The organism is Chryseobacterium sp. MMS23-Vi53 (assembly GCF_047651245.1).
GTDB lineage: Bacteria > Bacteroidota > Bacteroidia > Flavobacteriales > Weeksellaceae > Chryseobacterium.
In genome coordinates this window covers 1,497,672-1,613,014 of the sequence record NZ_CP180265.1, presented here as the reverse complement: position 1 = coordinate 1,613,014, position 115,343 = coordinate 1,497,672, and the positions used below count along the sequence as shown (strand labels likewise).

The window sequence follows — 115,343 nt, the reverse complement described above, 5'->3', positions numbered from 1 at the left end:
GGTGGTGACTGGGACGAAAGACATATTACAGTTCCGATCACGACTTTACAACAAATGAAAAAAGGTTCGGATACAGTAACAACCAATTTCATTGCTTATGATGAAAAACTGGATCCGCAACAGGCTATAAAATATGGTGATGAATTAAAAGAAAGATTAAAAGCCAGAAAAAACGTAGCTCCCGACGATGAAAACGGAGTAAGAGTCTGGAATAACGCTCAAAACATGAATGATACATTTACTTTCATGGCGGTTCTTACGGCAATTGTCGGATTTATCGGAATGGGAACATTGTTGGCGGGAATTATCGGAATCAGTAACATCATGGTGTATATCGTGAAAGAAAGGACCAAAGAAATCGGGGTGCGAAAAGCAATTGGTGCAAAACCAAGAAGCATTGTTGCTTTGATTGTTCAGGAAAGTGTTGTAATAACCGTGATTTCAGGATTTGTAGGCGTAGGAATCGGAGTTTTGACTTTAAATTTAATTGGAAACAGTCTCGAAGAATATTTCATTAAAAGTCCGAGTGTGGGTTGGGGAACAATCTTTATGGCATTCATCGCCTTGGTTTTTTCAGGATTGATTGCAGGATTTGTTCCGGCATACAGAGCATCAAAAATAAAACCGATTGAAGCATTGAGAACAGAATAAGAAAGATGAATGGTGAATCGTCATTTTGCTTACCAGTGAATTTTTGAAAGCGAAAATTGATAATGAGGTTAATTACTTCAAAGAAAAATTCACTTTTATATTATAAAAAATTGACATCAGGAAATGAATATCATATTTAAAAGAGATACGTGGCAGGAAATTTATTATTCGTTGAGGAATAATAAGCTTCGAACATTCCTTACCATGATTGGAGTGGGCTGGGGTATGTTTTTGTATGTAAGTTTGCTTGGGGCAGCAAAAGGAATGGAAAATGGTTTCGACAAATTATTTTCAGGATTTGCGACCAATTCTATTTTCCTTTGGGCACAAAATACATCTATTCCATACGACGGTTTTCCCAAAGGAAGACAGGTACATTTGCATCTTACCGATATGGATATGTTGAAAAGAAAAATTTCGGATATCGATTATATTTCTCCTCAGAATGCAAGAGGAAGTTTCACAGGAACTCCGGGAGAATCTATGTCGAGGAACGGTAAAAACGGGACGTATTCTCTATCGGGAGATTATCCGGTTGGAAATAAAATTTCAGAAAAAAAACTGATTTTCGGAAGATATATCAACGATGCCGATGTTTCAGGAAATAAGAATGTAGCCGTAATCGGTGAAGAAATTTATAAAAACTTTTTCGATTCTAAAAAGCAGGAAAATCCACTTGGAAAATCAATTAATATTAAAGGTATTTTCTTCAACGTAATCGGAGTTTTCAGAGTGAAAAAAGGTGGAGGTTTTGAGAATGACCAAACTGTGTTTATTCCACTTTCCACGTATACGAAAATGTACAATGCGGGAGACCAGATTGATATGTTTGCAATTGTGAGTAAACCAAATGCAAACGTTAATGCGGTTGAAGAAAACGTAAAATTAGAATTAAAAGCAAAAAATAAAGTTTCACCTGAAGATACGAATGCTTTTGGAAGTTTCAACCTTGGAAAAGAATTTAAAAAACTGACAGGCTTTCTAACCGGAATGCAGCTTTTAACAATCATCGTGGGAACATTAACGATCCTTGCCGGAGTTATTGCGATTTCAAATATTCTTTTAATTACTGTAAAAGAAAGAACAAAAGAGATCGGAATCAGAAGAGCATTAGGCGCAAAACCGGCTGAAGTAAGAAATCAGATTTTGTTGGAAAGTGTTGTGATCACGCTGTCATCCGGATTGCTCGGATTTATGTTCGGAATTTTTGTCTTAATGATTTTAAATATGTTAACCCAGGGGCAGGACGCATTTCCATTCTATAATCCGACTGTAAACTACGGAAACGTATTTGCAGCGATGGCAGTAATGGTATTTTTAGGATTAATTATCGGAATGATTCCCGCGCAGAGAGCCGTTAAAATAAGACCAATTGAAGCATTAAGAACAGAATAAGAATTATGAGTTGAAAATTATGAGTTATGAGTCTTCGAGCGAATAATTTTAAATCATTTAATTAAATAAAAAAAGAAAAACCACTTAATAAAAAATAAACTATACATATGAAAAAGAAATTCACTTGGAAAAAAGCCATTTATATTGTCTTGGGGCTTTTATTTGCAGTGGCGCTGTTCTCAGGGATCGGATATCTTATAAAATCGAATTCTAAAGAGAGCGAGGCTTTCCTTACCCGCAAACCAACCGTTCAGAATATGGATGATAAGGTGATGGCTACAGGAAAAATTGTTCCTAAAGAAGAGATCGAAATCAAACCAAACATAGCAGGGATTATCGACAAAATTTTGGTGGATGAAGGCGATAAAGTAGAAGTTGGACAGTTGATCGCAACCGTGAGAATCGTTCCGAATCTTTCCGATGTAAACAGTGCTCAGCAAAATGTGGATAATCAACAATTACAAATAAGCAATGCTAAATTGAATGTTGATAACATGCGCAAGCAATTTGAGATGCAGGAAAGATTGTATAAGCAAGGTGTGGCTTCAAAACAGGAATATTTGAATTCTCAGCAACAATTATATTCTACACAGCAAACGTTGAAAAATGCTCAACAAGCATTGGTTACAGCTCAAAAGACTTTACAGATTGCAAAAACGGGCTCAACTCCGGAATTACAGGGTTTGGCAACAACTCAGATCCGTTCTAAGGCTTCAGGAACTGTTCTTGAAGTGCCTGTAAAAGTGGGAAGTCAGGTAATCGAAGCCAATTCTTTCAACGCAGGAACTACGATTTGTTCAATTGCAGACTTGAATTCATTGATTTTCCAAGGTGAAATCGACGAAGCTCAGGCTGGAAAATTAAAACAAGGAATGGATATGAACATCGTAATCGGTGCTCTTCAAAACAAAACATTCCCTGGAAAACTTACGATGATCGCTCCAAAAGGAAAAGACACAAGTGGAACCATTAAATTCCCGGTTGAAGGTGATGTGAACAATCCAAACAACGAATATATCAGAGCAGGATTCTCTGCGAATGGAGAAATTGTTTTGAGTTCTCAGAAAAACGCTTTGTTATTGGATGAATCATTGGTTCAATACGAAAAGAAAAACGGAAAAGACACTCCTTTTGTTGAGGTAAAACAGAAAGATGGTAAATTCAAGAAAGTGTACGTAAAACTTGGTGCAAGTGACGGGATCAACGTGCAGATTTTATCAGGAATTGATAAAAATGCAGACGTAAAAGTTTGGAATCCTTCCGATAAAGACAAAGAAGAATTAAAAGAAAAATCAAAAAAATAGTAAACTAACTATATATTTTTTAAACTTGAGTCCTGAGATTTTTTCTCAGGATTTTTTTTGAAATTTAAATTTAAAAATGTCATTTCGACGCAGGAGAAATCTATCAACAATCAACAAGAAAACATCAACTATTGGAAAGCAGGGATAATATTGTTTATTTGTGGAGTCGTTAGTGTAATTTGTTTTCAGAGTTAACAATCAATTCGAACAATCCGCACAGTACCCCGAAATAAACCCATTAAAATTCACCGATTGATAACCTTGCGGGAGTTTTACTTCCATTTCATTGGGCAGACATTCGATCTTTCCACAAGACAAGCATTTGAAATGAAAATGATTATGCTTGTGTTTTTTCTCCGTACAATTTAAGCAAATGGCAAAATAATATTTCCCGTCATCGCCTAGAATTTTGTGAACAATTCCGTCTTCACAAAAACTATTCAGCACTCTGTAAATCGTTGCGCGATCTACAGCTTCACCTAATTCTTTCTGTAAAATTTCCTGACTCAATGCCGATTTTGAATTCTTCAAAGAATCTAAAATCAATTGTTTCGTGATGGTATTTCTCTTTGCCATGTTACAAAGATAAAAATTATTATTGCGATTAAGTCGCATTAGTGAAAATTTATTCTAACTTTGCAACAACCTACAATCCAAAAACTATGAAGCAAAATTTTGATGTTATTATACTAGGAGGAAGTTACGCCGGATTATCCGCGGCAATGTCTTTAGGAAGATCTTTACGAAATGTTTTAATCATCGATAGCGGAAAACCTTGCAACCGACAAACTCCACATTCTCACAATTTTATTACACATGATGGAAAAACGCCACAAGAAATTTCCGATTTAGCGAAAGAACAGGTTTTGAAATATGAAACAGTAAAATTTCATGATGGAGTAGTGGTAAAAATGGAAAAAGATTCTGAAAACTTTACTATTAAAACTGAAAACGGAGAAATATTTAATGCTAAAAAGATAATTCTTGCTTCAGGAATTAAAGACATTATGCCCAATATTTATGGATTTTCAGATTGTTGGGGAATTTCTATCATTCATTGTCCGTACTGTCATGGATATGAAGTGAAAGGTGAAACAACAGGGATTCTTTCCAATGGAGATATGGCGTTTGAGTTTTCAAAACTGGTTTTTAATTTAACAAAAGATCTGACATTATTCACTAATGGAAAATCAACCTTAAATGAAGAACAGGTTGAAAAGTTTAATCAAAATAAAATCAACATTATTGAAGATGAAATAGAAAAAGTTCAACATGAAAACGGACACATTCAGAAAATCATTTTTAAAAATGGAAAGGAAGTTTTGTTACAAGCATTATATGCGAAAATTGGTTTCGAACAAAACATTAATGTTAGTGATCTCGGAATTGAATTAAATGAAAATGGATTCATCAAAGTTGATATGATGCAGAAAACAAATATTCCCGGAGTTTTTGCATGCGGAGATAATGTTACCATGATGCGATCTGTTGCCAATGCCGTTGCACAGGGGAATTTTGCAGGAGCTGTTGTGAACAAAGAGCTTTCAGACGAAGAATTTTAGAATTTTACATATAAAAGCTGTATAAACTAAATTTTTATTTAACCACAAAAGTCACAAAAGCGATGTATACAGCTTTTATTAGATAATCAAAAGCGCTCAAAAAATAAAAATCAAAGATTTTTAAACTTATGTTGTCTTTTTTTCACGCTTAATAATAAGCTTTAAATAATTTTCTAAAAACTTTTGTGACTTTTGTGGTTAAATAAAAGTTTAAACGAGTTTATAATTATTTTAAGTTCCTTTCAATTTTTTTTGAGAGGATTTTTTTGAAATTACTTTGTTATAAAAATTTATTATCGTAATATTGCGATATAGTTTTGAATCATGGGAGCAACCAAAACCGACTTTTTTACCGAACAGCAAAACAAAATGGCAACGATTGCAAAGGCATTGGGACATCCAGCAAGAATTGCGATTATTGAATATTTGTTGAAAGTAAATGAATGCATTTGTGGAGATATCGTAAGCGAGCTTCCTTTGGCACAACCTACTGTGTCTCAACATTTGAAAGAATTAAAGAATGCGGGTTTAATTAAAGGAAATATTGAAGGAAATTCAATTTGTTATTGTATAGATGAAAAAGCATTTGAGGTTTTGAATGTCTTTTTTTCTAATATTATTTCAACTGTACAAAAGCAAAACTGTTGCTAAAATTTTTTGCAATTAATTATCGTAATATTGCGATATTGTAATTTAAAATAAACTAAAATATGACAATAGAACAAATCAAAGAAATCCTTCCAACATTGAACAATGTGGAATTTGAACTTGAAAACGGACAATTTGTACCGGAACATTTTCATGTTACAGAAATCGGAATGGTTACTAAAAACTTTATCGATTGTGGTGGAACGATCAGAAAAGAAGAAAAAGTAAATTTTCAACTTTGGAACGCCGATGACTATGAACATCGTTTAAAACCGGGAAAATTACTTCATATTATTCATCTTTCAGAAGAAAAATTAGGAATAGGAAATTTTGAAATTGAAGTAGAATATCAGGATACAACAATTGGAAAATATGATCTTGAGTTTAACGGAAAAAATTTCGTTTTAAAAAATAAGTTAACGGCATGTCTTGCGCAAGACGCTTGCGGAATTCCTCCACAAAAACAAAAAGTGAATCTAAGTGAACTATCCGGAAATAAACAAAATGCTTGTTCGCCTAATTCCGGTTGTTGCTAGACCATGAAAAATGCATTCATTAAATACAGAAAACTATTAATAATCACAACCTCAGTTATTGTTTTGCAACTCATTTTTGGATTCGATCCAAAATTTTGCATCATTAATATCATTTGGTTATTTGTTTAAAATATGAAAAAGAAAATATTGGTACTTTGTACCGGAAATAGCTGTAGAAGCCAAATTGCAGAAGGTTATTTAAGATATTTCGCTCAGGAAAAAGCAGAAATTTATAGCGCAGGAATTGAAACCCATGGAGTAAACCCAAAAGCGATTGCAACGATGAAAGAAGATGGCATCGATATTTCTAATCACACATCTAATAATATTGATGAATATCGAAACATCGATTTTGATTTTGTCATTACAGTTTGTGACAATGCAAAAGAGAACTGCCCTTATTTCCCGACAAAAGCAAAAATTTTTCATCATAATTTCCAAGATCCTGCAAAAGCTGCAGGAATGGAAGAAGAAATTAATAAAACATTTGGTAAAGTACGTGATGAGATTAAAAATTATTGTGAAAATTTCATTAATAACGAGCTTTCGTAGGATTTTATTAAATTTTAAAACAAAAAATCATATTTCGCAATACCAAATTCTCAAAGGATTTTCCGTACATTTGGGGTGAAAAATTTCTAAAACTAAAAGTAAAATGGACATTATTTTCGACCTGATTGAAAAAGAGAGACAAAGACAAACGCATGGTATTGAGATGATTGCATCAGAAAACTTTGTTTCTGATAATGTAATGAAAGCGATGGGAAGCGTATTGACTAATAAATATGCAGAAGGATATCCCGGTAAAAGATATTACGGAGGGTGTGAAGTTGTAGATGAGGTTGAAACTTTGGCAATCAACAGAGCTAAAGAACTTTTCGGAGTAGATTATGTAAATGTTCAGCCACATTCTGGTTCTCAGGCAAATGCGGCGATTTACTTAGCTGTTTTAAAACCTGGAGATAAAATCATGGGAATGGATCTTTCGATGGGAGGTCACCTTACTCATGGTTCGTCTGTGAATTTCTCTGGTATTCAGTACGATGTAGTTTCTTACGGAGTTCAACAGGAGACTGGTCTTATCGATTACGATCAAATGAGAGAAGTTGCTTTGAGAGAAAAACCCAAAATGCTAATCGCTGGTTTCTCGGCTTATTCAAGAGATTTGGATTATGCTAAATTTAGAGAAGTTGCTGATGAAATTGGAGCTACACTTTGGGCAGATATCGCTCACCCGGCAGGTTTGGTGGCAAAAGGTCTTTTAAATAATCCATTTGAACATTGTCATGTTGTAACAACTACGACTCACAAAACTTTAAGAGGTCCAAGAGGAGGAATGATTATGATGGGGAAAGATTTTGAAAATACTTACGGTCACAAAACACCAAAAGGAGAAATCAAAATGATGAGTCAGGTTCTTGATGGAGCTGTTTTCCCAGGAATTCAAGGAGGTCCGTTAGAGCATGTAATTGCTGGTAAAGCGGTTGCTTTCGGTGAAGCTATTGATGATAAATTCCTAACGTATGCTAAACAAGTCCAGTCTAACGCTCAGGCTTTAGCTAAAGCAATGATCGACAGAGGATTTGACATCGTAAGCGGTGGTACTGATAATCACCTGATGTTGGTTGACCTTAGAAATAAAAACGTAAACGGTAAAGAAACTGAAAAAGCGTTGGTTCTTGCTGATATTACTTGTAACAAAAACATGGTTCCGTTTGATGATAAGTCGCCATTCACGACTTCCGGAATCAGATTGGGAACTGCTGCTATCACCACGAGAGGATTAAAGGAAAATGATATGGATACTATTGCAGGATTTATTTCTGAAGTTGTTGATAATATTAAAAATGAGGAAGTTATATCTTCTGTAAGAAAGAAAGTAAATGAATTAATGGAAGGTAAAGCATTATTTAATTATTAACAATTATCTTCGTTATAAAAAATATAAAGAATGGGCATTTGCTCATTCTTTTTTGTATCAATGAATATGGAAAAAAAGTCTTTCACTTTTGATGAAATTAAACTGAAACTGGTAAATTACTGCGTTTATCAGGATCGTTGTCATTATGAAGTGGAACAGAAAATGAAGGAGTTTTTGTTAATAGATGAAGCGAAAGAAGAGATTATGCTTTATCTTTTAAAGGAAAATTATCTGAATGAAGAAAGATTTACAAGAAGTTACATCAGAGGAAAGTTTTATATTAAACATTGGGGAAAGACGAAAATTAAGATCAATTTAAAACAAAAGCAGATTTCAGAAAAATTAATCAGCAAATGTTTTGATGAGATTGATGAGGATGATTATGAAAAAACGATCCGAAAGTTATATGAAGATTACTATTCAAAACAAAAAGGACTAAAAGAATATCAAAGAAAAATGAAGACCACAAAATATTTAATGAGCCGAGGTTTTGAATATGAGAAAATAAATGATATTTTTGACTAAATATATTTTTTCAATATTAGAAAGTTGATTTAAAAACTTTAATATGAAATGTATATTGATTGAAACTATATTAATTAAAATAAAATATTGTCAGTAAAAACATATTTCCACTAAAATCAAATAAAAAAAGATTTGAAAGGATTCTTTTTATTGGTACAATTTTTGGAATTGGTTTGAGCCTTTAGCTTAAAAATAAGTTTGGAAGAGATTATGGTAAAACTCATATAAATTTATTTTTAAATTTAAAGGATGGATGAAATTTTATTTTAATTTTGCATGAATGCCTCAAGATTATTTTTTTTAAGATAGTCGGGTTTTATACCTTATTATATATGAACACAAATAATGACAATGTACGAATCTCTTAGGAAGAAAATTTTTAGAGGAGATAATGTTGTCAATCTCTCAGATGTAAGATATCTTCCCAGATGGATAATACTTGTAATAGATATTATTATTCTGGTTATATCCTTATTTCTTTCAACGTATATCATCGAAAAGATCAGTCAAAAAGAATTCATCTATCATGAAGAAAAGGGCGTGATCTTTCTTTCTATTATTATCACGAATGTAGTATTCATGTATGTTTTCAAAACATTTGCGGGAATTATAAGACATTCAACTTTTATCGATCTATTTAAATTACTGATTTCTTGTTTCTGCACAATGTTAGCTGTAGGAACAATTAATCTCCTATATTTTTGGTTTACAGGGAGTAAGTTTATAATGACTCCTTATCTGATTCTTTATTTTATTATATCTTTCATGGGATTATTTCTTTTCAGATTGTATGTGAAGGAATTTTTCCATATTGTAAGAGAGTACAGAAGAAGTTCTTTAAAAAGAAGAATCTTGGTTTTGGGAATTGATGAACAGTCTATTGCCATTGCAAGAGCTATTCTTGATAATCCGGGACTACCTTATCAGGTCGTAGGTTTTCTAACACAAAGAACCGACTCAAAAAGAGCATCATTACTTGGAAAACCAATTTTTGCTAAAGAGAAGATCGAGAAAAATTCAAAAGAAGAACTTCTTATCGACGGTGTAATTATCATTAAAGAAATGATGTCTAAAGATGAAATGAACTCTTGGGTAAATTTATTTTTAGAAAAAGACCTTAATATTTTCAAGGCTCCGTCAGTACAAAAACTTAGAGATAGCGACTTGGGGGGATCAATCAGAAACCTTCAAATTGAGGATCTTCTGAACCGTAAGCCAATTAAAATTCAAAATGAAGAGCTTAAAAGCAGACACTTTAATAAAGCAATTCTTGTAACAGGCGGCGCAGGATCTATTGGAAGCGAAATTGTGAGACAAGTTGCGCAATTTAACCCGTCTTTAATCGTTGTATTAGATCAGGCAGAGACTCCGTTATACGATATAGAACTTGAAATGAAGGAAAAGTTTCCTCATATCAGATTTAAATTTGTTTTGGCAGATGTTTCCAATAAGCATAGAATTGAGCCATTATTCCAAGCATACAATTTTGCCATGGTGTATCATGCTGCGGCCTACAAGCATGTTCCGTTGGTAGAAGAAAATCCGCATGAAGGTATTTTGGTGAATGTTTTGGGATCTAAAATTGTTTCAACACTATCAAGCAAATATAATGTAAACAGGTTTGTAATGGTTTCCACAGATAAAGCGGTGAATCCTACAAACGTAATGGGAGCTTCAAAAAGAGCGGCAGAATTGTTTGTTCAATCCTTACAAAATGTTGAAGGAAATACCACAAAATTTATTACAACAAGATTCGGAAACGTTTTAGGATCAAATGGTTCAGTAATTCCTCATTTTAAGAAACAGATTGAAGCGGGTGGTCCGGTTACCATTACCCATCCGGAAATTGTAAGATATTTCATGACGATTCCTGAAGCCTGCGAACTGGTTTTACAAGCCGGAACTATGGGACAGGGAGGGGAAATCTTCGTATTTGATATGGGTGAACCCGTAAAAATTCTTGATTTGGCTACACGAATGATCAAATTATCCGGATTTGAACCTAATATTGATATTAAGATTATCTACACAGGTTTAAGACCTGGAGAAAAACTATATGAAGAGCTTTTAAGCGATGATGCCAAAACTCTTCCTACACATAATGAAAAGATTATGATTTCAAAAGATCCGAGTATGGATTTTCCTGAAATAGAATCATTGGTAAATTTAATTACAAAGGCATCCTTAAGAAGAGATAAGGTAGAGGTTGTAAAATTATTAAAGACAATAGTGCCGGAGTTTAGAAGCAATAATTCTATTTATGAGGTACTGGATAAATAGAAAAATATAAATGTATATTTGTACAATTTTAAAATATGATGAAAGGTAAAACACTGTTTGTAATATCAGCATTTGTATTGTTTTCATGTAAAACGAATCCAAAAGCACATAATGATTTAAACTATATGCAAAATATAGAACAGGTTGCTATAGAGGCATCTGCTAAAAATTCTAATAATACAATACAGGTTGGAGACCAATTGGTTATCCTTGTTACAGCAAAAGATATGGATGTTGTAAAACCATTCAATCAAAATTATTCTTCATCAGAAATTGTACAGACAAACGCTTTAGCAGGAGGAAATACTCCTAATCAAGGAATGGTGAGTGTGTCTGGTCCTACTTATATTGTTGATAGTAAAGGTGATGTTGATTTTCCTATTTTGGGGAAAATCAATACAACTGATAAAACACTAGTAGAATTTAAGAATGAAGTAAGAGACAGAATGACAAAGTTCGTTATCAATCCTACTGTAAGTGTAAGATTAGTGAATTTTAAAGTTACAGTACTAGGAGAAGTAAACAGACAAGGAGATTATACTATTGCCAACGGACAAGCTACAATTATGAACGCTTTAGGTCTTGCAGGTGATTTAACAATGTATGGAAAAAGAGATAATGTACTGGTAATAAGAACTGAAAACGGACAGGTAACTCACGGAAAAATAAACCTGCAGGATGCTAATTTTATAAATTCTCCATACTACAATTTAAGACAAGGTGATGCAATTATTGTTTCAGCTAACAATACCAAAGATCTTACCGCAAAACAAAATCCGAATACAGCTCTTTATCTTACCGGAATTTCTATCGCCGTTACCGCAGTTGCTGTAGTAATAAGTTTATTTAAGAAATAAAATATTAATGAGTAATAAAAATTACCCAAAGAAAGAAGATTTAAATTTAAGTGAAATACTAAAACCATATCTGAAAAATTGGTACTGGTTTATTATTTCAGTTGTATTGGCAGTATTCATAGCTTATATAAAATTAAAATTTGTTGTACCGGTTTATAATATACAGTCAACGGTTTTGATTAAAGATTCAAAAAACTCAACTTCTTCAAGTGATACGGACGTTTTAAAAGATTTATCAGGATTCGGAGGAATGAAAACTAATAGTGTAGACAACGAAATCCAGATTTTTAAATCAAAAAAACTCATGCGAAATGTTGTCGTGCAACAAAATCTACAAGCAGATATTTATGGAGAAACAAAATTTCAGACTGTTGAGCTATACAAAAAGACATCTCCAATCGAGATTAAAGTAATCAATGAAAAGCCAGACACAGGATTTTCAGTAAAGTTTTTAGATATTTCCATAAATGGAAATCAAATTACACTTTCATCAGAAGAATTAAAGAATCCGATTATTTCGGATTTTGGCAGAACAATTAGTCTACCTTATGCCAATATAATCATTCTGAGAAATAAGGATTTTGATCAAAAACTTGTGAAAAGTATTGATACCAATAAATTAAAACTTACATTATCATCTACAGAGGCAAAAACAAATATGCTTCAGGGAATGCTAAATGTAGGATTGGTAAACAGAGATGTTACCGTCGTTGAGCTTACAATAAATTATCCACAGATTCAAAAAGCAAAGGATATATTAAATCAACTTGTCGCCGCTTATAATAATGATGCTATCATTGATAAATCTTCGGAATCCAGAAAAACATTAGATTTTATAGACGACAGAGTAAAAAAACTTGCTGTAGAACTTGGTGATGTTGAAAATCAGAAGGAAGATTTCAAATCAAGAAACCAATTAACTGATCTTGAAACAGAAGCTAAAATAAGCCTTGAAAGTTCTGCTGCAGCAAGGCAAAAACAATTAGAATTGGATGCTCAGCTTGAACTTACCAATGCAATTTTAAATTATGTAAATAAGCAGGGCCAATATCAGGTTTTACCTACAAATGTGGGGCTTACTAATACTGAAGCTGTTTCCAATATTGATACTTACAACCAATTGGTTATTCAAAGAAAGAGACTGCTCGAGTCGGCAACTTCTGAGAACCCAGTTGTTGTGGATATTACCAGACAGCTAGATCAGATGCGTAATGCAGTAATGCAAAGTCTCCAAAGAAGCAAAGTTGGTTTCGAACTTGCTAGAGGAGAATATATTGGCGAACAAAATAAGGTTTCGGGTAAAATTTCTAAGCTTCCGTCTATTGAGAAAATTTTCAGGGGTATAGAAAGACAGCAACAAATTAAGGAAAACTTATATTTATTATTACTTAAGAAGAGGGAGGAAACTGCTATTGCAGAATCTATAACAGCGCCAAAGGCAAGAGTAATCGATGAAGCGTATGCTTCACAATCTCCAATTGCTCCTAAAAAAATGCTGGCATTGCTTGCTGCGGGTATTGTTGGTATGCTTGTCCCTTTTGCTTTTATTTATTTGAGGCAATTATTTAATAATAAAATTAAAACAAGGCACGATCTGGAAAAACTTTCTTCAACCTCGGTTATCGGAGAAATCCCAAGTCTTACAAAAGGAGAAGGAGATATTGTTCGTGTAAATGATATTACACCATTAGCTGAAGCATTTAGAATTCTTATTACAAATATGAATTTCATGCTTGGCAAAAAAGATAAGGGTAAGGTAGTATATGTTACTTCCACAGTTCAGGGTGAAGGAAAAACATTTGTTTCTGTAAATCTTGTACTCACGCTTGCCAACCCTAATAGAAAAGCTATTATTATTGGTGCGGATATTAGAAATCCACAGTTACAACGATACAATACTGCTAGAAAAGGTTTGGAAGGATTGACAGAATATCTTTATTCAGATCATACTAAGTTAGAAGAGATTGTCCACGTAACTTCATTTAATCCGAATTGTGATGTGATATATTCCGGAACCATTCCACCAAATCCTACGGATCTTCTTACTAATGGAAGATTTGAGATCTTACTTAATGAATTAAAATCTAAATATGATTATATTATTGTAGATACAGCACCGTTGATGTTGGTAACAGATACTTTCCTGATTTCAGCTTTGGCAGATGCTACTTTATATGTAACAAGATCAAGATTTACAGAAAAAAATCTTATTGATTTTGCTAATTCAAATATCGAAAGCGATAAGATTAAGAATGTAGGTTTTGTTCTTAATGACATTAATAAAGATAATTTTGGCTATGGAAATAAATATGGTTATGGATATACAGCTAAAGAAAAGAACTGGCTTGAAAGATTGAAAGAAAAACTATAATAAAAAAAACATGATTGTTGATTTTAACATATTAGAAGGAAAAAAAATATTAGTCACCGGAGGAGCTGGTTTTATTGGATCTAATCTGATCGAAAAACTTTTAAACTTAAAAGCTGAGGTTGTCTGCCTGGATAACTTTGCAACAGGTAAAAGAGAAAATATAGAACCATTTTTAGCAAATCCCAATTTCAAATTAATAGAAGGGGATATTCGTAATATAGAAATATGCAAAAAAGCATGCGAAGACCAGGAGTTTGTTTTACATCAGGCTGCTTTAGGATCTGTACCAAGATCTATCAATGATCCTATAACAAGTAATGAAGTAAATGTTGGAGGGTTTTTGAATATGTTGGTTGCAGCAAAGGATATGGGCGTGAAAAGAATGGTATACGCGGCATCATCTTCTACATATGGAGATTCTGCTGCTTTACCAAAAATTGAAGCTAATATAGGAAAACCTCTTTCACCATACGCTATCACAAAATATGTAAATGAGCTTTATGCGGACGTTTTTAAAAAAACATATGATTTTAATACAATTGGCTTAAGATATTTTAATGTTTTTGGAAAAAGACAGGATCCGAATGGACCTTACGCCGCTGTCATCCCAAAATTTGTTCAGATGTTAATTAAGCATCAGTCTCCTGTAATTAATGGAGGAGGAGAATATTCCCGAGACTTCACATATATTGATAATGTTGTGCAGATGAATATTTTGGCTATTACAACAGATAATGAAGCGGCTTTAAATGAAGTTTATAATGTTGCCTGTGGTGACAGAACGACTTTGAATGATCTTCTTGATTATCTTAAAGAATATTTATCTGAATATGATGGAAATATAAGAAACATTCAGGCGGAATATGGACCTTACAGAAAAGGTGATGTTGCCCATTCATTAGCATCAATAGAAAAAGCGGAAAAACTATTAGGATATAAACCAGAATATACAGTAAAAGGAGGGCTTGAAAAAGCCGTAAACTGGTATTGGGAAAATTTAAAATAACATGATGAATTACAAAATTTCAATTATAGGTCTCGGATATGTAGGTTTACCGTTGGCAAGACTTTTTGCTACAAAATTTCCTGTTGTCGGATTTGATATCAATAATCAGCGAGTTGAAGAGCTGAAGAAAGGAATAGATACAACATTGGAAGTAGAAGACGATGTATTACAATCTGTTCTTACCAATAATAATCCATCCTATGGAGATAAAGGATTATTTTGTTCATGCATTTTAGAGGATATTAGAGATTCCAATATTTATATAATCACAGTTCCTACGCCAGTTGATAAAAACAACAGACCAGATCTTACACCGCTTATAAAAGCAAGTGAAACTGTTGGAAAGGTAATCAAAAAAGGGGATGTTGTCATTTACGAATCTACGGTTTATCCTGGTGCTACAGAAGAAGACTGTATACCTGTAATTGAAAAAATTTCAGGTCTAAAATATAATGTGGATTTTTATGCAGGATATTCTCCTGAAAGAATTAATCCAGGAGATAAGGAGCATACAGTTGAAAAGATTCTAAAGGTAACTTCCGGATCGACTCCTGAAGTAGGGCAAATTGTGGATGATCTGTATAAGGCTGTAATTATTGCCGGAACACATTTAGCTCCGACGATAAAAGTGGCAGAAGCAGCAAAAGTTATCGAAAACTCTCAAAGAGACATTAATATTGCTTTCGTGAATGAATTAGCTAAAATCTTTAACCTAATGGATATCAATACTCATGATGTGCTTCAGGCCGCTGGTACAAAGTGGAACTTTTTGCCATTTAAGCCAGGATTAGTAGGAGGACACTGTATTGGCGTAGATCCTTATTATTTGGCTCAAAAGGCACAGCAATATGGCTACCATCCTGAAATAATTTTAGCAGGTAGAAGATTGAATGATTCTATGGGAAAATATATTGCTGAGCAGGTGGTAAAAGCTATGATCAAAAAAAATATTAACGTCAATGGAGCTGAAATTCTTATGCTGGGAATTACTTTTAAAGAAAATTGCCCTGATGTAAGAAATACAAAGATTGTAAATGTCATAGAAGCTTTGGAAGATTTTGGTGTGACGGTAAAAACATATGATCCTTGGGCAAATCCTGAAGAGGTAAAACATGAATACGGAATTGAGAGCCTCGATAAATTACCAAAACAAAAATTTGATTGCGTAATTCTTGGGGTGGCACATAAAGATTTCCTGAATATTGATATGGATATTCTTAAAAAAGATAATGCTGTTGTATACGATGTAAAAGGTTTGCTGGGCAAATGTGACGCTAGATTATAATATGCTTAAAAGGATAAAATCTTCCCTGTTTTTTAAGAATTTTTCAATTTATTTTATTGGATTATTAATAAGTGGTTTAATTAGTTTTGTTACAATTCCGATTATAACTCAAAAATATACGGTGGCTGTATACGGAAAGTTTTCACTTATTCAAAATGTAATTTTGATATTGATCTCCTTTGGTGGTGGGTGGATTAACCAGTGTGTTATAAGGTTTAATGATAATAGTACAGGCTTTAAAATAAATATCTATCAAATATTTTTTACTGTTTTTATTCCATTATCATTAATATCATTATTTATTATACTTTTTTTAAATAACAATATCTTTATTGCTGTCTTAAGTATATCAACGTTTATTTTAGGAGGTTTATCAGCATTGGGAATAGTATTTTATCAGTCAAATTTCAAAGCAGGACAAACACTGGCACTGAATTTAATAAGGGCAAGTATTTTTGCCGGAACCCTATTGTTTTTTGTTTTATTTCGGGATAAAATCGATAATATATTCATTCTTATCGTTTGTTTTTTTTTGAGTTTTGCGATATCTATTTTGCCTTTGCTGAAGAAAGAATTTAAAATAATAAATCAGTCATTTTTTACTTTAATAAGGAGATTTGATAAGAGATATATTTCCAATCTATACATTGAAAATAAAAGATATTTCGATTATGGCTGGCCATTGGCATTATGGTTTACGATATCTACTATCTTGAATGTAGGAGACAGATATGTGATCAATATGTTTGAAACATCTTATAAAGTGGGAGTTTATTCTTCGATTTATGATATTTTGTCAAAAAGTATTACAATGATTTGTTCCCCAATACTTATTGCAGGATTTCCAATGATGTCTCGAAAATTTAACGAGGGTAGACAAAATGAAGCCTTAAAGCTTATATGTTACTTACTTATTGTAGAAATTACTTTATTAGTTTTTACTATATTTTTTGTTGGTATTTTTAAAGAATTTTTTTTAAATATATTGGGAGTCGAAAAAAGTGCGGAAAATTTCAGACTTTTAATACCGTTGGTCTTTAGTGTATTTTTATGGCAGTTTGCAATGCTTGCACATAAACCTTTAGAACTATATGAAGATACTAAATTTATGCTTTTTGCGGTAATTGTATCTGTAGTTTGTAACTTTGGATTAAACATGTTTTTTATTCCAAAATTCGGAATCGTATTTGCTGCATATAGCTCTATGCTTGCGTCGGTATTATATCTTTTGCTAGTTACAGCAAAGGGATTTATACTTTTTAAAAAAAATAAGATTAGTAGTTGAGACGAGATTAAATGGAGAAATTTATTAATGTACTGCTTATAATTTTGGGTGTTTTGGTAATGATATTTCCCAATGCATTCCTTAATCCTACAATTGTTGTAATGATTGTAAGTACATTGGCTATTATCGTACGCGGTAAAATACATTATAACTATAAAATTCTTTTATTCTGGGGAGTTTTATCTACAATTTTCACTTGCTATATGCTCGGAAATACAAAATATTCAAGTTTCTTTCCTGAGCTGTTTTTCAAATACTGTGCTTCTCCTTTCTGTTGGATTGTGATCGGAACATATCTCAGATCCACCTTTAATTATGAGAAGGTTATTAAATTATTTGCTACAATTTCGTTTTTTTCCATCGGAAGTGTAATCGTGTTATACATACTTATGTCTTTTGGATATATTTCCATAGTAAAACTATTTATTGCAAATCCTAATATTGATACTAATAAATTAGGATTTACACTGCACGTATATGGAACTTTGATCTTTTTTGCAATTAATTTCAAAACTATTACACAGCTTTTTCCAAAGTTTTTAGTTGTTGTATATGTACTACTTTTTATAGTTACAATTTTTCTTTCAGGAAGAACTGCATTGATCTTTACCTTTGTATTGGGAATATTGTATTATTTCATTTTTAATTTTTTTAATATTAAAAAGAGCGTAGCAATATCAATGATATTAATGGTTTTTCTGTTTATAGGATTATTGTACAACTATAAAGCAATTGAAGATTATTTTTCAATCGATTTGTCCCGATATATTGAAACCAACCTGAATAAAGTAAAAGAGTCAGGTGGAGAAGAAAGAAGCCAACAGACTAAGCAGATCATCGATGCTATTATAGAATATCCTTATGGAACAGGTTTCGAAGAGGTATTTATTATCAGAGATTATACAAAGAGATTTAACTACGAAGTTTTGATTCTGGCCACGATTATGAGATTCGGAATTTTTACTTTTATCATCATCTTATCATCTCTTATAAGCATAGTAGGATGGAACATCAGGAATATATTTAAAGATAAATCAGAAAATTTCTGGTTGTTGGGGCTAATATCTATTTTGCTGAGTTCCTTTACTAATCCTTATCTGGAGTCTATTGCTTTTCAATGGATGTTCTTTCTGCCTATTGTTTTCCTTGCCAAAAATAATGTTAAAATTTCTTTCCGATGAGAGTTCTGTTCCTAACAAAATATTCAGAAAAAGGGGCAAGTTCTAGATACAGATTTTATAATTATAAAAAATATTTAGAAGAAAATAATATTACACCTTCTTATAAGCCACTGTTCGGAGATTCTTACCTAAAGTATCTTTATAAAGGTAATACCATAATAAAGAATTTATTGGCAATATATTTTGTGATTAAAAGAATTTTTTTTCTGGCATTTAATATAAAAAGATATGATCATGTAGTAATAGAAGCAGAATTGTTTCCTCATTTTGATTATAAGTTTGATTATTTCTTTCTAAAAAAGATAAAATCTTTCAGTTTAGATTTTGATGATAATATTTCAGCTAATTATCAGAATACATCAAGAAAAGATAAAATTCCTCAACTTATTAAGATGGCTAATTTTGTAACAGTTGGAAATCATTGGTATTTTTCAGAATTTAAAGGAAATCTTATTTATCTCCCTACTGTTATAGATTTAGATCAGTATTCTCAACATAATGTTCAGGAAAAAGATGAGATGCCTTCCGTTGTTTGGATAGGCTCTCCGTCGACACAAAAATATTTACTTCTTATTGAAAAATCTTTGGTCAATATATCGGATAAGTTTAATTTTAAACTTAAAATAATTGGAGGAAATATTTCTTTGGATCGCAAGATAAATGTAGAATACATCCAATGGGATAGTAAGACTGAGAACTTGAACCTTGCAAAAAGTGATATCGGAATCATGCCTTTGGAAAAAACATTTTGGGAAAATGGAAAGTGTGGTTTTAAACTAATTCAATATATGGCGAGTGGAATAGCAGTAATTGCTTCAGATTTGCAAGCAAATAAAGAAATCGTTGAAAATAATGTTTCCGGATTTATTGTAAGTAGTCTTCCACAATGGGAAAAAAAGATTTATGAATTATTGCAGAATAAAGAGCTGCGATACTCAATGGGAGTTGCTGGTAGAAAAACTGTTGAAGAAAGATATTCTTATCAGGTCTGGGGAAAAAAGTATGCTGATATAATTAAAAATAATAAATGATGAGCCAAAATATTTCAGTTGATATACTTCTACCAACATATAACGGAGAATCTTATCTTAAGGAACAGATTGAAAGTATACTTAATCAGTCTTATAATAATTTAAGGCTTATTATAAGAGATGATGGAAGTAAAGACCGTACAATAGAAATCATAAACGATTTCCTGAAAAAAGATTCAAGAGTCATATATCTTGAAAATAAAGAAGGAAATTTAGGTTTGGTGAAATCTATTGAAAAAATGATGATGTTCTCTGATGCAGAGATTATTTTCTTTTCCGACCAGGATGATGTCTGGATAGAAAATAAAATAGACATTTTTTTGCAAAAATATAAAAATCAGGATATTCCAGTTCTTATTCATTCGAATTGCAATGTAACGGATGAGGCATTAAACGTTCGTGGACTTTTCTTTTCGGATGCTCCTAAAAAGCAGGGATTACAAAATTCTTTTTTTAATTATTTTGTACAAGGAGCGTCTGCAATGATAAATAAAAAATTAAAAGAATCATTGTTACCATTTTCAGAGGAAGTCTATATTCACGACAGATATTTTCATTTAATGGCTGAAATTTTAGGGAAGAGGATTTATATAGACGAACCGACCATGCTTTATAGGCAGCACGGAAAAAATTTAATTGGAAGCCAAACTATATTTGAAAAAATTAAAAATAATTTAAATCTTAAAAGATTTTATATAAATCAGGATAAAGTGCTATTTTATAAATTAGCTGTAAAATTTCCAGATAATAAAATTCTAAAACTTTATAAGGATCTTACATCGGATAAGGTTTCAAGATTTAAAAAAATCAACTTGATATCAAAAAATAACATAAATCTAAGGTGGAAAGAAAAGATACTATTACTAATTAAAAACTAAATGAAATGAAATATAGCACATCTATTTTACTACTTAATTTTATATTATCTTTTTTTGGTAAATCATATGCGCAGAAAAATGATTATAAAGTTGTTCCTTCAAATTACTCAAAATTAGTAATGGTGAGTACTAAAGAGAGAGATAGTATAAAAAAAACACTTAAAAATCCATTTTATATAGAAAAGATATTACCTAAAGGGTATACGAAAAATGGAACTAAGAATTATACAGATGTAATCCAAAAGGCATTAGATGCCAATCGTAATGTCATTTTCCCGGATTTTCCACTTCTAATTTCCCCAAAAGGATTAACAGTTAAGTCAAACTCTAATCTTTTTTTTGAAAAAAATTCTCAGTTAATTTTGCAGGCGAATAGCTTAAGAGAATATGAAGTATTAAGAATTCATGATGTAAGCAACGTAAACGTTTTTTTTGCAAATATAAAGGGAGACAGATTTTCACATACAGATCAAGGTGGAGAGTGGGGAATGGGAATTTCAATCAGAGGCACCGAAAATATTTTATTGTACGCACCTAAAGTTACAGAGTGTTGGGGAGATGGCATATATATTGGTGTTGCTCCTGCTACCTGGAGTATGAAAAATAATAATATTACTATTTTAAAGGCCTTTATTGATCAAAGTAGAAGAAATGGAATGTCAATTATTACAGCGCAAAATTCTAAATTTAAAAATATTTTAACCTCAAATGCATATGGAACAAATCCTATGGCAGGTATAGATGTCGAACCAGATCAGAATACTAATATCATCAAAAACCTTGATTTCGATAATATTGTTGCCTATAATAACAAAAATACGGGATTTATTTTTTCACTAGGAAATCTATATGGTAAAGATAATAATATAGGAAAACTTAATTTAAATAATTTTACTTGTGTTTATAGTAATTATGGAATAGGATTTCTTATCGGACAAGAAAAGAAATTTGCCCAAGTAGCAACTGGATCAGTTAATATATTCGAACCCAAATTTGAATATATTTCACAAGAATATTCAACCGACGATAAATTGAGTAATAATTATAGCATTACAGTAAATATCAAATCAAAACGCAATGAAAATTTGAATAAATATAGAAATTTTCTTAAAAACTCAAAAAACATAAATTTTACCCAATAGACAATGTGCGGAATAAACGGAATTATAGCAAAAAATAAAAATATTCATCAGATACAGGAAAACTTGGAGCTGATGAATGAGAGAATATTTCACAGAGGGCCAGATGAAGATGGTTTTTTTGTTGATAATATTGGAGACGCTGCACTCGGCTTTGCCATGAGAAGACTTTCAATCATAGATTTATCTTCAGGTAAACAGCCAATATTTTCTGACGATCAGCAGAAAGTAATTGTTTTCAACGGTGAAATTTACAATTACAGAGAGCTTAAAGAAGAGCTTATTTCTGCAGGATATCATTTTCATACAAAATCAGATACAGAAGTTATCTTAAAACTATATGAAAAATACGGAACTGATGGTTTTAAAAAGCTGGATGGGATGTATGGTTTCAGCATTTTAGATAAATCAAAGAATAAAATTTTTATAGCAAGAGATTTCTTTGGAGAAAAACCGCTTTATTATTTTGCAGATGAAAATAATTTTATCTGGGGGTCAGAATTAAAGTCTTTAACTTCTGTAATACCTTCAAAACTGAGTATTTCAAATACAGGCCTTAATCTGTTTTTTCAGCTTACTTATATTCCGGCGCCTTTCTCGATTTATGAAAATGTTCGTAAGCTGGAAGCAAACAGCTTTCTGGAAATAGATGTACAAAATTTAGATTTCAAGATTCATCAGATTTCTGAAAGCCAGAAAAATCAAAAAAAAATAGAGATCGGATTCGAGGAAGCAAAAAGAAAAGTAAGAAACCTCGTTGAGAAAAGTGTAAACAGCAGAAGTGTTTCGGATGTGCCAATAGGAACTTTCCTTTCCGGTGGAGTAGATTCTTCTATCGTGACATGGAGTCTTTCGAAAGATTTGGATCAGAAAATTAATACTTTTTCGATTGGTTTCGAGAAAAAATCTTTTGATGAAACAGACAGATCACAAACAATAGCCAAATTAATTAATAGCAATCATCACGAATTTATTATTGGTGAAAAAGATTTTGCTGAAAATTTGGACGAGATTCTTCTAAATTTTGATGAGCCTTTTGCAGATTCTTCTGCTTTACCGAGTTTTTTGGTGGCGCAAAAGACAAGCCAACATGTGAAGGTTGCTTTAACGGGCGATGGTGGAGACGAAGTTTTTGGAGGATACAATAAGTATCTTATTGGGAAAATTAATCAACGATATACTAATTTTATTTCAGAAAAATCACATAACAAACTTCTAAAAATTTCCAATCATTTTTTGGCACAAAAAGAAGATAAGAGAGGATTCAAATTTAAGGTAAAAAAAGCATTAGATTCAATCAGCTACTCGGGTGATTTCTTTTATAATATTGTAAAACTTGGTTTTCAAAAAAATGATTTGGATAAGATTTTAAAAACAAATTATATTTCTGATAATTCAGTTGAGTATTATAAATCTAAATTACAAAAACCCAAAAGTCTTACTGATTTTCGTGAGGTTGATAAAATGATGAGTCTTGAAGGAGATATGCTGGTGAAAGTAGATAGAACGAGTATGCTTACTTCTTTAGAATCCAGAGCTCCGTTTCTGAACAAAGAAATTTGGGAATTTACAAAACAATTACCAGAGAAATACCTGATAAATGGAAATAGCAAAAAACACATTTTGAAGAAAGCGTTTGAAGATGTTTTTCCAAATGGGTTTTTAGAAAAATCCAAAAAAGGTTTTGGGGTTCCGGTAGGAGATTGGATGAAATCCGGGCTTAAGGAAGAGCTTCTATCTTACGTACAAAAATCAAAAATAGAGGAACAAAACATTTTCAATTTTAATGAAATTCTAAGGCTTGTAGATAATCATTTAAATGGAATTCAGGATAATGCTTTTAAAGTATGGACATTTTACTGTTTCCAGAAATGGTATTTTCAAACCTATTTAAAATAATTGAATGATGGGAGTGACCAAAGATATGATTAATGCGAAAAATATATTATTGTTTTTGGTACTCCTGGAGCATTTGCTTTGTTTCTATTTTAATAATATTATTAATAAAGGAAATCTTCTCGATTCTGTTGAATATTATACGAGAGGTTTAGAAGTTAATCTATCAAAGGATTTACCATATTTACTAGTTCCAGGAAGAGGAATACTTTTGGTAACTTCATTACTGGTGAATATTTTCAGTAATTTCCTTATATTAAGTTTGTTTTTTTCTTTTGTTTCTTTTATCCCTTACTATGATATTATTAGAAAATATTTTGAGAAAATAAATAATGAAAATAATGTATTTTTAAAATTTACATTTTTATTTCTCTTATTTATTCCGAGCGCACATATTTGGTTGACAGGTATTTTTAAAGAAGCATTAATTTTTCCTTTAATGTATTTTTTACTGCTAAGTCTGGTAAAAAACAGAGATAAATTTCTAAAGGCGGATATACTTTTCTATAGTTTTCTAATATTCTTATTAAGACCCTATTTAATCTGTCATATTTTATTAGCTTATTTTATTACAAATTTTAAATATCTAAATAAAAAAATAATATTAATTGTCTCGATTTTGTTTATGTTCTTCTCTTTAATGTTTTTTAAGGTGACATCCTCTTTTGTAGATATATCCAATTTATCTAAACTAATGAGTGAAATCAATCGGTTTTCTCAGGCACAGGGAAATTCATTTATTGATGTTGAGAAGACAAGTTATTTACAAAGGCTTATCTACATGTTATTCAGACCATTGTTTTTCGATGTATCTACAAAGTCTCAATATTTATATTCTTTCGAAAATGCAATACTTATCATTTGGTTTTTAGTATTTTTGTACAATATTATAATAAAGAAAATAAAAGCTAATTTTTTATTTTTAAATATATATTTTATCTTGTCATTATTGGTTTGGTTGTTTATAGGAATTTATATTTACAACTACGGTCTGGCTTCCAGAATGAAGGTTATGATTGTCCCTTTTATGATGATAGGAGTTATAATTTCAATAAAACAACAATTGGGTGAAAAAAATAGTTAGGATTACTACAGTTCCGGTTTCATTAAAAATACTTTTAAAAGGACAATTGCGATTCATGTCTCAATATTTTACGATGGTTGGCATATCATCGGATATTAATGAAATGAATGCAATTGCTAAGGAAGAAAATATAAAAACCCATACGGTAGATATGACCAGAACAATAAGCCCTATCACGGATTTAAAATCTGTTTACAAATTATATAAAGTTCTAAAAAAAGAAAAACCAGATATAGTACATTCTCATACTCCAAAGGCTGGTATTGTCGGTATGTTGGCTGCATATCTGGTGGGAGTTCCGATCAGGCTTCATACAGTTGCCGGCTTACCTTTAATGGAAGCAACGGGAACAAAAAGAAAAGTATTAAATCTCGTTGAAAGTCTTACCTACAGATTTGCAACAAAGGTTTATCCCAATTCCAAAGGATTAAACGATTTTATTCTCGAAAATAAATTTACTCAACCCAATAAGCTTAAAGTTATTGGAAACGGAAGTTCAAATGGTATTTCTGTAAAAACTTTCGATCCTCAGCTCTTTTCAGAAGAAGATAATTCCAAATTAAAAAAAGAATTAAAAATATCAGAAGAAGATTTTGTATTTATTTTTGTTGGGAGACTAGTAGGAGACAAGGGTATTAATGAATTAATAAAAGCATATTCTAAAGTAAGAAATGCACACACGAAGCTTTTATTAGTGGGAGGTTTCGAAACAGAACTAGATCCTTTACACGAAGAGACTTTACAAAAAATTGAGAATATACAAGATATTATTTCGGTAGGTTTTCAAAAGGATGTAAGACCTTATTTTGCTATTTCCAATACGCTTGTTTTTCCAAGTTATAGGGAAGGATTTCCAAATGTTGTGATGCAGGCAGGAGCAATGGGTCTTCCAAGCATTGTTTCAAATATTAACGGTTGCAATGAAATTGTCATTGAAGGTAAAAACGGAATTATTGTACCTGTAAAAGATGACGTAAAATTAGCAGAAGCAATGAAAATTATTCTTACAAATAATGAAGAATACAACAATATGAAGCTAAATGCCAGAAAAATGATTGTTGAGAGATACGAACAAAGTGTCGTTTGGAACGAACTTTTGAACGAATATAACAGACTTTTAAAAGAAAAAAGCAATGTATAAATTTTTTTAAAAAGGGTTATTGATTTTTCTATTGCCATTATTATCATGATTCTTTTATCACCCGTTTTTTTATTTGTTTTAATTGGTCTTTTTATTGCAAACAATGGGAAACCTTTTTTCTTTCAGAGAAGACCAGGGAAGGATGAAAGAATTTTCAGTATTATAAAATTCAAAACGATGAATGACAAAAAAGATGTAAACGGTATTCTTTTACCAGATAGCGAAAGACTTACGCCGATTGGGGCTTTCGTTCGCAAAACATCTTTAGACGAATTGCCGCAGTTGATTAATGTTTTAAAAGGAGATATGTCGATTATTGGTCCAAGACCTTTATTGCCCGAATATTTAGAATTGTATAACGAAAATCAGAAAAGAAGACATGAGGTTAGACCTGGCATTACAGGATGGGCTCAGGTAAATGGCAGAAATGCTATTTCTTGGTCGAAAAAGTTCGAATTAGATGTTTGGTATGTAGATAATGCTTCATTTGTTGTAGATTTGAGAATAATTTTTTTAACAGTAAAAAAAGTGTTCTTAAAAGAAGGAATATATGCTGATGGTCACGCAACAACAGAACCATTTAAAGGAAATTAAAAATAAGTTATATGTATTTATTTGGTGCAAGTGGACATGGCAAAGTAGTAGCAGATATAGCTATTGACAAAGGCATAAGTATTACGGCCTTTATTGATGATGATACCAATAAAATTGAGTGTTATGGATTTCCTGTAATTCAGAAGATAATGGACTCAAAGATACCTTTAATTATAACAATTGGAGATAATCTTATCAGAAAGAAAATTGCAGGTAAAATAATAAATAATTTAGAAACTCTAATTCATTCAAGATCCATAGTTTCTCCAACGTCAAAAATAGGCAAAGGAAGTGTAATAATGGGTGGAGTTACAATCAATGCAGATAGTTTCATTGGAGAACATTGTATAATAAATACAAATGCTTCTATAGATCACGAATGTTATATCGAAAATTTTGTACATGTTTCACCTAATGCTGCTTTAGCGGGAAACGTTCAAGTGGGAGAAGGTTCACATATTGGTATTGGTGCAACTGTAATCCAGAATATTAAAATAGGTAAGTGGTGTATAATTGGTGCTGGTGCTGTAATTTTAAAAGATGTTCCTGACTACTCAGTAATCGTTGGAAATCCGGGTAGAGTAATTAAAAATATAAATAAGATTTAAAATACATAAATGAATTCAAAAATCTGGTTATCATCCCCACACATGGGAGGTAACGAACAAAAATATATCAACGAAGCTTTCGCTGAAAATTGGGTTGCGCCTTTAGGTCCGAATGTAAATGGTTTTGAAGAAGACCTTGAGAAATTTTTAGGACAAGATTCGAAAGTTGCTGCTTTGTCGGCAGGAACTGCTGCCCTCCATCTGGCTTTGGTTGAATGTGGTGTTGAATATGGTGATGAGGTAATCTGTCAATCCATGACGTTTTCTGCATCTGCAAACCCGATCGCTTATTGCGGTGGAATTCCTGTTTTTGTAGACAGCGAACCGGAAACATGGAATATGTGCCCAAAAGCTTTAAAAGAAGCTATTGAAGACAGAATTCAAAAAGGTAAAAAGCCAAAGGCTATTATTGTTGTTCATCTTTACGGGATGCCTGCAAAAATGGACGAAATTATTGCAGTTGCAAAAGAATTTAATATTGAATTAATTGAAGATGCAGCAGAAGCTTTAGGTTCAACATACAAAAATCAACCTTGCGGAACCTTCGGGCGTTTCGGAATTTTAAGTTTTAATGGAAACAAAATTATTACAACTTCTGGAGGTGGCGCATTAGCTTGCAAAACTCAGGAGGATAAGGATAAAACAGTTTTTCTTTCTACTCAGGCAAGAGATAACGCACCTCACTATCAGCATTCTCACATTGGTTTCAATTACAGGATGAGTAATATCGTTGCCGGAATTGGGAGAGGACAGATGGAAGTTTTGAAGGATAGAGTGGAAGCTCGTCGTTCAATGCACGATTTTTATGTTGATCTTTTTAAAAATATTGATGGAGTAACAGTTTTCTCGGAATCATCATCTGATTTTTATTCTAATCACTGGCTTTCTGCGATTATTGTTGATCCTTCTATCGTTGGTAAAACAAGAGAAGATCTTCGTTTAGCTTTCCTTGAAGATAATATTGAATCCAGACCATTGTGGAAGCCTATGCACCTGCAGCCGATTTTCGCAAACGCACCATATTACGGAACAAATGTTTCAGAAAAATTATTTGGTGATGGGCTTTGCCTTCCGTCAGGATCGAATCTTTCTGAAGATGAGAAAGTGAGGATTGCAAAAGTAGTCAACGATTTCTTTGGAAATTAATCTAAAATAAATGAATCAATACAGGTTTTGGAAGGGTATTTTTGATTGCTTTTTTTCTGCAATTCTAATAGTATTGCTTTTTCCTTTATTGATTTTGCTATTCATTATTGCATGTATTGATACATCCTCCAACGGAATTTTTTTTCAAAAAAGAATCGGGCAATATGGAAAGGTATTCATTATTTATAAGTTTAAAACGATTCGTGATAAAGATGAATTTTGTTCTAAAACAGGATCTGTATTAAGAAAATATAAACTTGATGAGCTGCCGCAATTGTTTAATATTTTAAAAGGTGAAATGAGCTTTGTAGGTCCTCGCCCAGATATTGAAGGGTATTATGATATATTGAAAGGAAAAGATCGGAAAGTTTTGAATTTAAAGCCGGGAATAACTTCTGAAGCAAGTATTAAGTATAGTAATGAAGAGGAACTTTTAAAACAGCAGCAAGACCCTTTATATTATAATGATGAAATTCTGTTTCCGGATAAAGTAAAAATGAATCTGGATTATCTTGAAAATATGTCTTTTTCTAATGATTTTAAAATTTTAACGAAAACTATTTTTAAAGTACTCATAAAATAAAATTCAACTATTTAGTTTATTTTTGCACTATTATTTAAGATATGAAAATTAAAGAAACACCTTTAAAAGATTGCTACATCATCGAACCGACAATATTTGAGGATGATAGAGGATACTTTTTTGAAAAATTTAATGAAAAAAAATTCGAAGAACTGACTGGAATGAACGGTCACTTCGTTCAGGATAATATTTCTAAATCATCTTATGGAGTTCTACGTGGTCTTCATTTGCAAAAAGGAGAGCATTCGCAGGCAAAGCTGGTTTCTTGTCTCGAAGGAAAAGTTTGGGATGTTGCGGTTGATTTAAGAGAAGATTCACCAACATTTGGACAATGGTTCGGAATTGAATTAACGGAAGAAAATAAGTTGCAGCTATATATTCCAAGAGGCTTCGGACATGGTTTTTCTGTATTAACTGATACTGCTGTCTTTGCTTATAAATGTGATAATTTTTATAATAAAGAATCTGAAGGCAGTGTAAAGTACAATGATGCAGATCTCAACATCGACTGGAAAATTGATGAAAAAGATGCTGTTCTTTCAGAAAAAGATCAAACTGCTCCAAGCTTTAAAGAAAAGAATTATTAAAAATACATTGAAAACCACTTTATTAAGGTGGTTTTTATTTTTTAATTAAGACTCTATCAATATTTTGTATCTTTGCAAACTCAAAATCAAAAAGATGCGCACAAAATCTGTAGGTAAGAAGAAAATTAATGTTGTAACTCTTGGTTGTTCCAAGAATGTTTATGATTCTGAAGTCTTAATGAGTCAGCTTAAAGCCAATGGCAAAGAGGTTGTTCATGAAGACAGAGGGGATATTGTGGTAATCAATACCTGCGGATTCATCGATAATGCGAAGGAAGAATCTATTAATACAATTCTAGATTATGTTGATGCTAAAAACAGAGGCGAAGTAGAAAAAGTATTCGTTACGGGTTGTCTTTCTGAAAGATACAAACCAGATTTGATTCGTGAAATTCCTGACGTCGACCAATATTTCGGAACGAGAGATCTTCCTATCTTATTAAAACATTTAGGCGCAGACTACAAACATGAATTGGTTGGCGAAAGATTAACGACTACTCCAAAACATTATGCTTATTTAAAAATTTCTGAAGGTTGCGACAGACCTTGTTCTTTTTGTGCAATTCCTTTAATGAGAGGTGGTCACGTTTCAACTCCGATTGAAAAATTAGTTGTTGAAGCTCAAAAATTGGCTAAAAAAGGAACAAAAGAATTGATTTTAATTGCTCAAGATCTTACTTACTACGGTTTAGATATTTATAAAAAACGAGCTCTTGGAGATTTATTAAAAGAATTGGTGAAAGTAGAAGGAATTGAATGGATTCGTCTTCACTATGCTTTTCCGAGTGGTTTCCCGGAGGATGTTTTGGATATTATCAGAGAAGAACCGAAAGTTTGTAACTATATAGATATTCCGCTGCAGCACATCAATTCAGATTTATTGAAATCGATGAAAAGAGGAACTAATCACGAAAAAACAGATGCTCTTTTAGCGAAATTCAGAGAGAAAGTTCAGGATATGGCAATCAGAACAACCCTTATTGTCGGCTATCCAGGTGAAACAGAAGAAGTTTTCCAGGAATTAAAAGATTGGGTAAGAGAACAGAAGTTTGACAGATTAGGTTGTTTCACATATTCTCATGAAGAAAATACAAGTGCTTATGTTCTTGAAGATAACATCCCACAAGAAGTAAAAGAAGCTAGGGTAGAAGAGATCATGGAGATTCAATCTCAAATTTCTTGGGAAAAGAATCAAGAGAAAATAGGTAATATTTATAAATGTATATTCGACAGAAAAGAAGGCAATTATTTTGTAGGTAGAACGGAATATGATTCTCCGGATGTTGATAATACTGTTCTGGTGTCTGCAGAAAATACTTATATTTCTATAGGAGATTTTGCAGATGTAAAGATAACCTCAGCTGAAGAATTTGATCTTTACGGCGAATTAGTTTAAATTATTCACATATAATTGATATTTTTAGGAATAAATTTAATAATAAATTATTTTTGAAAATATTTATTATTGAGTTAATAAAAATTAACATAATTTAATTAATTTTAATTTTTAATTTAGTTTATTGATTTTCAATTGGTTGCGAAAACGGTAAGTTAAATTAATAAAACTTTTCTATCTAATATTGTGTATATTAAATAATAAAGTATTAACTTTGCCCCAAGAATAGATTTAAAGAGTTCTATTCTGAATATTAGATATTTAAAAATAAATCAAAACTGGTACGGTTGTTGCAAGGTAATGCCTTGAAAAAACTTTTAAAGTTTTGTTAGATAAGCACAAGTTGGGATATTGTCCCATTTGAATATAAATATCATTGATGAAAAATGTAATTTAAAATCTTTAAAAACTTATGAAAAAAATTTTATTAACAGCGACTATGTTAGTCGGCTTTGCAGCGGTTTCTCAGGCTCAGCAAGGACGAGTTGGTATTAACACAACCAACCCTGCTGGTACGTTAGATATTACAGCTGATGTATCTGCAGCAGGTAATGCTAAACCTGACGCGCTATTAGTCCCTCGTATGACAAGAGCTCAATTAGAAGCTAAGAATGCAGCTTATGCTAACGGTACTGCTGCAACTAATCAAAATGGTGCTCTTGTATTTGTATCAAGTATTGCAGATGGTACAGGAACTGGTAAAACAGTGAATGTTACTGCGACCGGATTCTATTATTATGATGCTCCAGCTGCGGTTTGGAGAGCTATGGGTGGAGGTGCACCAGCTGTTCAAAGGTATGAAGGTACTAGAGGTAGTGTTACAATTTTAACCAATTCTGCGACCTATACTGCAACTGCATCTGACTTTTTTATTATTACTAAAACAGGGGGTGGTGCTATGACTATTGAATTACCTGATCCTGTTGCGAATGTTGGTAGATTAATTTATGTAGCGAATGCTAATACAGGTACAGGTACATTAACTGTACAAAATGCTGGTGGTGCTCCTACGGCATTAGTTGGTTCAATGGCTCAAAATAGAGCAAAAGCTTTTGTTAGTGATGGTACTACATGGGTTTCTATTTCGTTTAATTAATAAAAACATAAATAATAATGAAAAAATTTAGTCTATATATAGTCCTTTTTGCTTCTATTTCATTAGCAAAAGTTTCAGCGCAAGTTAACTCTAATCAGTTGGTTGCTAATAATATTGGAGATACTAATGCTTTTTTGGATGCAAGTACAAATTTTAATACTAGTGCTTCATCATCAAATAGCATTGGAAAAGGTTTAGTATTCCCTAATACAGATTTAAGATTGTTCAGATTTGATACAACTCCTTCTGGAGGTGCTGATGGTATCACATTCCCTTCTTATTTTGATGGTATGGTAGTTTATAATACTGCTACTACTGGTACGACAGCTGATCCAGCTTTGACTACTCAAACAGCAAATTTAACACAAGGATTTTATTATTTTTCTAATCCAAATGGAAATGCTAATGGTAATGTAACTTCTGGAGTCTGGGTTCCAATCGGCGGAAATCCAAGAGTAAATGTAGCTTCTGCTGAAACTCCTACAAATACAGCGATCAACGGTAATACTATTTACGCTAGAAAAGGAACATTTACTACAAACGGAACTTCTACATCTCCTACAGCATATAGTCCTGCAGGAGGGTTTCCTATTCCCGCTACTGCTACTGCTGGAATTTACAGAGTAACAGTATTCAAAGCTGGTACAGGAAGTGTTTTTGCAAACGGAGTTTATTCTTATGATATTACAAACGGTAATCTAATTACTGGTTCTCCAAGTATGTCTGTAGTTTATCCGGCTGGTACTTACGACTATATAGTTGAGTATACTAAATAATAAGAAATTTATTCTTTATATATAAAACCGATGATTTATTCATCGGTTTTTTGTTTTACCTGGTAGAGTTTAATTTAGAATTCTTAAGCATATTCAATTATTAAATTTTTAAAAGTAAAATCATAGGTTTAATTATTTTATTATTTATTATAAAGAATAGAAGGAAAGGAAAACCTTTATATACTTTTTTGATATAACCAATTCCAGAATTAATTTGTTAGTTCATCAGTTAAAATTAAATGAAATAAAAAATATGATTTTAAAACATTTAAATGTTACTTAAAAATCATAATAAAAGTTAAATGCTTGATTTTTAAACTTTTGAAAAATTATAAAAGAAAAATTGTACAGAAATTAGTTAAAATTGTTAACTTTTTTATTTCTTTTTTAACACTTTTTAACAATAGTATCTAAATGCCCTATTAATAGGGAATTACAGAACTATTTAAGATAATATTAGTTTTTTATTAACGTTTGTTAACAAATAGAATAGGTTCTTAAGAAGATTCCTGATACATTTGCCCTGTCAAAACCAATAAAAGTTCAAAATGATGAAAAGATTCATTCTCGTAATCATAATGATGATTTCAACCTTTGGTATTTATTCTTTCAAAATGAATGCCACAGATGCGAAAAAAACAAGTTATGCATCGTACTACCACGATAAGTTTAACGGTAGAAAAACTGCAAGCGGAGAAATCTTTGATAACGCAAAGTTTACCGCAGCAAACAGAACGCTTCCATTTGGAACAAACATTAAGGTAACGAACCTTAATAATGGTAAAGAGGTAATTGTGAAAGTAAATGATAGAGGACCTTACCATTCATCAAGATCTTTAGATATGTCTAAAGCTGCGTTCGATGAAATCGGAGATACCAATAGAGGTACAATTCCGGTGGAATATGAAATTGTCGATTAAATTTTATGATTTAAATTAAAAAAAGCCAACTACTAAGTTGGCTTTTTGCTTTGTATTAAAGGCTTAATTCTACCAAAGCCGGGCAATGATCGGAATGTACTGCTTCTTTCAGAATTACAGCTCTGGAAAGTTTGTCTTTTAAACTGTAAGAAGTGAAGTTATAATCTAATCTCCAGCCTTTATTTCTTTCTCTTGAATTTTGTCGATAGCTCCACCAGGTATAATTGTCGGGTTCATTATTAAAAAACCTGAAACTGTCGATTAATTCACATTCATTAATGAAATCTGTCATCCATTCTCTTTCCATAGGTAAGAAGCCGGAAACATTCTTTAAACCAACTGGATTGTGAATATCAATCTCTTCATGACAAATATTAAAATCTCCGGAAATAATAAGATTAGGAATCGTTTTCTTTAATTCTTTTATGTAAGCTAGAAAATCATGACAGAATTGCATTTTAAATTCTAATCTTTCAATATTCGAAGCAGATGGTACATATACTGAAATCGCCGAAAATCCATCATAGTCTGCACGAATGATTCTGCCTTCATTATCGTAGCTTTCGATACCGCAACCGTATTCAACATGATTGGGTTTGATTTTAGATGCAATTCCAACGCCGCTGTAGCCTTTTCTTACCGCCGAATGCCAGTAACTGTGATATCCCAGTTTCTCAAGACTTTCGATGTCTATTTGGTCGTTTCCTGCTTTGCTCTCCTGAATGCAGATAATATCCGGATCTGCAGTTTTAAGCCAGCCTAAAAAGTCTTTGGTAAAAGCGGCTCTGATTCCGTTTACGTTATAAGTGATTAATTTCATAGCTCAAAAATATTAATAAAAAAGAAGCGGAAAAAATCATTTGACTTTTTCCGCTTCCACCCTTACAACCCAAGAGTAAATAAACTATGAAAAAACTACTTGGGTTCTAAAATACTGAAAGGAATAATACATTCTTCCAATGAAATTCCTCCATGTTGGTATGTTTCTTTATAATAATTTACAAAATGATTATAATTTTTAGGATACGCCAGGAAAATATTATTCTTAGCGAAAATATATTTTGAGCTTAAATTTCCTTTAGGTAAAAATAATTTCTCAGGGTTTGTAATTGCCCAAACATCACTATCATCATAGGTTAAACTTTTTCCGGTTTTATAACGAATATTTGTTGACGTTTCTCTGTCTCCAACCACCTTGCTTGGTTTTTTAACGTAAACTGTTCCGTGGTCGGTTGTAATCACTAATTTAAAGCCGTTTTCCGCTGCTACTTTGATAATTTTCATTAATGATGAATTTTCAAACCAGTTCAATGTCAATGATCTGAAAGTTTTATCATCACGAATCAACTGATCTACAATATGATTATCTGTTTTCGCGTGAGAAAGAATATCAATAAAGTTGTAAACAATCACCAAAAGGTCGTTGTTTTTATGCTGATTGAAATCATCGTAAATTTTTCTTTCGAAATCGGCATTTAAAACTTTCAAATATTTCATCGATTTAGAACCTAAACCAATTCTTTTCATTTGATCTTCAAGGAAATCACGCTCAAATTCATTTTTATTTCCTTCCTCATTGTCATTAAACCATTTATCAGGAAAACGTTTTTCGATTTCAGAAGGCATTAAGCCGGCAAAAAATGAGTTTCTCGCATATTGAGTCGCTGTAGGAAGAATACTATAGTAGTAATCTTCTGAAACCTTGTTATAATATTTTGTAAACAAAGGCTCAATTACTTTCCATTGATCGTAACGAAGGTTATCGACCATCAAAAGAAGCACTTTTTCTTTTTCAACTTCCGGCTTCACCTTTTCTTTGAAAAGTGTATGACTCATAATTGGCTTTTCTGAACCTTGCAGCCAATCTTCGTAATTTTTTTCGATAAATTTTGCGAACTGGATATTTGCTTCTTCTTTCTGAGATTGTAAAAGATCTGCAAATTCGTTATCTGTTACTTTATCAAACTTAATTTCCCAATTAAGAATTTTCTTATAATATTCAGCCCAATCCTGATATGTTCTTAAATAAGACAATTCCATAGAAAGATTTCTAAACTCCTGCTGATATTGCAGAATTGTTTTTTGTTCTACCAAATTATCCTGTTGAAGATTCTTCTTTAATGATAATAAAATCTGGTTCGGATTTACAGGCTTCAAAATATAATCGGCTATCTGTGACCCGATGGCTTCCTCCATAATGTGTTCCTCCTCACTTTTTGTCACCATTACAATTTTAAGGGAATTATCTTTCTCCTTAATCATAGGAATGGCTTCTAGCCCCGAAATTCCGGGCATATTTTCATCAATAAGTGTTAATGCAAATTTTTCTGAATCCATTAATTCAAGTGCCTCATTCACGTTGTTTACAGGCATTACCTGATATCCTTTTTTTTCAAGGAATACGATGTGAGGTTTAAGTAAATCTATTTCATCATCTATCCATAATATCTTTTCCGACATAATTTATTTTTTACATGGTTAATAGTATCAAATTGTTGACCAATTCTTTCTAAAATCTGCCAAAATAAGCAGATATAAAGTTAAATATAAGTTAAATGAAACCATAACGAAATATTAATCTTTTTGTTTCATTTACTCACCATTTTTTATATATTCCAAAGCCCTTTCCAGAACTTCGTCTTTTCCTTCCTGAATTCCTTTGACGGTGGGCTTTATAATAATATCAGGAATAATCCCGATTCGCTGTGTCTCTTTTCCGTTCGGATAATATGCTCCCAATCCAGTAAAACTGGTTTCCAGATCCGCAATGTGAAATTTTATGACATCACCGTTTGCGCCGGAAGTATTACTCCCAATAATTTTTGCTCTTGGATGTTGCTTAAACATCATTGTAGTCGTTTCGGCCTGACTTTGTGTATTTTCATCAACCAAAACAACGACGTTGCCTTTATAATATTCAGAATTGTGTTTTCCTATAGGATTTTTTCGGCTATAAAATTTACTCAAATATTTTGTCTCAGGAAAATTAAATTGATAATAAATTGAACTTTCTGGAAGTAACAATACACTTAGTGGTAAAATCGTCATTTTTGGATAATTTCTTAAATCAAAAATGATGGATTCGGTTGATTTTAATTGGCTGTACATTTCATCAAGATCTGCCTTTTCAATAATTCCCATGTTGACGTAACCGATTTTCTTTTCATTATCAATAAATTTCCATTTTTCTGGCTGAATTGGCTTTTCAAAAATAATATCTTTCAACAAATATGTTTTTACTTTTAAAGCCAGATTTTGTCCGTTTCTTTCCAGTTTTAAATTGATTGAATCATTATTAGTCATCAAAAACAAATTTTTCACTTTTTTAATTTTTCCCCAAGAATTCGAGGCGGGAATATATTTTCCAAAAGCATTTACTTTTTGTGGAATCGTTAAACCATTGATATCATAAATAACATCGCCGACCTTTAACGGATTTTCTTCATTAAATTTATTAGAATTAATCTTGGTTATCACCAATTTTCCTTCGGCATAAGAATATTCAACCGCGACACTTCTTCTTCCGTATTGGTTTAAGCTTATTAATCTTGAATACAAAAAAGCATGTGAATCATCGACTTTGGTTACCAATTCGGCTAATGTTAAATGATAATTTTCATCATTATTAATCATTAAAAACTTTGGAATCATTTCTTTTAAAGCATCATCCCAGTTTTCGTCGGTTTTGTATTTGTAGGGAAAAAAATATTCTACATAATTCCAATACCTGAATAATTCTAATAAAGCAGTTTGCTTTGAAGTAAATTTTGAACCATAAGAATTTTCATTTCTAAAATAGACTTTTCTTCCATTCAATCCGAAATAATGATTTTCACCAAGATTTCTATTGTTCTGAATAAAATGTAATTTTTGAATTACATTCTGAGAAAATACTTCCGGATTGTTGATCCAGCTTAAATCGAAATTTTTTAAAAAATAAACTTTATTTTCTTCTTTTAAACATTTTTTGCATTTATCAACCTTTCCCAGACTTTCAATCCAGTTGGAATATAATTCGTTTAATTGATTTTTTTCATTAATATTTTCAAGCTCATTAATTTTCTGGAATAATTGCTGATCCCAGTTGAAAGTTCCTTTGGCAACGTTCGGATGATAATATTTTAAGAATCCCCAAACTTTACAAAGCGATTCCAGTTTTTGGGTTTCTGTTAACTTCTGCGCCGAAAATTGTAAGCCGAAAAACAAGATGATGAAGAGTGAGAATTTTCTCATTAAAAAGTATTCGTGGTTTTATTTCATCAAAGATATATCTTAAACACTAATTGCACTAATATTTTCACAAATAACGCGATTGAATAAATTTTGGCTAAAGCCAATTGATGGAAGCTTATTGAGTAAATGGGCTAAAGCCCATTCCTATTGATAAATAAAACTAAACAAGGAAATTTGCATCCACCCTTTGCTGAGTGAAACGCCTTTGCGAACGAAAAATATACAGATCAATTTAAAAAAATCTTTGCGGACGTTGCGTTAAAAAAAATTCAACAAAGAAAATTATGTTTAAAACAACAAACAGTTTAATAAAAATTAATCACCTTTAAAATTTAAAATCCCTAAATTTGTTTACTAATACTGAACTTTTCAATGCAGAATAAGCTAAAAATCATCAACGATCCCGTACACGGATTTATCAAAATTCCACATGAAATTTTATTCGATATCATCGAGCATCCTTACTTCCAGAGATTAAGAAGAATAGGACAGACCGGACTTTTGAATTTGATTTTTCCGGGTGCAACACACACAAGATTTCATCATGCTTTAGGTGCGATGCATTTGATGTTTACAGCTTTAGAAACCTTGAAACAGAAAGGTGTAAAAATTTCAGAGGAAGAAGAAAAAGGCGCGATGTTGGCAATTTTGATGCACGATATTGGTCATGGTCCGTTTTCTCATGCTTTGGAAAGTATGTTGATGGACGATTGGCATCATGAAAATCTTTCGTTGTTATTAATGAATCGATTAAATGATGAATTCGGTGGAGAGCTTTCTGTTGCGATTGAAATGTTTCAGGGGAAATATCATAGAAAATTTTTTAATCAATTAATTTCTTCTCAATTAGATGTTGATAGACTTGATTATTTAAAGCGAGATAGCTTTTTCACAGGAGTTTCTGAAGGAAGTATCAATACTCAGCGAATAATTTCAATGATGAATGTTTGTGAAGAAGGAGAATTGGTAATCGATGCAAAAGGGGTGTATTCAATCGAAAACTTCTTAACGGCGAGAATGTTCATGTATTGGCAGGTTTACTATCATAAAACTTCGGCTTTAGCAGAATTTATTTTAGTTAAAATTCTGGAAAGAGCGAAATATCTGGTTTCTCAAGGTGTTGATTTACCTGCAACTGAAAATTTACAATATTTTTTACATCGAGGAAAAAGTGCTGCAACAGATGAAGATGTAGAAAGATTTACTCAATTGGATGATAATGACATCATCCAGGCGATGAAGAATTGGCAAAATGCAGATGATATGATTTTGTCTTATTGGTGTAAATGTGTGATTCAGAGAAATCTGCCAAAGACGATTATTTCATCCCACTCTTTTAGTAGAGAATTCATTGAAGAAAAAGTAAAAAATGTCAACGAATTTTTCGGAATCGATAATGGAAGTGAATTGGTTCATGAAATCAAACGAAAACTTCTTCCTTACGATACCGAAAAACAGCCTATTTATTTGTTACAGAAAAACGGAAAAAAAATCAGGCTGGACGAATCGGAAGATCAGCTTTTATCAGGGTTGATGGTAAACAAGACTACAAGATATATCCTGACTTTCCCAAGAGATATTCCAGACCTAAATTCTTAAATAATATTAAAATTTAACATCCGAAAACTAAAAAATGTTTGCGAATTATAGAATTTCTTATCTTTGCAGAATATGGAATTTACAGCTTCGCAAATTGCAAGTTTTATTGACGGAAAAATAATAGGTGACGAGAATGCGCTTATTACTGGAGTTTCACCTATCGAAGGGGGAGAAACAGGACATCTTTCTTTTATAGCACAAGATCGATTTTCCCATTATTTGGATACTACCAAATGCTCTGTTATCATTGTTTCGGAAAAACTTTTATCAAAAGATATATATAATCCTACCGTGATTGCGGTAAAGGATGCTTACCTTTCTTTTCAGGTTTTAATGAACCTTTATCAGGAAATGCAGGGCAGAAAAGAAGGTGTTGAAGATGGTTCTTCAATCCATGAAACTGCCGTTCTTGGTGATAAAGTATACATTGGTGCATTTACATACGTTTCTGAAAAAGCTAAAATTGGGGAAGGAACTCAGATTTATCCTCAGGTTTATATCGGAAAAGGTGTAAAGATCGGTAAGAATTGTAAAATCGACAGTGGTGCAAGAATTTATGATTACTGCATTATTGGTGATAATTGTGTGATTCATTCCAACACGGTGATTGGAGGTGACGGATTTGGTTTTCAACCGACTCCGGAAGGTTTCAAAAAAATTCCTCAACTGGGAAATGTTATCATTGAAGATGATGTTGAAATCGGTTCAAACTGTAGTATAGACAGAGCTACAATTGGTTCTACCATTATTGGAAAAGGAACTAAGATTGATAATTTAATCCAGATTGCCCACAATGTAAAAATCGGTAAAAATAACGTAATTGCAGCTCAGGCGGGAATTGCAGGTTCTACAACAATCGGTGATTGGAACCAGATTGGTGGACAAGTTGGCGTTGTAGGTCACATTAAAATAGGAAATCAGGTTAAAATTCAGGCTCAAAGTGGCGTGAATTCTAGCGTAAATGATAAAGAAACATTGTACGGTTCGCCGGCAATTAGTTATAACGACTATCTAAGAAGTTATGTACATTTCAGAAATCTTCCGGAAGTCGTAAACAGAATAAATAATCTTGAGAATAACTCAAAAGATAAAACTAATGAGTGATATGCAAAAAACACTTCAGCAAGAAGTGACACTTTCCGGAATCGGACTTCACACTGGTAAAGAAGTAAAACTTACCATAAAACCTGCAAAAGAAAATACAGGTTTTGTATTCGTAAGAACAGATTTGGAGGGACATCCTCAAGTCGAAGCTGATGTTAATTATGTTGTAGCAACAGAAAGAGGAACGACATTAGAGAAATTAGGTGTTAAAATCAATACATGTGAGCATCTTTTAGCTGCATTGGTAGGATGTGATGTTGATAATGCCATCCTTGAAATGGATGCTTCCGAGCCTCCAATTTTAGATGGTTCTTCAAAATTCTTTGTTGAAGCTATCGAAAGCGTAGGAATTGTAGAGCAAAATACGGCCAGAGAATATCTTGTTGTAAAAGAGGTTCTTACGTACAGTGATCCTGCAACGGGATCAGAAATTACGATTATCCCTTCGGATACATACGAAATTACAACAATGGTAGATTTTGGGACTAAAGTTTTAGGAACGCAAAATGCTACACTTAAAAATATTTCAGAATTTAAAGAAGAAATTTCATCTGCAAGAACGTTCAGTTTCTTACACGAATTAGAAATGCTTTTAGATCATGGTTTGATCAAAGGTGGAGATATTTCTAATGCGATCGTTTATGTAGATAAAGATCTTACTCCTGAAACGACAGAAAAATTGAAGAAGGCTTTTGGTAAAGATAATGTATCAATCAGACCAAACGGAATTCTTGATAATTTGAATCTAAACTATCCAAACGAAGCTGCGAGACATAAATTACTAGATGTCATTGGTGATTTAGCTTTGGCTGGAGTGAAAATAAAAGGTAAAGTAATTGCCAATAAACCAGGGCATTTTGTTAATACTCAATTTGCTAAAAAACTGAACCGTCAGTGGAAATTGCAGAAAAAGAAAAACGTTCCTGATTTTGATTTAACAAAAGAACCGGTTTTCGATATCAACGGAATCATGAAGTTGATGCCTCACAGACCGCCGTTTTTGTTGATTGATAAAATTCTTGAACTTTCAGATTCTCACGTTGTAGGTCTTAAAAATGTTACAATGAATGAACCTTTCTTCGTTGGACATTTCCCGAAAGAACCTGTAATGCCGGGAGTTTTACAAGTAGAAGCTTTAGCACAAACGGGAGGAATTCTTGTATTGGCAAGTGTTCCGGATCCCGAAAATTACTCTACTTACTTTATTAAAATTGATAAAGTAAAATTCAAGAGAAAAGTAATTCCTGGAGATACGCTTATTTTCAAGATTGAATTAATAGAGCCTATCAGAAGAGGAATCGTTCATATGCAAGGTTATGGTTACGTAGGAGATACGGTAGCTGTAGAAGCAGAACTAATGGCCCAAGTTGCAAAAAATAAAGTTGATTAAATGATTCATCAATTAGCAGCCGTAGATAAACGTGCGAAAATCAGCAAAAATGTAATCGTAGAACCATTTACTACCATTGCAGGGGATGTAGAAATAGGGGAAGGAACATGGATTGGTCCCAATGTTACCATCATGGATGGTGCAAGAATTGGTAAAAATTGCAGAATTTTTCCAGGGACAGTAATTTCTGCGATTCCTCAGGATCTTAAATTCGATGGTGAAGATACACAGACGATCATTGGAGATGATACTACAATCAGAGAATGTGTAACAGTAAATAGAGGTACAAAAGCTCTTGGTTACACAAAAGTTGGAAAAAACTGTCTGATTATGGCAACATCTCACATCGCCCACGATTGCGTTATCGGAGATCACGTTATTATTGTAAACGGTTGTGGAATAGCAGGGCACGTAGAAATCGGAGATTACACTGTAATGGGAGGTTTATCAGCTGTTCATCAGTTTGGTAAGATCGGAAAACACGTAATGATTTCTGGAGGTACTTTGGTGAGAAAAGATATTCCGCCTTACGTGAAAGTAGCGAGAGAGCCGATGTCTTATGCGGGTATCAATTCTGTTGGTTTGAGAAGAAGAGGTTTTACAAACGAAAAAATCTTTGAAATTCAGAAGATCTACAGAGCGATTTTCCAGATGAAAATGAACGTTTCTCAAGCAATTAACTATATTGAAAAAGAAATGCTTCCTACTGCTGAAAGAGATGAGATTTTACAATTTATTCAGAACTCTCCAAGAGGTATCGTAAAAGGATACGGGACTGGAAAGGAATAATTTATAAACTAAAAACACCTAGCAAATGAAAGTTTTAACTCTAGTATTTATGTTTTCCACAATCTCAATAGTTTGGGGACAGCAATCAGAAGTTGTTAAAAGTGAAAAAACGACGGGTGTTTCCATAATGGAAAGAAGGCTTCCTGAAAAGTCTAATGATAGTATTGCTAAGAATAATTTAAACAATATTCTGAAACAGCAGAATATGGGAGGAAGTTCCGTTTTAGGAACAGCCAATCAGTATAATTCTGAAATTCAGACGAATGTAAACAGATTGAATAATAATGTCAATACTTTCAATAACAATACATTCAACAGAATGCTTCCTCAGGGACAGGGCATTGAAATAAAAAAAAGAAAATAAATACATACAAAAATTAATGGCAACAAGTAACGATATCAGAAAAGGACTTTGTATTGAGTACAGCAACGATATTTTTAAAGTAATCGAGTTCCTTCACGTAAAACCGGGAAAAGGTCCTGCTTTCGTTAGAACAAAATTAAAATCTGTAACAAACGGAAAAGTAATTGATAATACTTTCTCTGCAGGTCACAAAATCGAAGAGGTAAAAGTTATCACAAGAAAATTCCAGTATCTTTATGATGATGAGAACGGATTCCACTTCATGAACAATGATGACTTCTCTCAATTATATCTAAATAAGGACATGATTGAAAACTCAAACCTGATGAAAGCTGGTGAAGAGGTGACAATCATTTTGAAGGAGGTAGACGAAACTCCGCTTTCTGCTGAATTACCGCAGTCTGTTTATTTAGAAGTTATAGAAGCAGATCCGGGTGTGAAAGGAAACACAGCAACAAACGCTCTTAAAAACGCTATCGTTGAAACAGGAGCAAGAGTAATGGTTCCTTTGTTCATCGAGCCGGGAGACAAAATAAAAGTGAGCACTGAAGATGGTTCTTACTTAGAAAGAGTAAAAGAATAAATTTAAATAAAATTTACATAAATTCGGTTTGCTATTGCATTCCGAATTTTGTTTTATAAAGCAGTAAAGAGTCCCGAAGGGACGATTTAATACAGAATTGGATGCAGTCCAATTTTAATTATTTTGCGAAAAAACAAAACCGTGTCAAGATTTCAAACCTTGACACGGTTGAAAATTTAAAAACATCATTAAAAAAATATGACGTTTCATCAGCCACAAAAACTGAAAACTATTGCAGATCTTATTGGAGCTAAATTTATTGGTTCTGAAGATTTTCAGGTATTAGGAACAAACGAAATCCATATGGTAAGACCTGGAGATATCGTTTTCGTAAACCATCCAAAATATTATGATAAAGCTTTAAATTCTGCTGCTACTATTATTTTAATTGATAAAGAAGTAGAATGTCCGGAAGGAAAAGCATTATTGGTTTCAGATGATCCTTTCAGAGATTTCAATAAAATCAATACTCATTTTACGAGAATATATAATTTCACGGAAGAACTTCACGATGTAGAAATTGGTGAAGGAACAAAAATCCATCGTACTGCTGTCATAGGAAATAATGTTGTTATTGGAAAAAACACGCTTATTTTCCCAAATGTTGTGATCGGTGACAGAACAGTTATCGGCGATAATGTGGTAATTCAATCGAATACAGTTTTAGGTGGAGACGCTTTTTATTACAGAAAAATAAATGGAAATTTCGACCGTTTAATCTCTGTGGGAAATGTGGTTATCGAAAACAATGTAGAAATCGGAAACGGATGTACCATCGACAGAGGGGTTACAGATTCTACAATCATTGGTGAGGGTTCTGTTTTAGACAACCAAATTCAGATTGGTCACGATACGATTATCGGTAAAAAATGTCTGATTGCTTCACAAGTAGGAATCGCAGGATGTTGCGTGATCGGTGACGAAGTTACTTTGTGGGGACAAGTTGGTATCGCATCTGGAAACAAAATAGAAAGCGGATCTGTACTTTTAGGCAAAACCGGAGTCAACAGAGACCTTGAAAAAGGTACTTATATAGGAATGTTCGCAGAGGATTTTAAAACATATCTGAAGAAAGAGGTAAAACTGAGAAATCTCAAATAAACAAATTGTTTAGATTTATCTTTAATCAAAGAAATTTAATTAAATTTGTGAGCATTAATAAAAATAATAAATAAATTAAAATTATAATAAAATGTCAATTTTAGTAAACAAAGATTCTAAAGTAATTGTACAAGGATTTACAGGGAATGAAGGTACTTTCCACGCAAGTCAGATGATCGAATACGGAACAAACGTAGTAGGTGGTGTTACTCCAGGAAAAGGAGGAAGCGAGCATTTAGGAAAGCCTGTATTCAATACTGTTGCTGATGCTGTTGCAAAAGCTGGAGCAAACGTAAGTATCATTTTCGTACCGCCTGCATTTGCTGCTGATGCTATTATGGAAGCTGCTGAAGCGGGTATCAAAGTTATTGTATGTATTACTGAAGGTATTCCTGTAGCGGATATGGTAAAAGTAAAATCTTACATCGCTGACAGAGACTGCAGATTGATCGGTCCAAACTGCCCTGGAATCATCACTTCTGAAGAAGCTAAAATTGGTATTATGCCAGGTTTCGTTTTCAAAAAAGGTAAAGTAGGTATCGTTTCAAAATCTGGTACTCTTACTTACGAAGCTGCAGATCAGGTTGTAAGAGCTGGTTACGGTATTTCTACAGCTATTGGTATTGGTGGTGACCCAATTATCGGAACTACTACAAGAGAAGCATTAGAATTATTCATCAACGATCCAGAAACTGAAGCAGTTGTAATGATCGGAGAAATCGGTGGTGGTCTTGAGGCTGAAGCTGCAAGATGGTACAAAGCTAGCGGTTCTACAAAGCCGGTTGTTGGTTTTATCGCTGGACAAACTGCTCCTAAAGGAAGAACTATGGGACACGCAGGTGCTATTGTAGGTGGTGCTGAAGATACAGCTCAGGCTAAGATGGAAATCATGAGAGAAAACGGAATAAACGTTGTAGATTCTCCTGCTGATATCGGTGCAACTGTGGCAAAGATTTTAGGATAATTAACTATTACAAAACATAACGATATGAAAAAAATTTTATTAGCCTCTGCATTGGCACTTTCTACAATGTCTTTCGCACAGATCGATTTTAGTAGCACAAGATTCGGTATCACTGCAGGAGGTAACTATTCCAGAGTGAAAAATGCTCACAATCCGTCAGGTCCTAGATATACTTTCCAGGGAGGTGTATTGGCTTTAATTCCAGTGGGAAAAGAAAACCAGTTTTTCTTGCAGCCGGAGGTTTTATATTATGGAGCTGGAGAAACAGGAAAAGATAAGGATGCAAAAAGTATGGATGGCTACAATGCCGTTTATGCAAATAGTTATATCAGTGTTCCGATTAACTTCAAAGGATATTTTTCAGAAGATGAATCTGAGTTCTTTGGAATGGTTGGGCCAAGATTTAATTTCTTGATTAGTCAGAAAACTACAGGTGCTCCGGCTACAAGACCTTATTATGACCAAAACGTTTCTTATACAGATCCTACAACAGGAAAGGAGATCAGTGGAAAGGCAGCAGGATTCAACTTTGGTGTAGGAGTAGGTGTGGGTTACAGCTACAAGAGACAATTGGAAATTGCTTTAGGTTATGATTTTGGTATTTCCAATACATATCCGAAACTTATCGAGTCGTATACAAAATCGGCAGATACCGAAAAAAGCAAATCTGAACAGGTTCTTAGCTTAAAATTAAGCTACATCTTCGAATAATAATTTATTTCAATCATGATATAAAAACTCCCGAAACAACTAAGTTTCGGGAGTTTTGTTTTAAGATTACCCTTTAATCCACTTCCAAATTTCCTTCAAAGTAGCTTTATTACCATACATCAAAATTCCAACTCTGTAAATTTTACCCGCTACAAAAATCATGAAAATAGTTGTTCCTAAAAGCAGAGCAATCGATAAAGCAATCTGCCATGCCGGAACACCAAACGGAATTCTCGCAATCATCGCAACCGGTGAAGTGAATGGAATAATTGACAACCAGAATCCAAGTGGACCATCAGGATTGTTCATTAAAGAAAAACTTCCGTACATTCCCAGCATCAACGGAAGGATCGCAAATAACGTGAATTGCTGCGTTTCCGTCTCATTGTCTACTGCAGAACCAATCGCTGCGTAAATCGAGCTGTAAAAAATGTATCCTAAAAGAAAAAACACAATGAACACGAAGATAATTAAAGGGAAATTTAATTCCAGTAAACTATGAGAAACCTGTGTTGCAATCTGAGCTACATCAAATTTACTCGCCAATTCTTCATTTCCACCAGGAATATTTTTTTGCATTGATGAAAAACCTGTGTTTAAAACCAAAGCTCCAACGACAGACATTGCGATCCAAACCACAAACTGCGTTAAAGCAACTAAAGTCACACCCAATATTTTTCCCATCATCAACTCAAAAGGCTTTACGGAAGAAATGATAATTTCCACAACGCGATTGTTTTTTTCCTCCAGAACACTTCTCATCACACGAACTCCATAAATAATGATAAACATAAAAGTTACGTACATCAAAAGAATGCTCAAGCCACTTTTTACCCCGAAAGCAAGGTCAGAATCTTCTTTGTTGTTTTCAGAAACGTTGATGGTTTTTAAAGTAAAGCTTTTATCAAGATTATCCAGTTGAACTTCAGCAATACCCAATTGTTTTATTTTCTCTTTTTTAATAACTTCAGTAATGTCTGAAACGATTTTCTGTTTCGTATCAAAACCAATTTTACTGTTGATCACCAATCTGGAATTCTGCTGTAATTCATCATAATTCTGATCTTTTAATTCAGGTAAAATTAAAATTCCGTCTAATGATTCATTGCCCTTTAAATTATTGATTTTAGATTTTTCATCCGCTGCGGAAACAAAAATATAATTCAGTTGGTCATCAGATTTCAATTGATTTTTAAACAAACCGCTTTTATCAACAACTTCAATCACGCTGTGAGATTCGTTTGCTTTAAACATCAAACCGATTACCGATCCAAAAGCGATCAATAAAATCGGAGCCAGTAATGTTAATATAATAAAGGATTTTTTCTTAACCTGCGTAAGAAATTCCCTTTTTGTAATTAAAAAAATGTTATTCATAATTAAGAGTTGTTGCTTACGGCATTAATAAATACTTCATTCATACTCGGAATTTTTTCGTCGAATGATCTTACTTTTCCCACATTTACCAAATCCAGGAGAATGTGATTTTGGTCTGCTTCATTTTTTAAATCAAAAGAAACCAGATTATTCTCATTTGTCATATTGAAAACTTCATATTTATTTTTAAAACTTTCAAATTGAGAATCATTAATTTCAGAAAGTGTAATACCAAAAATATTTTTCTTGAATTTTTCCCTTACATCAAAAACTCTTCCGTCGATAATTTTTTTAGAATTATTAATTAAAGCAACATAATCGCACATTTCTTCCACACTTTCCATTCTGTGAGTCGAAAGGATGATGGTTGTTCCGTTATTTTTAAGGTCGATGATTTGATCTTTAATTAGGTTGGCATTCACAGGATCAAAACCAGAAAAAGGTTCATCCAAAATCAAAAGATGCGGTCTGTGCAAAACAGTTACTACAAACTGAATTTTCTGAGCCATTCCTTTGGAAAGTTCGGATAGCTTCTTTTTCCACCACTGGTCGATGTGAAGTTTGTCGAACCATTTTTTAGCTTCATTTAGAGCATCGTTTCTACTCATTCCTTTCAGCTCTCCGAAATAAAGAAGCTGATCTCCAACGGTCATATTTTTGTACAATCCTCGTTCTTCCGGCATATAACCGATATCTTTGATATGATGAGGATTTAGAGCTTCTCCATTAATTTGAATTTCTCCGGAATCAGCCTGAGTAATCTGATTGATGATACGGATGAAAGACGTTTTTCCCGCTCCGTTCGGGCCTAAAAGACCATATACACTTCCTTTCGGAACATGGATGCTGAAATCATCCAAAGCTACCTTTTTACCGGCATTGTAAGTCTTTCTGATATGTTCTGCTTTTAGCATTAAATTGTTTTTTTACAATTAGTATAAAAATATCCCGAAAGTTACGGAATTATTAAAACAGAATAAGGCTAAAAGAAAAAATCCTGATGATTATCAGGATTTAATTTATTGTTTTACGATCTGGGTAACTTTCATTGTGTTATCGCTCAAAATATAGCGAATCAGATATTTTCCGGGTTTTAATTTTTCAATATTAATCTCACCGGAGTTCATATTCACTGAATAACTAGCAACCTGAGTACCCAAAATTGAATAAAAGATCACACTCTTGATCCTTAAATTAGGATCTTTAGCCTTCACAATAAGAAAATCCTTTGCAGGATTTGGATAGGCAACAAGAACTCCATCGTCAGATTTCTGAGAGAAGGCAGCAGGCTCTTTTATTTGTGCTTTCATATTGTTGGAAAACCCAACAAAAGCGCCTAAAAAGATAAATAAAAGTAAAAGTTTTTTCATCAAATTATAATTTCTCAAGTATATTAAAACAAAAATAAACAATTCTGCAATTTCCTGCAATAGTTTTTTGTAGAAGTTGTAGTAAATTTGCATTAAATTTCATTCAAAAAGTATTCCAAAAATGATACATTCAAGAAATAGAAGGCTGAGAGTAAATGAATCTTTGAGAGGTTTGGTAAGAGAATGCTCGCTTACAACTAATGATTTTGTAATGCCGATCTTCGTAATGGAGGGCGAAAATATGCAGGAGCCTATCCCGTCGATGCCGGGAATTTTCAGGAGGAGCATAGATCTGACGGTGAAGGAATGTAAGGAATTATTTTCTTTAGGAGTAAAGGCTGTCAATCTTTACATGAAAGTTTCTGAGGATCTGAAAGACAACACCGGAAAAGAAGCGTGGAACAAAAACGGGTTGATGCAGAACACAATCAGGGCAATTAAAGATGCTGTTCCTGAAATGGTTGTAATGCCCGATGTTGCTTTAGATCCCTATTCAATATACGGGCACGACGGAATTATAGAAAACGGAAAAATCCTGAACGATGCAACGAACGACGCTTTGGCAAGAATGTCTGTGTCACACGCAGAAGCCGGAGCCGACATTGTGGCACCAAGCGACATGATGGACGGAAGAGTTCAGGTGATTCGTGAAGCGTTGGAACAAAATGGATTTACAGATGTTGGTATTTTAAGCTATGCTGCAAAATATGCAAGTTCGTTCTATGGCCCTTTCAGAAGCGCTTTGGATAGTGCTCCAAAAGATAATATGGAAATTCCAAAGGATAAAAAAACATATCAGATGGATTTTCATAATTCGCGTGAAGCGTTAAACGAAGTTTTCAAAGATATAGATGAAGGTGCAGATATTATTATGATTAAGCCGGGACTTCCATATTTGGATATTGTTTCTAAAGTTCGTGAAGCGATCGATCTGCCAATTGCAGTTTACAACGTAAGCGGTGAATATGCAATGGTAAAAGCTGCTGCACAAAATGGCTGGTTGGATAATGATAAAACGATTATCGAAAGCTTAACTTGCTTCAAAAGAGCCGGAGCCGATATGATTTTTACCTATTTTGCAAAAGAAGCTGCAATGATATTGAACAGGTAATTTTTTGTTATAAATTATGAGTTATGAATTATGAGTTTAAATTATTCTGTGAATTCCGATAATGAACTCATAATTCATAACTCATAACTCAAAATTATTTTAAGAGATATCAAAATCCTTTCCCTTCGTAAACTTAGCTGCAAAAGGCGACTGATTTCCCGTATATTTCAATACAAAATTCTTTTTTGTTTCGGTATCAACTTTAGCCTGAACTTCAACGTCCTGAGTTTGAAAACTTACATCCAAATTGACTCCGGATTCTTTTTCGAGATTAATTTCCACACTTTCTGCATAGAAAAGGGAAGTGCTTAAAAAATTAAACTTAATATTTTTTCTGTACGATTTTGATTCATTTTGGGTAAATTCAGAATAGCTTTTCAAAATTTCAATTCCGGGTGAATCGATGTTGGTAATTCTGGATTTTGTCACACCATTTACCCTTACTGAAAAATCTTTTGCATTTTTAATATCTCCCGTTACTCCTATATTGAATAGAGATGGAAGCGAAAGACCAAACTCGATCATGCTGTCTTTCGTGAATTCAAAGTCGGGAATAAGAGCAGGAAATTTCTGAACATTGACTAATTCATTTTTAATTTTACTCAATTGATCCCCTTCAAACAAAAATCCGATTAAATTATTTCCTGTTGTTCTCCAGTTTCTGCCGTTCCATTCGAAAATTTCACAAAGCAAAGTATCCACAGAAGAATGAGGAAGAAGATCCATATCCTGCCATTTGAAAACTTCCTTTGCATAAGGTCTTCTGTTTACAATATTTACTCCAAGATCTAGAGCTAAAAGTTCTGTGAGTTGTTGATTATTGGCCATATTAATTTTATGATTGATTTTTTATAAAATTATGGAAATAAAACAAAACTGCTAAAATTTACATTAAATTTTATAACCAGCCTTTTTTGCCATAGACATACGTGTCATCAAATTGTTTATCACTCATAAACAAATATAAAATACCTTCAATAAAAGGAATGATGGAAGCTGCTCCGAATGTGATAATATTGAGCACCAATTGAATGATTCCTTCTTTTGTATATCCAAGATAAAATTTATTTAAAGCCAGCCAGCCTACAAGGATTCCAAGCAAGGCAGCAGGAATTTTCTTTTCCGAACGATAAGGCACATTGTTCTGCTGATTTTGATAATTGTCCGTTTTTGTATAACCGTAATTTTCCATTTTAATAATTTTTTTGATGTTTTTTGATTGTATTTAATAAGTGTTTTTTAATTCTAAAATGTTACATATTAATTAAATAATAAGCATACAAAAAAACATGTATCAAGTGATGCTGGTGTTCTCTATAAGTTCAGGGGGCTTAAAGAATGTAAAGTTGTGATATTAAAATTTCATAAAACTTTTATACACAACCTTCAATCTAAAAATTGAATTCAAAAAAACTTTATCTTTGCCCTTATGATTTTACGAGGAGAAAACTTAATCAAAGAATACGGTCCTAAAAAAGTTGTAAAAGGCGTTTCTGTACAGGTTCAGCAGGGAGAAATTGTTGGTTTGCTTGGTCCGAACGGAGCAGGAAAAACCACTTCGTTTTATATGATTGTTGGTTTGGTTAAGCCTACTTCAGGAAAAATTTTCCTGGATAAACAGGAAATCACGACCGATGCGATGTACCGAAGAGCACAAAAAGGTATCGGTTATCTGGCTCAGGAAGCGTCTGTTTTCCGTAAACTTTCGGTGGAAGAAAACATTATGGGAGTTTTACAGTTAACAAAACTTTCAAAACGCGAGCAGCAGATGAAATGTGACGAATTGGTAGAAGAATTTTCACTTCAACACGTTCGTAAAAACCGTGGTGATCTTTTATCTGGAGGGGAGAGACGTAGAACGGAGATTGCAAGATGTTTGGCGACAGATCCAAGTTTTATCCTTCTGGATGAGCCATTTGCCGGAGTAGACCCGATTGCAGTAGAAGATATTCAGAAAATTGTAAGAAGTCTTACCGATAAAAACATCGGGATTTTAATTACCGATCACAACGTACAGCAGACTTTGGCAATTACCAATAAAACATACATTATGTTTGAAGGTAGAATTTTGAAAGAAGGTCTTCCTGAAGAATTGGCAAATGATCCGCAGGTAAGAGAAGCATATTTAGGAGAAAATTTCGTTTATCAAAGTATTTTCGACAAGCCAAAAAAGAAAAGTTACGCATATAATATTTGGGCTGGAAACTTTGACTCCAGAGCACAGTTTCAGAGTTTTGTAGATGAGAATTTTGCTCAGTTTGATGACTTGAGATTGATACATGGTTTTGAAGATATTAGTTTTGCTGCATTGGGAAGCAATGTAGAAATCAGACATATTCTTAATGAGGTTGTGGATAAAAATGCTAATAATTCTTTTGTTTTACAGAAAAAAGAAATCAATTCTCTTTACTCTTTAGAACAAGCAAAAAAAGAATCTGAGGCAGCAAGTAAACCGGAATTACATTACTTAACAACAGAAGCTTTTGAAGGGTAAATTTTATTCTAAACAACATTATTTTGAAGAATATCAAATTAAAGAATTGTTTGCTAAATTATACTTGGCAGAAAATCTTCTAAATGAAATAACTTTATCTAATTCTGACGGAAAATTTCTCGTTTTTAAAGAAAACTTTATCGATGAATTTTATGAAGCGGAAGGTGATAATGTTGCCAATTTTACGCAAATATGGAATTGGTTTAAACCCAATGCTGAATGGAATACTTTTACTGGTGATAAAGGATTAAAACTTGGAGAAGAGATTTTTGAAATTGTTGATAAATGGAAACAAGATCAATAATTTTTTTAAGAATATAATTTAAAACTAAAAGAATAATATAATTCGTACCTTTTCTCTGTAAAACGGTACGTTTTTTAGTTAAAATAATTCCTATGGCAAAACCTTTTAACAGAACAGTCACTTTATTTGGAATTTATAAACAGCTGGTTCCTTTCATTAGACCTTATCGATTAATGATTTATGGAACGTTATTTCTGACGTTTTTAGGCGCGCTTGCCGCTCAGGTGAATCCGCTTGTGTTGAAATATACGGTAGATGAGGTGACAAAATTAACTCACCTTCCGCATCCGATGTCAGAGGGAATTCATGTTTTGGTGTTGATTTCCGTGATTTTATTGGGTAAAGAATTATTAAATATTTTCATCAATTTTGGACAGAAATTTTATGGCGAAAAAATTAGAATTAATGTAAGTTCAGTTTTAGCACAATCGGCAATTGATAAGATTTTAACGTATAGAGTTGCTTATTTTAATGATGAAAACCACGAATCGGGAAAATTACAAATCAGAATCGATCGAGGAATTGAAAGTTTAACAAGATTGGTTCAAAACTTCTTTATCGATATGTTACCGCTATTTTCAAACGCAATTATTGCTTTGATTATCATGTATCTGCAAAATGTTTATGTTGGAATTGTTTCCACGATTATTGTTCCGATTTACTTTTACATCAGTTCATTACAGGCGAAAAAATTAGGTGGTGTCAGACGAACTTTGAGAAATCAGCGTGAACAAAAAACTTCCGGGCTTTTAAATTTAATCAATTCCATCATGGTGATTAAAAGTTTTGTTCGCGAAAAATTTGAAGGAAAAAAGCAATACGATTTGCAGATGCAGTTGATGGAAAGCCAGATGTTCACCCGAAAAACGAATTTTATTTATGATGGCTTAAAGACTTTTATCGAACAGTTTGGAGTGGTTTTAATTATCCTTTTAACGGTTTATCTTGTGTTGGATCAGCAAATGACAATCGGTGCAATCATGCTACACATCATGCTTTTTAATAATGTTTCGGCTCCGATTCGCCAGCTTCACAGAATTTATGATGATATGAATGACGCGATGATTTATGCGGAAGGATATTTTGATATTTTAAATGCTGATGACGAAAAAGAACCGAACGGAAATTTCGTAGAAAAAGAAATTAAAGGAAATTTTGAATTAAAAAATGTCAACTTTTCTTATCCAAACGGAACTCAGGCTCTGCACGACGTTTCTATGAAAATCGAAAATGGAAAAACAACCGCTCTTGTTGGTTTGAGTGGTGCCGGAAAATCAACAGTTATTAATCTTTTGTGTAAATTTTACCTGCCAAATTCAGGAGATATTTTATTGGATAATGTTGATTTAAATGATTATGACAACACTTTTCTCCGTGACGATTTAGGTTTAGTACTACAAAAAAATCACATTTTCCAAGGAAGTATCGAAGACAATATTCGCTACGGAAATATGAACGCAACTTTTGAAGAAATTGAAGAAGCGGCGAAAAAAGCCTATCTTCACGAGCAAATCTTGGATCTTCCGGAGGGGTATAATCACGACGCAACTCAACTTTCGGGAGGTCAGCAACAGAGAATTGCAATTGCTAGATTATTCTTAAAAAATCCACCGATTATTTTCCTTGACGAGCCCACTGCAAGTCTCGATGCAATTGCCACAGAACAGATTAAAAATTCTTTGGATGCGATAAAAGAAGGCAGAACAGTGATTATTATTTCGCATTCTCTGTCGCAGATTTTAGATTCGGATAAAATTTATGTAATGAAAAAAGGTAGAGTAGTGGAAAGCGGAACTCATGATGAATTGGTACAAATCAATGGAACATATAGAGAAATTTTTGATGCTTCTGCAAGAAGTTTAAATTTAGATAAATTGGTGAATACTTTTAAAGAAAATTAATAAAATGTAGTAATTTATCAATCTAACAATGTACCAAAGGGAGCCACAAAGTGGCGACTTAACTCAGGGCAGGATGTAATCCTGTTAAATTATAATTTGTAAATAATCATCAATGAACCATCAACAGCCAACTATCAACAATAAATGAATGACCATTATCTAAAAAAACTCGATCGAGTAACCGCAATTCTTACTCAATTACAGTCAAAACCGATAGTAAGAGCGCAGGATTTGGCTCAGAAATTTGATGTAAGTATTCGTACGATTTATCGTGATGTAAAAACATTGGAAAATGCAGGGATTCCAATTGTTGGAGAAGCGGGAAGCGGCTATTCTTTGATGGAAGGATATAAACTTCCACCCGTGATGTTTACGAAAGAAGAAGTGCTGAGTTTTATTACCGCTGAAAAATTAATGCAGAAATTTTCTCATCAAAGTTTGGGAAGTCATTACCAAACAGCGATGGAAAAAGTACGTTCTGTGCTTAAATATTCCGACAGAAATTTAATCCAAAATATCGAAAAACAGATTGATATTTTTCAGTATCACGCGGCAACCGAAGATACCATAAAAGACGTTCTTCCTACGATTCTCGAAAGTATTGGAGAAAAACGTCAGTTGATCATGGAATATAAAACCGTTGATGATAAAATTTCCACAAGGACCATAGAAGCAGTCGGTGTTTTCTTTGAATTTAATTATTGGTATATCATGGCGTTCTGTACATTGAGAAATGATTTTAGACAGTTCCGTATCGACAGGATTTTAAAGATTACAAAAACTCAAAATCCGTTTTTAGGAGAGTACGGACAAATCAACGATTACAGAAAAAGTGGTAACGGAAACAAAACCACTGTGAAGCTTTTAGTAGAGAAGAAAATCATGGGATTTTTGGTGAATTCAAAGAAGTATTATGGCTTGACCCAAGAAGTCGAGGCAGAAAATGGAATGGTAGAATTAACGTTTGAGACGGAATCCATCAAAGACGGATTTCCACGCTGGCTAATCACTTTTGCAGATTTTGCAACGATTCTGGAGCCCGTAAGCCTTAAAAAACAGTTAAATGATTTATTAAATGAAATTGCAAGTAAACATCGATAAAAACCCCAACATTTCTGTTGAGGTTATGAGCAATATTTAATTGAATTTGAAGATGGCTTAATGAAAAAGGCGAATCTGCAGTCTTAAATTGTTCGTCAAAATTTAATCTATAGAAAGCATTTCCGCCGGTAATTTTAAGATTAATTTTTCAAATTAAACTGTATCAAAGATTTTAGTCTCCACAAAGGCATCAGGGAACCTAAAATCTCTCCCAAAAAAAAGGTGGCTCGATTCCCAAAGCTCTTAAATAAACATATCCTTGTCCACGGTGATGAATTTCATTATCAACGAAATACAAAATATTCTGATACACCGGGAATTCATATTGACCGAATAAATTGAAAGTTTCCTGAAAACGTTCTTCCGAAATCTGAGCAAAATAAGTATTGATTGTTTCCGTTTCTTCGTCCCATTTTGTCAATAAATCCTCTTTTGTTTTTGGGTTGAAACCTTCTTCGTTGTAGGCTTCCATGTTTTTGTTCACGATCCCTTTCAAAGCTGGCCCTCCTATACTGATTAATTCAATTGCCAATTTTGCAAACGGCCTCATTCCACCGATTGAAAATTCGAACAAATCCTTTTCCGGAAATGCTTCAATTACTCTTCTTGTCAGATTTCTGTGACCTTGCCAATGTTCTAATAATTGTTCAGATGTCATAAATTGTTTTGTGATGGTTGCTGTAGTTGTCATAATTTTAATATTGTTTGTTATTGTTGATACAAAGATAAAACCGAGCTATGACAACAGTTTGTCAGTAGGATTTTTAGAAATAAAAAATATTTTTTTCTTCTTAAAATAATATTACAGATTTCTCCGTTAATGCTTATACTTAAGCAATGTTAGGTAAATAAATAATTTGAGAATGGTCGATCTTTTTGATCGATCATTTTTATTTTAACAAAACAAAAATCGACCAAAAACTACCAACTATTGTCTGCCTTATTTTAAAAAACTAAATTAGTCCTATGAAAATTTATACAAAAACAGGAGATAAAGGTCAGACTGCATTGTACGGGGGAACAAGAGTTTCAAAAGCGAGCGCAAGAGTCGACAGCTACGGAAATATAGACGAACTGAATTCATTCATCGGAATTGCAAAAAGCCATATCGAAGATGAAGAGGTTTTAAGACAATTAAAAAAAATCCAGTTCGATTTATTTACGGTCGGTTCAGAAGCTGCAACTCCGGTTGATAAATTGATGTTGGCAAACGGAAAATCGCGTTTACCACTGGTAATTTCCGATGTCGAAATCGAAGAATTAGAAAATTGGATGGACGCTTTTGATGAAAAAGTAGAACCGTTACAATACTTCATCCTTCCCGGAGGCGGCAAACCAGCGACATTTTTACATGCAGCAAGAACAATCTGCAGAAGAGCAGAGCGTTCTTTGGTTTTCTTAAACGAATCGGAAGAAGTTCGTCCTGAACTGATTAAATATTTAAACAGACTTTCAGATTATCTTTTTGTATTAGCAAGATACATTTCGAAAATAAACAACGAACCGGAAGAATATTGGAATCCGAATGAAAGATAAAGCATTACTTTTCATCAACGGAGACGCGCCAAAATCTTTTCCAATTCCCGATGAATATGGCTTAATTGCCTGTACAGACGGTGCTTTTCATTATCTTAAGAATATGAATTTCCCATTGGATAAATTAGATTTTATTTCCGGTGATTTCGATTCACATTCGGGGAAAGATGAAAATATATATGATGAAAAATTCATTTATACACCCGATCAGGATAAAACAGATTTTCATAAAGCCTTGGAAATTATCTTGGAAAAAGGCTTTTCAAAAGTTGATGTTTTCGGAGGAAGTGGAGGAGAGCAGGATCATTTTTTAGGAAATCTTACGGTCGCTTTTGGATGTAAAGATCAATTAAACATAAAATTTTATGACGAATTTTCTGAATATTATTTCGTTCCGAAAAATTTCAGTTTAAAAGGTGTAAAAGATAAAATGATTTCATTATATCCTTTTCCAGCAGTTGAAAATATTACAACAAATGGACTTAATTGGCCTTTAACAAAAGGAAGTCTAAGCATCACTTCAAGAATTGGAACAAGAAACTTTGCGATAGATGATGAGGTTTCCATTGAATATGAAAAAGGTGATTTATTGATTTTTATTGGAAGAAATTATCTTTAATTTAAACACTAATTTCACTAATATTTTCACAAATAACACAATTTTATTTTCATAATTAAATTTAAAAAATCATAACAAAACATTTGTAACATCAATAGGAACGGGCTTTAGTACGTTTTCAAAATAAAACAAATCAATTGGCTTTAGGCAAAATTTAAAAGTATTACACAAACATCTGTGTAAATCCGTGAAATCCGTGGGAAAATAAAATGAAAAATTCAATTAAAATATCATTTCTAATTATTTCAATATTCTGCATTTTCTCCTGTAAAACGCAGAATTTCGCCATACCCGAATACGGAAAAAAAATTACAGAAAAGGATATTCAGATTAAAAAAGTTTATAATTTTCGAACGATTGGAGACATTAAAAATATTGACGGAAGAACTTTAAAATCAGGGAAATTTTACAGAAGTGGACATCTTCATAAGTTAAATAACAAGTCGTTTAATGATCTTGAGAATCTAGGAATCAAAGAAATTATCGACCTTAGAAATTCAAAAGAAATTGCTCAAAAACCGGACAATCTTCCGAACGGAATTTTATATAAAAATTATTCTGCTTTTGAAGATGAAGGGGATCAATTAGATCAGGCTAAAAAATTGGTATTAAAAGGAAAAGTCAACGGTTCGGATGCAGATAAAAGGATGCTTGATTTCTACAAAGATTACGTTACAGAAAATCCTGAGGTTATCAAAAAAATTATCACCGAAATTTTAGAATCAGATCAACCGGTTTTATATCACTGTACTGCCGGAAAAGATCGCACAGGAATTACTACTGCTTTGATTTTAAGTATTTTAAAATTTGATAAACAAAACATTTACAACGAATATCTTTTATCTAATAATTACAGAAAAAAATTAGTTAATAAACGTCTTAATCTGGCAAATAATTTACATTTCCTTTATCCAAAAATGGATATCAATGTTTTAGAAAAATTGAGTTGGGTAGAAACAGATTATCTGGATGCTTCTTTTAATGAAATCAATAAGAAATATGGTTCGATTGATGTTTATATTCAACAGGTTTTAGGAATCTCTGAAAATAAACGGGAAGAATATGTTCAGAAGTTTACATATTAATAAATTAGGCGAAATTTTTACTGAAAAACACCTTAAAAATTATAAAAATTTTAACGTTAAAAAACCAAACTTTTTTAGCAATTTTGCATTTCTTAATTCACCTTTTTAGAAATGAAAATAAAATACTCGGAACTTATTGATCAGACGTTGTATTTCCCTACTGAGGAGTTCAATGTATCTGAGAACAATTTGTCGTTTCACGATATTCCTCTGATGGATGTTGTTGAACAGTTTGGCACTCCGCTAAAAATTAGCTACCTGCCGAGAATTTCTCAAAATATCCAAAAGGCCAAGAGTTGGTTTAAGGAAGCTTTTGAGAAAACCGAATATAAGAAGAATTATAGGTACTGCTACTGTACAAAATCAAGTCATTTCAAATTTGTATTGGAAGAAGCTTTGAAAAACGACATTTCTATAGAAACTTCTTCTGCGTATGATATGGATATTGTGAAATCTCTTTACAAAGAAGGGAAAGTAACGAAAGACATCGAAGTAATCTGCAACGGTTTCAAAACGGATGATTATTTGGCGAAAATCTCGGATATGATCAACAGCGGTTTTGAAAATATTACGCCAATTCTGGATAATTACCGTGAGCTGGATAAACTGACAGAAAGCATCGACACAACATTTGACATCGGAATCAGAATTGCATCTGAAGAAGAACCGAAGTTCGAATTTTATACCTCAAGATTAGGAATTGGATACAAAGATATCATTCCTTATTACAGCCAGAAAATCGCTGAGCATCCGAATGCAAGGTTGAAAATGCTTCACTTTTTCATCAATACAGGGATCAAAGACACTGCTTACTACTGGAACGAATTGTATAAATGTCTTCGTGTTTATGCGCGTTTGAAGAAAATTGCTCCGGAAGTAAATTCACTGAATATCGGTGGTGGTTTCCCAATCAAAACATCTTTACAGTTTGATTACGATTATCAATATATGGTTGAAGAAATTGTTTCTCAAATCAAGAAATTCTGTGAAGAAGAAGGGGTTGAAGAACCAAATATTTATACAGAATTCGGAAGTTTCACGGTTGGAGAAAGTGGAGCAAATATTTACAAAATTATTTCTCAAAAACGTCAGAACGACAGAGAAAAATGGAATATGATCGATTCGTCTTTCATGACTACTCTTCCGGATACTTGGGCGATTTCAAGACACTTTATCATGCTTCCGTTAAACCGTTGGGATGATACTTATGAAAGAGTTTTCTTAGGTGGATTAACTTGTGATTCAGATGATTATTATAATTCTGAACAACATACCAACGCCATTTACTTACCTGTTTTCAGCGATACAAAACCTTTGTACATTGGTTTCTTTCACACGGGAGCTTATCAGGAAACGATTGGCGGTTACGGCGGTGTTCATCACTGTTTGATGCCTCAGCCAAGACACGTTTTGATTCAAAAAGATGAAAACGGTGAACTGCAATACGAGATTTTCCGCGAAAAGCAGGAACCGGAAGATGTATTGAAGCTTTTGGGTTATAAATAATTCAATAGGAACGGGCTTTAGCCCGTTTAACTAAAATCGAAATCAAATTGGCTTTAGCCAAAAAGTTATAAAAATTTAAGCTCTCAAAATCTGAGAGCTTTTTTTATTTAAAAATATTTTGAGATTTTATCTAATTGTAATTCTTCATAATCAGAAACCACTGTATCAGCCAGCGTATAATCCTGATTTTTAGAATGCGGACTTCTATAGGCTGCACAAAAAATATTCGCTCGGTGTGCCGCCAAAATTCCATTCGTGGAATCTTCAATGACCATGCAGTTCTCAACAGGCTCTTTTGCAAGTTTTGCCGCCAATTGAAAAACTTCAGGATGAGGTTTTGATTCTTTTAAATCCGCGCCACTTATTTTTCCGCTAAAATATTTTTCGAGCTCAAATTTTTCGAAAACCATGTCGATTGTGGTCATCGTCGCAGAGGAAGCTAAAATTAATTTAATTCCGTTTTCAAAATAATGCTGAATCAAATCTTTTACTCCTGTAATTAAATCAAATTCTTCATCATTGTAAAAATAATCCTTAAAATAATCTCTTTTGATTTTTGCTATTTCTTCGTAAGTCTGAGTTAGATTAAAAGTATTAATCAAAGTCTCTGCAACTCTTTTCGTAGAAGCTCCTGTAAAGGATGTATATAAATCTTCGGAAACTTCAATTCCCAAATCTTTAAATGTTTTAAAATAGGCTTTTCTGTGCAATGGTTCTGTATCCACAATTACGCCATCCATATCGAATAGCACAGCTTTTAACGACATAAAATTTTGTTTTGAACAAAAATAACTTTTAAAATTTAAAGATTCAAGGATTTAAAAATTAAAAAATTAGAATGAAGGTTAAAAATTCATAACTCATCGCTCATAATTTATAACTCGAAGAGTATTTTGTATCTTTGCCAAAATCATTTAATTTTTAAATAAAGACATGAAAACATACGCAGGAATTCCTGAAGAGAATGCATCATTAGAGAACTCGAAAGTAATGTTGGTGACCGTTCCTTACGACGGAACTTCAACTTGGGGAAAAGGAGCAGATAAAGGCCCTGAATTGTTCTTAAACGCTTCTGAAAACATGGAGCTTTACGACATTGAGACCCAAACTGAACCTTACTTAGAAGGAGTTTATTTAGCCGGAGAAGTTTCTGAAAATTCTACACCGGAAGCTATGACAGAAGCGGTTTACCAAAAAACAAAAGAGCTTTTGAACAATGATGGAAAATTATTCACGCTTTTCGGTGGAGAGCACTCAGTTTCTATCGGTTCGATTCGTGCGGTAGGTGAGAAATTCGAGAACTTAACTGTTCTTCAGTTGGATGCCCATACAGATCTTCGTCCGGAATTCCACGGTTCTACTTCTAATCATGCTTGTGCGGTTTTTGAAGCCAATCAGAAGCACAATTTGGTGCAGGTGGGAATTCGTTCTATGGATATCGAAGAGGCAGAATATTTGCCGGAAGGAAGGGTATTTTTCGCTCACGAAATTGCCAATAACGAAAACTGGGTAAATGATGTGTTGGAAAAAGTTTCAGGAAATGTTTATATCACCATTGATTTAGATGCTTTCGATCCGTCAATCGCACCGTCAACAGGAACTCCGGAGCCAGGCGGTTTACAATGGTATCCAACGTTGGAATTATTAAGAAAAGTATTCGAAAAATGTAATGTTGTAGCATTTGATATTGTAGAATTAATGGATTCTCCGATGGCAAAGCCAAGTGCATTCCTTGCAGCGAAGTTATATTACAAAATGCTTGCTTACTATCATATTTATAACAACAACTAAATTCCGCAAGAATCGGATTTTTTCTGCCATAAATTCTTTGGAAATTTGTGAGGTAAATTCAATGTTATGTCCACACAAAATCAGATCGATTACGAAAGAATTGCAAAAGCGATAGAATATATCCAGAGCAATTTTAAGCTTCAGCCAAGCTTGGAGGAAGTGGCGGAGAAAATTCATTTAAGTCAGGCTCATTTTCAGAAGATGTTTTCTGATTGGGCGGGAACGAGTCCGAAAAAATTTTTACAGTTCATTAGTCTTGAACATGCTAAAAGTTTACTGAAGGAAGAAAAAGCGAGTTTATTTGATACCGCTTACGAGACAGGATTTTCAAGCACAAGCAGATTGCACGATTTGTTTGTGAAAATCGAAGGTATGTCTCCGGCAGAATATAAAAACGGCGGAAAAAACCTCAACATCAATTACAGTTTCTCTGAAACACCTTTTGGAAATGTAATTGCAGCTTCCACAGAAAAAGGAATCTGTTATATGGCTTTTGAAACCGATAAAAATAAAGCATTGGGAGATTTAATTATTAAATTTCCTAATGCTTCTTTTTTTGAAAAACAGGATGATTTTCAGAAAAATGCTTTGTCCATTTTTAATAAAGACTGGACGAAACTCAACACCATAAAACTCCATTTAAAAGGAAGTGATTTTCAATTAAAAGTCTGGGAAAGTCTTTTAAAGATTCCAATGGGGAAATTATCAACGTACGGAAATTTAGCCGAAAAAATAGGAAATCCAAATGCGTCAAGAGCCGTCGGAACTGCGATAGGAAGCAATCCTGTGGCTTTTTTGATTCCTTGCCACCGTGTGATTCAATCTTCCGGAAATCTTGGCGGTTATCGATGGGGTAGTGAAAGGAAACAATTGATTGTGGGTTGGGAGAGTTCTAAAATATATTCTTTAACTTAAGCAAAAATTGCGCTATTTTTCACTTGCAACTATTTTAATACTAAAAATTTAACATACAGTTTGTCATTCCGTAGGAATCTAGGCTAATTTATTAGAGGTTAAAAATTAAACATACTTTGCTTAGATTCCTACGGAATGACAAAATGATGAATATTACCTAAACACAAAATTTACATGCTTAACCTATTCGAAGACATATCCGATTACCCTTTAAATATCCTCCCAAACGACGGAACTGTTCATTACTACGGAAAAGTTTTCTCTAAAGAAAAATCCGATTTTTATTATGATTATTTATTCAATCAGATTCCATGGGAGAATGATGAAGCGGTTATTTTCGGAAAATTAATTTTAACCAAAAGAAAAGTCGCATGGTTTGGAGAAAAACCATTTGAATACACCTATTCAAAACGAACAAAATATGCAAAATTCTGGACCCCCGAATTATTGGAATTAAAACAAAAATGCGAAGAAGTCACCGGAGAAACTTACAACTCTTGTCTGTTGAATTTATACCACGATGGAAACGAAGGAATGGCCTATCACAGCGATGCCGAAAAAGATCTGAAAAAACATGGAGCAATCGCATCATTAACTTTCGGAGCAGAAAGAAAGTTTTTATTTAAACATAAAACCACGAAAGAAAAAGTAGAGATATTCTTGGAGAACGGAAGTTTATTGGTGATGAAAGGAACAACACAGGATCATTGGCTGCATCGACTTCCGCCCACGACAAAGGTGAAAACTCCAAGAGTGAATTTGACTTTCAGAACGATTGATGAATGATTCTTCACATGAAATTTTAACGTCTAGTTTGTCATTCCGTAGGAATCTAGGTTTATTATTAGAGATTAAATTTTAAAAAATACTTTGCTTAGATTCCTACGGAATGACAAAGTGTATATTTAATCTGCGAGACACAAAAAACAAAAAAGCTGTTCAAACCGAACAGCTTTTAAATTATTTCAAAACTTCAACTTCAATCGTGCTATCTTCAAATATCTTGATAAACGCCTTTGTATAATCTTCCTTCGTTGCAAAATTCGGATTGTCCATGAATTTTTGTGGATTAATCGCAAACAACGGGAACCAGGTCGAAGAAATCTGTATCTGGATTTTATGTCCCTTTTTAAAAGTATGAACAACATCCTGCAATCTGAAATTCACAGCCGTTTTCTGATTAGGAACCAACGCTTCCGCTTTTTCTCTTGAATTTCTAAATCTTGCAGGCATAATTTCACTTCTTACCATTTGATGATAATTTCCGTAAACTACACCGTCTTTCTTCTCAACCGGTTTGAAATCTTCGGGATAAACGTCAATTAATTTCACCGCAAAATCAGCATCCGTAGAAGTTGATGCGATATTTAATTTAGCCATAATTTCCCCTGCAAAAGTCATATCATCCGTTAAAACATCAGTTGTAAATGTCAAAACATCAGGTCTTCCTTCTGCAAATCTTTGATCTTCCGACATATAGTTTCTTGGAGTAAATCCATTGAAATCTTTCAGATTATCAGAACTTAAGACAGGATTATTCGGATCACTGTAATATTCAGAAGAGCCTTGTCCTGCTGTATTTTTCAATGTTCCGTTTGCTAAATAGAAATTCACTTTCTGCCCTTCTTTAGGAGGATAGGTTGCAAATTCTCTCCATTGTTTTGCTCCGGTGTCATACATCAAAGCTTCTGGTAAACCAGCATCTTTTTTTGTATCACCTTTTAAATAATGGTTAAAAAATTTCGTTTCAATATTTTTCTGATAATAGGTCGCGATGCTATCTCCGAAATAGATCTGATTGTGGAAATGCTTTCCTTCTTCGCGTCCCCATCCACCGTGTGAGAATGGTCCCATCACGATTGTATTTTTAGCTTTCGGACTTGTTTTTTCAATGGCTTTATAAATGTTTAACGGCCCTGAAAGATCTTCTGCATCAAACCAGCCACCGACAGTCATTACTGCATGATTTACGTTTTTAAGATGAGGCAAAAGACTTCTTTTTTGCCAGAATTCATCGTAATTGGTGTGGTTCATAATTTCCGTCATAAAGAAGTTATCCTTATAATATTTTTCATAACCGTCTTTCAGCGTTCCCATATCTCTGTAAAATTTCAAACCGTCCTCAGAAGTGGTTTTAATCATAGAATCTGTGTACCAAGCTTTATTTTCTGGCTTCGTTTTCTGAACTCCGAAAACCGGAAAAGTTCTGAAATATCCCATCATAAATCTTCCGTTATGAAGAAAATCGTCATTCCAAAAGTCTGAAATTGGAGCTTGCGGAGAAGACGCTACCAAAGCCGGATGCTGCGCCAAAACGCCTACAGCAGTATAAAATCCTGGATAAGAAGTTCCATATTGACCGACTTTTCCATTATTATCTTTAATGTTTTTAACCAACCAATCAATCGTATCGTAAGTATCGGTACTTTCGTCAACATCTTTCTTGGTTTTATGGTCAACCTGTGGTGTCATATTAGTGAAAGTTCCTTCACTCATGTATCTCCCACGAACGTCCTGAAACACAAAAATATATTTGTCTTTCATTAAATATTGGTTGGGTCCAAGTTTGGTTCTGTATTCATTTTCACCGTAAGGAGCGATGCTGTAGCAAGTTCTCTGCATCAAAAACGGATACTTGTTTTTGTTCGAAATATCTTTCGGAATGTAAACCGCCGTGAAAAGTTTCACACCATCACGCATCGTAATATACATTTCCTTTTTAATAAAATTATCTTTTACAAATGTGTCGGGCTGTTGTTGTTTATTCTGTGAATTCCCAAAAACAAACAGGAAAATAAACAGGACTGAAAAATGAAGCTTCATTACATAAAATTTGCCGCTAATTTAATCATAAAAATGATTTTAATTAAAAGTATGTTTTGAGATTAAATTTTAAAAGTTTCATTTATGAAATTTTTTATCCACAAAGTTTGTTGTTCCATAGAAATCTCAGCAAAGTATCTTTTTAATTTAATCTCTAATAATAAGCTTAGATTCCTACCGAATGACAAACTTTATGTTTATTTTTATAAAAAAAATATTAGTTTTATTTGTGAAAAAAAATAGTGCTATTCGTGTTTCAAATTTACATTTTTCGTCCACCAAACTTATTCAATTTAAACGTTAAAGAAAACATCAGGTAACGTTTCAAAATCAGATCTTCACGGTCTTCTACATAAGAAGCGGAAATTGTTCTTCTCACACTTTGGTTTTGGTTTAAAACATCATATACTCTTACTCTTGCAGTTAATTGTTTTTTATAAAATGTATAACCAATGCTTGTGTTCCAAAAATAAAAATCTCTTTTGAACCCAGGACTGATATTTGAACTTGTGTTGTACTCAAAATCGTTTTCGAAAAGAAGATTGGTTTTCAGGAAATAATTTGTGAGTTCAAGTCTAAAAGTCTGATAAATATTTTTAATGCTGCTTACTCTATAATTTTCATAATTGGAGAATGAATAATTTACATTATAAGAAGGCTTTACATTAATTTTATCCTTTTTATCATAAATAAAACTAATCCCGGGAGTAAAAGTATACGAATTTCCTATAAATTGCTGTCCGTCTACAAATCCTTTTGTGTATCTATAGTTTAAATTCGCTTTTGGTCTGATTGTTAATTTATTATCACTCCATTTATACGTTTTCCCAAGACTTCCTCCCAAAGTTACAGTTTTGTTTCCGCTTATATTTCTGTAAGTTACGAACTGTTTACCCGATTCGTCATAAAATGAGAAATTCGTAATGTCATTATTGTTGTAGGTAAAACTTAGATTAATATTATAATTGAAACTCGTTTTTGTATTAAAATTATTAAAATAAACACTTGTTCTGTTACTCCATGAATTTTTAAGATCCGGATTTCCCTCGTAGGTAATCAAAGGATTGGATTCATCTCTGTAAGGAATTACGTTTTCCGGTGTCGGAACAGTGAAACTTGCTGAATTATAAATACTTAATTTTGAAGTTTCTGAAATTTTATATTGAAAACCCGCATTGTAATCGGGTAAGGTGAAATTTCGTTGAAGATCATAATGTTCTCCGTTGAAGACCGCATTGTATTTTAAATCCGAAATATTTACAGTGGTAGAAGCCCAAACGCTGTATTTTTTCTTATTCAGTTCAATATTAATTTCCGGCGAAAATTGATTGTTTTTTTGATCCGAACTGTTGGACAAAAGCACATTGTATTTAGAATATTGTCCTGTACTTTCGTCGAAATCATTTACATTTCTGATGTTTGAAAGGTTTTTTGAATTATAATTTAACCCAAAAGTCACATTAAGAGAATCGGTTATCGGTTCGGAATATTTTGCATTAAAAGAGTAATTATTACTTTGGTTTTTACTTTTTGACAACTGATCTCGAACGTCTACGGAATCCGTCGGAATCCTGTATAAAATTGTTTTGGATTTGGTGAGGTTATCACTTTTTGATTCTGATATTGAGGTGTTTAGGCTTGCATAAAACGAACGCCCTTTCTTTTTAAATTTTTTAGAATAATAAAGATTTGGACTAAAATAATTATTTTGAGAAGTTGAATTAATTGCAGATTCACTTTCATTGGCAAGCGCATCGTCTTTGTAAGTGAGAGATTTTGAGGTTCTGTAGTTTGTTGTCTTAGAAAGAGAAAGTTTCGGTGAAAAGTAAATAGTGCTTAAAGAATCGGGTCTTATTTTTACGGATGAGTTAAAATTATACTGCTCCGTATTATTATCAGCATGATTTTCGGAATCTGTTTTCAACGTAGAATCCGGCAGAAAAGTTGTTCTTGAAACTTTTGAAGCCGTTTCCAGATTGGTTTCCGTGCGGGTCGCTCCAAGAGATTCGAGATCAACATCCGGACTTATCTGATCGCTGTAATTTACCCCTATCATCGTCGATTTCTGGATACCTTTCATATTATTTCCTCCTCTTCCGCCTGTATTTCCTCCTAAATTTTGCGCTTCATCATTAGTGAAACCCTTGGTATTGATGTTGTTTGATGAACCGAGTAAACTAATTTTCGTTTTATTTTTAAAATAGCTTAAAAACCCACTAGATTCATATCTTTTATCTGTTCCATATCCTCCTGTAAGTCTGGAAATAAATCCTTGGTTTTTCTTTTCGTCGATATTAAAATTGATAGTAGATTTTTCCGATTTTGGTGTCTTGCCTGTTAATTCTTCCTCTTTGGTTTTCGTGGAAGTCACTTGAATATTTTTAATAATATCAGCCGGAATATTTTCTAATGCAATTTTTCCTGTAGTATCAAAAAATGGTTTTCCATTGATCATAATTTGATCGACTTCTTTTCCGTTAACCATAATTTTTCCATCACTGTCGATTTCTACGCCGTCAATATTTTTCAGTAATTCCTGGATATTGCTGTCGGGGCGAACTTTTATGGCATTGGCATTAAATTCAATTGTATCTTTTTTAATTTTTACGGGAGAAACGGTGATAACAACCTCTTCAATATCGGAAATTTTATCTTTATCAAGTTTAATTTCATCTAAATGTAATGACTGATTTATTTTATCGAAACTTTTAGAATACGAAATTAATTTCGCAGCATCAACTTTTAAGATGGAAGGTTCGTTGAGTTCATTTATTTTTAATGAAAAATTTCCATCGCTGTCAGTCTTGGTAGATTTTACAATAGAAGAGTCTTTTTGTTTGATGATGTAAACGGTTGCACTTTCAACGGGTTTGCTTTCAAAATTTGAAACTTTTCCGTTGACTGTAAGGTTTTGACCATTTAAAATTAAAAAGCTGAATGAAAACACAAGCAGCCATAGAATTTTTTTCATAAAAATATTTTGAATCACGAAATTACAAAAAAAACATCCCTGAAAGAGATGTCTTTATTTAACTTTTATTTTAATCTATAATTTATTTTGCCTGCATTTTCTTTCCTGCAAATTTGTTCAGTTTCATCGTTAAAGAAAACATAACGTAACGCTTTAAAATAAGGTCATCACGATCCTCAAAATACGTACTTGAGATGGTTCTTCTCACACTTTGGTTTTGGTTTAAAACATCGTAAACTTTCACTTTTGCAGTCAATTGTTTATTGAAAAAAGAATAGCCTAAACTTGTATTCCAGAAGTAAAAATCTCTTTTGAAGCCAGGCGCAATATTAGTGTTTGTATTGTATTCAAAGTCGTTTCCGAAAATCAGTTTGCTTTTAAAAATGTAATTGGTAAGTTCCAATTTCAAGGTTTGGTAACTTGTTTTCACTTCATTAATACTTGAATTTTCATAATTTGAGAAATTATAATTTAAAGAGTAAGAAGGTTTTATTGTCAATTTATCTTTAATTTCATAATTTAAATTCAATCCTGGATTGATGTTGAAAACATTGCTGGCAAATTCTTGTCCTTCAATAAATCCTTTTGTTAGGGCATAGTTCATATTAAATCTCGGACTTATCGTCAGTTTATTTTCTTTCCATTTAAAAGTTTTGCTAAAACTACCTCCTAGGTTAAAATTTTTATTTCCGCTTACATTAGAGTACGTTACATGCTGTTTTCCGTCTTCATCGTAGAAAGAATAATTGATGACATCGTTGTTTCTGTAAGTGAAACCAACATTCAAATAATAGTTAATATTTTTCACAATATTAGAATTATTGAAATATAAGTATGTCATGTTGCTCCATGTGTTCTTCAAATCAGGATTTCCCTGATAAGTAATCAATGGATTCGACAAGTCTTCATAAGGCGTCAACTGCTCTGCCGTCGGAATGGTGAAGTCTGAGAAATGGTATAAACTCAATCTTTTGCTGTGAGAAAATTCATAATTCATTCCTAGATTATAAGTAGGAAGCGCAAAATTCTTTTGTAAATTGTATTGCTGATTATTGAAAAACGAGTTGACATTCATATCTGTAATATCTACTCCAAAAGATCCCCAAGCATTAATTTTTTTCTTGTTAACAGAAAAAGATAATTCAGGTGAAAACTGGTTGATTTTCTGATCCATTCTGTTGGATAAAACCGTATTGTAATCGGTATATTGTCCTGTGTTTTCATCGAAATCATTAACGTTTCTTAGGTTCTTCAATGTTTTTGCATTGTAATTTAAACTTAAACTGACATCGATGGAATCGGTAATAGGTTCTGTATAACCGGTTTTAAAATTGTAACCGTTGGTTTGCTTTTGGTTTTTGGCAAGCTGATTTCTGTTGTCACTTCCTGTTGATCCCTGATAAAAAATATTTTCAGACTTGTTTAAATTATTCTCTTTTGTTTCAGAAATAGTGCTACTCATATTGGCATACATTACTCTTCCTTTTTTCTTGAATTTTTTAGAAAAATAAATATTTGGATTAAAATTATTCGTTTCTGTATCAGATTTGGTGAAAGAGCTACTTTCATTAAGAAGCGTATTGTCTCGTAAAGTTGATGATTTTAAATTGTTGAAATTCGAAATTTCATTTCTCGAAAAAGAAGGAGAGAAGTAAATACTCGTTAGAGAATCCAATTTTACTCTTGCTGCGATATCGAAATTGTACTGTTTGGATTCATTTTCACCATTACTTTCATAATCTGTTTTCAATGTATAATCGGGAAGCAGGGTGGTTCTGGACACCTTCGATCTGGTTTCAAGATTGTTGTCGGTATGAATTAAACTTACATTATCCAAATCCACATCTTTTCCAAATTTATCACTATAGTTCAAGCCAATTGTCGTCGACTTTTGGATGCCCTTATTGTTGTTTCCGCCTTGCACATAATAAGTTGTTCCGCCGCTCGTGACGACAGATCCTCCCTGCATAATCCAAGAATTTCTTCCACGACCCATGCTGTCAAAAACCTCATCGTTGGAAAATCCCTGTGAGTTGATGTTGTTGGACGAGGCAAGCAGACTTACCTTTGTGTCTTTCTTGAAATAGCTTAAAAGTCCGCTACCTTAATATCTTTTGTCGGAACCGTAACCAAGCGTTAATCGTGAGATTAATCCCTTGTTTTTCTTTTCATCAATATTAAAATTAATGGTCGCATTATTCGATTTTGAATTTTTCCCGTTGAGCTCTTCCTCCTTAGTTTTTGTCGTAGTGAACTGGATGTTTTTAATAATATCAGCCGGAAGGTTTTGCAGCGCAATTTTTCCGTCTTTATCAAAGAACGGTTTTCCATTGATCATAATCTGGTCAACTTCTTTTCCGTTGACTGTAATTTTTCCTTCATTGCTAATTTCCACACCTGGAATTTGCTTTAAAAGTTCCTCGATTTTGCTGTCGGGACGCACTTTTATGGCAGAAGCATTAAATTCAATCGTATCTTTTTTAATTTTTACCGGAGAAGCCGTAATCGTAACTTCCTGAATATCTGTAATTGAATTTTTCTCCAGTTCAATTTCGCCTAAAGAAAAGGATTGGTCAATTTTTTCAAGATTTTTAGAATAAGAAATTGATTTGTCGGCATCAATTTTAAGGATGGTAGGATCTGTAAGTGGATCAGTCTTTAAGGAAAATTTTCCTTCCTTATTGGTTGCAGTGTAATTTACAATCGACGAATCTTTTTGTTTTAGGAGATAGACAGTTGCGTTTTCAATCGGTTTTTTTTCGAAGTTGGAGACTTTTCCGTCTATGTTTAATTTTTGAGCATTCAGAATAATGAAATTCACTGCGAAAAGCAGTAGAAATAATAGCTTCCTCATTTATTTTAATAGTTATTAGACCGCAAAATTATGAAAAAACCTTTCCCAGTGGGGATTTGCTGTAGTTAAATAGCGTTAATGTTTTTGGTGATTTTTTTAATTTGTGTTAAGATTTAGTTTAAATTTTTTTTAATAGTTGGAAAATCGCAAAGGCGCAAAGCTTTAATTTCTCTTGAAAAGATATTTTAAGACTGCAACTATTTTAAAATATTTGTTGAAAAATTTTTGATTTTTTTGTGTCTTAAAAACAATAAAAAATGTAAAATAGCTTTGCGCCTTTGCGATTTTCAACAAAAAATTATATAGTTTAAAAAATAAAAAAACACCCCTTAAAAAAGAGGTGTCTATGATTAATTAATGTGGTTTAAATAGAATTATGCTCTCAAATATCTTGAATAAGCGTAACCTTCCTGTCCGTCATCGGTTTTTACTTTCCACCAATCGTCGGAAGTCTGCTCGATTAAAGTAACTGAAGATCCTTTCGCAGCCTTACCAACAACAGCAGCTTCCGTAGAAGGCTCTTGTCTGATGTTTAGGTTAGACTCGTCCGTAGCTACTGTAAGAGCAGCACCTGCAGCAAGACCTGAAACCTGTACATCGATGTTGATGTCTGATGCAGAATATGTAGAATCAATTGCTCCTAAAGCATTCCAAACTGCATCTTTTGCAGCCATGTTGGAAGCGCTTCCTGAAACATAAAGAATTCCGTCCTGCTCCTGAACCTGAAGATTAGAGATTCCTGCAGACTGAGCAGCAGAAACAACGCTTGAATATTTATCTTGTAATGTACTCATTTCGAATTATTTTACAGTGTAGTTATAGTTTACTTTTCCAACTTTCAAAGCATCAACAGATTCTTTTACTTTTCTTGCATTCGCAGAAGACACTGTTCCTGTAAGCGTCAGTTCTCCATTTACAACCTCAACTTTTACTCCCGGAATATCTTTAACAGCGTCCTGTACTTTTTGCTGAACAGCAGGATCCACAGCCGATTGTGTAGTAACCGGTGCAGCAGCTGGTGCAGCAGGAGCTACAGTTGCCATATCCATAACGTCTTTTACACCGTTAATAGCTTTCAGTTGCTTGATCATTGCATCTTTCGCTTCCTGAGTTTCGAAAGTTCCGCTTAGATGAGCCACCCCTTCCTTCACCTCCACAGAAGCGTTCGGGTTAGAAACCACTACAGTTGTTGCCTGAGTTTGAAGATCGGCGTCAGAAACTTTCTTTTTACAAGAAATCGCCCCGAAAGACACAGCTACAGCCAATGCAGCCATTGCGATAGTTTTTTTCATAGTTGTATATTTTATTAATGTTGTTAATACAAGTAAATGTAATAATAAAATTTATACCAAAAGAATAAAAATTAAATAAATATCAATTAAAATTATTGCAATATTTTAGGAATCAGATTATTAATTTTAGCTTGTCTTTAATTTAACATAAAATTAATCAAGCTTAAAATGAAATCTCGCACCAATTGTAAAAATATTATATTTGCGAAACTTGAATTATCTATATGAAAGGACAAAATAAACTATTTATAGCCATCGTTATCGCACTTATTATCGGTGTAGGAATTGGTGGGTTTGTGCATACACAGTATCCGGAAAGTGCAGAGCCATTTTCTAAAAATATAAAATTGCTGGGAACTGTTTTCATCCGTTTGGTTCAGATGATTATTGCTCCGTTGGTTTTCACGACATTGGTGGTAGGAATCGCCAAAATGAGCGACATCAAAATGATCGGTAGAGTAGGAACAAAGGCAATGCTTTGGTTCATTTCCGCTTCATTGATGTCTCTTTTTATCGGTTTAGTACTGGTTAACTGGCTGGAACCGGGACACGTTACCAAGCTTCCCATTCAGGATGCTGCCTCTGCCGAGGAGCTTTTAAAAAGCAGTAAAGGTTTTTCAATGGAAGATTTCGTAAAGCACATTATTCCTAAAAGTATTTTTGAGGCTTTCGCGACCAATGAAGTACTGCAAATAGTAGTTTTTTCGATCATGTTCGGAATTGCTTTGGCCAATATGGGAGAAGAATATTCTCAGCCCGTTATCAAGTTATTCGACATTGTAGCACACGGAATTTTAAAAATGGTAGGTTTTATCATGTGGTTTGCTCCGCTTGGTGTTCTGGGTGCGATTGCTGCCGTGGTGGCGACCAATGGTTTTGAAATTTTTAAAGTCTATGCTATCTATTTAAGAGACTTTTTCTTTGCCTTGGCAGTACTTTGGCTGGTGCTTTTATTGGCGGGGTATTTAATCTTGGGAAATCGCCTTTTCGAATTATTAAAAAGAATAAAAGAACCTTTACTGATTGCGTTTTCTACCACAAGTTCGGAAGCAGTTTTCCCGAAATTGGTAGAAGAACTGGAGAGATTTGGGTGTAACAAGAGGGTAGTTTCTTTCATTTTACCTTTAGGATATTCTTTCAATCTGGACGGGAGTATGATGTACATGACGTTTGCATCCATTTTCATCGCGCAGATTTACGGAATTGAAATGACTGTTGGACAGCAAATCACCATGCTTTTGGTATTAATGTTAACTTCAAAAGGAATCGCGGGAGTTCCGAGAGCTTCTTTGGTAATTATTGTAGCAACGTGTTCTATGTTCGGAATTCCACCGGAAGGAATTGCTTTAATTTTACCAATCGACCATTTCTGCGATATGGGAAGAAGTATGACCAATGTTCTTGGAAACGCTTTGGCAACGTCTGCCGTTTCAAAATGGGAAGGACAGTTGGAAAATCATGGCGGGGAGATGTAAAAAATTAATTTAGCTTTATACTAAAGAATGGTCAATAGTGAATTTATACTTCATTGTTGACCATTTTTTTTGAAGCTTAATCCCGCTTTCCACTGTATCTTTTTCGCCAACGCTTTTTTTCAAAGCCTATTCAGAAAAAGGATGTCGTTGCAATCGGGGCTATGGTTGCAGTTATTATTATCAGCATCGAAATAAACCACAAAGTTCGTCTTTCCGTAGGAATCTAAGTGTGAATCTTTCCAGATTATATTTTTTTTAATACTATGTTTAGATTTCTACGGAAAGACAAACCAAATGGAAATTCATTTTCAAGAAAATCTTTGCGATCTTTGCATTAAAATTAGATTCAAAACAATCAAATGAATTTAGAAAATCATAAAAATTTAATTCAAGAAAACGGCTTCACAGTTATCAATAATATTTTTTCGGATGAAGAAATTGATAAGATCAGTGAGATTATTCAAAATATAGATACTTCAAAAGAGACCTTTAGAAAATCGGAGGATCTGTTTGCCATCAGACAGTTTTTAAAGGAAATTCCCGAAGTCAATGATTTGATTTTTAATGACAATATCAAAACACTCATCAAAGAAATTTTCGGAGAAAAATATTTTGTGGTAAAAAGTATCTATTTCGATAAACCTGAGAAATCTAACTGGTATGTTGCCTATCATCAGGATTTGACGATTTCTGTAGATAAAAAACTGGAACTGGAAAACTTTGGACCTTGGACGACAAAACAAAATCAATTCGCTGTTCAGCCACCTTTGAATATTCTGGAAAATGTTTTTACGATCAGAATTCATTTAGATGATACTGATGAAAATAATGGAGCTTTAAAGTCGTTCCAAAATCCCACGTCAAAGGAATTTACAGACCTGAAACCATCAATTGGAACGTAGAAACCGAAACCATCTGCAATGTAGAAAAAGGCGGAGTGATGATTATGAAACCTTTAATTCTTCACGGCTCCAACCGAACAACAAATGGTAAAAAAAGGAGAGTCATTCACATCGAGTTTTCTGATATGGAATTGCCGGAAGAATTGAATTGGTCTGAAACAATAAATTAAATCAAAAACCTCTTTCAATTCGAAAGAGGTTTTTGATTTACCATTCACTACTAATGACTTCTCCGTACTTTTTATCTATATTGTCTTTAAAATATAAAAGCAGTATAAAGAATTCTTTTTGAGGTTCTTTATTTATGAGCATAGGAATGTCAACAGTCATATTCTTTCTTAAAATATTTTCAATTTTGCTATCCTGATTTCCAAATCTTGTTATGGGCGTTAATTTCTCGATTTGGGAAAGTTCATTAATTTTGACTTTATAAATTGCAAATGGATTTTTAGGTGAAAAATTCTTAAGGCAGGAAAGTGTAGACTTATCACCTTTCTGCAATTCATCATAACATGTAGTGAACTCAAGACCTGTGAATTTATATTTATTTTTTTCTATATAAGCAAAGGTTTTTTCTAATGCTTCTATTGTTGATTTCTCATTCATATTAAAACTGTACTTTGGTGAGCATAGCGAAAGAGAATAATCATTATTGTATTTGTTTAATAAGATAAGGTATGTTTCGTTTGGGTTAATATTTATTTCGCAAGCTCCGGAATAAGAATTTCCGATAAGGCCACGCACATTCAAGGTTTTAAACTTCTCACCTTTATAGAGCTTTTCAAATTCAACATCAGCTTTGTAAGTTCGTTGCTCGGAGTTTTCATCGTATACTTTTATAATTTTTACGATTCCCACGACATCAGCCGCTAAATAATTTTCTGCCAAAGGAGCTCTGTGACAGCTACATGCAGACATTTTTATAAAACTTACTACTAAAAATAAGATAAACAATGATTTTTTCATCATTAGAATTTTTTTATTTAATAGAAATCTCATCAACAAAGATATAAGCTTCTCCGCCCGATCCCTGATGCCACTCAGGAAGTTTTCCGAAATGATAAGCTTTTACTTTAATATAACGAGCCTGAGTCGGAAGAATTTCTGCTGTGAAGTCTTTCTTCTGGATCGTTTCGTCTTTCGGATCAAGCGTATTGTCAACTGTTTTTAATAAAACGAAATCTTTTCCATTGTTGGAAGCATAATATTCCACTTTTTTCGGCATTAAAATCCATGCTTTACTGTCCTGAAGATAAGATGAAGATAATTGCGTGATCTGTTGGGGTGATTTCATATCGATGATCGCTTCAAAAGTCTGTCCCTGATAACCCAGCCATTCGCCTTTTCTCCAGTTGGTATCGCCTAGAATTCCATCAATTAAAGATAATTTTCCACTTGCAGTATATTGCGGAGTCGGAGTAGAATTTACTGTAATATCCCAATTGTTCGGTCTTCTGTTGAAGTTGGCTGTTACAATCGAACTTTTCTCGCCATTTCTTTCTGCATATGCCGAAACCTGAGTTGTTTTTGTAATGGTAAATGGTCCGTTGTAAGCTTTGAAAGTTTTTCTCACATTAGCATCACCTTCATCCAAAGTCATGTAGTAAATTTTATCATTCGGATTCAAAGCGGTGATTTCCACTTTTGTATTCAAATCAAAAATTCTAGCGGCAGCAATAACAGGAGTAGCCGTTAATTCATCATATTTAAAATCTTTGAACGATTTTGCATTTTCAAAACCTAATTTTTTAAGTTCATCTCTGCTTGTATTTTTTGTGATCGTTCTTGTCGTTCCATCTTCTAGGTGAATTTTAACCTCATCGAAATAAGGCTTTGTTGTCTGCCATTCCGGTAATCCCGGAGTTACAGCATAAATTCCCATTGAACTTAAAATATACCAGGCGCTCATTTGTCCGCAATCCTCGTTTCCGATCAAACCATCCGGAGCATTTTTATAATTATTATCAAGAATATACTTGATTTTTGCATCCGTTTTTTCAGGTTTTCCAACATAATTATAAAGATAGGCAATGTGATGACTCGGCTCGTTTCCTTGAGCGTATTGTCCGATCAAACCTGTGATATCCACTTGTTCTCTGCCTGTCGTTTTGTCCGGAGCAGAGAAAATAGCATCGATAAATTGTTCGAATTTTTCTTTTCCTCCGTGAGCCGCGATCAATCCCGGAATATCCTGCTGAACAGAATAAGAATAATGCCACGAATTTCCTTCTGTATAATTATTGTTAACTTCTCTCGGTTCGAATGGTTCGTACCAGTTTCCGTTCTTTCTAGGCTGCATAAATCCGTTCTTTGGATTGTAAAGATTTTTCCAGTTTTGAGAACGTTTCATGAAATACTGGTAATCTTCTTTTTTGCCTAAAATTTTAGCCATCTGAGCGATACACCAATCGTCGTAAGCATATTCCACTGTTTTAGAAACACTTTCGTGTTCGTCGTCAATAGCGATATAATTGTTTTGTTTGTAAGCATTTAAACCAAAAATATCCAGCATTGCAGAATTTTTCGAAGCCTGAAATGCTTTTTCATAATCAAATCCGGTGATTCCTTTAGCCATTGCGTCTGCAATAACAGAAACTGCGTGGTAGCCGATCATACATTCCGTTTCGTTGGAAGCCAGTTCCCAAACTGGAAGTTTTCCGCCTTGTTCATATTGCTTAATGAAAGTATTGATGAAATCTGCCGTTCTTTTTCTATCAATTAAGGTCATTAAAGGATGCGCTCCTCTGAAAGTATCCCAAAGCGAGAAAACAGAGTAGTAGTCGAATCCGTTTGCCATGTAAAACTTGTTGTCGCGACCTCTGTATTTTCCGTCAACATCCATATTGATGTTCGGTTGCGTGAAAACGTGATACATTGCCGTGTAGAAAACTGTCAGTTTATCTTTATCTGAAGATTTAACTTCAATTTTTGATAATTCTTTATCCCAATCAGCAACTGCATTTTTTTGAATTTCAGCAAAATCATTAGACTTGCCTTCAGCCAGCATATTTTTTCCAGCACCTTCGTAGCCTGTAGGAGAAATTGCCACTTTTACATTAATTTTTTCTCCCTTTTTAACGGTTGTTGAAAATGCCAAAGCCAGTTTCGTTCCTGTGAAAAGATTTTTTTCGTCTTTTCCATTCACGATTTTCTTTGAAATTTTTAATGGTTTTGAAAACTCAATTCTTGCGTAAATGTACTGGTTGGTTGCCCAAGCCTCACTTCTACGGAAAACTTCGATGGTTTTGTCGTCGATTATTTTAACCTCACCTTCAAGCAATTTATCTCTATGGTTTAAGTCTAAAATAATATTTGCATTTCCTGCATTATTGAAAGTATATTCATGATATCCGACTCTTTTGGTTGTCGTTAGACGGACATCGATGTTGTTTTTGTCTAATTTAACGGAGTAAAATCCAGCAGTTGCTTTTTCGTTTTTGTGCGAAAATTTAGATGAATACTCTTTATTATCCAAGCTAGGATTTCCCATGGTCGGCATCAACATGATGTCTCCGTAATCCGAAACTCCCGTTCCGTTCAAGTGGGTATGAGAAAATCCGTAAATCACAGAATCTGAGTAGTGATACCCGCTGCAACCGTCCCAGCTTCCGTCTACTCTTGTGTCTGGAGAAAGCTGTACCATTCCGAAAGGAACAATAGCGCCCGGAAATGTGTGTCCGTGACCGCCTGTCCCAATAAAAGGATTTACATATTGCGAATAATTTTGCGAAAACAAATTATGGGCAACAATTCCTAAAAGAACGACCAATATTTTTTTCATCATATAAAAAATTAAAATTCCCCTAAAGTACTACAAAATTTGGTTTCACAAAAGAAAATATCTATCATTGCGTTTACTTATTCTAAATAGGTAAAATTTCCGTAAATTTGTAAACAATTTATTTAGTTTATGTTGACGAAAGAAAAGGTACAAAATTTCCTTAAAGAGATAGAAGTTGACGACTTGGTGAGTAATTTTCAGGTTATGGGCAACGATGTATATATTGATATGACTGCACATTCACCTGCAATGCACGAAAAAAAGAAGTTGGAGGCAGCAATGAAACAGGCATTCGCAAGCGAATTCGGAGATGATATTGTTTTAAAACTAAAGATCGTTTCTCCTGAGCCAAGCGAAATTCAGCAAAGTCAGATCAAAGGAAAACAAATTCCTGGAATTCAAAATATTATTGCCATTGCTTCCGGAAAAGGAGGAGTTGGTAAGTCTACAGTTGCTGCAAATATGGCGGTAACATTAGCAAAAATGGGTTTCAAAGTAGGTTTATTAGATGCCGATATTTATGGGCCGTCTGTTCCTACGATGTTCGATACAGAAGGTCAAAAGCCAATTTCTGTTGAAATCGATGGGAAAAATTTAATGAAACCTATCGAAAATTATGGTGTGAAAATGCTTTCAATAGGATATTTTTCAGGTTCTAATCAGGCTGTAGTTTGGAGAGGTCCGATGGCTTCGAAAGCTTTAAACCAAATGATTAGAGATGCAGCTTGGGGAGAATTGGACTTCTTATTAATCGACCTTCCTCCGGGAACGGGTGATATTCATTTGTCTATTATTCAGGAAGTTCCTGTGACGGGTGCAGTAATTGTAAGTACACCTCAACATGTTGCTTTGGCAGATGTAAGAAAAGGGATCGCGATGTTCCAGATGGAAAGTATTAACATTCCTGTTCTTGGATTAGTCGAAAATATGGCGTATTTTACACCGGAAGAATTGCCGGACAATAAATATTATATCTTTGGAAATCAGGGAGCACAATATTTGGCGGATGATTTGGGAATTCCTGTTTTAGGTGAAATTCCATTAATCCAGAGCATCAGAGAAGCGGGAGATGTTGGTAGACCGGCTGCTTTGCAGGAAGGTTCTAAAATTGCTGAAATCTATACAGAAACTGCCCGTAAAATGGTAGAAAGTTTGGTTGAAAGAAATAAGTTCCTTCCTCCGACTGAAGCTGTAAAGATCACAACAATGGCAGGATGTTCACCAAAAGCAAAATAATAATTTCAAATCTTGAAAAAACCGATTGAACTGAAAAAAATATGGAAACAAATATAACACACGAAGATACCGTAACAAGAGTAATGGAGGCTCTGGAAAGCATTCGTCCGTTTTTGAATAAAGACGGCGGTGATATCGAGCTTATTGATGTGAAGGATAACTTGGTTTATGTAAAACTTTTAGGAAACTGTTCTGGTTGTTCTCTTAATTTTTCAACGTTAAAGTTAGGAGTAGAGAATACTATAAAACAACATGCTCCCGAAATCGAAAAAGTAATAAGCGTAGAGTAAGAAATTAAAAAATATATTTTTAAAGACAGGTTTTTTTTTTGAACCTGTCTTTTTTTGTGGTGTTTCTTTTTTCCCATCATTTAGCTTAAATTTTTTATAATTTCCTTAATCATCTTCAAAACTTCGGTCGATTTTTCTCTAATAATTAATTTATTCTTTTTATTTTTAATCAACTCTGTGAAATTATTGTCTTCCGTGTTAATGTCAACAATGGTAGAACCATATTTTATAGCTGTTTCAGCGATGGCAAGAGGAAGATTTGTAGCTCTGGAAGTTCCGACAATGAAAAGAATTCCACTATTTTTCGCAACTTTCAATGAACTGAATTTTTTATTCGTTTTCTCGTCATAATATTCATCAAACCAAAGAATATTTGGACGCATCCAATGGCCGCAATTTTGACAGGTTAAAAGTTCGATATCTCGTTCCGTGAGATCTTCATCTATATTTTTTCCTTTAATTTCTTCAGGAAGGTTTAAAATTTCCTTACAGCCGTTTTAACATTTAATTTCACGATTGTTTCCATGAATTTCATAAATTCTCTGCGTTCCCGAACGTCGGTGAAGATTATCAATATTTTGAGTAATTAAATGAAACCTATCCTGCAACATGTTTTCAATTTCAACCAATTCAAAATGACTTTGATTAGGCTTTGATTCTTCAAACATTTTCTTTCTGAACAAAGAATATTGTAAAACTTCCTCAGGATTTTGCTTAAAGTATTTCAGTGTTCCAAATTCTTCAGGCTTATGAAATTGAGTTCCTTTTACCCAAATTCCATCGATTCCGCGATAGGTCGGAATTCCGCTGTCGGACGAGATTCCTGCGCCAGTCAAAAAAGTAAAAAGATTTCGTTTCTCTTTATGATAAACCTGATGGATAATTTCTTCTAATTGCTCATTCATGGTATTTTAAAGTTTAAAACTACTGAATTTTAATATTATTTTAAATATTTTAATTAATAAAGCTCATCCAAAAATCTTGTAAAGTTGTCTCTCGGCATTGTAAAGTACTGATAAGCTAAAAAATTATACCTTTTGTATGTTTTTAATTTCAAATATATTTTTTTAATGCATCAAAAAAGCCCCGAATAAATCCGAGGCCATTAAATCAACTAAATAATATATTCTACTTTACAATTACTCTTTTTAATTGTCCTTCAGAAGTTTTCACAAGATAAACTCCTGTAGAAAGTTTCGAAGTATCTATTGTTAAAGCATTTTTCTCTTTTCTGATCAGTTTACCGGACATATCGTACAATTCGTAATCCTGCGCTCTGTTGAAATAAAGTGTATTTCCTTTATTTACCGGATTCGGGAATACATTGAAGGTGGCTTTTTCAGATTTCACTTCATCTGTAGCCAAAGTTCCTGAACCTGCAACTTCATACATCGATAAAGTACCACTGATTTCGTTCGCAACAACTACATATCCTTTTCCGGTCGTTGTATTTTGAGGAGCGATATAAATTATTCCTTCAGGTCCGTTATCTCCACCATATGCAGAGGTTGAGCGGGAATTTTTATAATCCGTAAAAGTAGGGTTATTAGGATCTGTAATATTATAAACCATTACACCTCCTGTCCTTTCGATCGTGATGAAGGCGTAAGTCTGTCCATTAATAGTTCCTAAAGTAACACCTTCCGGTTCCGGACCTTTTGCACGGCTTCTGTTTTTTACAGTATTAGATTCATTATCAGCATTAAAAATTAATGGATGATTGGCTGCAATATATCTTTCGAATCTGTCGCCACTGTCGTAAACGATCTGTTTTGTATCTGCATTAAATATAGAGAATGAACGAGCTCCCAGTGCTGAAATTTCTTCAAATTCAGAATCTCCGTCTGTATTTCCAGTTGCATTTGTCACTCTGAATCTTCCTAAATTGTAGGAAGCCTTTAAAATAGATGATTGTGGGAAAAGGGCAGGATCTAAAGTGTAATCATTCGCTCCAACTGTCGTTCTTTCGCTGAATCCTGAAAGGTCTTTTTCATCGCCTTCGTTAGCTGTTATGATATAATTCGTATTTCCCACTTTATAATTCTGAACAGCATCTGGGGTGTAATATGTTTTTACAGGCCAGTTTGCAATGAGAACTTCACCATTGTTATCAGAAGCATCGAATCCGTTTCCTGGAAGGCTCATGTCTTTTTTACCTAATCCCCAGATTCCTGTGATGGTTTTTGTTGCTAAATTCACTTCGGCAATCGCATTGTTTTCCTGAAGTGTAACCCAAGCTTTTTGGCTGTCTGCACTTATCGTGACATATTCGGGTTCCAAATCCTGAGAAAGGGTATTGTTGGTTCTTACTTTTCTTAATCCTGTCGCCGCTAAAGCTGCAACCTGAGAATCAAAAGCATTGAAGTTTAATGTCATAACATTACTTTGATTTAAGCCAGCAATTCCTCCAGAAATATCAATAATACTGATTGAACCTTCAGGATCTACCGTGTAAGCATCGTTCGGTTCACCTTCATTGGCAGCCATTACTTTTGTTCCGTCGGGAGAGAAAGTAACCATGTCTGGTAAAGCTCCGACTGTAATTTGTTTCAGGAAATTTCCATTAATATCAAAGAAAACAACCGAACCGTTTTGTTGCGGGTTTGCATTTGGAGAAGCTGCTGCGATAATTCCATTTTTCACAGCGATACTCGTGATTCCACCGTAAGGAGCCATGTTGATTGTGTTTACAACCGTTGGCGCTAAAGGATTACTGAAATTAATAATATCAAAAACATCGGTAATCGAACTGATGGTAAATAATCTCTGTGTTGCAGGATCATGAACTACAATTTCAGTCGAACTGTTATTGCTTCCGGATGGATCAAAACTTCCAATATAATTTAATGAAATTTGATTTGATGGAACCGGAGCTGGTTTATCATTATCAACAATATAAATTGTTGCGTTATTGTCACCGGAAATCGTTGCTCCAACAGGATTTTCAAGGCTTACTACAAAATATTCTGCCTGTTGTTCCTGTAAAGTATCATCAATAATAGGAATATTTACCGTATAACTTGTCGTAGATGGTGTAATATTAATAGTTTGATTCGTTAAAGTGAAATCATTACTATCCGCAGTGCTGAAAGGCGCAGGTTTTACAACCAAATTCACGGTTGAATTTGATGGATTATTAACATTGATTTTAAATGCCAACGTTCCTTGATTTTCATTGACTTTAATGAAATTTTTATCCAAAGAAATTGAAGTTCCCGCCGTTGTAAACGTTGTAGAAGTTGCTGTTGTCACCGCATTATCACTTGTATCTTCCACCATATTTGGTTTTAAACCTAAATAATAAGCTTGATTTGGAATCAAACCTGACGTAGGAATTACAGTGATTTTATTGTTAACGAAAGTCGTTGTGAAGGGAACTTGTGTACCTGAAGCATTTCCAAGACGGAAATCGACAAGTGTTTGTGCATTAGAATCGTTGATCGTGGAATTGTCTATTAATCTTACATTTTCATTGAAAGAAATGGTAGGATTTACAGTCGTTGAAGCATTATTTGTGTTGTTTGTGGGAAGGTAAGTTACATTCGGTGGGGTAGTGTCGGTTGCGCTTACTGCTGTTGCATCTACCGTGAAATTGTCGAAACGGTTGTTCCCTACAGTACCATTATTTGGTCCTGCTGTGAATTCAACTTTAAGTTTAAAATTAGGATTATTGGAAACTCCTGCAATATTTGAAAAATCAAATGTAATTAATTGAGGATTTGCATCTTGTGGAGAAACCGTTTGATACGTCTGGAAAGTTGTTCCGTCCGTAGAATATGACCAAGTCTGTGTTCCCGCTCCCGAACCTGATCTTCTTGTCGTAAATTTTACAACCACATTATTGTAACCTGTCGTTGGCAAATTGAACTGTAAATTACCATTGATAGGAAAATTATATCTTAAATGCGTTCCCGAAACGTCACCATTTCTTGCATTCAAATTATCAACATTGAAGTTTTGTCCTGTTCCGCCTGCGAAATCGATTTCGGTCGTTCCGCTTGTTACGGCAGTCATTGTTCCACCAACCAAAGTTGAGGTTGGCGTTGTGATGGCAGCAGCAGAAGCATTGTTGTTAAAATTCCAGTAGTGGATAAGAGATGTCTGTCCGAAAGCCGCTCCCTGAAGGAAAAATGCGGCAACTACAGAGCCTTTTAACAAGTAGTTATTAATCATTTTTTACTTACTTTAAATTTATGCAAAAATGAAGTTTCTACTTTGCAAACATTTTAAGCAAATTTTAATAAATGTTTAATAAATAGGTAATTATTGAGAAATTGAATTAATATTTAATAACTAAGAACTGTAAAACTGCGAAAAGGCAATATAAAACCAATAAAGTAAATAAGCCAATCAACAGAATTGTGGCTGTTTTATAATTTGCCTTTTTGCGATTTTACTATTTTGCCGCTTTCCCTGAAAAATTTAGGTGTTTACCAGTAGTTTTCTGTCCTTCCATAGGATGTTTCTGCATATAGAAAAATCCTGAAATAGCAACCAAAACGAGTAATACAAAAGCAACCAAGAAAATTCTTTTTAGCATTTCTTTCATATTGCCAGATTTTTAATGTCCTTAATCTCCAAATTTGAGGTTGGATACCCTTTTTTCACGGCATTGATCATTGCTTTGCCGACTTCATGTAAAGTTAATGATTTTGAAGGTAATAGCACAGGAAAAAGCCAAATAAGTGGTTTGAAGAACCATTTTACATTTTCCTGACCTTCAACGGGTTTCATAAATCCGGGACGGAAATTGTATGCAGATCTAAAACCTAATTTCTTCAAAGCGTTTTCTGTTCTGCCTTTTACTCTTGCCCACATAATTTTTCCGCTTTCAGTTTTGTCGGTATGTGCTCCTGAAACATAATTGAAAACCATGTTTGGATTTTGATTCAGAACGGCTTTTGCGAAATGCATTGTGGTGTCGTAAGTGATTTTGGTGTAATCTTCTTCGTTCATTCCAACGCTGCTGATTCCGGCGCAAAAGAAAACGGCGTCATAACCTTTCAGATTTTCATCATTGATGTCGATGCTTAAAAAATCTGAAACAATATATTCTTTTAATTTGGCGTGTTTTTTTCCAGAAGGCTTTCTGCTTACACTTAGTATTTCTGAAATGTTCGGATTCTCAAGGCATTCCATTAAAACGCCTTCTCCTACCATTCCTGTTGCTCCCGTGAGAATTATTTTTATTGAATCCATTTCTTTGATGTTGTTAAAATTGATGACGTTTTATACTTTCTTTTTACTTTAAACTGAAAGCAAAAATTATACAGTTTTTTTTGTTATTCTGAGGAGCAAAGTCATGAAGCAATTTCTTGAGTATTATAGTTTTAAAAATCAATAAGTTATATTGTTGAAGTTCCCTTCCTTTGTAGGGTTGACAAAAATTCCGACAGAATTTTTGACGGGATGGTCTATCAATTTGATAAATAATGTTTGCTTTAATTTCAAATACAAATCTTGAAAAAAAGTATTACGCCTAGCCCAGATCGCAGCAATTGTTTGAGCTCATTTTTTTTGTTTCAGGCTGCGGCGGCGAAGCCGCCGCAGCCTGAAACAAAAAAAATAGCGAGTGCGGAGAGCTGGAAAAAGCTACTAAAAAGAATGGAAGGATAAAGATGGATGATGGAAGTTTAAATGATCGAGAATAAAGATGCTTTTCTTCGTTCTCAATGACGAAAAAACCGATCAAATAGACCGGTTTTTAAAATATTTTTATGCAAAAAAATTACTTTTTATCGTACAATTTACTGTAAATATTGTGGATCAAACCATCTGCCACAGAGATTTTAGGAACAAAAATTCTATTGATTTCCGACCACGACATCACATTATTGAAAATCTTCAAAGCATGAACCAAAACATCGGCTCTGTCTTCTCTCATATTATATTTTGTCATTCTTTCGTCGATCGTCATATCGTCGAATTCTTTGTATACTTTTTTCAGATGAGAAAGCGACATTGGTTTGCCGTCTTTTGTTTTGCTCATCGAGAAAACTTTGTTGATATTTCCACCCGAACCAATCGCCACAATTGGCTTTTTACTGTTAATATTTTTCCTGATTTCCTCCTTCATATCTTTCCAGTTATCCGGGGTCACCAAGTTATTCAGCAAACGAATTGTCCCGATGTTGAAAGATTTTTCATAGATCATTTTTCCGTTTTCATAGAAAGTAAGCTCGGTCGAACCACCTCCAACATCGATGTATAAATAAGCAAACTCTTTGTCAAGACCTTCTGCAACGTGATTTTCAAAAACTAAAGTAGCTTCCTCATCTCCGGAAATAATTTCGATATTAATTCCCGAAGTTTCTTTTACTTCTTTAATAATGTCTTGTCCGTTTTCAGCGTCGCGCATCGCACTTGTGGCACAAGCTCTGTAATGTTCAACCTTATAAATTTTCATCAGATCGCTGAAAATTTTCATGGAATCGATCACCATTTTTTTCCTTTCGTCACCGATTTTGTTGATCGTGAAAACATCCATTCCTAATCTCAGAGGGATTCTCAGAAGATTCAGTTTAATGAATTCAGGCTTTTTGTTGTTGATTTTCACTTCATTAATCAACAGTCGAGCCGCATTACTACCTATGTCTATGGCTGCGATTTTCATTTTTTGCTAGTCTTTGCTTTTAAATATCTATACGTTTCAATCTGAGAACGGCATTCTTCTTTGTCGTTGTGAATGTATTCGTTGCTCAATTTTTTGTCTAAAATACGAGCTTTTACATTATCTTTCAACTGTATGTCGAGAATATCTTTCAATTCTCTCTTTAAATTTTTATCGGTGATTTTTGCAGCAGCTTCAATTCTGTAATCCAAATTTCGCGTCATCCAGTCGGCTGATGAAATGTACATATCTTCCGAACCTTTGTTATAAAAATACATCACTCTCGCGTGTTCCAGATATTCATCAACAATACTGATTGCTTTGATTTTTTCTTTAAATTCTTTTTGGTTAACAGCACAATAGATGCCTCGTACGATCATTCTGATGTGAACTCCAGCCATTGCTGCTTCATATAATTTTTCAATTAAAGATCTGTCACTTACAGAATTGGCCTTAATGATCATTTCGGCTCTCCTTCCTGCTTTTGCCTCTTCAATTTCTTTGTCGATATGGTGAACGATTTTTTCACGCATGAATTGAGGGCAGACCAATAAATTTTTGCAGGTTTTTAAAACAGGTAAATAATCTTCTTTCGGTTTCTTTAAAACATTAAAAACTTTATTAATGTCAGCCATTACACCACGATCTGAAGTCATAATTAAATGATCTCCGTAAATTCTCGCCGTTTTTTCGTTAAAATTTCCTGTGCTGATGAAACCATATTGAATGGTTTTGTTGTGCGATCTCTTTTTAATAACACATAATTTAGCATGAACTTTTTTATCAGGAATTCCTACCAGAACAGTAATTCCTTCCGGCTCCAGCATTTCTTTCCATTCAAGATTGGATTCCTCGTCAAATCTTGCCTGAAGTTCAAGCATTACCGTAACTTCTTTACCGTTTCTTGCCGCATAAATCAAAGCATTAATGATTTTCGAACTGCTCGCCAAACGGTATGCCGTAATCTGAATCGATTTTACATCCGGATCCATTGCAGCTTCACGAAGAAGATCGATGACAGGATTGTATTTGTGGTATGGGAAAGTGAGAAGAACGTCGTGTTTTAAAATAACATCCGTCACTCTTTCGCCATGTTCAAACGCTGGATGGGTGAAAGAAGTTCTTTCCACAGGTCTTTCATATTTTTCAAAAACATCAGGAAAATCCATAAAATGTTTAAAATTATGAATCTTTCCACCTGGAATAATGCTGTCTTTTTTCGTTAAATTCAGTTTTCGGATAAGCATTTCAAGCAAGGCTTTATCCATGTCTTTATCGAAAACAAAACGCGTCGGTTTCCCTTTTCTTCTGTTTTTTAAACCTTTTTCAATTTTTTCTGCGAAGTTGGTTCGGATATCATTATCCAAATCCAATTCGGCATCTTTTGTTACTTTAAAGGCATTCGCAGAGAATTCATCATATCCAAAATACGAAAAAATATGCGGTAAATTGAATGTAATTACATCTTCCAAAAGCATTACATCTTTTTCCTCAGGATCTTCGGTTGGAAGCAAAACAAATCGGCCAACAAAACGTGAAGGAATTTCAATAATGGCATAATTGCTGGAATATTGCCAGTCTTTTTTCCTCATTGCAACGCCCAGATAAAGACTTTTGTCTCTGTAATAAGGCATTGGCGTATTTTCATGAAGGAGGATAGGAATGACGTTGGATTCTACAACTTCATCGAAATATGTTCTGACAAATTCTTTTTGTTTTGCCGTTAAATTTTTAGAAGTTTTAATGAAAACCTTATGATCAGCCATTTCAGACTGGATTTTTTTCCAGGTTTTATCGAAGTTCTGCTGTTGTCTTATTACAATGTCATTAATTTTTTGAAGGATCTTTGATGGCGGCTGATAAAAAGATTCAGCGATTACTTTTTCCTTAAAATCCATCGCACGTTTCAACCCTGCTACACGTACTCTGAAAAATTCATCTAAATTATTTGAAAAAATTCCTAAAAAACGGATCCTTAAATGTAATGGAACGTTTTCGTCCATCGCTTCCTGCAAAACCCTTTCGTTGAAGGCAAGCCATGTAATATCTCTCGGATTGAAGTGTAATGACATTAGTTAGTTTATAATTTGGTAAAAATAATGATTCACCGGCTGTAACAAGGCATTTTAACATTAAGGTTTGTTTAATTTTTTTTATGTTAAATCCCTTTTTAACTGATGAATTTTTAATATTTATTGTAATTGATTAAAGTTATTAAAAACAAACGGAAAAGCGAGGTGTTCAATTAAAATTTTTAATGGATGATTTGATTTTGTGGGTGATTTACAAAGATGCTAAGCTTTTTCTGTAAGGGTAAAATAAAATCCTTCAAATAGCCTAAAAGAACAATTCTTTGCGCCTTTGATAATTAGCAACAAATAGTTTTCAACACCTTGACTGACAAAATTGATAGCATCTTTTTTAATTATTTAAAATTCATGACAAAAATTCAACGTGCGATAAAAGAGAGATTTAGCTTATTCTAAACAATAAATTCAACTTTATTTTTCTTTAGAATGTTTATGATACAACGATTTTTTAATTCAAATATGTCAATTTGTCATAAAAGTTTGAATGGTACAAATATTGAGAAATTGAGAGTGTAAATTAAATTTTAAAAATTAGAAAAAATATAAATATTATGAGTAAAATAATTGGAATTGACTTAGGAACAACCAACTCTTGTGTTGCTGTGATGGAGGGTAAAGACCCTGTTGTTATTCCTAATGCAGAAGGAAAAAGAACAACTCCTTCTATTGTAGCATTTACAGAAGATGGTGAAAGAAAAGTAGGAGATCCTGCAAAAAGACAGGCTGTAACGAATCCAACCAAAACTGTTTACTCTATCAAAAGATTTATCGGGACTCACTTTAAAGATGATGCTTCTGAAATCACAAGAGTACCTTATAAAGTAGTATCTGGACCAAACGATACTGTAAAAGTAAAAATCGACGATAGAGAATATACTCCACAGGAAATTTCTGCAATGACGCTTCAGAAAATGAAGAAAACTGCTGAAGATTATCTTGGACAAGAAGTTACAAGAGCGGTAATCACTGTTCCTGCATACTTCAATGATGCTCAAAGACAAGCTACTAAAGAAGCAGGTGAAATTGCTGGTCTTAAAGTAGAAAGAATTATCAACGAACCAACTGCTGCAGCATTAGCTTATGGTCTTGATAAAAACCATAAAGATCAAAAAATCGCTGTGTATGACCTTGGTGGTGGTACTTTCGATATCTCTATCCTTGATTTAGGTGATGGTGTATTCGAAGTATTATCTACAAACGGAGATACGCACTTAGGAGGTGATGACTTTGATGATGTGATCATCAACTGGATGGCAGACGAATTCAAAGCTGAAGAAGGTGTTGACTTAAAATCTGATGCAATCGCATTACAAAGATTGAAAGAAGCTGCTGAAAAAGCTAAGATCGAATTATCTTCTTCTCCACAAACTGAAATCAACCTTCCATATATTACAGCTACAGCTACAGGTCCTAAGCACTTAGTGAAGACTTTGACTAAAGCTAAGTTCGAGCAATTATCTGCTGATCTTGTAAGAAGATCTATGGAGCCGGTTGCAAAAGCGTTGAAAGATGCAGGTTTATCAACTTCTGATATCGACGAAGTAATCTTGGTAGGTGGTTCTACAAGAATCCCGATCATTCAGGAAGAAGTAGAAAAATTCTTCGGTAAAAAACCTTCAAAAGGTGTTAACCCGGATGAGGTTGTGGCAATTGGTGCAGCTATCCAGGGAGGTGTATTGACAGGTGATGTAAAAGACGTTCTTTTACTAGATGTTACTCCACTTTCTTTAGGTATTGAAACCATGGGTTCTGTTTTCACTAAACTAATTGAAGCAAATACTACGATCCCAACTAAAAAATCTGAGGTATTCTCTACAGCGTCTGACAATCAGCCTGCAGTAAGCATCAGAGTAGGACAAGGGGAAAGACCAATGTTCAATGATAACAAAGAAATCGGTAGATTCGATCTTGCAGATATTCCACCAGCGCCAAGAGGAGTTCCTCAAATCGAAGTTACTTTCGATATCGACGCAAACGGTATTCTAAGTGTTTCTGCTAAAGATAAAGGTACCGGTAAAGAGCAGACAATCAAAATTCAGGCATCTTCAGGACTTTCTGACGAAGAAATCGAAAGAATGAAGAAAGAAGCTCAGGAAAACTCTGCAGCAGATGCTAAGAAGAAAGAAGAAGTTGAAATCTTCAACAAAGCGGACGGATTGATCTTCCAGACTGAAAAGCAATTGAAAGAGTTTGGTGAAAAATTATCTGCTAATAAAAAAGCTGCAATTGAAGCTGCTCATGGAGAATTGAAAACGGCTTTCGAAGCTAAAAATGCAGACGATGTAAAAGCTAAAACTGAAGCTTTGGATGCAGCTTGGATGGCAGCTTCTGAAGAATTGTATGCTGCTGGTCAACAGCCAGGTGCAGATGCCGGAGCTCAGAATGCAGGTAATGCCGGAGGTGAAGATGTACAGGATGCAGACTTCGAAGAAGTGAAATAATTAGATTTATATCTAAATTTTAATAAAAATGAATCCTCAAGTGAAAACTTGGGGATTTTTTGTGTTAAAGTTCGGAATGTTTTTCTTTTTTTGATAAATTTTTAATTTTTGTGATGTTTAAATAAATATTTTTGAAAATTAATTCACTTCAAATTGAACTCTAATTTTTAAAAACATCATGAAAAAAAATTATCTTATTTTTTTATTGCTCTTATGTATGCAAAATATTTTTGCACAGTATAAGATGCCGGTGGCTTTTGTAAGCTCTTTGCAACCAGCTCAATCCGGACAGGAAGCGGGAAGGGCTATTGATAATAATGTAAATACGTTGTATCATTCTCAGTACAACCTAACGACAGCAATGCCGGATCAATTAAGTTTTACTTTCTCAAATCGTGTAAAAAGTGTGAATAGGTTGGTATATAAGCCAAGACCAAGCGGACCAAACGGAATTTGGACAAGTGTGAAGATTTCATATTCCACACAATCCAACCCCACAGCTTTTACAGATGCAACAGGCGTTATAACTTGGGCGGCAAATAATACTGCTAAAACCATTGATTTGGCGACTGCAATTATAAAACCTGCAGTCATTAAAGTTGATGTTTACACGGCTCAAAATAACTTTTCCAGTTGTGCCGAAATGGAATTTTATTCCAACGAGCAAATAGACCCGATACAATCTGAATGTACTCTTGCAACCAATGAGTTTGCAGCCTATACAGATATTCCGGTTTTACCGCAAACTGCAGGATCTTCGGCTTCAAGTTTCCAACCGGGAGAAGATATAAACATGTCTTTCGATGGCGATGTAAGTACGTTGTACCACAGCGATTGGAATTCCACTGCTGCTACATTTCCAATTTCTTTAATTTATAAGTTTGATGGACAAACAGTAATAAATTATTTAAGATACACTCCAAGACAGGATGGTGGACCAAATGGACTTTTCGGAAATGTGAAAATAAGTTATAATACAGTTTCAAATTCAAATTATATTGATATTTCAACTCAGAATTTTGGACAGACAAACACCATAAAAACAGTAATTTTTCCAACAGCAATTACCCCATTAAATATTAAATTTGAGGTTCTTGATGGTAAAAACGATTTTGCAAGCTGCGCTGAAATGGAATTTTTCCAGACAAATCCAAATAGCTTTAATCTTTCTGCATATTCAAATATTTTTGCTGATTCTATTTTTAGCACTTTAAAGCCTTCGGTAACACAACAAGATATCGATGCTATTACTTCTCCTTTTGTTAAAGGTTTAGCACAATGTTTATTTAATAATACCTATAATAAGAAATATCGAGTTCAGACTTTTTCATCTTATAAAACGCTTGAATCCATCAATGCACAATATAAGATAGGAAATTATAACAATTACGAAAACCCGACAGGAATTGCATTTCAGAACAATACCACGGCAATTGTATTTGCTAAAGATATCACAGCAGCGAATAAAGTTTACTTAAAAATAAGAGATTTCGCAACTGAAGGAACATCTCCTGAAAAATCGTATGAACTGCAAAATGGAATCAATATTCTGAAAATTACTAATGCAGGATTGGGATATATTTCCTATTACTCTGATGATGTAAATGCGGCACCAATTTCTGTTAATATTACTGCAGGAATTGTAAACGGAATTTATAAAAATGGTACACCTTCATCAGAATGGACAGATATGTTGACTAATGATGTTTATTCAAAAATTGATATCGAAGGATATTATGCGAAATTAGTAATGGATAAAGTCGCGGTGAGCAGTTTCCATTTCACAAATCCTCAGCCTTTAATTGATAAATATGATGCCATTACCAAATCTGAGAGAGAAATGATGGGCTTCTTTAAATTCAATAAAAACATTAAAAACAGACAATTGGTGTATACAGAATCTACTGGTGGTTGGTACGCAGGAGGTCTTGGTGTACATTTGGATCTTACTTGGGGACTTTCGAATTCTGCTTCAGCAACGGGTCTTGATATTTGGGGAGTTGGTCATGAATTAGGTCACACTAATCAAATAAGACCAGGATTAAGATGGATTGGAACTACAGAAATTACCAATAATTTATACTCATTGTGGGCTTATTATAATTTATATTCTCCAACAGGAAGCAATAGATTTACAAGACTAGAAGGAGAAATTGCCGATAAAACAAGTTTTCCTAAAGTTGCCGGAAATAGATTTGGAGAAATTATTATCCAAACTCAGATAAATGGAAAAAATATTATGGATCAGTTCAGAACGGATTATGTGAATCCGTTGGATGCTAATTTCAGAAGTTTGATCCCTTTCTGGCAGCTGGAATTGTATTATCAATTGGCAGGTGCATCAAAAGGCGCTCCAACATTGGCTTTCGATGCAGATATGTCTGATGAAAGTACACAAACTCCTCCGAATCCTGTGACTGGCGTAGATTATGCACACTGGTTTGCAACCGTAGCAGAAAAGGTTAGAAATACCAATGAATCTCAGCTTACAAATGGACAATTGGTGATGAATTTTGTTAAAAATACTTGCGATGCCGTTCAGGAAGATCTTACAGATTTCTTTACCAATACAGGTTTCTTAAGACCTATTAATGGTAATATAAATGATTATGGAGTGGGGCAAATAAACATTACACAAAGTATGATTGATGATGTAAAAGCTTATGTTTTATCTAAGGGATATGCAAAACCAGTTTCTCCAGTGATCAATTATCTTTCCGCAAACAGTGTAAATTCATTTAAAAACCTTCTTCCGGTAACGGGTGTGACAGGGGTTGGCGCACAGGTAACTACAAATGCTCAAGGGCAATTTTTATTGGTCAATAATCCTCAATGGGCAAATGCTGTAGCATTTGAAACTTATGATGCAAACAATCAGTTAATCAGTGTTTCGATTGTGGGAACAGGTGATACAACATTGGCAAAAACGTATGTCGATTTCCCTTCAAATGCACAAAAAGTATATGCTGTTGGTTATAACGGACAGAAAATTTTGGTTTATCCGGCAACAACTTTGGGTGTAAATGATGTTAATGAGAAAAATAATGGTTTTACAATTTCGCCAAATCCATTAAAAAGCGGACAAAAATTAACCATTAATATCAAAAACTTAAAAGGCAATGTAAATGCAGAAATTCATGATATGAACGGAAGATTGCTAATCTCTGCAAAAGGAGATCTAAGTGAAATTAATAAACAGATAAATGATAAAGTTTCTGGTTTGAAAACGGGAGTATATGTTGTTTCAATAAAAGATGGAGCAAATAAGTATCAATCAAAAATAATTAAAGAATAAAGTTTTCATCAATCAAATTATAATTTGGATTCCCCGAGCGCAAGTGAGGGGAATTTTTGTTTTGAATCTATTTTTCAATTTCCTTTAAAAAATATTCTAAATCTTTCTGACGGATTTTTGAATAACCTTCTTCTTTAATACTTTTCAACTGAGCATTCGAAGATTGAGATCTATTTTTCTTTAACAATAATGAGTCTCTTATTGAAATAATCTCTTTTGCAGAATATAACTCACTTTTCAAATAATAGGCGATATCTTCTCTTTTACCAACACAGCCTTCCCTATATTTCATTTGTAAAAGATTGTCGGAATAATATTTATAAATTTCAATAAACCGTTTGTCATTTCTTTTTAATAATTCCTTGCTTGAATATAATTTTAAAGCATTACTTCCATTTTTAGCAAAATAATAAAGCTCATTATTTGTTGCAGTTTTAGATAGCTTTTTAAAAGAATTATAAATTTTACTTTCTTCGCCGTCAATTCCTATATGTGAAGATTCTGCAAAGGAAATAGTGTCTAAAGGTTTTGCTAATGTTCTTACTTTATTTGAAAGTTGCGCATTCAAAATACAGGTTTGACTCAATAATATAAAAACAAATTTAAGTTTCATAGAATAGTTTTTAAAAGAAAATTTCCTTCCAAATAAAACAAAAAAATAACTACATTCGTATAATTTTAAACCAAAAAAACAAAATCAAATGAAGTTTTCTAAAATATTGATGATTCTGGGATTATTCCTGTTTCAATTAAATTTCGCTCAGGAAAAAGCAGACGTTGTTTTAAGCAAAGCACTTAATGAAGCCAAAGCAAAAAACAAAAATGTACTTCTTATTTTTCACGCTTCATGGTGCAAATGGTGTCACGTGATGGAAAAAAATATGAATCTTTCCGAAACAAAACCAATTTTTGATAAGAAATTTGTCACAGCATATCTTGATGTTCAGGAAATGAAGGAAAAGAAAAACCTTGAAAACCCTGGTGGTCAGGAATTAATGAATAAGTACAAAGGCGAAAATGCAGGACTCCCATTCTGGCTGGTTCTGAATCCGAAAGGTGAGGTTCTTGCAGATTCTTTTGATTCTAAAGGTGATAATTTAGGTTGTCCTTCAACTGTGGATGAAGTCAATATTTTTACTGCTAAATTGGAAAAATCTTCCAGGATGAATAAAAAAGAGCTGGAAACGATACAAAAGGTTTTCACAAAGAAAAATTAATAGAAAACTCCCCAAACAATATGTTCGGGGAGTTTTATTTTTAAATTAATTCTTATTTACCAAAGAATATCTTATCCTGTTTTCGCTGATCGTTGTAGATCACCTGAAAATTCACAGGCATATACTGATAAAGCAGCTTCCAGTGCTGGATTTTCGTGTGTTTTTTAAAACTTTCGAACGATCTCACAAAAATATTTTCGATCATGTCTTTCACATAAGTATCTCCACCTTTATGGATCATATCCATCAGCTTGATGTGGTGGGCGATAATATTCACTTTCGATTCCTGCAAAAGATTTTTCAGATAATTTACCGTTGCCTGCATGATTCCTGCAAAGTTGTCCTGTTTAGACAATTGTGTTATTTCATTGCGAAGTGGTGGATAGAAAAATTTTAAATATTCAATAGCTATTTTTTGGTTAATAGTCTGCATTTGTACATTCATCATAATTAATATTTTTCAGAACACCTGTACTGTGGCGAAAACTGTACCAAAGTTTATAAACACGCCGCAAAAATAAATACACCGAGAATTACAGCAATATGTGTTGCCAAAATTTCAATATTGTGTTTGTTGGTCGTGGTTTTGAAGGTTTTCCAATCGGAAATTTTTCTTATTTTAGTTTTCATAAATGATTGATTTTTAATAGGTTTTTATTTTATGAATTTTCTTGAGTTTGTAATGAAATACATGAAAAATGTAATAAATCTATGTACCATGACTGTAAATCTGTCTCGAATAGATCTTATGTAAGTCCTTTGAAATATGACTAAAAATCATTTTTCGATATTCTTCGCTGCAAAAAGCTGTAGAATTGTCCAATGAATAGATGAAAGTATTTTCAATGGCATTTTTTAATAAGTTGTCGCCGTTTCGATATATTTCATCCATCTTTTTTAAACTTTTAAATAAAATATTTCTATCGTTTTGTCGGATCAAATTTTTAATTCGACAAGTGAAAGTCTGGATGATACTGTAAGAATTTAGGGTCTTATTTTCCTTCAAATCATTCTGGATATCGGGAATTATGTCTGTAATTTCCTGAGCAGCTTCTAAATAGTTCATATTTTAAATAATTTTGGTTTACAATTTTTGGAAAAAGAACCATATTAGCATTAATCCAAAAGCCAATGCCAACATTTTATAGGATTTAAGCCATTTCGGAGTTTCCGGTCCTCTGCTTTTTAATCTTCTCAACTTGTCGATTCTGTTTAATGTTTTTAAGTCCATTTTCTGATGTTTTGAAAATCATAATGCCAAATTGTATTCCTTTAGAAATTATTTTAATGTATTTAATTGAATTTCATTTGATTAATTAATTTTAATTGAAAATTTAATTAAAAAAATCATGTCAAAATGATAAGGTTTTTATCAGAATGAAATACCATTGATTCTCTGAGATTATTAATATCTTTGCAATCCAAAATACGTAAAAGATGTTTTCAAAAATAGTAGTACACAGAGTCGGAAATAAGATCAATGGAGAATCGTTAATGCTTTCTCAGGAGGAGTTGCAGTTGGAAGAAGGAATGGCAGAATTGCTTGAGGATTACTTTTTAGGTTCGTTCAAGTCTGAGGAAACTTTCCATTTTTACAGCGATTCTTATCTGGTGAACAACCCGGTTTACAGCGCTGTGTCCGAAATTTTTGATGATAAAGCTAAATTTCTTTGGGAAGCTGAAAACATTGCAAAACATCTTTTCGAAGCTGCTGAAAATCCAAGAGTTCAGGGCGGAGAATTGTTCATCGTTTATTTCGAAGACGAAAGAGAAGGAACAGAAAGAGTAGATAAAATCGGGATTTTTAAAACTGAAAAAAGAGAATCTTTCCTTAAAATTTCTCCGACTGAAGAAACTTTTGACATCGAAAAAGATCAGGGAATTGGTTTATCTAAAATTGATAAAGCAGCTTTAATTTACAATAACGACAAAGAAACCGGATACGTTCTTTCTGTAGTTGATAATAACAAAAACGGAGATATGTATTATTGGTTTGAGGATTTTTTAAAGGTAAAACAACGTGACGATGAATATTTTCATACACAGGAATCATTAATGGTGTATAAAGATTATATCACGAAACAATTGCCTCAGGAATTTGAAGTTTCTAAAGCAGATCAGGCAGATTTCTTAAATAAATCAATCAATTTCTTTAAAGAGAAGGAAGAATTTAAACTTGATGAGTTTGCGGCTGAAGTTTTAGGTGATGAACATGTAATTGAGAGTTTTAATAATTTTAAAACAGATTACGAGCAGGATATGCAGATCAACATTGCAGAAGAATTCCCAATCAGTGAAGCTGCAGTGAAAAAAACTCAAAGACATTTTAAAAGCATCATTAAATTAGATAAAAACTTCCACATCTATATTCACGGCGATCGTCAGAAAATCGCGACAGGAGAAGATGAAAAAGGAAAATATTATATGTTGTATTTTGATAAGGAAGTTTAAAATATAATACTCAAGCCTTCAAGGTTTTTGAAATCTTGGAGGCTTGATTGAATTTCCTATATTTTTTAATAGTATCCTAAAATCTTCATCCAGAGTCCACCGATTCCCATGTAGATAATCAGCAGGACAATTCCTATTTCTAAACCGCGAAGCCACCACGCTTTCAGATCAACATAACCACTTCCAAAAAATACAGGAGCAGGACCGTGACCGTAATGCGTCAGAACTCCATAAATAGAACCTAAAAATCCAAGCATCATCGCTAATAGCATTGGTGGAATTCCAACCGCAACGCCAACACCCAACAAGGCAGCATACATCGCAGCAACGTGAGCCGTCGCGCTCGCAAAAATATAATGACTGAAAAAGTATACAAGAATAATTACGGGAAAAGCGACTGTCCAAGTCATATGTCCTATTTTAGCTTTAATTAAATCACTAAACCAGCCAATAAATCCTAGTTCGTTCAGGGAACTCGCCATCATTACCAAAACGGCAAACCAGACAATCGTATCCCAAGCTCCTTTTTCGGATTTCACATCTTCCCAAGTTAAAACTGAGGTTAAAAGAAGTAATGTTAAGCCAATAAAAGCCGTTGTTGTCGCATCAATAGATAAAGCTCCACCGAAAATCCAAAGAGCTAATAAAATGAAGAATGCCAATAACATCAACCATTCGTTTTTGGAAATTGGTCCCATTTCTTTTAATTTTTGAGCGGCCATTTTCGGAGCATCGCCGGTTTTCTTTAATTCTGGTGGATATAATTTGTATAAAACTAAAGGAACCACAAAAAACGCTACCAATCCCGGAACAAAACCTGCGGCTGCCCAAGACATCCAGGTGATATTAATTCCCAAATTCGCTGCAAATTTCTGACACATCGGGTTACTCGCTGTTCCTGTCAGAAACATGGATGATGCAATAAGGTTCATGTAATAACTATTTAATGTTAAAAAAGAACCTAATTTTCTATGTGTTTCAGGTTTTTCGGGAACAGAATCAAAACTTATTGCCATCGATTTCATAATGGGGTAAATAATTCCACCACCTCTGGCTGTATTGCTGGGAATTGCGGGAGCCAGACAAACATCTGCTAAACCTAATCCGTAAGCCAAACCTAATGAACTTCTTCCAAAAATTCGGATGAACAAAAAGGCAATGCGGTTTCCTAAACCTGTTTTAATAAATCCTCTCGCGATAAAAAATGAAATCCCGATCAGCCAGATTACTTTATCTCCAAATCCGGAAAGTGCTTTTGTGATTGATTTTCCTGCATCTCCGGGAGCTACAACCTGAGTAAGGGCAGTAAAACCTATTGCCATCATACACATCGTTCCCATAGGTGCGGCTTTTAAGATGATTCCTAAAATGGTAGCTGCAAAAATGGCAAAAAGATGCCACGCATTTTCTGCCACGCCTTCCGGAGCGGGAATAAACCATATGATCAACGCCACGGCAAATGTAATGGCAACAGCTTTGATGTTTATTTCTTTCATAATAATTGGTCTTTAATGATTAAAATCTACTCTGTACCTGAACAATGAATAGATTATTATTGTATTGTGTGGTGTTTGCAATGCTGTGTTTGTATCGATCGAATTGTACTCCCAATTGAATTCTCGCACCGTAATTTTTCAAAAATTCTAAACCAAACATTGGAGTAATGGTCTGTCTTGGATTTGAATTTAATCTGAAATTTGTGTCCAAATATTCATAACGACAAGATAGCTCGAAAGCACTCAGATTTCTGTGATTGATTTCGTATCTTAAATTCGGAAGGAAATAAGCACCGCGAATCAAATATTCATCAGGATTTTCTGGTCTAAGTTCTGGAGCAACTGCAAAATATAAAGGATGATTGGTTGCCTGTTTTGCTTCTAACTGCATATCCAAACTCCATTTTGGATCAAACTGAACAAGCGAACTTAAATCAACTCCGACAGCATACACTTTTTTGCTTAAAACTTCGCCGTAACCACCATTTAAACCAAGATTTAAATTATATTTTTTAATTAAACCAAAAACCAATCGTGATGAATATTGTTTTCCGTTATCGTTATCATTAATTTGATTTTTTCCGTTTCCATTTACTACAGAAAGAGCGTACTGAAAAGGCATTCCACCCAATTCCAATTGTCCGGTTGCGGAAAGTCCGATCTGGAAACTCGTCCAACCCAATTTTCCAAATTCAACATATTGGTTTGACCAGTCTAAAGATTTAATAATATCAATAGGATAAGTTTCTTCAATCCCAAACCATGGTCTGAATTGTCCAACGGTAAAAGCCAATTTCGGATTGAAAGTGTATTTCAGATAAGCATTTTCAAGAACTCTGGATTTGGGATCGTTTTTAAAATCGGCGAGATTGGCAAGAACGACAACTTCCGTTCGTTTGCTAATTTGGGCACGAAGCTGAACCCTCATATATTTGATCATGAAATTGTTATCCGTTCCACTGTTGTCGGTATGATGAAGTCCGTTTACGTCTACATCTTTCGACATTCCGACCAGATATCTGGCTTGGAAAAGACCTTTGATCTGCAAAACAGGATATTTTACATTATCTTCTTTAGATTCGGTTTGAACAGAATCGGGGATCTGTGCGATTGCGTTACAACAAAATAGTATCAGGCAAATCAACAGACTTTTTTGGGTTTCGAAAAAAATCATATGGTTTGTGTTTTGGTGAGCTTATTTTTTTTAATAGTTTATTTTTTACCGCGAAAGAAACAAAAGATGTATGTTGTATTGATGAAAGCTGAATGTTTTCAAAAGCTTTAAAATGAATTGTTTTTTGAAATTTAAGTAATGTTCTTTTGCAATTTTTGTGGCTAAAAAGATTAATTTAATCCTAAAAATTTGAATGGTTTTGATTCTTTAAAATTAGAATTCGCTTTTCCATTATATGTTTGGAAGTTGCTCAAATCCAATTTCATGACTTTTCCTTTCTGGCTTAAATCAAATTCTTTAAGATTTACCCAAAAAGTATTCGGCGTGAATACTGTTTCAAAATAATACACAAGATTTTTCTGATCAGAAACAGAACGCCATCTTGTGGAAGAAATATTGGGTTCGGTTTCAGAAGAAATTCCGTAAGGTACAGAACAATTGCGGATTACACTGAAGACACTTGCAATTGCAGTTCTCGGATCTGGAGTTTGCGGAATCGCGTTGATGTAATACGATGCTCTTACAAAACGATCTGCAGCACGGTTTGTTCCCGGAAGCATTACCGTTCCCGGAATTCCTTTCCAATAATTGTTTAAAGCCAATTGTTCGTTGAAAACAGGGGAATTGGTCATTACCGTATAATCCGGAGAATGGTGAATGATGAGCTTTCCGCCAAGATATTCGAAAACGGCGTTGTCACCGGAAGCATCGGAAAGCGAAAGGTGAACCGTTGTAAATCTTTCCGTTCCAGGAATATAATCGCTTACAATCACAAAGTTTTCTTTTTGAGCTTCCTCCACAGCTTCTTTTACAGTGGCAAAATTATCTAGAAAATATTGCGCCCATAGGGAAATTGCGATCCCTTTCTGTTTACCTTTTGGGTCGAATTTCGGATATTGAGATTCTCCCAACCAAAGAAGATTGGCAACCAGACCTTTTTCATTCATACCATCGGAAGATGCAATATCCCAGGAAGTTGTGACTATGCTTCCGTATTTGGATTTCCACTTTTGGGAAGGAGTGCCGACTTCACCGGTTCTGTCGATTCCTTTTGGGAGAATCCATAGATTAGCTGGGATTTCCTCGCGCCAGTCCATAGAACGAGCTGTAATGATGGTGTTTTCGGGACCTTTGTAAACGACCCGCGTACATGCTTCGGAGGGGTTCCATAATCCTATAGAAAGAATTAATGAAAAGAGAACTAATGGAAACTTTTTCATAATAATATCTTTGATTTGGGTGAAAAAATAATGGTCAAATTATCATTGATAATCCGATAATTTTTAAATGATTTTGGTGGTTTGGTGTTATAAATTTAATAATTTTTGTTTAATTAACATAAATTTTTTAAATTTTAGTATGTATTTCATGTCAAAAATCATGATCTTTATGTTATTCTGAGAAATCCGCAATTTTTTCGCTATATTTTGAATATATTTCAATGAAAGTTTCTAAAAAATAGATGATTTTTAATGTTAAAATCATATTTTTAGTCATGAATTTGTTAGAATTGGCAGTTTTTCAGCACATTAAAGATTTCATACCACAAAGTAATATACATTTAAAAAATTCGTTATCTTTGATATATCAAAGTGTTATATGAATTTTGTAGAGTGTCATGAAGAGCCCATCCATATTCCGGGTTATATACAAAGTTTTGGTTATCTGATTGGCATTGATGCAAATTCTCATTCCATTACTTTTTTTTCCAAGAATATTACGGATATTTTTAATATCGAAAACCCTGAACAGCTTTTCGATAAGAAGATTACGGATTTCCCTGAAAGTCTTAAAAGTATTATCGAGTCGGATATCTACAATTCGCTGGATAAATTTACAAGAAGAGAAAACGAGACCTATTTTGATAAAGTTGTTATCGGAGACAAAGAATATCATTTCTCTGTTTTCAGAAGTAAGGGTAATATTTTTCTTGAATTTGAAAAGGTTATAGCCAATCCCAATAAAAGAATTTCCAATAAGTATGATAATTTTTACATTATTGATGATGAACAGGAAATTTGGGAACAGCTTCTTACAACCCTTTCCAGTATTGTGAATTATGACCGGATGATGGTTTATAAATTCATGATGGACGGCTCCGGAAAAGTAGTTGCCGAGAGAAGAAGCGAAAATATGGAAAGCTATCTCGGACTTCATTATCCGGAATCTGATATTCCGAGACAGGCGAGAGAGCTTTATCTTAAAAAAAGAAAAAGGATTTTCAGTAATGTTTATTCGGAAACCGTTCCTATTTTAAGCAAAACTCACGAAACGATAGATCTTACGTATTCTGCATCTCGCGGAATGTCGCCTATTCATGGGCAATACATTAAAAATTCGGGAGCGTCTTCGAGTTTCAGTGTGTCGATTATTATTGATGATCATCTTTGGGGGCTAGTGACTTGTCAGAATCCTGAACCCAAACATATTGACCTTGAAGATCGCGTACAAGCAGGAATTTTTACCGCTTTGGCTTCGAATGCATATTCTTCATTTAGATCCAAAAATGAATTAAAATATCGATTAGAATTAAACGAAAAATCGTCACAATTAAAATCGGAATTTTTAAAAAATAACAGCTTATTCGATTCTTTAATTCAAAGTAAAAAAGAAATTAATGAGCTTCCTGAGGCGGATGGTTTAGCCATCGTTTCAGAAGAAAATATTGTGACGGAAGGTGTTGTTCCGAGCCGCGACATCATTGAAAATATTATTCACTGGTCGCATGAAAATGTTGAGGACAATATCTACATCAGCCGCAGTTTTTTGAAAGATCACGGGGAAAAACTAAATTTGGATGAAAATGCAGCCGGAATTATCGTTTATTTTATCGATAGAGGCAAAAAAAATATGTTGATATGGTTTCGAAAAGAATTTGACGAACACATCAATTGGGCAGGAAATCCTGAAAAAACAATCGGTGTATTTACTCAGAACGGAGAAGAAAAGCAAATTGTTTCGCCAAGAACTTCATTCCAGATTTTTACGGAAAATATCAAAGGAAATTCAAGACGCTGGAATTCCAGAAACATCGCTGCGCTGCAGTCTGTACGTGATTTGATTCTTGAAACTTCTCATAAAAATTACAATACGATCAAAAGGCTTAATGATGAGCTTAAAAAAGTGAATGAAGAACTCGACAGTTTTTCGTATACGATTTCTCATGATTTGGGAACACCTTTAACGGTGATGAAACTGAATGCTCAAATGCTTTTGAACAGCCTTACAGATGGTTCGGAAAAGAGTAAAAGTAAGATCAATTCCATTATTGAAGAGATTGACAATATGGCTGTAATGATGCATGATGTATTGCAACTGAGCCGTGCAAAACACAGCGAAATTCAGTTGGAAAGCATTAAGACCAATAATACGATTGAGAAGATTTCGGAGAATGCTAAAATTACTTTCAACAGTCCGAAAAGCGAAATCATCATCAAAGAATGTCCGGATGTTTTGGCAGATAAAACGATGCTGCATCAGGTATTTTTAAATATCATTAATAATGCTGTAAAATATTCCTCAAGCCAAGAGAATCCAAAGATTGAAATTCACGGAACGGAGGATGGTGACTGTATCATTTACAAGATTTCGGACAACGGAATCGGAATTCCTGAAGAGGAAAAACATAAGATGTTTAAAATTTTCAACAGGATGGATAATGCGAAAAAATTTAAAGGAAATGGAGTAGGATTGTCCATTGTTCATCGCATTATGAAACGAATTGGTGGAAATGTTGATTATGAAAGCAATAAAGATGGCACTTCTTTCATTTTAAAGTTTAAAAAACCTTAAATTTGGGGAACTTTTAAACCCCTTGTTATGGTATCTGAATATCTTAAACAAAATACGGCAGAATATCACGATGCTGCTGAAAAGCTTTTCAACTCAGAAAAAATTTTCAACAAAACTTTTACACTTGAAGATTATAAAAAAATAATTGGTACTAATTATTTGATGCTTCTTCATTCGGAAGATAAAATCTTTAATCAACTTTCCGATAAGTTTTCTGAAAAGCTTCAATTGGGAGACAGAAAGAAACTTCCTTTAATTGAAAGAGATCTGGCAAGTTTGGCATTAGAAAGTCAATCGATTTCACACGAACTGGATTTTACTAACGAAAACGAAGCTTTGGGAGCAATGTACGTGATTGAAGGTTCTACTTTGGGTGGAAATGTGATCGCCAAACAGCTTTCTAAAACGGAAGGTTTTGATGATGTAACATTCAATTTCTTTGGCTGTTATCATGAAAATACCGGTCCGATGTGGAAAAATTTCAAAGAAGTTCTTGATACGGAAGTTGCGGAAGAAAATTACGCTGAGGTTTTATCCGGAGCTAAAAAATTATACATGTTTTTACTGAACGTAAACTAATTTATATCATACTTAATTAAATTCCTGAAAGATTGCTCAATTTTTCAGGAATTCTTAAATTTGGACGTTTTCAATTTTAAACTAAACTTAAAAACAATAAATAATTTAAATAAATCAAAATGAAAGTAACTGTAGTAGGTGCAGGCGCTGTAGGAGCAAGCTGTGCAGAATACATCGCTATGAAAAACTTCTGTTCAGAAGTAGTTTTAGTAGACATTAAAGAAGGATTTGCTGAAGGTAAAGCAATGGATTTGATGCAGACGGCATCTCTAAACGGATTCGATACGAAAATTACCGGAACAACAGGAGATTACAGCAAAACTGCAGGTTCTCATGTAGCGGTCATTACTTCAGGAATTCCAAGAAAACCGGGAATGACGAGAGAAGAACTGATCGGAATCAATGCGGGAATCGTAAAAGATGTTACTGAAAATTTAGTAAAACATTCTCCCGAAGTAATCATCATCGTGGTTTCTAACCCAATGGATACAATGGCTTACCTTGTACACAAAACTTCAGGTCTTCCTAAGCACAAAATCATCGGAATGGGTGGTGCTTTGGATTCTGCACGGTTCAAATACAGATTGGCTGAGGCTTTGGAAGCTCCAATTTCTGACGTTGACGGTATGGTAATCGCTGCTCACAGTGACACAGGTATGCTTCCTCTATTAAGCAAAGCAACAAGAAATGGTGTTCCTGTAACTGAATTCCTTGATGCTGAGCAACAGAAATATGTAATCGAAGAAACTAAAGTAGGTGGTGCAACGCTTACTAAATTATTAGGAACTTCTGCTTGGTATGCTCCAGGTGCAGCTGTTTCTGTAATGGTTCAGGCGATTGCTTGCGATCAAAAGAAAATGATTCCTTGTTCTCTAATGCTTGAAGGTGAATACGGACAAAACGATATCTGCCTAGGTGTTCCTGCTATCATCGGAGCAAATGGTGTAGAGAAAATTGTAAACGTAACGCTTACTGCTGAAGAGCAATTGAAATTCGCTGAAGCTGCTAATGCTGTGAGAGAAGTGAATGGAGATTTGAAGTTTTAATTAGACTTTATATAGCTATATATAGATGCCGCGCCTGTGAAGGCGCGGTTTTTTTAGTTTTAATTATTTTTTATTGTTCCGAATTGTTTGAAGAATTTTTCTCGTCCTTTTTTATCATAAATATAAGGATCAGCAAAACTTTTTACCCAATCATTTTCAATTTCTGATATACTTTTACCGACAAATTTTTCTAATTCAAATTTCGTAATATCAATTTGATAAACCTTATTTTCGAATGGTAATATTATTTTTACTTCATTAATAAAGTCAAGTTTTTTCATTAATCTTGCAGGACTACTAACAAGCATTTTTTGAATAGCATTACCAGTTGACCAATATGATTTTAAATCATTTTCCGTCAAGCTAGACTGAGGATTTAGATCTTTATATTCTTTGTAACTTTTAACATAAGTAATGACAGCTTTAGTAATGACAGCTTTTCCATTTTCTAATTCAATTGTTTTAATTGAGCCTCCTCCACTTAATCTGGATGCTTCTGTTTTTAATTGTTCAAGATTTGTCTGAACCTCAGATTTAGCTTCTATTGGTTTGGGTTCGGTCTGTTGTAAACTATCTGTATCAATTATATTTTTATTTGTGATTGGAATTGATTTTTTATTATCAGTACAATTAAATAATGCGTATAAAGCGATGATTGCGAAAAATTTCTTAATGGTCATATTCTTAGTTTTTGGATTTAATAATTGTTTTATTTTTTTCTTAAAGCATTTTTAATTATTAAAATAATTATCATTGCAATTACTGTAAATAAAGCTGTTGCCCACGTTGGTGTGCGAGCTTGTTCAAGTAGTACTATCATGATCAATATTATTGAGATTTCATTAATATATAACATAATGCCGCTATCTCTGATATTTGCATATTGTCAGCATAATTATTATTGTGCGTTCCTTCATCAATGCATGCTTTTAAATTAATTGCATCAACTTTCATTTCATTGAGCGATGTATATTTTTGATGATCTGCGTCCTTTATATTAGCCATAAAATCTGCGCACGTAGCAAGTTTATTTTCGTCTGATGCAGTTTTCCACTCTGTAATTGTTTTTTTATGTAATGTTCCATTTTTCATCCACTCCAATTCTGGATCATTTTTTTGATTGCACGAAATTGAAAACAGTATTAAAGGAATTAAGTATACAATTTTTTTCATATCAATTGATGTTAATTGTTTGTGCTAAACTTTCCCACTCATTTTTTTCGTAATAATCAAGTTTACTATATCCGTTGATATTATTAATTTTATAAACAGCTTTTATATTTTTCAAATCACTTTCTTCCATAAATAATCCGGTAAGTGGATTATTGGGAAATCTTGCGCTACCTGGCTGTTTAAAGAAAACTAAAATTTGGAAATATCCATTAGAATAATTTGGTTTTACTGTTGAGCAATATTCTTTTAACTGATCTAAATTAATACCCTTATCAACTTCAAAAAGAGTCATTTGGTTAAAATTTCCATCAAGCTCCCTTATTTCTTGCTTACTGTCAATCAATTTAATAATACTATTATTATAGGCGGGTTCTGAATCTGTTGGAGATTCAATAGTACGGTTTGTTTCTTCTAAATCCAGAATTGTAATGCTGTCAATGTCTGTATTTTTTATGGATTCTTCTTTTTTATCGTTACCATTACTGCAACTCAAAAAAATTGCAAAAGCTGCACAGGAAATAAGAGAAAGTTTTATGTTCATGATGAATAGTTTGTAATATTCCAAAGCTAAAGAAACCTGTAGCTTTATCATTACGGTAAACCGTAATTGAAACCTCTATTCAATCTTAAAACATTTTCGAATATTTTTCCGTTTTTCAAGCAGTGATGGCCTCTTCTGAAGTCTTAATCCCCCTCCCCCTTTTTTTCCGGAGGGTAAATCCCTCTCTTCAAGGGGCTGCATGTACTTATCAAACGGGCTGCAGACCGTTTATGAAGGGTTTGCTGACGGTTGTAAAGGTGGTTGGAGGGAGTTATCAAACGGGGATTCAGCTGGTTTTAAAATGATTACAGGTGTTTTTGTGACTTTTTGTAGAGTTTTGTAATTAATAATACTCCTTAACTCCGGGGTCAGATTGTCCTGCAACTATTTTACCATCCATAGTATAAATTCCTCCATTTACACTGAAATAAACATCGTTGGCGAAATTAATCCTCCCTTTTTTCGGACCGAAAATAGTTTTCCCTGAGCGAATATCCAGAATAGTACCGATGTAATCTCTTCTTTTATCTTCGTCTTTTCCTTCGTAGATCGTTGCGCTGACAAATTCATTTTTATAGGTTCGGGAATTGGTTTTTTCCAGATCATCATATTTGAAAGGAATGATCATTTTACCAAGTTCAAAATCGTATAATCCCATCTTTTGGGTCTTGGCTGATTTTAAAATAACAGCCTTTTCAAAAATTCCGGATGGATAATATACATTGAATAATTCCGGATACAAAAATCGTTTATCAATCGAGATTGGTTCAGATACAAGAATTTTTCCGTCCTGATCAGAGAAATAATACTGATTATTATTTTTTACGATAGAGTAGTGTTTATCATTGGAAGTTGTCACAAAAAGTGCATCTTCATAAACTGGAGCCAGCAATTCTTTTTCATGATAATCTACGAATCCCGTTTTCCCATTTTCTACGTAACTGAAAATATTAATGCCTAGTTTTGGATGATATTGTTTAAGGGCATACTTTCTTTCCGTATGCTCAAATATATTGAATAAATTGGGAGAAGTGAAGCTCTGGATTAGCAGGTAATAATTCTTTCCATTCTGTGTTGCGCTTAAAGTTTGGTTGTCGTAAACCTGTATATCTTCATACTCCGCAGGCAGAATGTAGTTGAAATTCTTATTCATCAAACCATACTTACCGTCTTTTTTTACTCGGAAAATAGGATCATCCACAAAATCAAAATAGTAAGCCTTAATATCTTCATATTCATAGTTCAGAATGCATTGGTAGTTCTCATCAATCAAACCCATTTTCCCATTTAAAGTAGCTTGAAAATAATTTCCCTTTAAGTATTTTATAGAATCAAAAAGTGCAGGATAAGAAGCTTTGATGTCTTCCTTGCCATTGGAGTCATAGCTTATTTTCATTCCGTATTTATCGTCTGTTTTTGTAAATTTGTAGAGTTCTAAAGGGTATGCAGGTGATTTTTTGAGGGCATAGATTGATCTGCTTCCGTACTCCATGATATTAATATCAAGATCTTTGAAAAAACTTGTGACGGTTTTCTTCTTTTTAATTTCAGTTTTCTTTTCGGTATCTTTATTAGCTTGGTAAAAATTCTTTCTGTCATCCTGAATGAAGTTTTCCGCCTGCTTATAGACTTCCATAGAATCTGCCGCAAAAATATTTCGTTTAAAATACTGTTGGTTTTTATAAGTGTAATAAACATCTCCTTCATATGCACCCATAGGAATTAAATCGTAAACGGTTCTTTGTATAAGCCTGTCATTAAGGTTAATAAATCCCCATGAATAGCCGTTTCGTAGAAACAGCAGATTTCTTTTGTCATCAACATTATTTCCATTCCAATTGTAAAATTCATCATATTCGGCATTGAGGATTGGTTGGGCTTTGTAATTCATTAAGCCTATTTTGCCTTCTTTTTCGAACATCAAAGTATTATTTCGTACAATTGCAGAACCATAATTAAAAAGGGAAACAGGATAATCGAACAGAATATTTATTTTTTTTCCGTTTGCAATTCCGTTTCCGAATTCGTCAATATCTTCTAAAATTGGTTCCTTATAAATGCTGTTATCATCAACACAATAGATGCCGATTTTTCCGTTTCTTTTAAAAGGAATATAATGTTTCGATTCTTTGTATTGGCTTAAAGGATTTTTAGCAGATTCATAATTATTGATGATCTTATCAATGTTTCCGTTCTCGAAATAAACTTCTTCGAATTCATTAATATATTGTAAACCAGATTCATTAGATAGCGCATAAAGTTTTACGGATGAATTATTTTTAACTTTAATAAGTTGAATATTCGATTTATTGAATGCTCTTCTGTTGAAAAATATTTCCTGAAGGCTCGCCTCAAAATTGCTGAGCAAAGCAGCCTCTATGGAACTGCCCTGAGCAAGCACTTTCAATGTTTTTTTCTCAATAAGACGAACGTCACTTGTGGTTTTATAGGCTAAAAAATAATCGTCGGAATAGTCGAGATCTACGAATTCAAAATAATCTTTAAGCAATAAATTAAGATCAACATCATAAAGGCTGTGCCTGAAATCTAAACCTACAACACCGATAAAATCTCTCATATGCTGCCCGATGTTGTGGTATGCTAAAGGGAGAAGAATTTTTCCATTGATATCTACAATCCCGGATTTTCCGTTTTTTCTCAGCAGGATAAGATCTTTTTTAAGACTTAAAGCACCAACTTTATCATAAATAGGAGGAATAATATACCTTTTTTCATTAGCACTGTAAATTCCCATTGTGGAAATTATACCTTTCTCAAAGGTAACTCTTTCGATGCAGTGATCAAGATTAAGAATTGCTTTTTGGGTAAAATCATAAGCAAGAATACTTTTCAGATGGGTTTTATATTGCCAAATGTCACTTTTTGTTTTTTCGTCGTCAGGATAGTTTTCCAAAAAACATAGAGCATTTCGTATATCGCCAATTTCGTAATATTGGAGTGATTGTTTTTTCAACGAATCAATATTCTGAGCGCACAAAAACTGATGGAAGAATATAATTAATAAAAGTAGATTTTTTTTCACCACAATATTTTTTATTACAAACGAAAGTACAAAAAATAGAATGATCGCCCACAACTAGAGTTTATTGTTTAAAAGAAGTTGATTGCGTTGTAGTTTTTTCAACGTAAATAATTCACAACCAACTCCTCTTGATTCTAAAACAATTTTTATATCGCGATGTTCTTGTTCTATTTTATTGCTTCCATAATCATGGACATAGGCTTTGGTATCATTTCCTGAAAAATATATATTTAAATATAAAACAAAACACACCGAAGTACGTTTCAATATCATAAAAAATGAATTCTAAACCTTCAACCTCCCAACCTCCGAAGGCGAAACCCCAAACTCCTTTTTAAAAACAAAAGAAAAGTGGGAGAGATCCTCAAAACCAAGATCGATATAAATGTCTGTAGGTTTTTTATGCTCTTTATTCAACAAGAAATAGGCTTCCTGAAGTCTTCTGTTCATTAACCATTTTCCTGGAGTTGTATTAAAAATTGCTTTAAATTCTCTTTTAAAAGTTGATAAACTTCTACCTGTCAAAAATGCAAAACGCTCCAAACTGATGTTGAATTTATAATTGTGATTCATAAATAATTCCAAATCAATTTTATGAGGAACATTGAAATTGAAAAATATATTTTTAAGATCAGGGTTGTTTTTCATTAAAATCATCAATAATTCTTCTCGTTTGATATCAACAAAAGTATCATCCAATTGTTCAGATCCATTGTAATAAGGTTCTAAGGATTGAATAAAATTATGGATCAATTTATCTTCTTTAATGAATAAAAACGAATCATCATTATCTGTCGGTTCAATTTGATAAGGATGACGTTCCAAAAATTTTTTCAAAAATGCTTCATCAAAAGCGATAATGACTTTCTCAAAATCGCCGTCTTCCTTATATTTTGTATATCGAACCAAATGATTTTTCCGTGCAATACAATAATCGCCGGGTTTCATCGAATAATATTTGTAACCATCATACGAAACCATCGATCCTTTAAGCAAAAGCAAAAAGAAATGCTCTGGGATAAATTGTTCTGGAGATATTTCGGGTCCCAAATGACAGGATTGTATGTTGTTGAATTTCAATTTTTTCTTTTTTTGACGATCTTATTTTGTCTTGAAGCCAAAGAACGAAAAATTCAAGACTTGGAAATTTTCTTAACGCTTAATTTTTCTATGTCGGTTAAAATCAGTTATAAATTTATGACTTTTTCATCAAACTATCTGCACTTGCCAACAACGCTTCTTCACGGCTTCTTGGATTCCAGTTGAGGATAGTTTTTGCTTTTTCGTTGGACATTTCTTTGTAGAATTCTTCGCCAATCGGTTCTAATTTCTGAATATTTTCTGTGTATTGAGGTCTTTCTTTTTTGAACAATTCGGCAACATCGTAGAAGCTCATTACACCTTCTGAAGTTGCGATAAAACGTTCTCCAGCTGCTTTCGGATTCAACATCGCTTTGATATGAATATCCACAACATCTCTAACATCAACAACGCCCATCGTAAAGGTCGGAGTGTAATTTAAAGTTCCGTTCAGAATTCCTGAAACAGCGATATCCAATGAAGCAGAAGTAATTCCGCCAATGGCAGGGCCGAAAATTCCGACAGGATTGATGACTGACAATTCTAAACTATCACCCTCTTTTTCGATGAATTCCCAAGCCGATTTTTCCGCAACCGTTTTCGATTTAATGTAGGCCGGAAGTTCAGCATTCACATCCGTCCAGTCTTCTTCCGTGAAAACATGGTCTTTAATATCTTTGCTGTAACCGACTGCCGCGAAAGAGGAGGTCAAAATCACTCTTTTTACACCTGCATCACGTGACGCTTTCAACACTCGCAAAGCTCCGTCTCTCGCAGGAATGATGAGTTCGTTTTCATCCTTCGGATCTTGTGCGGGGAAAGGTGATGCAACATGAAGAACATAGTCACAATCTTTTACAGCTTCATCCCAATTGTTGTCGTTGGTAAGATCTGCTTCAATGAATGAAAGGTGTGAAAAGTCTGTAATTCCACCTTCTTCTAATGCTTTGATGATAGTGTCTTTCTTCGACAATGAACGAAGTGTTGTTTTTACTTCATATCCTTGCTGTAATAATTGCAGAACGGTATGAACTCCCAAAAATCCTGTTCCTCCCGTTACCAAAACTGTTGTTTTTGTCTGTACGTTTTCCATTTTATTTAAATTTTACAGTACAAAGTTGGGGATTATTTGAGTTGGGGATTTTGTTGTGGGGTTCAAGTTTTGTTTGTTGTGGAGGTCAGTTATTAGTCGTCAATTCCAGATAGTTTATTTAAAATCCAATCATATTCAAAATTTATTTTAGAAGTCTTAATTACATTTTTTTGTATCTCATTAATAACAAAAACAAGACCTTGTATATCAGAATTGGTTTTACTTGGAATGTATGTGCCTTCTACAAAGTTTTGAAGTTTCCTTGTTTGTGCATTTTTAAATTTTAAACCAAATCTAACTCTTGTTATTATGTATTTTCCAGCAACATGGATAATGTCAGGTCGCCTATTCATTGGTATATCTGGGTTGTCAAGATAAAATTGATTTATATGTAATAGAATGGTTTCTACTTCTAATCCATCATTAGAGTATATTATCTTTAGTGGACAGTTATCATAATCAAGAATTTGTACTGTAAAACTTAGTCTATCACCTAAATCTTCCATTGGTGGAATTGAGGAAATGTTATTAAGCGAATCAATTAATTCTTTTTTATCTAATTTTGACTTTACAGAAGCAACTGCCAATGTTCCTTCTATTGGGCTAAATGATTTACCATTAGAATCTTTATTGTCTAGATTAAATTGTGGTGTTGTATCATTTGTAACAATAATATCCAATTGTTTAGATTCATTGCCGTTTCTATCAAATAAAAATCCACCGAAAAAAATATTGCATTTAGATGGAGCATGTGTTTTAATAAATTCGGCATATATTTTTTCTCTCGAAATTCCTCTATCAGTTGAGTTAGGAAAAATTGAACTAGCTTCTGCATTTCCTTTTAAAACCTCACCAACTTTTGTGTAATAATCGTTTAAACGTTCAAAAAAATCTTTTGCCATTGTAATTGTTATTTAATCAAATATAATAATCTTTAATTAATTGTTGACAAAAAAATCCCCCACGAA

General features: G+C 33.4%; 100 protein-coding genes and 3 pseudogenes (1 of these 103 only partly in view). 63 read left to right on the top strand and 40 right to left on the bottom strand.

Features of this window, described 5'->3' with window-relative positions:
- The 3 genes from ACKX2A_RS07140 to ACKX2A_RS07130 all read left to right on the top strand — a co-directional run.
- Positions 1–651: the 3' portion of an ABC transporter permease gene (locus ACKX2A_RS07140; RefSeq protein WP_415328679.1), read on the top strand. The gene continues 579 nt to the left of window position 1, outside the view; 651 of the gene's 1,230 nt are visible here — the last part of the coding sequence; its start codon lies beyond the left edge, outside the window; its stop codon occupies positions 649–651.
- Positions 652–774: 123 nt separating this feature from the next.
- Positions 775–2,046 (top strand): ABC transporter permease, encoded by a 1,272-nt coding sequence (locus ACKX2A_RS07135; protein WP_415328677.1) that lies wholly within the window; start codon positions 775–777, stop codon positions 2,044–2,046.
- A 107-nt stretch (positions 2,047–2,153) separates the two neighbouring features.
- Positions 2,154–3,350, top strand: a complete 1,197-nt coding sequence (locus ACKX2A_RS07130) for an efflux RND transporter periplasmic adaptor subunit (protein WP_415328676.1) — start codon at positions 2,154–2,156, stop codon at positions 3,348–3,350.
- A 198-nt stretch (positions 3,351–3,548) separates the two neighbouring features.
- Here the strand turns inward: ACKX2A_RS07130 and ACKX2A_RS07125 are convergent, their stop codons facing one another.
- A complete protein-coding gene (locus ACKX2A_RS07125; protein ID WP_415328675.1) occupies positions 3,549–3,926 on the bottom strand; it encodes a Fur family transcriptional regulator in 378 nt (125 codons plus the stop codon).
- 86 nt (positions 3,927–4,012) lie between these two features.
- Between ACKX2A_RS07125 and ACKX2A_RS07120 the strand changes: the two genes are divergently transcribed.
- The 28 genes from ACKX2A_RS07120 to ACKX2A_RS06985 all read left to right on the top strand — a co-directional run bounded on the left by ACKX2A_RS07120 (position 4,013) and on the right by ACKX2A_RS06985 (position 33,682).
- Positions 4,013–4,912: an NAD(P)/FAD-dependent oxidoreductase gene (locus tag ACKX2A_RS07120; RefSeq protein WP_415328674.1), complete on the top strand. Its 900-nt coding sequence runs from the start codon at positions 4,013–4,015 to the stop codon at positions 4,910–4,912.
- Positions 4,913–5,236: 324 nt separating this feature from the next.
- Positions 5,237–5,563, top strand: coding sequence for an ArsR/SmtB family transcription factor (locus tag ACKX2A_RS07115; protein WP_415328672.1), 327 nt, complete (start codon positions 5,237–5,239; stop codon positions 5,561–5,563).
- Positions 5,564–5,622: 59 nt separating this feature from the next.
- Positions 5,623–6,096 (top strand): DUF6428 family protein, encoded by a 474-nt coding sequence (locus ACKX2A_RS07110; RefSeq protein ID WP_415328670.1) that lies wholly within the window; start codon positions 5,623–5,625, stop codon positions 6,094–6,096.
- Between the two features lie 132 nt (positions 6,097–6,228).
- Positions 6,229–6,648 carry an arsenate reductase ArsC gene (locus ACKX2A_RS07105; RefSeq protein ID WP_415328668.1) on the top strand — a complete coding sequence of 140 codons (420 nt, stop codon included), beginning with the start codon at positions 6,229–6,231 and terminating at the stop codon, positions 6,646–6,648.
- A gap of 103 nt (positions 6,649–6,751) precedes the next feature.
- A complete protein-coding gene (gene glyA / locus ACKX2A_RS07100) occupies positions 6,752–8,017 on the top strand; it encodes a serine hydroxymethyltransferase (protein ID WP_415328666.1) in 1,266 nt (421 codons plus the stop codon).
- A gap of 60 nt (positions 8,018–8,077) precedes the next feature.
- The gene (locus ACKX2A_RS07095; protein WP_415329424.1) at positions 8,078–8,542 is read left to right on the top strand and encodes a regulatory protein RecX; all 465 of its coding nucleotides are present in this window, start codon (positions 8,078–8,080) and stop codon (positions 8,540–8,542) included.
- Positions 8,543–8,887: 345 nt separating this feature from the next.
- Complete coding sequence (locus ACKX2A_RS07090; RefSeq protein WP_415328665.1) at positions 8,888–10,822, top strand: polysaccharide biosynthesis protein; 1,935 nt, start codon at positions 8,888–8,890, stop codon at positions 10,820–10,822.
- Positions 10,823–10,857: 35 nt separating this feature from the next.
- Positions 10,858–11,679, top strand: coding sequence for a polysaccharide biosynthesis/export family protein (locus ACKX2A_RS07085; RefSeq protein ID WP_415328663.1), 822 nt, complete (start codon positions 10,858–10,860; stop codon positions 11,677–11,679).
- Positions 11,680–11,686: 7 nt separating this feature from the next.
- Positions 11,687–14,050: a GumC family protein gene (locus ACKX2A_RS07080; RefSeq protein WP_415328661.1), complete on the top strand. Its 2,364-nt coding sequence runs from the start codon at positions 11,687–11,689 to the stop codon at positions 14,048–14,050.
- 10 nt (positions 14,051–14,060) lie between these two features.
- Positions 14,061–15,056, top strand: a complete 996-nt coding sequence (locus tag ACKX2A_RS07075; protein WP_415328660.1) for an SDR family oxidoreductase — start codon at positions 14,061–14,063, stop codon at positions 15,054–15,056.
- Between the two features lie 4 nt (positions 15,057–15,060).
- Entirely contained in the window at positions 15,061–16,341 is a 1,281-nt protein-coding gene (locus ACKX2A_RS07070) for a nucleotide sugar dehydrogenase (RefSeq protein ID WP_415329422.1), read from the top strand.
- A gap of 1 nt (position 16,342) precedes the next feature.
- The gene (locus ACKX2A_RS07065) at positions 16,343–17,626 is read left to right on the top strand and encodes a lipopolysaccharide biosynthesis protein (RefSeq protein ID WP_415328659.1); all 1,284 of its coding nucleotides are present in this window, start codon (positions 16,343–16,345) and stop codon (positions 17,624–17,626) included.
- An 11-nt stretch (positions 17,627–17,637) separates the two neighbouring features.
- Positions 17,638–18,807: an O-antigen polymerase gene (locus ACKX2A_RS07060; protein WP_415328658.1), complete on the top strand. Its 1,170-nt coding sequence runs from the start codon at positions 17,638–17,640 to the stop codon at positions 18,805–18,807.
- On the top strand, positions 18,804–19,838 hold the full coding sequence (locus ACKX2A_RS07055) for a glycosyltransferase family 4 protein (protein ID WP_415328656.1): 1,035 nt from the start codon (positions 18,804–18,806) through the stop codon (positions 19,836–19,838). Before ACKX2A_RS07060 ends, ACKX2A_RS07055 begins: the two co-directional genes overlap by 4 nt.
- Entirely contained in the window at positions 19,835–20,716 is an 882-nt protein-coding gene (locus ACKX2A_RS07050; protein ID WP_415328654.1) for a glycosyltransferase family 2 protein, read from the top strand. The genes ACKX2A_RS07055 and ACKX2A_RS07050 overlap by 4 nt, the downstream gene beginning before the upstream one ends.
- A gap of 5 nt (positions 20,717–20,721) precedes the next feature.
- Positions 20,722–21,858 carry a hypothetical protein gene (locus ACKX2A_RS07045; RefSeq protein WP_415328652.1) on the top strand — a complete coding sequence of 379 codons (1,137 nt, stop codon included), beginning with the start codon at positions 20,722–20,724 and terminating at the stop codon, positions 21,856–21,858.
- A 3-nt stretch (positions 21,859–21,861) separates the two neighbouring features.
- On the top strand, positions 21,862–23,754 hold the full coding sequence (asnB, locus tag ACKX2A_RS07040; RefSeq protein ID WP_415328651.1) for an asparagine synthase (glutamine-hydrolyzing): 1,893 nt from the start codon (positions 21,862–21,864) through the stop codon (positions 23,752–23,754).
- Between the two features lie 7 nt (positions 23,755–23,761).
- Positions 23,762–24,835, top strand: a complete 1,074-nt coding sequence (locus ACKX2A_RS07035) for a hypothetical protein (protein ID WP_415328650.1) — start codon at positions 23,762–23,764, stop codon at positions 24,833–24,835.
- On the top strand, positions 24,819–25,976 hold the full coding sequence (locus tag ACKX2A_RS07030; protein WP_415328648.1) for a glycosyltransferase family 4 protein: 1,158 nt from the start codon (positions 24,819–24,821) through the stop codon (positions 25,974–25,976). Before ACKX2A_RS07035 ends, ACKX2A_RS07030 begins: the two co-directional genes overlap by 17 nt.
- A 45-nt stretch (positions 25,977–26,021) precedes the next feature.
- Positions 26,022–26,570 (top strand): sugar transferase, encoded by a 549-nt coding sequence (locus tag ACKX2A_RS07025; RefSeq protein ID WP_415328646.1) that lies wholly within the window; start codon positions 26,022–26,024, stop codon positions 26,568–26,570.
- Positions 26,571–26,581: 11 nt separating this feature from the next.
- Complete coding sequence (locus ACKX2A_RS07020) at positions 26,582–27,178, top strand: acetyltransferase (RefSeq protein WP_415328645.1); 597 nt, start codon at positions 26,582–26,584, stop codon at positions 27,176–27,178.
- A gap of 9 nt (positions 27,179–27,187) precedes the next feature.
- Positions 27,188–28,324 (top strand): aminotransferase class I/II-fold pyridoxal phosphate-dependent enzyme, encoded by a 1,137-nt coding sequence (locus ACKX2A_RS07015; RefSeq protein ID WP_415328643.1) that lies wholly within the window; start codon positions 27,188–27,190, stop codon positions 28,322–28,324.
- Between the two features lie 10 nt (positions 28,325–28,334).
- Positions 28,335–28,907 carry a sugar transferase gene (locus ACKX2A_RS07010; protein ID WP_415328641.1) on the top strand — a complete coding sequence of 191 codons (573 nt, stop codon included), beginning with the start codon at positions 28,335–28,337 and terminating at the stop codon, positions 28,905–28,907.
- A 41-nt stretch (positions 28,908–28,948) separates the two neighbouring features.
- Entirely contained in the window at positions 28,949–29,494 is a 546-nt protein-coding gene (gene rfbC / locus ACKX2A_RS07005) for a dTDP-4-dehydrorhamnose 3,5-epimerase (RefSeq protein WP_415328639.1), read from the top strand.
- Between the two features lie 94 nt (positions 29,495–29,588).
- Positions 29,589–30,890 carry a 30S ribosomal protein S12 methylthiotransferase RimO gene (gene rimO, locus ACKX2A_RS07000; protein ID WP_415328638.1) on the top strand — a complete coding sequence of 434 codons (1,302 nt, stop codon included), beginning with the start codon at positions 29,589–29,591 and terminating at the stop codon, positions 30,888–30,890.
- 412 nt (positions 30,891–31,302) lie between these two features.
- Positions 31,303–31,986, top strand: a complete 684-nt coding sequence (locus ACKX2A_RS06995; RefSeq protein ID WP_415328636.1) for a hypothetical protein — start codon at positions 31,303–31,305, stop codon at positions 31,984–31,986.
- Between the two features lie 17 nt (positions 31,987–32,003).
- Positions 32,004–32,762, top strand: a complete 759-nt coding sequence (locus tag ACKX2A_RS06990) for a hypothetical protein (RefSeq protein WP_415328635.1) — start codon at positions 32,004–32,006, stop codon at positions 32,760–32,762.
- A 548-nt stretch (positions 32,763–33,310) separates the two neighbouring features.
- Entirely contained in the window at positions 33,311–33,682 is a 372-nt protein-coding gene (locus ACKX2A_RS06985) for a septal ring lytic transglycosylase RlpA family protein (RefSeq protein WP_415328633.1), read from the top strand.
- 55 nt (positions 33,683–33,737) lie between these two features.
- Here ACKX2A_RS06985 and ACKX2A_RS06980 read toward each other — a convergent pair whose 3' ends face one another.
- The 3 genes from ACKX2A_RS06980 to ACKX2A_RS06970 all read right to left on the bottom strand — a co-directional run bounded on the left by ACKX2A_RS06980 (position 33,738) and on the right by ACKX2A_RS06970 (position 37,915).
- On the bottom strand, positions 33,738–34,502 hold the full coding sequence (locus ACKX2A_RS06980) for an exodeoxyribonuclease III (protein WP_415328631.1): 765 nt from the start codon (positions 34,500–34,502) through the stop codon (positions 33,738–33,740).
- Positions 34,503–34,597: 95 nt separating this feature from the next.
- A complete protein-coding gene (locus ACKX2A_RS06975; protein WP_415328629.1) occupies positions 34,598–36,142 on the bottom strand; it encodes a PglZ domain-containing protein in 1,545 nt (514 codons plus the stop codon).
- Between the two features lie 132 nt (positions 36,143–36,274).
- Positions 36,275–37,915, bottom strand: a complete 1,641-nt coding sequence (locus tag ACKX2A_RS06970; RefSeq protein ID WP_415328627.1) for a S41 family peptidase — start codon at positions 37,913–37,915, stop codon at positions 36,275–36,277.
- Between the two features lie 372 nt (positions 37,916–38,287).
- Between ACKX2A_RS06970 and ACKX2A_RS06965 the strand changes: the two genes are divergently transcribed.
- From ACKX2A_RS06965 to ACKX2A_RS06925, 9 genes are all read left to right on the top strand, one after another.
- The gene (locus ACKX2A_RS06965) at positions 38,288–39,514 is read left to right on the top strand and encodes an HD domain-containing protein (protein ID WP_415328625.1); all 1,227 of its coding nucleotides are present in this window, start codon (positions 38,288–38,290) and stop codon (positions 39,512–39,514) included.
- A 72-nt stretch (positions 39,515–39,586) separates the two neighbouring features.
- A complete protein-coding gene (gene lpxD, locus ACKX2A_RS06960; protein ID WP_415328623.1) occupies positions 39,587–40,618 on the top strand; it encodes a UDP-3-O-(3-hydroxymyristoyl)glucosamine N-acyltransferase in 1,032 nt (343 codons plus the stop codon).
- Positions 40,611–42,008, top strand: coding sequence for a bifunctional UDP-3-O-[3-hydroxymyristoyl] N-acetylglucosamine deacetylase/3-hydroxyacyl-ACP dehydratase (locus tag ACKX2A_RS06955; RefSeq protein ID WP_415328622.1), 1,398 nt, complete (start codon positions 40,611–40,613; stop codon positions 42,006–42,008). Before lpxD ends, ACKX2A_RS06955 begins: the two co-directional genes overlap by 8 nt.
- Positions 42,009–42,797, top strand: a complete 789-nt coding sequence (gene lpxA, locus ACKX2A_RS06950) for an acyl-ACP--UDP-N-acetylglucosamine O-acyltransferase (protein WP_415328621.1) — start codon at positions 42,009–42,011, stop codon at positions 42,795–42,797. It abuts the gene before it with no gap.
- Between the two features lie 25 nt (positions 42,798–42,822).
- Positions 42,823–43,161 carry a hypothetical protein gene (locus ACKX2A_RS06945; RefSeq protein ID WP_415328620.1) on the top strand — a complete coding sequence of 113 codons (339 nt, stop codon included), beginning with the start codon at positions 42,823–42,825 and terminating at the stop codon, positions 43,159–43,161.
- A gap of 16 nt (positions 43,162–43,177) precedes the next feature.
- Positions 43,178–43,744: an elongation factor P gene (gene efp / locus ACKX2A_RS06940; protein WP_415328618.1), complete on the top strand. Its 567-nt coding sequence runs from the start codon at positions 43,178–43,180 to the stop codon at positions 43,742–43,744.
- A 198-nt stretch (positions 43,745–43,942) separates the two neighbouring features.
- Positions 43,943–44,845, top strand: coding sequence for an LpxD N-terminal domain-containing protein (locus ACKX2A_RS06935; RefSeq protein WP_415328616.1), 903 nt, complete (start codon positions 43,943–43,945; stop codon positions 44,843–44,845).
- Between the two features lie 91 nt (positions 44,846–44,936).
- Positions 44,937–45,809: a succinate--CoA ligase subunit alpha gene (sucD, locus tag ACKX2A_RS06930; protein ID WP_100376467.1), complete on the top strand. Its 873-nt coding sequence runs from the start codon at positions 44,937–44,939 to the stop codon at positions 45,807–45,809.
- 24 nt (positions 45,810–45,833) lie between these two features.
- Positions 45,834–46,520: a porin family protein gene (locus tag ACKX2A_RS06925; RefSeq protein WP_415328614.1), complete on the top strand. Its 687-nt coding sequence runs from the start codon at positions 45,834–45,836 to the stop codon at positions 46,518–46,520.
- Positions 46,521–46,586: 66 nt separating this feature from the next.
- On the opposite strand, the gene ACKX2A_RS06920 is transcribed toward ACKX2A_RS06925, so the two are convergent.
- From ACKX2A_RS06920 to ACKX2A_RS06910, 3 genes are all read right to left on the bottom strand, one after another.
- Positions 46,587–47,897, bottom strand: coding sequence for an ABC transporter permease (locus ACKX2A_RS06920; RefSeq protein ID WP_415328613.1), 1,311 nt, complete (start codon positions 47,895–47,897; stop codon positions 46,587–46,589).
- 2 nt (positions 47,898–47,899) lie between these two features.
- Positions 47,900–48,811, bottom strand: a complete 912-nt coding sequence (locus tag ACKX2A_RS06915) for an ABC transporter ATP-binding protein (RefSeq protein WP_415328611.1) — start codon at positions 48,809–48,811, stop codon at positions 47,900–47,902.
- Positions 48,812–48,916: 105 nt separating this feature from the next.
- Positions 48,917–49,267 (bottom strand): T9SS type A sorting domain-containing protein, encoded by a 351-nt coding sequence (locus ACKX2A_RS06910; protein ID WP_415328609.1) that lies wholly within the window; start codon positions 49,265–49,267, stop codon positions 48,917–48,919.
- A gap of 121 nt (positions 49,268–49,388) precedes the next feature.
- Between ACKX2A_RS06910 and hemB the strand changes: the two genes are divergently transcribed.
- Positions 49,389–50,378 carry a porphobilinogen synthase gene (gene hemB, locus ACKX2A_RS06905; protein ID WP_415328607.1) on the top strand — a complete coding sequence of 330 codons (990 nt, stop codon included), beginning with the start codon at positions 49,389–49,391 and terminating at the stop codon, positions 50,376–50,378.
- 99 nt (positions 50,379–50,477) lie between these two features.
- Here the strand turns inward: hemB and ACKX2A_RS06900 are convergent, their stop codons facing one another.
- Positions 50,478–51,206 (bottom strand): hypothetical protein, encoded by a 729-nt coding sequence (locus ACKX2A_RS06900; RefSeq protein WP_415328605.1) that lies wholly within the window; start codon positions 51,204–51,206, stop codon positions 50,478–50,480.
- A 70-nt stretch (positions 51,207–51,276) separates the two neighbouring features.
- On the bottom strand, positions 51,277–51,570 hold the full coding sequence (locus tag ACKX2A_RS06895) for a TM2 domain-containing protein (protein WP_415328603.1): 294 nt from the start codon (positions 51,568–51,570) through the stop codon (positions 51,277–51,279).
- 237 nt (positions 51,571–51,807) lie between these two features.
- On the opposite strand from ACKX2A_RS06895, the pseudogene lptB reads away from it, so the two are divergent.
- The 4 genes and pseudogenes from lptB to ACKX2A_RS06875 form a co-directional block, all read left to right on the top strand.
- A pseudogene (gene lptB, locus ACKX2A_RS06890) lies at positions 51,808–52,533 on the top strand (LPS export ABC transporter ATP-binding protein); the annotation flags it as partial.
- A 328-nt stretch (positions 52,534–52,861) separates the two neighbouring features.
- On the top strand, positions 52,862–53,176 hold the full coding sequence (locus ACKX2A_RS06885) for a hypothetical protein (protein WP_415328601.1): 315 nt from the start codon (positions 52,862–52,864) through the stop codon (positions 53,174–53,176).
- A gap of 173 nt (positions 53,177–53,349) precedes the next feature.
- Complete coding sequence (locus tag ACKX2A_RS06880) at positions 53,350–55,077, top strand: ABC transporter ATP-binding protein (RefSeq protein ID WP_415329421.1); 1,728 nt, start codon at positions 53,350–53,352, stop codon at positions 55,075–55,077.
- A 144-nt stretch (positions 55,078–55,221) separates the two neighbouring features.
- The gene (locus ACKX2A_RS06875; RefSeq protein WP_415328599.1) at positions 55,222–56,178 is read left to right on the top strand and encodes a helix-turn-helix transcriptional regulator; all 957 of its coding nucleotides are present in this window, start codon (positions 55,222–55,224) and stop codon (positions 56,176–56,178) included.
- 199 nt (positions 56,179–56,377) lie between these two features.
- Here ACKX2A_RS06875 and ACKX2A_RS06870 read toward each other — a convergent pair whose 3' ends face one another.
- The gene (locus ACKX2A_RS06870) at positions 56,378–56,869 is read right to left on the bottom strand and encodes a DinB family protein (RefSeq protein ID WP_415328597.1); all 492 of its coding nucleotides are present in this window, start codon (positions 56,867–56,869) and stop codon (positions 56,378–56,380) included.
- Positions 56,870–57,144: 275 nt separating this feature from the next.
- On the opposite strand from ACKX2A_RS06870, the gene ACKX2A_RS06865 reads away from it, so the two are divergent.
- From ACKX2A_RS06865 to ACKX2A_RS06850, 4 genes are all read left to right on the top strand, one after another.
- Positions 57,145–57,714, top strand: coding sequence for a cob(I)yrinic acid a,c-diamide adenosyltransferase (locus tag ACKX2A_RS06865; protein ID WP_415328596.1), 570 nt, complete (start codon positions 57,145–57,147; stop codon positions 57,712–57,714).
- Positions 57,704–58,333 (top strand): thiamine diphosphokinase, encoded by a 630-nt coding sequence (locus ACKX2A_RS06860; protein WP_415328594.1) that lies wholly within the window; start codon positions 57,704–57,706, stop codon positions 58,331–58,333. Before ACKX2A_RS06865 ends, ACKX2A_RS06860 begins: the two co-directional genes overlap by 11 nt.
- A 209-nt stretch (positions 58,334–58,542) precedes the next feature.
- Positions 58,543–59,418 (top strand): tyrosine-protein phosphatase, encoded by an 876-nt coding sequence (locus ACKX2A_RS06855; protein ID WP_415328592.1) that lies wholly within the window; start codon positions 58,543–58,545, stop codon positions 59,416–59,418.
- Between the two features lie 111 nt (positions 59,419–59,529).
- The gene (locus ACKX2A_RS06850) at positions 59,530–60,924 is read left to right on the top strand and encodes an arginine decarboxylase (protein WP_415328590.1); all 1,395 of its coding nucleotides are present in this window, start codon (positions 59,530–59,532) and stop codon (positions 60,922–60,924) included.
- A 107-nt stretch (positions 60,925–61,031) separates the two neighbouring features.
- Here ACKX2A_RS06850 and ACKX2A_RS06845 read toward each other — a convergent pair whose 3' ends face one another.
- Complete coding sequence (locus ACKX2A_RS06845) at positions 61,032–61,691, bottom strand: HAD family hydrolase (protein ID WP_415328589.1); 660 nt, start codon at positions 61,689–61,691, stop codon at positions 61,032–61,034.
- 166 nt (positions 61,692–61,857) lie between these two features.
- Here ACKX2A_RS06845 and speB point away from each other — a divergent pair, with 166 nt between their 5' ends.
- The 3 genes from speB to ACKX2A_RS06830 all read left to right on the top strand — a co-directional run bounded on the left by speB (position 61,858) and on the right by ACKX2A_RS06830 (position 64,416).
- Complete coding sequence (gene speB, locus ACKX2A_RS06840) at positions 61,858–62,715, top strand: agmatinase (RefSeq protein ID WP_415328587.1); 858 nt, start codon at positions 61,858–61,860, stop codon at positions 62,713–62,715.
- Positions 62,716–62,781: 66 nt separating this feature from the next.
- Complete coding sequence (locus ACKX2A_RS06835) at positions 62,782–63,630, top strand: bifunctional helix-turn-helix domain-containing protein/methylated-DNA--[protein]-cysteine S-methyltransferase (protein ID WP_415328585.1); 849 nt, start codon at positions 62,782–62,784, stop codon at positions 63,628–63,630.
- A gap of 174 nt (positions 63,631–63,804) precedes the next feature.
- On the top strand, positions 63,805–64,416 hold the full coding sequence (locus tag ACKX2A_RS06830) for an alpha-ketoglutarate-dependent dioxygenase AlkB family protein (protein ID WP_415328583.1): 612 nt from the start codon (positions 63,805–63,807) through the stop codon (positions 64,414–64,416).
- Between the two features lie 174 nt (positions 64,417–64,590).
- On the opposite strand, the gene ACKX2A_RS06825 is transcribed toward ACKX2A_RS06830, so the two are convergent.
- The 6 genes from ACKX2A_RS06825 to ACKX2A_RS06800 all read right to left on the bottom strand — a co-directional run bounded on the left by ACKX2A_RS06825 (position 64,591) and on the right by ACKX2A_RS06800 (position 73,570).
- Positions 64,591–66,453 (bottom strand): CocE/NonD family hydrolase, encoded by a 1,863-nt coding sequence (locus ACKX2A_RS06825; RefSeq protein ID WP_415328581.1) that lies wholly within the window; start codon positions 66,451–66,453, stop codon positions 64,591–64,593.
- A gap of 262 nt (positions 66,454–66,715) precedes the next feature.
- Positions 66,716–69,424 (bottom strand): outer membrane beta-barrel protein, encoded by a 2,709-nt coding sequence (locus ACKX2A_RS06820; protein WP_415328579.1) that lies wholly within the window; start codon positions 69,422–69,424, stop codon positions 66,716–66,718.
- 82 nt (positions 69,425–69,506) lie between these two features.
- A complete protein-coding gene (locus ACKX2A_RS06815; RefSeq protein WP_415328578.1) occupies positions 69,507–71,420 on the bottom strand; it encodes an outer membrane beta-barrel protein in 1,914 nt (637 codons plus the stop codon).
- A 108-nt stretch (positions 71,421–71,528) separates the two neighbouring features.
- Positions 71,529–72,278, bottom strand: a complete 750-nt coding sequence (locus tag ACKX2A_RS06810) for a hypothetical protein (RefSeq protein ID WP_415328576.1) — start codon at positions 72,276–72,278, stop codon at positions 71,529–71,531.
- Between the two features lie 374 nt (positions 72,279–72,652).
- Positions 72,653–73,072, bottom strand: coding sequence for an SH3 domain-containing protein (locus tag ACKX2A_RS06805; protein ID WP_415328574.1), 420 nt, complete (start codon positions 73,070–73,072; stop codon positions 72,653–72,655).
- A gap of 6 nt (positions 73,073–73,078) precedes the next feature.
- Positions 73,079–73,570 (bottom strand): BON domain-containing protein, encoded by a 492-nt coding sequence (locus ACKX2A_RS06800; protein WP_415328572.1) that lies wholly within the window; start codon positions 73,568–73,570, stop codon positions 73,079–73,081.
- Between the two features lie 224 nt (positions 73,571–73,794).
- Here ACKX2A_RS06800 and ACKX2A_RS06795 point away from each other — a divergent pair, with 224 nt between their 5' ends.
- Both ACKX2A_RS06795 and ACKX2A_RS06790 read left to right on the top strand, forming a co-directional pair.
- Positions 73,795–75,045, top strand: coding sequence for a dicarboxylate/amino acid:cation symporter (locus tag ACKX2A_RS06795; RefSeq protein WP_415328571.1), 1,251 nt, complete (start codon positions 73,795–73,797; stop codon positions 75,043–75,045).
- A 359-nt stretch (positions 75,046–75,404) separates the two neighbouring features.
- Positions 75,405–76,117, top strand: a pseudogene (locus ACKX2A_RS06790) (phytanoyl-CoA dioxygenase family protein).
- Positions 76,118–76,154: 37 nt separating this feature from the next.
- Here ACKX2A_RS06790 and ACKX2A_RS06785 read toward each other — a convergent pair.
- Positions 76,155–76,916: a hypothetical protein gene (locus ACKX2A_RS06785; RefSeq protein WP_415328570.1), complete on the bottom strand. Its 762-nt coding sequence runs from the start codon at positions 76,914–76,916 to the stop codon at positions 76,155–76,157.
- Between the two features lie 10 nt (positions 76,917–76,926).
- Positions 76,927–79,731, bottom strand: a complete 2,805-nt coding sequence (locus ACKX2A_RS06780) for a GH92 family glycosyl hydrolase (RefSeq protein ID WP_415328568.1) — start codon at positions 79,729–79,731, stop codon at positions 76,927–76,929.
- A 126-nt stretch (positions 79,732–79,857) separates the two neighbouring features.
- Here ACKX2A_RS06780 and ACKX2A_RS06775 point away from each other — a divergent pair, with 126 nt between their 5' ends.
- Both ACKX2A_RS06775 and ACKX2A_RS06770 read left to right on the top strand, forming a co-directional pair.
- Complete coding sequence (locus tag ACKX2A_RS06775; RefSeq protein ID WP_415328566.1) at positions 79,858–80,964, top strand: Mrp/NBP35 family ATP-binding protein; 1,107 nt, start codon at positions 79,858–79,860, stop codon at positions 80,962–80,964.
- A gap of 41 nt (positions 80,965–81,005) precedes the next feature.
- A complete protein-coding gene (locus ACKX2A_RS06770) occupies positions 81,006–81,254 on the top strand; it encodes a NifU family protein (RefSeq protein WP_051289253.1) in 249 nt (82 codons plus the stop codon).
- An 80-nt stretch (positions 81,255–81,334) separates the two neighbouring features.
- On the opposite strand, the pseudogene ACKX2A_RS06765 reads toward ACKX2A_RS06770, so the two are convergent.
- The 6 genes and pseudogenes from ACKX2A_RS06765 to ppk1 all read right to left on the bottom strand — a co-directional run bounded on the left by ACKX2A_RS06765 (position 81,335) and on the right by ppk1 (position 89,936).
- Positions 81,335–82,159 (bottom strand): annotated as a pseudogene (locus ACKX2A_RS06765) (SIR2 family NAD-dependent protein deacylase).
- A gap of 223 nt (positions 82,160–82,382) precedes the next feature.
- Positions 82,383–85,427 carry a choice-of-anchor I family protein gene (locus ACKX2A_RS06760; protein WP_415328564.1) on the bottom strand — a complete coding sequence of 1,015 codons (3,045 nt, stop codon included), beginning with the start codon at positions 85,425–85,427 and terminating at the stop codon, positions 82,383–82,385.
- 223 nt (positions 85,428–85,650) lie between these two features.
- The gene (locus ACKX2A_RS06755; protein ID WP_415328562.1) at positions 85,651–85,803 is read right to left on the bottom strand and encodes a hypothetical protein; all 153 of its coding nucleotides are present in this window, start codon (positions 85,801–85,803) and stop codon (positions 85,651–85,653) included.
- Entirely contained in the window at positions 85,800–86,453 is a 654-nt protein-coding gene (locus ACKX2A_RS06750) for an NAD-dependent epimerase/dehydratase family protein (RefSeq protein ID WP_415328560.1), read from the bottom strand. Before ACKX2A_RS06750 ends, ACKX2A_RS06755 begins: the two co-directional genes overlap by 4 nt.
- 529 nt (positions 86,454–86,982) lie before the next feature.
- Positions 86,983–87,867: an exopolyphosphatase gene (locus ACKX2A_RS06745; protein WP_415328559.1), complete on the bottom strand. Its 885-nt coding sequence runs from the start codon at positions 87,865–87,867 to the stop codon at positions 86,983–86,985.
- Positions 87,864–89,936: a polyphosphate kinase 1 gene (ppk1, locus tag ACKX2A_RS06740; protein ID WP_415328557.1), complete on the bottom strand. Its 2,073-nt coding sequence runs from the start codon at positions 89,934–89,936 to the stop codon at positions 87,864–87,866. Before ppk1 ends, ACKX2A_RS06745 begins: the two co-directional genes overlap by 4 nt.
- A gap of 569 nt (positions 89,937–90,505) precedes the next feature.
- Between ppk1 and dnaK the strand changes: the two genes are divergently transcribed.
- Both dnaK and ACKX2A_RS06730 read left to right on the top strand, forming a co-directional pair.
- Positions 90,506–92,395: a molecular chaperone DnaK gene (gene dnaK, locus ACKX2A_RS06735; RefSeq protein ID WP_415328555.1), complete on the top strand. Its 1,890-nt coding sequence runs from the start codon at positions 90,506–90,508 to the stop codon at positions 92,393–92,395.
- A 178-nt stretch (positions 92,396–92,573) separates the two neighbouring features.
- On the top strand, positions 92,574–95,690 hold the full coding sequence (locus tag ACKX2A_RS06730; RefSeq protein WP_415328553.1) for a M60 family metallopeptidase: 3,117 nt from the start codon (positions 92,574–92,576) through the stop codon (positions 95,688–95,690).
- A gap of 67 nt (positions 95,691–95,757) precedes the next feature.
- On the opposite strand, the gene ACKX2A_RS06725 is transcribed toward ACKX2A_RS06730, so the two are convergent.
- The gene (locus tag ACKX2A_RS06725; protein ID WP_415328551.1) at positions 95,758–96,303 is read right to left on the bottom strand and encodes a hypothetical protein; all 546 of its coding nucleotides are present in this window, start codon (positions 96,301–96,303) and stop codon (positions 95,758–95,760) included.
- An 88-nt stretch (positions 96,304–96,391) separates the two neighbouring features.
- Between ACKX2A_RS06725 and ACKX2A_RS06720 the strand changes: the two genes are divergently transcribed.
- Positions 96,392–96,907, top strand: coding sequence for a thioredoxin family protein (locus tag ACKX2A_RS06720; protein ID WP_415328549.1), 516 nt, complete (start codon positions 96,392–96,394; stop codon positions 96,905–96,907).
- Between the two features lie 52 nt (positions 96,908–96,959).
- Here ACKX2A_RS06720 and ACKX2A_RS06715 read toward each other — a convergent pair whose 3' ends face one another.
- The 4 genes from ACKX2A_RS06715 to ACKX2A_RS06700 all read right to left on the bottom strand — a co-directional run bounded on the left by ACKX2A_RS06715 (position 96,960) and on the right by ACKX2A_RS06700 (position 98,138).
- Positions 96,960–97,355 (bottom strand): hypothetical protein, encoded by a 396-nt coding sequence (locus ACKX2A_RS06715; protein ID WP_415328548.1) that lies wholly within the window; start codon positions 97,353–97,355, stop codon positions 96,960–96,962.
- 50 nt (positions 97,356–97,405) lie between these two features.
- Positions 97,406–97,537, bottom strand: a complete 132-nt coding sequence (locus ACKX2A_RS06710; RefSeq protein WP_415328546.1) for a hypothetical protein — start codon at positions 97,535–97,537, stop codon at positions 97,406–97,408.
- 79 nt (positions 97,538–97,616) lie between these two features.
- On the bottom strand, positions 97,617–97,973 hold the full coding sequence (locus tag ACKX2A_RS06705; protein ID WP_415328544.1) for a hypothetical protein: 357 nt from the start codon (positions 97,971–97,973) through the stop codon (positions 97,617–97,619).
- An 18-nt stretch (positions 97,974–97,991) separates the two neighbouring features.
- On the bottom strand, positions 97,992–98,138 hold the full coding sequence (locus ACKX2A_RS06700) for a hypothetical protein (protein WP_415328542.1): 147 nt from the start codon (positions 98,136–98,138) through the stop codon (positions 97,992–97,994).
- Positions 98,139–98,344: 206 nt separating this feature from the next.
- On the opposite strand from ACKX2A_RS06700, the gene ACKX2A_RS06695 reads away from it, so the two are divergent.
- Complete coding sequence (locus tag ACKX2A_RS06695) at positions 98,345–99,358, top strand: nucleoid-associated protein (protein ID WP_415328540.1); 1,014 nt, start codon at positions 98,345–98,347, stop codon at positions 99,356–99,358.
- A gap of 65 nt (positions 99,359–99,423) precedes the next feature.
- Here the strand turns inward: ACKX2A_RS06695 and ACKX2A_RS06690 are convergent, their stop codons facing one another.
- From ACKX2A_RS06690 to ACKX2A_RS06680, 3 genes are all read right to left on the bottom strand, one after another.
- The gene (locus ACKX2A_RS06690; RefSeq protein WP_415328538.1) at positions 99,424–100,854 is read right to left on the bottom strand and encodes an anion permease; all 1,431 of its coding nucleotides are present in this window, start codon (positions 100,852–100,854) and stop codon (positions 99,424–99,426) included.
- A gap of 19 nt (positions 100,855–100,873) precedes the next feature.
- Positions 100,874–102,028: a porin gene (locus ACKX2A_RS06685; protein ID WP_415328536.1), complete on the bottom strand. Its 1,155-nt coding sequence runs from the start codon at positions 102,026–102,028 to the stop codon at positions 100,874–100,876.
- 170 nt (positions 102,029–102,198) lie between these two features.
- Positions 102,199–103,248, bottom strand: coding sequence for a linear amide C-N hydrolase (locus ACKX2A_RS06680; RefSeq protein ID WP_415328535.1), 1,050 nt, complete (start codon positions 103,246–103,248; stop codon positions 102,199–102,201).
- 379 nt (positions 103,249–103,627) lie between these two features.
- Between ACKX2A_RS06680 and ACKX2A_RS06675 the strand changes: the two genes are divergently transcribed.
- The 3 genes from ACKX2A_RS06675 (at position 103,628) to ACKX2A_RS06665 (ending at position 107,445) form a co-directional block, all read left to right on the top strand.
- Positions 103,628–105,820 (top strand): ATP-binding protein, encoded by a 2,193-nt coding sequence (locus ACKX2A_RS06675; protein ID WP_415328533.1) that lies wholly within the window; start codon positions 103,628–103,630, stop codon positions 105,818–105,820.
- A 27-nt stretch (positions 105,821–105,847) separates the two neighbouring features.
- Positions 105,848–106,399, top strand: coding sequence for a biliverdin-producing heme oxygenase (locus tag ACKX2A_RS06670; protein ID WP_415328531.1), 552 nt, complete (start codon positions 105,848–105,850; stop codon positions 106,397–106,399).
- Positions 106,400–106,518: 119 nt separating this feature from the next.
- The gene (locus tag ACKX2A_RS06665; protein ID WP_346984417.1) at positions 106,519–107,445 is read left to right on the top strand and encodes a malate dehydrogenase; all 927 of its coding nucleotides are present in this window, start codon (positions 106,519–106,521) and stop codon (positions 107,443–107,445) included.
- Between the two features lie 59 nt (positions 107,446–107,504).
- On the opposite strand, the gene ACKX2A_RS06660 is transcribed toward ACKX2A_RS06665, so the two are convergent.
- The 7 genes from ACKX2A_RS06660 to ACKX2A_RS06630 all read right to left on the bottom strand — a co-directional run bounded on the left by ACKX2A_RS06660 (position 107,505) and on the right by ACKX2A_RS06630 (position 115,277).
- Positions 107,505–108,125 carry a hypothetical protein gene (locus ACKX2A_RS06660; RefSeq protein ID WP_415328529.1) on the bottom strand — a complete coding sequence of 207 codons (621 nt, stop codon included), beginning with the start codon at positions 108,123–108,125 and terminating at the stop codon, positions 107,505–107,507.
- 148 nt (positions 108,126–108,273) lie between these two features.
- On the bottom strand, positions 108,274–108,618 hold the full coding sequence (locus tag ACKX2A_RS06655; RefSeq protein ID WP_415328527.1) for a hypothetical protein: 345 nt from the start codon (positions 108,616–108,618) through the stop codon (positions 108,274–108,276).
- 1 nt (position 108,619) lies between these two features.
- Positions 108,620–109,159, bottom strand: coding sequence for a hypothetical protein (locus tag ACKX2A_RS06650; protein WP_415328525.1), 540 nt, complete (start codon positions 109,157–109,159; stop codon positions 108,620–108,622).
- Positions 109,160–109,502: 343 nt separating this feature from the next.
- Positions 109,503–112,202, bottom strand: a complete 2,700-nt coding sequence (locus ACKX2A_RS06645; protein ID WP_415328523.1) for a WG repeat-containing protein — start codon at positions 112,200–112,202, stop codon at positions 109,503–109,505.
- Between the two features lie 285 nt (positions 112,203–112,487).
- A complete protein-coding gene (locus ACKX2A_RS06640) occupies positions 112,488–113,282 on the bottom strand; it encodes a helix-turn-helix transcriptional regulator (RefSeq protein WP_415328521.1) in 795 nt (264 codons plus the stop codon).
- 115 nt (positions 113,283–113,397) lie between these two features.
- On the bottom strand, positions 113,398–114,375 hold the full coding sequence (locus ACKX2A_RS06635) for an SDR family oxidoreductase (protein WP_415328519.1): 978 nt from the start codon (positions 114,373–114,375) through the stop codon (positions 113,398–113,400).
- Between the two features lie 92 nt (positions 114,376–114,467).
- Positions 114,468–115,277 carry a DUF6602 domain-containing protein gene (locus ACKX2A_RS06630; protein ID WP_415328518.1) on the bottom strand — a complete coding sequence of 270 codons (810 nt, stop codon included), beginning with the start codon at positions 115,275–115,277 and terminating at the stop codon, positions 114,468–114,470.
- Positions 115,278–115,343: the final 66 nt, after the last annotated feature.

Excerpts from the sequence above, each read along its gene's own strand:
- ACKX2A_RS07135 (WP_415328677.1), top strand. The coding sequence starts at position 775 with ATGAATATCATATTTAAAAGAGATACGTGGCAGGAAATTTATTATTCG.
- ACKX2A_RS07130 (WP_415328676.1), top strand. The coding sequence starts at position 2,154 with ATGAAAAAGAAATTCACTTGGAAAAAAGCCATTTATATTGTCTTGGGG.
- ACKX2A_RS07125 (WP_415328675.1), bottom strand. The coding sequence starts at position 3,926 with ATGGCAAAGAGAAATACCATCACGAAACAATTGATTTTAGATTCTTTG.
- ACKX2A_RS07120 (WP_415328674.1), top strand. The coding sequence starts at position 4,013 with ATGAAGCAAAATTTTGATGTTATTATACTAGGAGGAAGTTACGCCGGA.
- ACKX2A_RS07115 (WP_415328672.1), top strand. The coding sequence starts at position 5,237 with ATGGGAGCAACCAAAACCGACTTTTTTACCGAACAGCAAAACAAAATG.
- ACKX2A_RS07110 (WP_415328670.1), top strand. The coding sequence starts at position 5,623 with ATGACAATAGAACAAATCAAAGAAATCCTTCCAACATTGAACAATGTG.
- ACKX2A_RS07105 (WP_415328668.1), top strand. The coding sequence starts at position 6,229 with ATGAAAAAGAAAATATTGGTACTTTGTACCGGAAATAGCTGTAGAAGC.
- glyA (WP_415328666.1), top strand. The coding sequence starts at position 6,752 with ATGGACATTATTTTCGACCTGATTGAAAAAGAGAGACAAAGACAAACG.
- ACKX2A_RS07095 (WP_415329424.1), top strand. The coding sequence starts at position 8,078 with ATGAATATGGAAAAAAAGTCTTTCACTTTTGATGAAATTAAACTGAAA.
- ACKX2A_RS07090 (WP_415328665.1), top strand. The coding sequence starts at position 8,888 with ATGACAATGTACGAATCTCTTAGGAAGAAAATTTTTAGAGGAGATAAT.
- ACKX2A_RS07085 (WP_415328663.1), top strand. The coding sequence starts at position 10,858 with ATGATGAAAGGTAAAACACTGTTTGTAATATCAGCATTTGTATTGTTT.
- ACKX2A_RS07080 (WP_415328661.1), top strand. The coding sequence starts at position 11,687 with ATGAGTAATAAAAATTACCCAAAGAAAGAAGATTTAAATTTAAGTGAA.
- ACKX2A_RS07075 (WP_415328660.1), top strand. The coding sequence starts at position 14,061 with ATGATTGTTGATTTTAACATATTAGAAGGAAAAAAAATATTAGTCACC.
- ACKX2A_RS07070 (WP_415329422.1), top strand. The coding sequence starts at position 15,061 with ATGAATTACAAAATTTCAATTATAGGTCTCGGATATGTAGGTTTACCG.
- ACKX2A_RS07065 (WP_415328659.1), top strand. The coding sequence starts at position 16,343 with ATGCTTAAAAGGATAAAATCTTCCCTGTTTTTTAAGAATTTTTCAATT.
- ACKX2A_RS07060 (WP_415328658.1), top strand. The coding sequence starts at position 17,638 with ATGGAGAAATTTATTAATGTACTGCTTATAATTTTGGGTGTTTTGGTA.
- ACKX2A_RS07055 (WP_415328656.1), top strand. The coding sequence starts at position 18,804 with ATGAGAGTTCTGTTCCTAACAAAATATTCAGAAAAAGGGGCAAGTTCT.
- ACKX2A_RS07050 (WP_415328654.1), top strand. The coding sequence starts at position 19,835 with ATGATGAGCCAAAATATTTCAGTTGATATACTTCTACCAACATATAAC.
- ACKX2A_RS07045 (WP_415328652.1), top strand. The coding sequence starts at position 20,722 with ATGAAATATAGCACATCTATTTTACTACTTAATTTTATATTATCTTTT.
- asnB (WP_415328651.1), top strand. The coding sequence starts at position 21,862 with ATGTGCGGAATAAACGGAATTATAGCAAAAAATAAAAATATTCATCAG.
- ACKX2A_RS07035 (WP_415328650.1), top strand. The coding sequence starts at position 23,762 with ATGGGAGTGACCAAAGATATGATTAATGCGAAAAATATATTATTGTTT.
- ACKX2A_RS07025 (WP_415328646.1), top strand. The coding sequence starts at position 26,022 with ATGATTCTTTTATCACCCGTTTTTTTATTTGTTTTAATTGGTCTTTTT.
- ACKX2A_RS07020 (WP_415328645.1), top strand. The coding sequence starts at position 26,582 with ATGTATTTATTTGGTGCAAGTGGACATGGCAAAGTAGTAGCAGATATA.
- ACKX2A_RS07015 (WP_415328643.1), top strand. The coding sequence starts at position 27,188 with ATGAATTCAAAAATCTGGTTATCATCCCCACACATGGGAGGTAACGAA.
- ACKX2A_RS07010 (WP_415328641.1), top strand. The coding sequence starts at position 28,335 with ATGAATCAATACAGGTTTTGGAAGGGTATTTTTGATTGCTTTTTTTCT.
- rfbC (WP_415328639.1), top strand. The coding sequence starts at position 28,949 with ATGAAAATTAAAGAAACACCTTTAAAAGATTGCTACATCATCGAACCG.
- rimO (WP_415328638.1), top strand. The coding sequence starts at position 29,589 with ATGCGCACAAAATCTGTAGGTAAGAAGAAAATTAATGTTGTAACTCTT.
- ACKX2A_RS06995 (WP_415328636.1), top strand. The coding sequence starts at position 31,303 with ATGAAAAAAATTTTATTAACAGCGACTATGTTAGTCGGCTTTGCAGCG.
- ACKX2A_RS06990 (WP_415328635.1), top strand. The coding sequence starts at position 32,004 with ATGAAAAAATTTAGTCTATATATAGTCCTTTTTGCTTCTATTTCATTA.
- ACKX2A_RS06985 (WP_415328633.1), top strand. The coding sequence starts at position 33,311 with ATGATGAAAAGATTCATTCTCGTAATCATAATGATGATTTCAACCTTT.
- ACKX2A_RS06980 (WP_415328631.1), bottom strand. The coding sequence starts at position 34,502 with ATGAAATTAATCACTTATAACGTAAACGGAATCAGAGCCGCTTTTACC.
- ACKX2A_RS06975 (WP_415328629.1), bottom strand. The coding sequence starts at position 36,142 with ATGTCGGAAAAGATATTATGGATAGATGATGAAATAGATTTACTTAAA.
- ACKX2A_RS06970 (WP_415328627.1), bottom strand. The coding sequence starts at position 37,915 with ATGAGAAAATTCTCACTCTTCATCATCTTGTTTTTCGGCTTACAATTT.
- ACKX2A_RS06965 (WP_415328625.1), top strand. The coding sequence starts at position 38,288 with ATGCAGAATAAGCTAAAAATCATCAACGATCCCGTACACGGATTTATC.
- lpxD (WP_415328623.1), top strand. The coding sequence starts at position 39,587 with ATGGAATTTACAGCTTCGCAAATTGCAAGTTTTATTGACGGAAAAATA.
- ACKX2A_RS06955 (WP_415328622.1), top strand. The coding sequence starts at position 40,611 with ATGAGTGATATGCAAAAAACACTTCAGCAAGAAGTGACACTTTCCGGA.
- lpxA (WP_415328621.1), top strand. The coding sequence starts at position 42,009 with ATGATTCATCAATTAGCAGCCGTAGATAAACGTGCGAAAATCAGCAAA.
- ACKX2A_RS06945 (WP_415328620.1), top strand. The coding sequence starts at position 42,823 with ATGAAAGTTTTAACTCTAGTATTTATGTTTTCCACAATCTCAATAGTT.
- efp (WP_415328618.1), top strand. The coding sequence starts at position 43,178 with ATGGCAACAAGTAACGATATCAGAAAAGGACTTTGTATTGAGTACAGC.
- ACKX2A_RS06935 (WP_415328616.1), top strand. The coding sequence starts at position 43,943 with ATGACGTTTCATCAGCCACAAAAACTGAAAACTATTGCAGATCTTATT.
- sucD (WP_100376467.1), top strand. The coding sequence starts at position 44,937 with ATGTCAATTTTAGTAAACAAAGATTCTAAAGTAATTGTACAAGGATTT.
- ACKX2A_RS06925 (WP_415328614.1), top strand. The coding sequence starts at position 45,834 with ATGAAAAAAATTTTATTAGCCTCTGCATTGGCACTTTCTACAATGTCT.
- ACKX2A_RS06920 (WP_415328613.1), bottom strand. The coding sequence starts at position 47,897 with ATGAATAACATTTTTTTAATTACAAAAAGGGAATTTCTTACGCAGGTT.
- ACKX2A_RS06915 (WP_415328611.1), bottom strand. The coding sequence starts at position 48,811 with ATGCTAAAAGCAGAACATATCAGAAAGACTTACAATGCCGGTAAAAAG.
- ACKX2A_RS06910 (WP_415328609.1), bottom strand. The coding sequence starts at position 49,267 with ATGAAAAAACTTTTACTTTTATTTATCTTTTTAGGCGCTTTTGTTGGG.
- hemB (WP_415328607.1), top strand. The coding sequence starts at position 49,389 with ATGATACATTCAAGAAATAGAAGGCTGAGAGTAAATGAATCTTTGAGA.
- ACKX2A_RS06900 (WP_415328605.1), bottom strand. The coding sequence starts at position 51,206 with ATGGCCAATAATCAACAACTCACAGAACTTTTAGCTCTAGATCTTGGA.
- ACKX2A_RS06895 (WP_415328603.1), bottom strand. The coding sequence starts at position 51,570 with ATGGAAAATTACGGTTATACAAAAACGGACAATTATCAAAATCAGCAG.
- ACKX2A_RS06880 (WP_415329421.1), top strand. The coding sequence starts at position 53,350 with ATGATTTATGGAACGTTATTTCTGACGTTTTTAGGCGCGCTTGCCGCT.
- ACKX2A_RS06875 (WP_415328599.1), top strand. The coding sequence starts at position 55,222 with ATGAATGACCATTATCTAAAAAAACTCGATCGAGTAACCGCAATTCTT.
- ACKX2A_RS06870 (WP_415328597.1), bottom strand. The coding sequence starts at position 56,869 with ATGACAACTACAGCAACCATCACAAAACAATTTATGACATCTGAACAA.
- ACKX2A_RS06865 (WP_415328596.1), top strand. The coding sequence starts at position 57,145 with ATGAAAATTTATACAAAAACAGGAGATAAAGGTCAGACTGCATTGTAC.
- ACKX2A_RS06860 (WP_415328594.1), top strand. The coding sequence starts at position 57,704 with ATGAAAGATAAAGCATTACTTTTCATCAACGGAGACGCGCCAAAATCT.
- ACKX2A_RS06855 (WP_415328592.1), top strand. The coding sequence starts at position 58,543 with ATGAAAAATTCAATTAAAATATCATTTCTAATTATTTCAATATTCTGC.
- ACKX2A_RS06850 (WP_415328590.1), top strand. The coding sequence starts at position 59,530 with ATGAAAATAAAATACTCGGAACTTATTGATCAGACGTTGTATTTCCCT.
- ACKX2A_RS06845 (WP_415328589.1), bottom strand. The coding sequence starts at position 61,691 with ATGTCGTTAAAAGCTGTGCTATTCGATATGGATGGCGTAATTGTGGAT.
- speB (WP_415328587.1), top strand. The coding sequence starts at position 61,858 with ATGAAAACATACGCAGGAATTCCTGAAGAGAATGCATCATTAGAGAAC.
- ACKX2A_RS06835 (WP_415328585.1), top strand. The coding sequence starts at position 62,782 with ATGTCCACACAAAATCAGATCGATTACGAAAGAATTGCAAAAGCGATA.
- ACKX2A_RS06830 (WP_415328583.1), top strand. The coding sequence starts at position 63,805 with ATGCTTAACCTATTCGAAGACATATCCGATTACCCTTTAAATATCCTC.
- ACKX2A_RS06825 (WP_415328581.1), bottom strand. The coding sequence starts at position 66,453 with ATGAAGCTTCATTTTTCAGTCCTGTTTATTTTCCTGTTTGTTTTTGGG.
- ACKX2A_RS06820 (WP_415328579.1), bottom strand. The coding sequence starts at position 69,424 with ATGAAAAAAATTCTATGGCTGCTTGTGTTTTCATTCAGCTTTTTAATT.
- ACKX2A_RS06815 (WP_415328578.1), bottom strand. The coding sequence starts at position 71,420 with ATGGGTCGTGGAAGAAATTCTTGGATTATGCAGGGAGGATCTGTCGTC.
- ACKX2A_RS06810 (WP_415328576.1), bottom strand. The coding sequence starts at position 72,278 with ATGAGGAAGCTATTATTTCTACTGCTTTTCGCAGTGAATTTCATTATT.
- ACKX2A_RS06805 (WP_415328574.1), bottom strand. The coding sequence starts at position 73,072 with ATGAGTACATTACAAGATAAATATTCAAGCGTTGTTTCTGCTGCTCAG.
- ACKX2A_RS06800 (WP_415328572.1), bottom strand. The coding sequence starts at position 73,570 with ATGAAAAAAACTATCGCAATGGCTGCATTGGCTGTAGCTGTGTCTTTC.
- ACKX2A_RS06795 (WP_415328571.1), top strand. The coding sequence starts at position 73,795 with ATGAAAGGACAAAATAAACTATTTATAGCCATCGTTATCGCACTTATT.
- ACKX2A_RS06785 (WP_415328570.1), bottom strand. The coding sequence starts at position 76,916 with ATGATGAAAAAATCATTGTTTATCTTATTTTTAGTAGTAAGTTTTATA.
- ACKX2A_RS06780 (WP_415328568.1), bottom strand. The coding sequence starts at position 79,731 with ATGATGAAAAAAATATTGGTCGTTCTTTTAGGAATTGTTGCCCATAAT.
- ACKX2A_RS06775 (WP_415328566.1), top strand. The coding sequence starts at position 79,858 with ATGTTGACGAAAGAAAAGGTACAAAATTTCCTTAAAGAGATAGAAGTT.
- ACKX2A_RS06770 (WP_051289253.1), top strand. The coding sequence starts at position 81,006 with ATGGAAACAAATATAACACACGAAGATACCGTAACAAGAGTAATGGAG.
- ACKX2A_RS06760 (WP_415328564.1), bottom strand. The coding sequence starts at position 85,427 with ATGATTAATAACTACTTGTTAAAAGGCTCTGTAGTTGCCGCATTTTTC.
- ACKX2A_RS06755 (WP_415328562.1), bottom strand. The coding sequence starts at position 85,803 with ATGAAAGAAATGCTAAAAAGAATTTTCTTGGTTGCTTTTGTATTACTC.
- ACKX2A_RS06750 (WP_415328560.1), bottom strand. The coding sequence starts at position 86,453 with ATGGATTCAATAAAAATAATTCTCACGGGAGCAACAGGAATGGTAGGA.
- ACKX2A_RS06745 (WP_415328559.1), bottom strand. The coding sequence starts at position 87,867 with ATGAAAATCGCAGCCATAGACATAGGTAGTAATGCGGCTCGACTGTTG.
- ppk1 (WP_415328557.1), bottom strand. The coding sequence starts at position 89,936 with ATGTCATTACACTTCAATCCGAGAGATATTACATGGCTTGCCTTCAAC.
- dnaK (WP_415328555.1), top strand. The coding sequence starts at position 90,506 with ATGAGTAAAATAATTGGAATTGACTTAGGAACAACCAACTCTTGTGTT.
- ACKX2A_RS06730 (WP_415328553.1), top strand. The coding sequence starts at position 92,574 with ATGAAAAAAAATTATCTTATTTTTTTATTGCTCTTATGTATGCAAAAT.
- ACKX2A_RS06725 (WP_415328551.1), bottom strand. The coding sequence starts at position 96,303 with ATGAAACTTAAATTTGTTTTTATATTATTGAGTCAAACCTGTATTTTG.
- ACKX2A_RS06720 (WP_415328549.1), top strand. The coding sequence starts at position 96,392 with ATGAAGTTTTCTAAAATATTGATGATTCTGGGATTATTCCTGTTTCAA.
- ACKX2A_RS06715 (WP_415328548.1), bottom strand. The coding sequence starts at position 97,355 with ATGATGAATGTACAAATGCAGACTATTAACCAAAAAATAGCTATTGAA.
- ACKX2A_RS06710 (WP_415328546.1), bottom strand. The coding sequence starts at position 97,537 with ATGAAAACTAAAATAAGAAAAATTTCCGATTGGAAAACCTTCAAAACC.
- ACKX2A_RS06705 (WP_415328544.1), bottom strand. The coding sequence starts at position 97,973 with ATGAACTATTTAGAAGCTGCTCAGGAAATTACAGACATAATTCCCGAT.
- ACKX2A_RS06700 (WP_415328542.1), bottom strand. The coding sequence starts at position 98,138 with ATGGACTTAAAAACATTAAACAGAATCGACAAGTTGAGAAGATTAAAA.
- ACKX2A_RS06695 (WP_415328540.1), top strand. The coding sequence starts at position 98,345 with ATGTTTTCAAAAATAGTAGTACACAGAGTCGGAAATAAGATCAATGGA.
- ACKX2A_RS06690 (WP_415328538.1), bottom strand. The coding sequence starts at position 100,854 with ATGAAAGAAATAAACATCAAAGCTGTTGCCATTACATTTGCCGTGGCG.
- ACKX2A_RS06685 (WP_415328536.1), bottom strand. The coding sequence starts at position 102,028 with ATGATTTTTTTCGAAACCCAAAAAAGTCTGTTGATTTGCCTGATACTA.
- ACKX2A_RS06680 (WP_415328535.1), bottom strand. The coding sequence starts at position 103,248 with ATGAAAAAGTTTCCATTAGTTCTCTTTTCATTAATTCTTTCTATAGGA.
- ACKX2A_RS06675 (WP_415328533.1), top strand. The coding sequence starts at position 103,628 with ATGAATTTTGTAGAGTGTCATGAAGAGCCCATCCATATTCCGGGTTAT.
- ACKX2A_RS06670 (WP_415328531.1), top strand. The coding sequence starts at position 105,848 with ATGGTATCTGAATATCTTAAACAAAATACGGCAGAATATCACGATGCT.
- ACKX2A_RS06665 (WP_346984417.1), top strand. The coding sequence starts at position 106,519 with ATGAAAGTAACTGTAGTAGGTGCAGGCGCTGTAGGAGCAAGCTGTGCA.
- ACKX2A_RS06660 (WP_415328529.1), bottom strand. The coding sequence starts at position 108,125 with ATGACCATTAAGAAATTTTTCGCAATCATCGCTTTATACGCATTATTT.
- ACKX2A_RS06655 (WP_415328527.1), bottom strand. The coding sequence starts at position 108,618 with ATGAAAAAAATTGTATACTTAATTCCTTTAATACTGTTTTCAATTTCG.
- ACKX2A_RS06650 (WP_415328525.1), bottom strand. The coding sequence starts at position 109,159 with ATGAACATAAAACTTTCTCTTATTTCCTGTGCAGCTTTTGCAATTTTT.
- ACKX2A_RS06635 (WP_415328519.1), bottom strand. The coding sequence starts at position 114,375 with ATGGAAAACGTACAGACAAAAACAACAGTTTTGGTAACGGGAGGAACA.
- ACKX2A_RS06630 (WP_415328518.1), bottom strand. The coding sequence starts at position 115,277 with ATGGCAAAAGATTTTTTTGAACGTTTAAACGATTATTACACAAAAGTT.